Source organism: Bradyrhizobium sp. AZCC 1719, from assembly GCF_036924525.1.
Lineage (GTDB): Bacteria > Pseudomonadota > Alphaproteobacteria > Rhizobiales > Xanthobacteraceae > Bradyrhizobium.
In genome coordinates, this window is record NZ_JAZHRU010000001.1 from 5676849 (window position 1) to 5790273 (window position 113425).

107 protein-coding genes and 2 pseudogenes (1 of these 109 running past the window's edge) are annotated in these 113425 nt (G+C 63.0%); 56 read left to right on the forward strand and 53 right to left on the reverse strand.

Annotated features, from left to right (window positions below):
• The 5 genes from V1292_RS26805 to V1292_RS26825 all read right to left on the reverse strand — a co-directional run.
• Positions 1-818: the 5' portion of a cysteine desulfurase gene (locus tag V1292_RS26805; RefSeq protein ID WP_334375621.1), read on the reverse strand. 430 nt of this gene lie to the left of the window's left edge; the window shows 818 of its 1248 coding nt (coding positions 1-818); the start codon lies at positions 816-818; its stop codon lies beyond the left edge, outside the window.
• Positions 815-2140 (reverse strand): Fe-S cluster assembly protein SufD, encoded by a 1326-nt coding sequence (sufD, locus tag V1292_RS26810; protein WP_334375622.1) that lies wholly within the window; start codon positions 2138-2140, stop codon positions 815-817. The genes V1292_RS26805 and sufD overlap by 4 nt, the downstream gene beginning before the upstream one ends.
• Before the next feature lie 17 nt (positions 2141-2157).
• A complete protein-coding gene (gene sufC / locus V1292_RS26815; protein WP_334375623.1) occupies positions 2158-2910 on the reverse strand; it encodes a Fe-S cluster assembly ATPase SufC in 753 nt (250 codons plus the stop codon).
• A gap of 125 nt (positions 2911-3035) precedes the next feature.
• On the reverse strand, positions 3036-4532 hold the full coding sequence (sufB, locus tag V1292_RS26820; RefSeq protein WP_334375624.1) for a Fe-S cluster assembly protein SufB: 1497 nt from the start codon (positions 4530-4532) through the stop codon (positions 3036-3038).
• An 88-nt stretch (positions 4533-4620) separates the two neighbouring features.
• On the reverse strand, positions 4621-5775 hold the full coding sequence (locus V1292_RS26825) for a cysteine desulfurase family protein (protein ID WP_334375625.1): 1155 nt from the start codon (positions 5773-5775) through the stop codon (positions 4621-4623).
• A 278-nt stretch (positions 5776-6053) separates the two neighbouring features.
• On the opposite strand from V1292_RS26825, the gene V1292_RS26830 reads away from it, so the two are divergent.
• A complete protein-coding gene (locus V1292_RS26830) occupies positions 6054-6701 on the forward strand; it encodes an alpha/beta hydrolase (RefSeq protein ID WP_025589847.1) in 648 nt (215 codons plus the stop codon).
• 150 nt (positions 6702-6851) lie between these two features.
• Here the strand turns inward: V1292_RS26830 and V1292_RS26835 are convergent, their stop codons facing one another.
• Positions 6852-7532, reverse strand: a complete 681-nt coding sequence (locus V1292_RS26835) for a glutathione S-transferase family protein (RefSeq protein WP_334375626.1) — start codon at positions 7530-7532, stop codon at positions 6852-6854.
• Positions 7533-7650: 118 nt separating this feature from the next.
• Positions 7651-8751 carry an anhydro-N-acetylmuramic acid kinase gene (locus tag V1292_RS26840; protein WP_334377175.1) on the reverse strand — a complete coding sequence of 367 codons (1101 nt, stop codon included), beginning with the start codon at positions 8749-8751 and terminating at the stop codon, positions 7651-7653.
• A 177-nt stretch (positions 8752-8928) separates the two neighbouring features.
• Between V1292_RS26840 and tyrS the strand changes: the two genes are divergently transcribed.
• Positions 8929-10182, forward strand: coding sequence for a tyrosine--tRNA ligase (gene tyrS, locus V1292_RS26845; protein WP_334375627.1), 1254 nt, complete (start codon positions 8929-8931; stop codon positions 10180-10182).
• 56 nt (positions 10183-10238) lie between these two features.
• On the opposite strand, the gene V1292_RS26850 is transcribed toward tyrS, so the two are convergent.
• On the reverse strand, positions 10239-10922 hold the full coding sequence (locus V1292_RS26850; protein ID WP_334375628.1) for a DUF1326 domain-containing protein: 684 nt from the start codon (positions 10920-10922) through the stop codon (positions 10239-10241).
• 50 nt (positions 10923-10972) lie between these two features.
• Entirely contained in the window at positions 10973-11659 is a 687-nt protein-coding gene (locus V1292_RS26855; protein ID WP_334375629.1) for an MBL fold metallo-hydrolase, read from the reverse strand.
• Positions 11660-12191: 532 nt separating this feature from the next.
• On the opposite strand from V1292_RS26855, the gene V1292_RS26860 reads away from it, so the two are divergent.
• The gene (locus V1292_RS26860) at positions 12192-13202 is read left to right on the forward strand and encodes an AraC family transcriptional regulator (RefSeq protein WP_334375630.1); all 1011 of its coding nucleotides are present in this window, start codon (positions 12192-12194) and stop codon (positions 13200-13202) included.
• A gap of 262 nt (positions 13203-13464) precedes the next feature.
• Entirely contained in the window at positions 13465-14712 is a 1248-nt protein-coding gene (locus V1292_RS26865; protein WP_334375631.1) for an MFS transporter, read from the forward strand.
• Here the strand turns inward: V1292_RS26865 and V1292_RS26870 are convergent, their stop codons facing one another.
• Complete coding sequence (locus V1292_RS26870; protein ID WP_334375632.1) at positions 14713-15615, reverse strand: LysR family transcriptional regulator; 903 nt, start codon at positions 15613-15615, stop codon at positions 14713-14715.
• Between the two features lie 214 nt (positions 15616-15829).
• Between V1292_RS26870 and bla the strand changes: the two genes are divergently transcribed.
• The gene (gene bla / locus V1292_RS26875) at positions 15830-16621 is read left to right on the forward strand and encodes a class A beta-lactamase (RefSeq protein WP_334375633.1); all 792 of its coding nucleotides are present in this window, start codon (positions 15830-15832) and stop codon (positions 16619-16621) included.
• A 114-nt stretch (positions 16622-16735) separates the two neighbouring features.
• Here the strand turns inward: bla and V1292_RS26880 are convergent, their stop codons facing one another.
• On the reverse strand, positions 16736-20407 hold the full coding sequence (locus V1292_RS26880) for a YhdP family protein (protein WP_334375634.1): 3672 nt from the start codon (positions 20405-20407) through the stop codon (positions 16736-16738).
• A 216-nt stretch (positions 20408-20623) separates the two neighbouring features.
• Here V1292_RS26880 and V1292_RS26885 point away from each other — a divergent pair, with 216 nt between their 5' ends.
• The 4 genes from V1292_RS26885 (at position 20624) to V1292_RS26900 (ending at position 25896) form a co-directional block, all read left to right on the forward strand.
• Positions 20624-21373: a redoxin domain-containing protein gene (locus V1292_RS26885; protein ID WP_334375635.1), complete on the forward strand. Its 750-nt coding sequence runs from the start codon at positions 20624-20626 to the stop codon at positions 21371-21373.
• A 113-nt stretch (positions 21374-21486) separates the two neighbouring features.
• Positions 21487-22842: a M23 family metallopeptidase gene (locus V1292_RS26890; protein ID WP_334375636.1), complete on the forward strand. Its 1356-nt coding sequence runs from the start codon at positions 21487-21489 to the stop codon at positions 22840-22842.
• A 213-nt stretch (positions 22843-23055) separates the two neighbouring features.
• Positions 23056-23505, forward strand: coding sequence for an SRPBCC family protein (locus V1292_RS26895; RefSeq protein ID WP_334375637.1), 450 nt, complete (start codon positions 23056-23058; stop codon positions 23503-23505).
• 222 nt (positions 23506-23727) lie between these two features.
• Positions 23728-25896: a carbamoyltransferase C-terminal domain-containing protein gene (locus V1292_RS26900; RefSeq protein ID WP_334375638.1), complete on the forward strand. Its 2169-nt coding sequence runs from the start codon at positions 23728-23730 to the stop codon at positions 25894-25896.
• 35 nt (positions 25897-25931) lie between these two features.
• Here V1292_RS26900 and V1292_RS26905 read toward each other — a convergent pair whose 3' ends face one another.
• From V1292_RS26905 to V1292_RS26940, 8 genes are all read right to left on the reverse strand, one after another.
• Positions 25932-26429 carry a cupin domain-containing protein gene (locus V1292_RS26905; RefSeq protein ID WP_334375639.1) on the reverse strand — a complete coding sequence of 166 codons (498 nt, stop codon included), beginning with the start codon at positions 26427-26429 and terminating at the stop codon, positions 25932-25934.
• Positions 26426-27109 carry a helix-turn-helix domain-containing protein gene (locus tag V1292_RS26910; protein WP_334375640.1) on the reverse strand — a complete coding sequence of 228 codons (684 nt, stop codon included), beginning with the start codon at positions 27107-27109 and terminating at the stop codon, positions 26426-26428. Before V1292_RS26910 ends, V1292_RS26905 begins: the two co-directional genes overlap by 4 nt.
• A gap of 87 nt (positions 27110-27196) precedes the next feature.
• A complete protein-coding gene (locus V1292_RS26915; protein ID WP_334375641.1) occupies positions 27197-28102 on the reverse strand; it encodes a DMT family transporter in 906 nt (301 codons plus the stop codon).
• 84 nt (positions 28103-28186) lie between these two features.
• Positions 28187-29056, reverse strand: coding sequence for an NAD(P)-dependent oxidoreductase (locus tag V1292_RS26920; protein ID WP_334375642.1), 870 nt, complete (start codon positions 29054-29056; stop codon positions 28187-28189).
• A 3-nt stretch (positions 29057-29059) separates the two neighbouring features.
• A protein-coding gene (gene prfB, locus V1292_RS26925; protein WP_334375643.1) for a peptide chain release factor 2 occupies positions 29060-30191 on the reverse strand; the annotation gives its coding sequence in 2 pieces (ribosomal slippage) (positions 29060-30121 and positions 30123-30191; 1131 coding nt in all).
• Positions 30192-30276: 85 nt separating this feature from the next.
• Positions 30277-32808 (reverse strand): penicillin-binding protein 1A, encoded by a 2532-nt coding sequence (locus V1292_RS26930; RefSeq protein ID WP_334375644.1) that lies wholly within the window; start codon positions 32806-32808, stop codon positions 30277-30279.
• 191 nt (positions 32809-32999) lie between these two features.
• Positions 33000-35504 (reverse strand): penicillin-binding protein 1A, encoded by a 2505-nt coding sequence (locus tag V1292_RS26935; protein WP_334375645.1) that lies wholly within the window; start codon positions 35502-35504, stop codon positions 33000-33002.
• Positions 35505-35744: 240 nt separating this feature from the next.
• Positions 35745-37073 (reverse strand): N-acetylmuramoyl-L-alanine amidase, encoded by a 1329-nt coding sequence (locus V1292_RS26940; protein ID WP_334375646.1) that lies wholly within the window; start codon positions 37071-37073, stop codon positions 35745-35747.
• A 725-nt stretch (positions 37074-37798) separates the two neighbouring features.
• Here V1292_RS26940 and V1292_RS26945 point away from each other — a divergent pair.
• Positions 37799-40906 carry an Rne/Rng family ribonuclease gene (locus V1292_RS26945; protein ID WP_334375647.1) on the forward strand — a complete coding sequence of 1036 codons (3108 nt, stop codon included), beginning with the start codon at positions 37799-37801 and terminating at the stop codon, positions 40904-40906.
• 69 nt (positions 40907-40975) lie between these two features.
• On the opposite strand, the gene V1292_RS26950 is transcribed toward V1292_RS26945, so the two are convergent.
• On the reverse strand, positions 40976-41578 hold the full coding sequence (locus V1292_RS26950) for a biotin transporter BioY (RefSeq protein WP_442895633.1): 603 nt from the start codon (positions 41576-41578) through the stop codon (positions 40976-40978).
• A 70-nt stretch (positions 41579-41648) separates the two neighbouring features.
• Complete coding sequence (locus tag V1292_RS26955; protein WP_334375648.1) at positions 41649-42836, reverse strand: pyridoxal phosphate-dependent aminotransferase; 1188 nt, start codon at positions 42834-42836, stop codon at positions 41649-41651.
• Between the two features lie 245 nt (positions 42837-43081).
• On the opposite strand from V1292_RS26955, the gene V1292_RS26960 reads away from it, so the two are divergent.
• The 9 genes from V1292_RS26960 (at position 43082) to V1292_RS27000 (ending at position 52325) form a co-directional block, all read left to right on the forward strand.
• Positions 43082-44485, forward strand: coding sequence for a M48 family metalloprotease (locus V1292_RS26960; protein WP_334375649.1), 1404 nt, complete (start codon positions 43082-43084; stop codon positions 44483-44485).
• Between the two features lie 168 nt (positions 44486-44653).
• A complete protein-coding gene (locus V1292_RS26965) occupies positions 44654-45421 on the forward strand; it encodes a DsbA family protein (protein ID WP_334375650.1) in 768 nt (255 codons plus the stop codon).
• 197 nt (positions 45422-45618) lie between these two features.
• Positions 45619-46386, forward strand: coding sequence for a DUF1236 domain-containing protein (locus V1292_RS26970; protein ID WP_334375651.1), 768 nt, complete (start codon positions 45619-45621; stop codon positions 46384-46386).
• Between the two features lie 255 nt (positions 46387-46641).
• Positions 46642-47121 (forward strand): type II 3-dehydroquinate dehydratase, encoded by a 480-nt coding sequence (aroQ, locus tag V1292_RS26975; RefSeq protein ID WP_334375652.1) that lies wholly within the window; start codon positions 46642-46644, stop codon positions 47119-47121.
• A gap of 87 nt (positions 47122-47208) precedes the next feature.
• Positions 47209-47706 carry an acetyl-CoA carboxylase biotin carboxyl carrier protein gene (gene accB / locus V1292_RS26980; RefSeq protein WP_334375653.1) on the forward strand — a complete coding sequence of 166 codons (498 nt, stop codon included), beginning with the start codon at positions 47209-47211 and terminating at the stop codon, positions 47704-47706.
• An 87-nt stretch (positions 47707-47793) separates the two neighbouring features.
• On the forward strand, positions 47794-49146 hold the full coding sequence (gene accC, locus V1292_RS26985; protein WP_057845234.1) for an acetyl-CoA carboxylase biotin carboxylase subunit: 1353 nt from the start codon (positions 47794-47796) through the stop codon (positions 49144-49146).
• A 118-nt stretch (positions 49147-49264) separates the two neighbouring features.
• Positions 49265-50797 (forward strand): sensor histidine kinase, encoded by a 1533-nt coding sequence (locus tag V1292_RS26990; RefSeq protein ID WP_334375654.1) that lies wholly within the window; start codon positions 49265-49267, stop codon positions 50795-50797.
• The gene (locus tag V1292_RS26995) at positions 50794-51234 is read left to right on the forward strand and encodes a response regulator (RefSeq protein ID WP_334375655.1); all 441 of its coding nucleotides are present in this window, start codon (positions 50794-50796) and stop codon (positions 51232-51234) included. Before V1292_RS26990 ends, V1292_RS26995 begins: the two co-directional genes overlap by 4 nt.
• On the forward strand, positions 51231-52325 hold the full coding sequence (locus V1292_RS27000; protein WP_334375656.1) for a sensor histidine kinase: 1095 nt from the start codon (positions 51231-51233) through the stop codon (positions 52323-52325). Before V1292_RS26995 ends, V1292_RS27000 begins: the two co-directional genes overlap by 4 nt.
• 1 nt (position 52326) lies before the next feature.
• On the opposite strand, the gene V1292_RS27005 is transcribed toward V1292_RS27000, so the two are convergent.
• Positions 52327-53115 (reverse strand): IclR family transcriptional regulator, encoded by a 789-nt coding sequence (locus V1292_RS27005; RefSeq protein ID WP_334375657.1) that lies wholly within the window; start codon positions 53113-53115, stop codon positions 52327-52329.
• Positions 53116-53283: 168 nt separating this feature from the next.
• On the opposite strand from V1292_RS27005, the gene V1292_RS27010 reads away from it, so the two are divergent.
• The 6 genes from V1292_RS27010 to V1292_RS27035 are packed head-to-tail and all read left to right on the forward strand — an operon-like array spanning position 53284 to position 57911.
• A complete protein-coding gene (locus V1292_RS27010; protein WP_334375658.1) occupies positions 53284-54261 on the forward strand; it encodes a Bug family tripartite tricarboxylate transporter substrate binding protein in 978 nt (325 codons plus the stop codon).
• An 11-nt stretch (positions 54262-54272) separates the two neighbouring features.
• The gene (locus V1292_RS27015) at positions 54273-54890 is read left to right on the forward strand and encodes a flavin reductase family protein (protein ID WP_334375659.1); all 618 of its coding nucleotides are present in this window, start codon (positions 54273-54275) and stop codon (positions 54888-54890) included.
• 46 nt (positions 54891-54936) lie between these two features.
• On the forward strand, positions 54937-55791 hold the full coding sequence (locus V1292_RS27020) for a fumarylacetoacetate hydrolase family protein (protein WP_334375660.1): 855 nt from the start codon (positions 54937-54939) through the stop codon (positions 55789-55791).
• Positions 55792-55794: 3 nt separating this feature from the next.
• Entirely contained in the window at positions 55795-56598 is an 804-nt protein-coding gene (gene hpaH / locus V1292_RS27025; RefSeq protein ID WP_334375661.1) for a 2-oxo-hept-4-ene-1,7-dioate hydratase, read from the forward strand.
• Positions 56599-56627: 29 nt separating this feature from the next.
• Positions 56628-57011 (forward strand): RidA family protein, encoded by a 384-nt coding sequence (locus V1292_RS27030; protein ID WP_334375662.1) that lies wholly within the window; start codon positions 56628-56630, stop codon positions 57009-57011.
• Between the two features lie 24 nt (positions 57012-57035).
• Entirely contained in the window at positions 57036-57911 is an 876-nt protein-coding gene (locus V1292_RS27035; RefSeq protein ID WP_334375663.1) for an amidohydrolase family protein, read from the forward strand.
• Between the two features lie 6 nt (positions 57912-57917).
• Here the strand turns inward: V1292_RS27035 and V1292_RS27040 are convergent, their stop codons facing one another.
• A complete protein-coding gene (locus tag V1292_RS27040; protein ID WP_334375664.1) occupies positions 57918-58859 on the reverse strand; it encodes an AEC family transporter in 942 nt (313 codons plus the stop codon).
• Between the two features lie 132 nt (positions 58860-58991).
• On the opposite strand from V1292_RS27040, the gene aat reads away from it, so the two are divergent.
• Positions 58992-59666 (forward strand): leucyl/phenylalanyl-tRNA--protein transferase, encoded by a 675-nt coding sequence (aat, locus tag V1292_RS27045; protein WP_334375666.1) that lies wholly within the window; start codon positions 58992-58994, stop codon positions 59664-59666.
• A 71-nt stretch (positions 59667-59737) separates the two neighbouring features.
• Here aat and V1292_RS27050 read toward each other — a convergent pair whose 3' ends face one another.
• Positions 59738-60727, reverse strand: a complete 990-nt coding sequence (locus V1292_RS27050; RefSeq protein ID WP_334375667.1) for a DUF2155 domain-containing protein — start codon at positions 60725-60727, stop codon at positions 59738-59740.
• Positions 60728-60959: 232 nt separating this feature from the next.
• On the opposite strand from V1292_RS27050, the gene V1292_RS27055 reads away from it, so the two are divergent.
• From V1292_RS27055 to V1292_RS27080, 6 genes are all read left to right on the forward strand, one after another.
• The gene (locus V1292_RS27055; RefSeq protein WP_334375668.1) at positions 60960-61739 is read left to right on the forward strand and encodes an SDR family NAD(P)-dependent oxidoreductase; all 780 of its coding nucleotides are present in this window, start codon (positions 60960-60962) and stop codon (positions 61737-61739) included.
• Positions 61740-61840: 101 nt separating this feature from the next.
• The gene (locus V1292_RS27060; RefSeq protein ID WP_334375670.1) at positions 61841-62788 is read left to right on the forward strand and encodes an alpha/beta hydrolase; all 948 of its coding nucleotides are present in this window, start codon (positions 61841-61843) and stop codon (positions 62786-62788) included.
• A 61-nt stretch (positions 62789-62849) separates the two neighbouring features.
• Positions 62850-64070, forward strand: coding sequence for an SLC13 family permease (locus tag V1292_RS27065; protein ID WP_334375671.1), 1221 nt, complete (start codon positions 62850-62852; stop codon positions 64068-64070).
• 161 nt (positions 64071-64231) lie between these two features.
• Positions 64232-65113, forward strand: coding sequence for a hypothetical protein (locus V1292_RS27070; RefSeq protein WP_334375672.1), 882 nt, complete (start codon positions 64232-64234; stop codon positions 65111-65113).
• Between the two features lie 85 nt (positions 65114-65198).
• Positions 65199-66041: an endonuclease/exonuclease/phosphatase family protein gene (locus V1292_RS27075; RefSeq protein WP_334375673.1), complete on the forward strand. Its 843-nt coding sequence runs from the start codon at positions 65199-65201 to the stop codon at positions 66039-66041.
• A 176-nt stretch (positions 66042-66217) separates the two neighbouring features.
• Positions 66218-66703, forward strand: a complete 486-nt coding sequence (locus V1292_RS27080; protein WP_334375674.1) for a hypothetical protein — start codon at positions 66218-66220, stop codon at positions 66701-66703.
• 14 nt (positions 66704-66717) lie between these two features.
• Here the strand turns inward: V1292_RS27080 and V1292_RS27085 are convergent, their stop codons facing one another.
• The gene (locus tag V1292_RS27085; protein ID WP_334375675.1) at positions 66718-67656 is read right to left on the reverse strand and encodes a GlxA family transcriptional regulator; all 939 of its coding nucleotides are present in this window, start codon (positions 67654-67656) and stop codon (positions 66718-66720) included.
• A gap of 131 nt (positions 67657-67787) precedes the next feature.
• On the opposite strand from V1292_RS27085, the pseudogene V1292_RS27090 reads away from it, so the two are divergent.
• Positions 67788-68493, forward strand: a pseudogene (locus V1292_RS27090) (DJ-1/PfpI family protein).
• A gap of 414 nt (positions 68494-68907) precedes the next feature.
• Here V1292_RS27090 and V1292_RS27095 read toward each other — a convergent pair.
• A complete protein-coding gene (locus V1292_RS27095) occupies positions 68908-69318 on the reverse strand; it encodes an NADH:ubiquinone oxidoreductase subunit NDUFA12 (protein WP_028346327.1) in 411 nt (136 codons plus the stop codon).
• Between the two features lie 255 nt (positions 69319-69573).
• Between V1292_RS27095 and V1292_RS27100 the strand changes: the two genes are divergently transcribed.
• Positions 69574-70263, forward strand: a complete 690-nt coding sequence (locus V1292_RS27100) for a BA14K family protein (protein WP_334375676.1) — start codon at positions 69574-69576, stop codon at positions 70261-70263.
• Between the two features lie 89 nt (positions 70264-70352).
• Here V1292_RS27100 and V1292_RS27105 read toward each other — a convergent pair whose 3' ends face one another.
• Positions 70353-71258 carry a DMT family transporter gene (locus tag V1292_RS27105; RefSeq protein ID WP_334375677.1) on the reverse strand — a complete coding sequence of 302 codons (906 nt, stop codon included), beginning with the start codon at positions 71256-71258 and terminating at the stop codon, positions 70353-70355.
• Between the two features lie 180 nt (positions 71259-71438).
• Between V1292_RS27105 and V1292_RS27110 the strand changes: the two genes are divergently transcribed.
• The 3 genes from V1292_RS27110 (at position 71439) to V1292_RS27120 (ending at position 74539) form a co-directional block, all read left to right on the forward strand.
• Complete coding sequence (locus tag V1292_RS27110) at positions 71439-71846, forward strand: response regulator (protein ID WP_334377177.1); 408 nt, start codon at positions 71439-71441, stop codon at positions 71844-71846.
• Positions 71847-71861: 15 nt separating this feature from the next.
• Positions 71862-74096 (forward strand): CHASE3 domain-containing protein, encoded by a 2235-nt coding sequence (locus tag V1292_RS27115; protein ID WP_334375678.1) that lies wholly within the window; start codon positions 71862-71864, stop codon positions 74094-74096.
• A 104-nt stretch (positions 74097-74200) separates the two neighbouring features.
• A complete protein-coding gene (locus V1292_RS27120; protein WP_334375679.1) occupies positions 74201-74539 on the forward strand; it encodes an HNH endonuclease in 339 nt (112 codons plus the stop codon).
• 71 nt (positions 74540-74610) lie between these two features.
• Here V1292_RS27120 and V1292_RS27125 read toward each other — a convergent pair whose 3' ends face one another.
• The 4 genes from V1292_RS27125 to V1292_RS27140 all read right to left on the reverse strand — a co-directional run bounded on the left by V1292_RS27125 (position 74611) and on the right by V1292_RS27140 (position 77487).
• Positions 74611-74967 carry a type II toxin-antitoxin system RelE/ParE family toxin gene (locus tag V1292_RS27125; RefSeq protein ID WP_334375680.1) on the reverse strand — a complete coding sequence of 119 codons (357 nt, stop codon included), beginning with the start codon at positions 74965-74967 and terminating at the stop codon, positions 74611-74613.
• A 9-nt stretch (positions 74968-74976) separates the two neighbouring features.
• Positions 74977-75264 carry a type II toxin-antitoxin system ParD family antitoxin gene (locus V1292_RS27130; protein ID WP_334375681.1) on the reverse strand — a complete coding sequence of 96 codons (288 nt, stop codon included), beginning with the start codon at positions 75262-75264 and terminating at the stop codon, positions 74977-74979.
• Positions 75265-75403: 139 nt separating this feature from the next.
• A complete protein-coding gene (locus V1292_RS27135; RefSeq protein ID WP_334375682.1) occupies positions 75404-76468 on the reverse strand; it encodes a ketopantoate reductase family protein in 1065 nt (354 codons plus the stop codon).
• A gap of 119 nt (positions 76469-76587) precedes the next feature.
• Positions 76588-77487 carry a DMT family transporter gene (locus V1292_RS27140; RefSeq protein WP_334375683.1) on the reverse strand — a complete coding sequence of 300 codons (900 nt, stop codon included), beginning with the start codon at positions 77485-77487 and terminating at the stop codon, positions 76588-76590.
• A 791-nt stretch (positions 77488-78278) separates the two neighbouring features.
• Here V1292_RS27140 and V1292_RS27145 point away from each other — a divergent pair.
• Both V1292_RS27145 and V1292_RS27150 read left to right on the forward strand, forming a co-directional pair.
• The gene (locus V1292_RS27145) at positions 78279-82025 is read left to right on the forward strand and encodes a vitamin B12-dependent ribonucleotide reductase (protein WP_334375684.1); all 3747 of its coding nucleotides are present in this window, start codon (positions 78279-78281) and stop codon (positions 82023-82025) included.
• Between the two features lie 57 nt (positions 82026-82082).
• A complete protein-coding gene (locus V1292_RS27150; protein WP_334375685.1) occupies positions 82083-83423 on the forward strand; it encodes an SIR2 family protein in 1341 nt (446 codons plus the stop codon).
• 347 nt (positions 83424-83770) lie between these two features.
• Here the strand turns inward: V1292_RS27150 and V1292_RS27155 are convergent, their stop codons facing one another.
• On the reverse strand, positions 83771-84679 hold the full coding sequence (locus tag V1292_RS27155) for a hypothetical protein (protein WP_334375686.1): 909 nt from the start codon (positions 84677-84679) through the stop codon (positions 83771-83773).
• Between the two features lie 99 nt (positions 84680-84778).
• Here V1292_RS27155 and V1292_RS27160 point away from each other — a divergent pair, with 99 nt between their 5' ends.
• From V1292_RS27160 to V1292_RS27175, 4 genes are all read left to right on the forward strand, one after another.
• Complete coding sequence (locus V1292_RS27160; protein ID WP_334375687.1) at positions 84779-85999, forward strand: hypothetical protein; 1221 nt, start codon at positions 84779-84781, stop codon at positions 85997-85999.
• Between the two features lie 214 nt (positions 86000-86213).
• On the forward strand, positions 86214-86654 hold the full coding sequence (locus V1292_RS27165) for a hypothetical protein (RefSeq protein ID WP_334375688.1): 441 nt from the start codon (positions 86214-86216) through the stop codon (positions 86652-86654).
• 155 nt (positions 86655-86809) lie between these two features.
• Positions 86810-87610 carry a transglycosylase SLT domain-containing protein gene (locus V1292_RS27170; protein WP_334377178.1) on the forward strand — a complete coding sequence of 267 codons (801 nt, stop codon included), beginning with the start codon at positions 86810-86812 and terminating at the stop codon, positions 87608-87610.
• A gap of 279 nt (positions 87611-87889) precedes the next feature.
• Entirely contained in the window at positions 87890-88039 is a 150-nt protein-coding gene (locus V1292_RS27175; protein WP_334375689.1) for a hypothetical protein, read from the forward strand.
• 414 nt (positions 88040-88453) lie between these two features.
• Here V1292_RS27175 and V1292_RS27180 read toward each other — a convergent pair whose 3' ends face one another.
• From V1292_RS27180 to V1292_RS27190, 3 genes are all read right to left on the reverse strand, one after another.
• The gene (locus V1292_RS27180; protein WP_334375690.1) at positions 88454-89044 is read right to left on the reverse strand and encodes a hypothetical protein; all 591 of its coding nucleotides are present in this window, start codon (positions 89042-89044) and stop codon (positions 88454-88456) included.
• Positions 89045-89311: 267 nt separating this feature from the next.
• A complete protein-coding gene (locus tag V1292_RS27185) occupies positions 89312-90232 on the reverse strand; it encodes a DMT family transporter (protein ID WP_334375691.1) in 921 nt (306 codons plus the stop codon).
• A 405-nt stretch (positions 90233-90637) separates the two neighbouring features.
• Positions 90638-91624 (reverse strand): tripartite tricarboxylate transporter substrate binding protein, encoded by a 987-nt coding sequence (locus tag V1292_RS27190; RefSeq protein WP_334375692.1) that lies wholly within the window; start codon positions 91622-91624, stop codon positions 90638-90640.
• Positions 91625-91829: 205 nt separating this feature from the next.
• Here V1292_RS27190 and V1292_RS27195 point away from each other — a divergent pair, with 205 nt between their 5' ends.
• Positions 91830-93899, forward strand: a complete 2070-nt coding sequence (locus V1292_RS27195) for an ATP-dependent helicase (RefSeq protein WP_334375693.1) — start codon at positions 91830-91832, stop codon at positions 93897-93899.
• A gap of 129 nt (positions 93900-94028) precedes the next feature.
• Here V1292_RS27195 and V1292_RS27200 read toward each other — a convergent pair whose 3' ends face one another.
• The 4 genes from V1292_RS27200 to V1292_RS27215 form a co-directional block, all read right to left on the reverse strand.
• Positions 94029-94289: a PepSY domain-containing protein gene (locus V1292_RS27200; RefSeq protein ID WP_028346352.1), complete on the reverse strand. Its 261-nt coding sequence runs from the start codon at positions 94287-94289 to the stop codon at positions 94029-94031.
• A 239-nt stretch (positions 94290-94528) separates the two neighbouring features.
• Positions 94529-95572, reverse strand: a complete 1044-nt coding sequence (locus tag V1292_RS27205) for an SH3 domain-containing protein (protein ID WP_334375694.1) — start codon at positions 95570-95572, stop codon at positions 94529-94531.
• A 187-nt stretch (positions 95573-95759) separates the two neighbouring features.
• Positions 95760-96758, reverse strand: a complete 999-nt coding sequence (locus V1292_RS27210) for a Bug family tripartite tricarboxylate transporter substrate binding protein (RefSeq protein WP_334375695.1) — start codon at positions 96756-96758, stop codon at positions 95760-95762.
• A 575-nt stretch (positions 96759-97333) separates the two neighbouring features.
• Positions 97334-98047, reverse strand: a complete 714-nt coding sequence (locus V1292_RS27215) for an ROK family protein (RefSeq protein ID WP_334375696.1) — start codon at positions 98045-98047, stop codon at positions 97334-97336.
• 267 nt (positions 98048-98314) lie between these two features.
• Between V1292_RS27215 and V1292_RS27220 the strand changes: the two genes are divergently transcribed.
• Positions 98315-98659 (forward strand): tRNA-binding protein, encoded by a 345-nt coding sequence (locus V1292_RS27220; RefSeq protein WP_334375697.1) that lies wholly within the window; start codon positions 98315-98317, stop codon positions 98657-98659.
• Positions 98660-98869: 210 nt separating this feature from the next.
• Here the strand turns inward: V1292_RS27220 and V1292_RS27225 are convergent.
• The 3 genes and pseudogenes from V1292_RS27225 to V1292_RS27235 form a co-directional block, all read right to left on the reverse strand.
• Positions 98870-99515, reverse strand: a pseudogene (locus V1292_RS27225) (FMN-binding negative transcriptional regulator).
• 303 nt (positions 99516-99818) lie between these two features.
• Complete coding sequence (locus V1292_RS27230) at positions 99819-100088, reverse strand: hypothetical protein (RefSeq protein WP_334375698.1); 270 nt, start codon at positions 100086-100088, stop codon at positions 99819-99821.
• Between the two features lie 448 nt (positions 100089-100536).
• A complete protein-coding gene (locus tag V1292_RS27235) occupies positions 100537-100806 on the reverse strand; it encodes a DUF2312 domain-containing protein (protein WP_065744950.1) in 270 nt (89 codons plus the stop codon).
• Positions 100807-100916: 110 nt separating this feature from the next.
• On the opposite strand from V1292_RS27235, the gene pdxY reads away from it, so the two are divergent.
• Positions 100917-101768 (forward strand): pyridoxal kinase PdxY, encoded by an 852-nt coding sequence (gene pdxY, locus V1292_RS27240; RefSeq protein WP_334375699.1) that lies wholly within the window; start codon positions 100917-100919, stop codon positions 101766-101768.
• Positions 101769-101804: 36 nt separating this feature from the next.
• On the opposite strand, the gene V1292_RS33975 is transcribed toward pdxY, so the two are convergent.
• Complete coding sequence (locus V1292_RS33975; RefSeq protein WP_442895569.1) at positions 101805-102383, reverse strand: septal ring lytic transglycosylase RlpA family protein; 579 nt, start codon at positions 102381-102383, stop codon at positions 101805-101807.
• A 225-nt stretch (positions 102384-102608) separates the two neighbouring features.
• Here V1292_RS33975 and V1292_RS27250 point away from each other — a divergent pair, with 225 nt between their 5' ends.
• Complete coding sequence (locus V1292_RS27250; protein ID WP_334375701.1) at positions 102609-103517, forward strand: ketopantoate reductase family protein; 909 nt, start codon at positions 102609-102611, stop codon at positions 103515-103517.
• A 17-nt stretch (positions 103518-103534) separates the two neighbouring features.
• Here V1292_RS27250 and V1292_RS27255 read toward each other — a convergent pair whose 3' ends face one another.
• Positions 103535-103714 carry a hypothetical protein gene (locus V1292_RS27255; protein WP_334375702.1) on the reverse strand — a complete coding sequence of 60 codons (180 nt, stop codon included), beginning with the start codon at positions 103712-103714 and terminating at the stop codon, positions 103535-103537.
• 123 nt (positions 103715-103837) lie between these two features.
• Here V1292_RS27255 and V1292_RS27260 point away from each other — a divergent pair, with 123 nt between their 5' ends.
• Positions 103838-104062: a hypothetical protein gene (locus tag V1292_RS27260; RefSeq protein ID WP_334377243.1), complete on the forward strand. Its 225-nt coding sequence runs from the start codon at positions 103838-103840 to the stop codon at positions 104060-104062.
• Between the two features lie 115 nt (positions 104063-104177).
• On the opposite strand, the gene V1292_RS27265 is transcribed toward V1292_RS27260, so the two are convergent.
• The 3 genes from V1292_RS27265 to V1292_RS27275 all read right to left on the reverse strand — a co-directional run bounded on the left by V1292_RS27265 (position 104178) and on the right by V1292_RS27275 (position 105579).
• Positions 104178-104357, reverse strand: coding sequence for a hypothetical protein (locus tag V1292_RS27265; protein ID WP_028346363.1), 180 nt, complete (start codon positions 104355-104357; stop codon positions 104178-104180).
• A gap of 120 nt (positions 104358-104477) precedes the next feature.
• Positions 104478-104828: a hypothetical protein gene (locus tag V1292_RS27270; protein WP_334375703.1), complete on the reverse strand. Its 351-nt coding sequence runs from the start codon at positions 104826-104828 to the stop codon at positions 104478-104480.
• A gap of 160 nt (positions 104829-104988) precedes the next feature.
• A complete protein-coding gene (locus V1292_RS27275; protein WP_334375704.1) occupies positions 104989-105579 on the reverse strand; it encodes an NADPH-dependent FMN reductase in 591 nt (196 codons plus the stop codon).
• 42 nt (positions 105580-105621) lie between these two features.
• Here V1292_RS27275 and V1292_RS27280 point away from each other — a divergent pair, with 42 nt between their 5' ends.
• Positions 105622-105756, forward strand: coding sequence for a hypothetical protein (locus tag V1292_RS27280; RefSeq protein WP_334375705.1), 135 nt, complete (start codon positions 105622-105624; stop codon positions 105754-105756).
• 63 nt (positions 105757-105819) lie between these two features.
• Here the strand turns inward: V1292_RS27280 and V1292_RS27285 are convergent, their stop codons facing one another.
• The gene (locus V1292_RS27285) at positions 105820-106155 is read right to left on the reverse strand and encodes a hypothetical protein (protein ID WP_334375706.1); all 336 of its coding nucleotides are present in this window, start codon (positions 106153-106155) and stop codon (positions 105820-105822) included.
• A gap of 323 nt (positions 106156-106478) precedes the next feature.
• Between V1292_RS27285 and V1292_RS27290 the strand changes: the two genes are divergently transcribed.
• Entirely contained in the window at positions 106479-106712 is a 234-nt protein-coding gene (locus V1292_RS27290; RefSeq protein WP_334375707.1) for a DUF6894 family protein, read from the forward strand.
• Between the two features lie 9 nt (positions 106713-106721).
• Positions 106722-106877 carry a hypothetical protein gene (locus V1292_RS27295; RefSeq protein WP_334375708.1) on the forward strand — a complete coding sequence of 52 codons (156 nt, stop codon included), beginning with the start codon at positions 106722-106724 and terminating at the stop codon, positions 106875-106877.
• On the opposite strand, the gene V1292_RS27300 is transcribed toward V1292_RS27295, so the two are convergent.
• Complete coding sequence (locus V1292_RS27300; RefSeq protein WP_334375709.1) at positions 106874-107635, reverse strand: alpha/beta fold hydrolase; 762 nt, start codon at positions 107633-107635, stop codon at positions 106874-106876. The genes V1292_RS27295 and V1292_RS27300 overlap by 4 nt on opposite strands.
• 213 nt (positions 107636-107848) lie before the next feature.
• Here V1292_RS27300 and V1292_RS27305 point away from each other — a divergent pair, with 213 nt between their 5' ends.
• Entirely contained in the window at positions 107849-108973 is a 1125-nt protein-coding gene (locus V1292_RS27305; protein WP_334375710.1) for a hypothetical protein, read from the forward strand.
• Positions 108974-109030: 57 nt separating this feature from the next.
• On the opposite strand, the gene V1292_RS27310 is transcribed toward V1292_RS27305, so the two are convergent.
• Positions 109031-109216 carry a hypothetical protein gene (locus V1292_RS27310; protein WP_028346367.1) on the reverse strand — a complete coding sequence of 62 codons (186 nt, stop codon included), beginning with the start codon at positions 109214-109216 and terminating at the stop codon, positions 109031-109033.
• A 259-nt stretch (positions 109217-109475) separates the two neighbouring features.
• On the opposite strand from V1292_RS27310, the gene V1292_RS27315 reads away from it, so the two are divergent.
• Both V1292_RS27315 and V1292_RS27320 read left to right on the forward strand, forming a co-directional pair.
• Positions 109476-109709 (forward strand): DUF6894 family protein, encoded by a 234-nt coding sequence (locus V1292_RS27315; protein WP_334375711.1) that lies wholly within the window; start codon positions 109476-109478, stop codon positions 109707-109709.
• A 9-nt stretch (positions 109710-109718) separates the two neighbouring features.
• Entirely contained in the window at positions 109719-109877 is a 159-nt protein-coding gene (locus V1292_RS27320) for a hypothetical protein (protein ID WP_334375712.1), read from the forward strand.
• A 103-nt stretch (positions 109878-109980) separates the two neighbouring features.
• Here V1292_RS27320 and V1292_RS27325 read toward each other — a convergent pair whose 3' ends face one another.
• Positions 109981-110769 carry an SDR family NAD(P)-dependent oxidoreductase gene (locus V1292_RS27325; RefSeq protein ID WP_334375713.1) on the reverse strand — a complete coding sequence of 263 codons (789 nt, stop codon included), beginning with the start codon at positions 110767-110769 and terminating at the stop codon, positions 109981-109983.
• A 153-nt stretch (positions 110770-110922) separates the two neighbouring features.
• Here V1292_RS27325 and V1292_RS27330 point away from each other — a divergent pair, with 153 nt between their 5' ends.
• Positions 110923-111354 carry a hypothetical protein gene (locus tag V1292_RS27330; RefSeq protein WP_334377179.1) on the forward strand — a complete coding sequence of 144 codons (432 nt, stop codon included), beginning with the start codon at positions 110923-110925 and terminating at the stop codon, positions 111352-111354.
• A 17-nt stretch (positions 111355-111371) separates the two neighbouring features.
• Here V1292_RS27330 and V1292_RS27335 read toward each other — a convergent pair whose 3' ends face one another.
• On the reverse strand, positions 111372-111611 hold the full coding sequence (locus tag V1292_RS27335) for a hypothetical protein (protein ID WP_334375714.1): 240 nt from the start codon (positions 111609-111611) through the stop codon (positions 111372-111374).
• A 217-nt stretch (positions 111612-111828) separates the two neighbouring features.
• Between V1292_RS27335 and V1292_RS27340 the strand changes: the two genes are divergently transcribed.
• A complete protein-coding gene (locus tag V1292_RS27340; protein ID WP_334375715.1) occupies positions 111829-112080 on the forward strand; it encodes a hypothetical protein in 252 nt (83 codons plus the stop codon).
• A gap of 225 nt (positions 112081-112305) precedes the next feature.
• Here V1292_RS27340 and V1292_RS27345 read toward each other — a convergent pair whose 3' ends face one another.
• Entirely contained in the window at positions 112306-112743 is a 438-nt protein-coding gene (locus tag V1292_RS27345) for a VOC family protein (RefSeq protein WP_334375716.1), read from the reverse strand.
• Between the last annotated feature and the right edge of the window lie 682 nt (positions 112744-113425).

Below are 113425 nucleotides of genomic sequence, written 5' to 3' on the forward strand. Positions count from 1 at the left end.
ACCCAGTCCTTTGCCACCTCGCGGATCATCTCGCCGCCGCCATTATAGGGCCGCATCGCGACCAGGTGCTCGTGCTTGGCGTACAGCGCGCCAATCCCGGTCGGACCATAGATCTTGTGGCCGGTGAAGGCATAGAAATCGCAATCGAGGTCCTGCACGTCGATCGGCAAATGCACAGCGCCTTGCGCGCCGTCGACCAGCACCAGAATGCCGCGGTCATGGGCGAGCTTCACGACTTCCTTGACCGGGACGAAGGTGCCAAGCGCGTTCGACATCTGAGTGATGGCGACGAGCTTGGTGCGCGGTGTCAGAAGCTTCTCGAACTCCTCGATCAGGAAATTGCCGTCGTCGTCGACCGGCGCCCATTTGATCACGGCGCCATGGCGCTCGCGCAAAAAGTGCCAGGGCACAATGTTGGAGTGGTGCTCCATGATCGAGAGCACGATCTCGTCGCCCTGCTTGATGTTGGGCTCGCCCCAGGACGATGCCACCAGATTGATGGCCTCGGTGACATTGCGGGTGAAGATAATTTCTTCACTGCGCCCTGCGTTAATGAATTTCGCCACCTTGGCGCGGCCGCCCTCGTAGGCCTCCGTTGCGGCATTGGCGAGATAGTGCAGGCCGCGATGTACGTTGGCGTATTCGCTTCTGTAGGCTTCCGTCATGCGATCGAGCACGGCGGTCGGCTTCTGCGCGGAGGCGGCATTGTCGAGGTAAACCAGCGGCTTGCCATAGACCTTCATCGCCAGCGCGGGGAAATCCTCCCGCACGCGGGCCACGTCGTAGGCGCCATTCTTGACCGCCGGATGCTGGGTCATGCCCGTGCCTCCAGCCAACGCTGCGCGGCGGCGATTGCGAGCTCGCGCAGATCGTCGTTGACGATGGATTCGATGGCCTCACCAACAAAGGCCTGGATCAACAGCGCCTGGGCCTCCTTCTCGGAAAGGCCGCGGGCACGCAGGTAGAACAGCAAGCTCTCGTCCAGCGCGCCAGTGGTGGCGCCATGGCCGCAGGTAACGTCATCGGCGAAGATCTCGAGCTCCGGCTTGTTGTCGGCCTCGGCGTCGTCGGACAACAGCAGTGCCCGCGTCATCATCTTCGCGTCGGTCTTCTGGGCATCGGGACGCACGATGATGCGGCCCTGGAACACCGAATGGCCACGGTCGTCGACCACGGCGCGGAACACTTCGCGGCTGGCGCAATGCGGCACCGCGTGATCCATGAACAGCGTGGTGTCGGCGTGCTGGCGCCCGTTGAGCAGATTGACGCCGTTGGTCTCGACTCTCGAACCCTCACCGGCAAAAGCGATGGTCGCCTGATAGCGGCTGACGGCGGCGCCCGAGGTCATGCCAAAGGTGTTGAAATGCGCGTGGGCACCCAGCGTGATGACGGCGGAGGAGATGTTGAACGCGTCGCGGCCATCCTCTACCAGTCGAACATGGTCGAGCCGCGAATTATCGCCGATTGCGACGATCAGCGAGTCATGCGCCTGATAGGCCTTCGCACCCTCGGCCGCGATGTAGCTCTCGACCAGCGTCGCGCCGGTATCCTTGCCGAGACGCAGCAGCGAACGGGTGTATATCGCAGCCGGCGTGGCGCCGCTCGCGACATGAATGATCTGCAGCGGCTGCTTCAGCACGACGCCGTTGGCGATCTCGATCACCACGCCGTCGGTCATCATCGCGCTGTTGAGCGCAACCATCGGATTGGCATTGTCGGGCGTGAATAGCTGCGTCTGCAGCGCGGCGTCCCCGGTTTCCAGCACGTCGCGTAAAGTGCTGACGGTAACGCCCTTCTCCAACCCCTCCAATTCGGAGAGCTTCGGCGCGAACACGCCGTCCACCAGCACCAGCCGACGCGCACCCTTGATCGCCTGCAGCTTCACGGCGGCAGCAGCCTGCTTCAGCGCGGCCGCATCCGGTGTGGCCGCCAGCGGCAGCACCTCGCGCATCAGCGCGCGCAGATCGGTGTATTTCCATTCCTCGAGCCGCCGGTGCGGCAGGCCGACGCGCTCATAGGCCTCGAAGGCGGTATTCCGCGCCTCGGCGACCTTGCCGCCGCCCGGCAGCCGATCGCGCGCCACCGCAAAGCTGTCGCTCAGCGCGCGCCCGGTCTCGTTTTTTGCCAGAACTACATTCATCACAAATCCGCTTCCCGTCAGGCCGCGTCTTCGAACTGGGTATAGCCGGAAGCCTCGAGCTCCAGAGCCAGATCCTTGCCGCCGCTCTTCACGACGCGGCCCTTCGACATCACATGCACGAAATCGGGCACGATGTAGTTGAGCAGCCGCTGGTAGTGGGTGATGACCACCATGGCGCGATCGGGCGAACGCAGCGCGTTGACGCCGTCGGCGGCGATCCTGAGCGCGTCGATGTCGAGGCCGGAATCCATTTCATCGAGGATGCAGACGGCCGGCTCGAACAGCGCCATCTGCAAAATCTCGTTGCGCTTCTTCTCGCCGCCGGAGAAGCCGACATTGACGCCGCGCTTGAGCATGTCCTGGGGGATGTTGAGCGACTTTGCGACCTCGCGCACCTTCTTCAGGAAGTCCGGCGTGGAGAACTCGCTTTCGCCGCGCGCCTTGCGCTGCGCGTTCAGCGCGGTGCGGAGGAAGTTCATGGTGGCGACGCCGGGAATTTCGACCGGATACTGGAACGCCAGGAACACGCCCTTGGCGGCGCGCTCGTCCGGCTCCATTTCAAGGAGATCCTCGCCCTTGAACAGGATCTGGCCGTCGGTGACTTCGTAGCCCGGCTTGCCCGCGATGACGTGGCTCAGGGTGGATTTGCCGGAGCCATTCGGTCCCATGATCGCGTGGACTTCGCCCGGGTTCACGGTCAGCGTCAACCCGTGGAGAATTTCGCGATCCTCGACACGAACCTTCAGGTCTTTCACTTCAAGCAATGACATGTTGTTTTTCCATTTTCACCCCTCGTCCTGAGGAGCGCCGCCAGACGCGTCTCGAAGGACGTGGCCACAGTCTTTCCTCTCATCCTTCGAGACGGCCGCTGCGCGGCCTCCTCAGGATGAGGTCGCTATCCAACCGATCCTTCGAGCGAGATCGAGATCAGCTTCTGCGCCTCAACCGCGAACTCCATCGGCAGTTGCTGCAGCACGTCCTTCACGAAGCCATTGACCACGAGGCCGACAGCTTCTTCCTGCGAGAGCCCGCGCTGGGTGCAATAGAACAGCACGTCCTCGGAGATCTTTGACGTCGTCGCTTCGTGCTCAAACGTCGCGGACGAGTTCTTCGCTTCGACGTAAGGCACGGTATGCGCACCGCATTTGTCGCCGATCAGAAGCGAGTCGCAGGCCGTATAGTTGCGTGCGCCGGTCGCCTTGCGATGGGCGGTGACGAGGCCGCGATAGGTATTTTGCGACACGCCTGCGGCGATGCCCTTGGAAATGATCCGGCTCGACGTGTTCTTGCCGAGATGGAGCATCTTGGTGCCGCTATCGACCTGCTGGTGACCGTTCGAGATCGCGATCGAGTAGAACTCGCCGCGCGAATTGTCGCCGCGCAGGATGCAGCTCGGATACTTCCAGGTGATCGCCGACCCGGTCTCGACCTGGGTCCAGGAGATCTTCGAATGGTTGCCGCGGCAGTCGCCACGCTTGGTGACGAAATTGTAGATGCCGCCCAAGCCTTCGGAATTGCCGGGGTACCAGTTCTGCACGGTCGAATATTTGATCTCGGCGTCGTCGAGCGCGACGAGTTCAACGACCGCCGCATGCAACTGGTTCTCGTCGCGCTGCGGTGCGGTGCAGCCTTCGAGATAGCTGACGTAGGAGCCCTTGTCGGCGATGATCAGCGTGCGCTCGAACTGGCCGGTGTTGCGCTCGTTGATGCGGAAATAGGTCGACAGCTCCATCGGGCAGCGCACGCCCGGCGGCACGTAGACGAACGAGCCATCGGAGAACACCGCCGAGTTCAGCGTCGCGAAATAATTGTCCGAGGTCGGCACGACCGAGCCGAGATACTTCTTCACCAGCTCGGGATGTTCGCGGATCGCCTCCGAGATCGGCATAAAGATCACGCCGGCAGCCTTCAGCTCCTTCTGGAAGGTGGTCGCCACCGAAACCGAGTCGAACACCGCGTCGACCGCGATCTTGCGGTTGGCCGACGGCTCGCCGCCGGGCGGGGGCTCGACGCCTTCGAGAATGGCGACTTCGCGCAAGGGTATGCCGAGCTTCTCGTAGGTCTTGAGGATTTCGGGATCGATCTCATCGATCGACGACAGCGTCTTCTTCGGCTTCGGCGCCGCGTAGTAATAGATGTCCTGGTAGTCGATCTTGGGATAGTTGACGCGCGCCCAGGTAGGCTCGGTCATGGTCAACCAGCGGCGATAGGCCTCCAGACGCCATTCCAGCATCCAGGCCGGCTCGTTCTTCTTCGCAGAAATGAAGCGGACGGTGTCTTCCGACAGTCCCTTGGGGGCCTTGTCGGACTCGATCAGCGTCTCAAAACCATATCGATATTGATCGACGTCGATGCGGCGTACGCGCTCGACCGTCTCTTGTACGGCTGGCATTCCATCCTCCGCTCGCGGTTTCAAGGACCGCGGTGGAACAATTGCAAATCAGTGACGAAGCGTTCCGGCGAAACGGACTTAGAACGTTTCAAGCCGTGTTTCGTCGCCCTCTAAGTAAGGCATCGGCAAGCTTTCGCCAAGCCTCAAGGACCAAATCAATGTCTGTCTCCGTGGTAGACCAGCCCAGACTGAGCCGCACCGCTCCCTGCGCCAGTTCCCCGCTGAACCCCATGGCGGCCAGAACGTGGGACGGCTGCACCTTGCCAGAGGAACAGGCGGAACCGGATGATACCGAAATACCGCTGAGATCGAAGCTGATCACCGCCGTTTCGGCTCGAAGCCCGGGAACGGTAAACAGCGTCGTATTGGGCAGACGCGGCGAATCCTCTGAAAACACAATAATTTCAGGTGTTTGGTTCAGCCCCTTCTCAAGGCGCTCACGCAGGCCCTGCTGCCGGATGGCACTAGCAGGCAGCTCCGCCATGGCCGCCTTGGTCGCAGCGCCGAAGGCAGCAATACCAGCGACATTTTCGGTTCCCGCCCGGCGGCCCAGCTCCTGCCCGCCGCCGCGGAGCAGCGGCTCCAGTCCCTGCACCTCTTCGGCCAAGACCAGCGCCCCCGCGCCCTTGGGACCGCCAATCTTGTGTGCAGACAACGTGATCAGATCGGCGCGTATCGATCTGATATCGAACGGTATTTTACCAAATGCCTGAATCGCATCGACATGCAGCAGCCCGCCCGCTTCATGCACGATGTCAGCGACTTCGCCGACCGGTTGAATGGCGCCGGTCTCGTTGTTGGCCAGCATCACCGACACCAGCGCCGGCGGCCCTTCGGCAAGCAACGCACGCAGGTGGGTGAGGTCGACCAAGCCGGCACCCGAGACCTTAATGGCCGCGATCGTGTCCGCCGGAAACCGTCCGCCCGATAGCACCGACGGGTGTTCGATGGCCGACACCACCAGTCGCTGGACCGGCGAGCCCGTGCCCCGGCGCAATCCCGGCGCCAGCGCCATGGCATTGGCTTCGGTGCCGCCGGAAGCAAACACCACGTCCTGCGGACGGGCGCCGACGGCCGCCGCGACCGCAGCCCGTGCGTCCTCGACCAGCCGGCGTGCCTGACGCCCTTCGGCATGCACCGAGGACGGATTGCCAGCCAGATCCCACGCGGCCGCCATCGCCTGCCTTGCCTCGGGGCGAAGCGGCGTCGTCGCATTCCAGTCGAGATAGATCCGGTCGGTCATGTCTGTATGATATTACCTACACCCTCGGGCGGCCAGCGCGAGGCAGGCCCAGTGCCTGCGCAAAGCGCCTTATGGCAATTGGGGATCGTGCCGTCTCGTACAATCGCAGGCTAACGCCTTGCGCAGCCTTCTAGATGTTCAAGATGCTTGCTTTTTGCCCCTCGCCTCATGCTAGAAGGCCGCAACCAGTTCACGGGAGCGCCCGTTCGCGCATCGCCCAACGACGCATGATCACATTCTTTTCCGCCCGGATCACGTCCGTTGTCTAGGGATCATCAATGCCTGAAGTAATTTTCACCGGCCCCGCAGGCCGCCTCGAAGGCCGTTATCATCCGGCCAAGCAGAAGAACGCGCCGATCGCGATGATCCTGCACCCGCATCCGCAGTTCCACGGCACGATGAATCACCAGATCGTCTACCAGTGCTATTACGCGTTTGCGCATCGCGGCTTCTCGGTGTTGCGTTTCAATTTCCGCGGCGTCGGCCGCAGCCAGGGCTCGTTCGATCATGGCACCGGCGAGCTCTCGGACGCGGCCTCCGCGCTCGACTGGGCGCAGACCATCAATCCCGAGGCGCGCGCCTGCTGGGTCGCGGGCTTTTCGTTCGGCGCCTGGATCGGCATGCAGCTCTTGATGCGCCGGCCCGAGGTTGAAGGTTTTATTTCGATCGCGCCGCCCGCCAATCTCTACGACTTCTCGTTCCTCGCGCCCTGCCCGTCGTCGGGCCTGATCGTGCACGGCGAGAAGGACGCGGTGGTGCCGCCAAAGGACGTCAACACGCTGGTCGAGAAGTTGAAGACGCAAAAAGGCATCGTGATCGATCAGCAGATCATCCCGGGCGCCAATCACTTCTTCGACGGCAAGCTCGAGCCGCTGATGGAGACGGTGACCGGCTATCTCGACATGCGGCTCGCCAACGTCCGCTGAGCGACAATCGGGCAGCTACGTAGGACGGGTTGAGCCCTTCGCGAAACCCATCAATCGCACGCCGCGGCGTTGATGGGTATCGCGGAGTTTATCATCGGGCCGGCCGAAGGCCGGACCCGTTGGCTCCACCCATCCACGATCATGCCGGTCTCACGCCGCCAGCTTCAGCATGTGGGCGTTATGGCGCACCAGGAACGCGTGCAGCAATTGCGGATAGTCGGGACCCACCGCCGTGCGTACGCTCGGCCGCTTCGCCAGTGCCTCTCGCCATGCGCGGACCTTCGGCGTGTCGGCAAAGACCGAGAGATCGATCAACTCATCAAACACGTCGAAGTAACGGAAGATCGGCGCGAAGACCGCGTCCACCAGGCTGAAATTTTTGCCGGCAAAGAACGGCCCGCTAGCCAGCGCCTCCTCGACGCGCGCGAATTTTTCGGCGACCGCCTGCCGTTTGCTCTCGAAGATTGCAGGATCACCCGTCGTCTCCAGGCCCCAGAGCTCGCTCAGAATGGTCGACCCGAACTCCATCCAGGCGCGATGCTGCGCGCGCTGGAGCGCATCCCGCGGATGCAGCTTGGCGCCGCCTTGGGTGTCCTCAATGTATTCGCAAATCACGTTGCTCTCGAACAGCGCGACCTCCTTGCCGTCGTCGCCGGTCACGACCAGCACCGGCACCTTGCCGAGCGGCGATATCTTCAAGAACCAGTCCGGCTTGTTGGCGAGATCGATGTCGACCCGCTCGAACGGAATGTCCTTTTCGTTCAGCGCGATCACGGCGCGCTGCACATAGGGACAAAGCTTGTGGCTGATCAAAGTGAGTTTCTGCGCCATGACGACCTCCCAACGCGAAGGCCGCCAGCCTCCGCTCCATGCATCTGCATCTAAATTAGATGCGTGTGCATGCAGCCGTCAAGGTCGATGCAATTGCATCAACATATCTTGAACCGCATCACGGTCGCGCGATGATGCCGCCGGTCATCGGGAGCGGCACCCCTGTCGTGGCGGGGTAGCTCAGCGGCAGGCCTTTCAGGCCTCGCGCCGCCAGAAATCCGAAAGCCTGCGCCTCGATGGAGTCGGAGGCCCAGCCCAGGCTGTCCGCCGCCCGGACGGTCGCAGGCGCCAGACACTCACGCAGCATCCGCAGCATAGTCAGGTTGCGGGCGCCGCCGCCGGCCACGATCCAGTTCTTGGGTTCCTTCGGCAGCAACGGCACCACCCGGGCGATCGCAGCGACGGTAAAGGCGGTCAGCGTCGCCGCGCCATCCTCGGGCGCCATATCGCCGAGCTTCAGCCCCGCAAAATCGTTGCGATCGAGCGATTTCGGCGGGGGCAGCGAAAAGAACGGCATCTCCAGCGCACGGTTGATCCACGCCGCATCGACCCTACCCAACGCGGCGGTGCGGCCCTCGGTATCGAAGCGCTGGTTCATGCGGCGGAACATGTGGTCGTCGAGCAGCGCGTTGCCCGGCCCGGTATCGCAGGCGATCAGCGTGTCGCCGTCGATATAGGTGATATTGGCGACCCCGCCGATATTGACCACGACGGTCGGCCCCTCCCACTCCAGCGATTGGGCGAGCGCGCGGTGATAGACCGGCACAAAGGGCGCCCCCTGCCCGCCGGCTTCGACATCGGCAGCCCGGAAATCGTACATGACCGGAATGTGGATCGTCCTGGCGAGCGTCAGCGCGTCGCCGATCTGGACCGTCAGTTTTTTCTCGGGCCGGTGCAGCACGGTCTGGCCGTGAAAGCCGACAATGTCGATGTCATCGAAGCGCATCCGGTGTTGCGCGGTAAAGGCGGCCACCGCCTCGGCATGCGCTGATGTGACGACCCGCTCGGCCTCGCGCAGGCAACCGGGCCGCGCCGTGCGATCGACCAAGTCGGCGGCCTCATACAGCGCCTGCCGCAACAGGCCGCGCTCCGTATCGGTATAGGGGCGGTATCCGGACGGTCCGAGCGCGTTCACCCGGCGGCCGTCGGTTTCGATCAAAGCGACATCCACCCCGTCGAGCGAGGTGCCACTCATCAAACCTAATGCCGTCAACATCATGGTCGATTGTGCCTTTGAAACGCCCTGCTCGATACGTCCCGCCGACGACGACCAGCTTGTGCCAAACACGCACATCTTATAATGCCACAGCGCCCGGCCTTGCGGCAGCCTGTTCCGGCCATGGTTCCGCAGCTGGTTACAATTACAGTGAAAATAGAATGATCAAAGCGCCCGCCCATGACCAAATTTAAATCAGATTTTCTGAACATTTTGCAGGAGCGCGGCTTCATCCACCAATGCTCCGATTTCGAGGGCCTCGACGCGCTGGCCGCCAAGGGTCAGGCGACCGCCTATGTCGGCTACGACTGCACCGCGCCGTCGCTCCATATCGGCAATTACCTCACCATGATGATGCTGCACTGGCTGCAGCAGAGCGGCAACAAGCCGATCACCCTGATGGGCGGCGGCACCACCATGGTCGGCGACCCCTCCGGCAAGGACGAAACGCGCGCCATCCGCACGATCGAGGAAATCGAGGCCAACAAGGCCTCGATCCGCGGCGTATTCGCGAAGGTGCTGCGGTATGGCGACGGCCCGAGCGATGCGATCATGCTCGATAATGCCGAATGGCTGACGAAGCTGAACTGGATCGAGATGCTGCGCGACATCGGCCGGCACTTCTCGGTCAACCGCATGCTGACGATGGATTCGGTCAGGCTCCGGCTTGAGCGCGAGCAGGAGATGAGCTTCATCGAGTTCAACTACATGGTCTGCCAGGCCTATGATTTCGTCGAGCTGGCGCGGCGCACCGGCTGCCGGCTGCAGATGGGCGGCTCCGATCAATGGGGCAACATCGTCAACGGCGTCGATCTCGGCCGCCGCATGGGGACGGCGCAATTGTTCGCGCTGACCACGCCGCTGCTCACGACCGCGTCGGGCGCCAAGATGGGCAAGACCGCGCAAGGCGCGGTGTGGCTCAATGCCGACCAGTTCTCGCCTTACGATTTCTGGCAATACTGGCGCAACGCCGAGGACGCCGACGTCGTGAAATTTCTAAAGCTGTTCACGACCCTGCCGATGAGCGAGATCGAGAAGCTCGCGGCATTGCAGGGCGGCGAGATCAACGAGGCCAAGAAGGTGCTGGCGACGGAGGCGACCGCGCTGTTGCATGGCCGCGACGCCGCGAACACCGCCGCCGAAACCGCCCGGCAAACGTTCGAGCAAGGCGCGATCGCGGAGAACCTGCCCACGGTGGAGGTTTCGCGCGGCGAACTCGAGGCCGGCGCGGCCGTGCTGGGGCTATTCGTGAAAGCAGGTCTCGTAACCTCGAATGGCGAGGCACGCCGCCAGATCAAGGGCGGAGGCTTGCGCGTCAACGATGCCGCCGTGACCGACGAGAAAATGGTGCTGACGCCGTCCAACCTCACCCCGGAAGGCGTCATCAAACTTTCCATGGGGAAGAAAAAGCACGTGCTGCTCAAGCCGGCCTAGAGCGTCGACTCACTAGCGCGCAGCCAAATTCGGATTGATGCGAGTTTGACATAGCATCATTCACGGGAACGCATATGCCAAAGCCATGCCGTGAGCCTTGATCTTTGCCTGACCAAGCCATCCTGATTGAAGTGGTGAACACAAAAATGTGCCCATGAATCTTCGAACGCCATTTCCATGTCACCTGTGACCGACGTGGTACCCAGCCCGATTTCTGCGTAGGTAAACTCGAAACTGCCGCTAGGGCGCGCCAGCGCAATGTGGAATGGTTGACCGGTAAACTCGTTGATCTTCGGCCTGCCTGTGCTCCGCATGACGCCGGGTATCTCTACCCTCGCGGTTCTGAGTTCCAAGTCCGCATCAAGATCAATCGGCAGGAACAACGTCTCGCAAAATTCTGAGCATGTGGACGCGAATACGGAGAAAAAATTACTCAGTGGTTCGCATGCCTCGCCTGAGATGATCGTTTCAAGCGCGATCCGTTGAGCTTCATCCGCACGTTCGTCGATAACGATCTGGCGCCGGCCGTTTCCGTCCTTGATTTCGCCAGGCCACATGTACAGCGCCGCCCAGTTCAGGCCTGAGAGCGACGTATCGTTGAAGTGGCCTTCGATGACGGCGCCGACGAAGGCCGACTGACAATAGCCGCGGGTACTCGGCAGGTTGAACTGGCAACCACAATTCATAGCGCAATTGCAGTTATCATAAGTCTCGCTCTTGAATAGCCATTGATCAGCCATCTCACTGCGCCTCCCGGAAGCGATAAGGCTCAACTCGACTTGCGCGAACTTCAAGTTGGAACGAAGCGATAGGCGCCACCCTTGCGCTCGACGAAGCCGGTGCCGGGGAACGGCAGGTGAGCGCCGATCAGCCGGCGCTTGTCAACGACGAGGCGATCAAGCAGGCGCAGGCGGGTCGAGATGCCGCGATCGGGTTCATGGTCGACTGGCACCGGCCACGACGGATGCTGGAAAGAGATCACAGCGTGCGTAAGTGCGTCCGCAACGACGACGAGACCATCCCCACCGGCGATTTCGACCGCGATGTGGCCCTGCGTATGCCCTGGCGTATCGATGACCCGCACGCCACTGACAATCTCATCGCCATCCCGTACCGTCCTCATCTTGTCCTTGACGTGCGAGAAATGTTTCTTGGCGCCATTGATGATGCGATCGCTGGTTGCCAAGACTGCCGGCAACCTTCGCATCACATCCGGGTCGGCCCAAAGGTTCCATTCGACGGTCGAAACGAAGTAGCTCGCATTCGGATAAATCGGGTTGTCATTCGCGTCGAGGATGCCCCAGAGGTGGTCGGGATGGCCGTGGGTCAGGACGATTTTGGTCACGGCTGCCGGTGGAATGCCTGCAGCGTTGAGGTTCTCCGCAAGCTTTCCCGCCGTGGGCTGGTGGCGTGGGCCGGTGCCCGTGTCGACCAGGACCACATCGGACTGGCTACGGATCACCGCGACGGTGTTCACGAGCTGGAGCTTTTCGCCGGTTTGTCCGGCTGCGTTCAGGGCGGCTTCGCGCTCGGCGGGCGGAGAGTCCGGCATCACCAGGAAGCCCGCTGGAAGGAAGAAATGGCCGTCGCTTACGACCAGCGCCTCGAGGCTACCCGATTTGTGGACTGGTACCGTACGGACGGCTGCCCTTGTCGGTCGCAACGAAGATACGCACGCAGCCGCGGCCAGAGCCGCTGCAGCCGATTCACCCAGAAATTGGCGTCTAGCTATTCTGTGAACATGCCCTGCAGTCACGACGCTTCCCTCCTTGATGGGCCACCCTATCGATAGGCACAGCCCCGTTGGGCGCGAAGCTTAACTGGCGCATTTGGGTGCCAGATATCCGATTGCCGCGAGGGCTTATCCGGAAAGCGCGTAAAACGTGGAAATCGCCTACGGGAACCGCCAGTGATCACTATCCAGAAACTGCAAGAATGATCGGAACATTTCCGGCTCCGGTGCCCATGCCTCGGTATGCGTGATATGCTCGATCAATACGGAGGCGAGCATGCAGCTTGGCACAGCGCCGCTTCTGGAGCAGTTGCCCATCTTCCACAGCCGCAATGTGGAAGAGACCGGTGCATTCCTGCGCGCGAAAGGCTACCGCTTCGACATCGCAGGGCTGCAGGCCCGCCAGCTCGATGCGCGCCTCAATGGCGTTTACATGCCGGGCCTCTACATGGGTTACGTGCAATACGGCGGCGCATCGGTTGTCCTGTCTCCGAGCCCCGCCCGCACCGACACCTGGATCCACCTGCCGCTTCGCGGGCAGCTTGAAGCCACCATTGGCCGTGACAGCATCGTTTGCAATCCGAACCTTGCCACGATCATCTCGCCGATGCGCGAGAGTTGTCGGCTGGTATCGGAGGCCGATAGCAGCCGCATCCAACTCTCTCTGACCAAATCCAGCCTTACAGGTCAGCTTGCAGCCCTACTCGGCGAGCTACCAACCGCTCCCCTCGACTTTGCGCCCACCATCGACCTCGCCGCCGGGTACGGCCGCAGCCTGGCACGCTACGTGCTGATGGCCATAGCGGACCTCGAACAGGCGGGATCGGTGCTCTGGAGCCCGGCAACAATGAGCCAATTCGAGCAGTTCATTATTACCGCACTGCTGCTGTCGCACCCGCACAATTACAGCAACGCGCTGCGACGCCTCGAGAGGCCGATTGCGCCGCGTGACGTGAGGCGAGCGGTCGACTACATCGAAGCCCACCTCGATCAGGCAATCACAGTGGCCGACCTCGCTATGGCGACCGGGGTTGCGGGCCGAACACTCTTTATGCACTTCAGGAATTTCAAGGGCGTCTCCCCGATGCGCTACCTACGGAACGCCCGCTTGAGGCAAGCTCGCCAAGCCTTGCTGCGGGCCGATCCGGAAGCGAATGTCACCGAGATTGCCATGAGCACGGGATTCACCCACATGGGCCGGTTCTCGGTCACGTACTGCGCGTACTTTGGGGAAAGTCCTTCGGAGACGCTGAGAGGTCAGACGCAGCAGCGACGGAAGCAACCGTAGTTTGGGAAGCTCCAGCCAGCAACTACGTTTGCTGTGTTCAGTCGATCCACCAAATCGAGTAGCTTCGTGCTGAGGTCCCCTTGTGGCACATCGCGTCATTTCGTTGCGATGCGGAATTTGGTCGCTGCAAGGGCATGACGGACATTGGCCAAGCCCGCACCAATCGGGTTCGATTTACGAGTACGCGCCCCTTAATCAGGCCTGCATAGGCGCATTCATTTTTGAGGCTTGCGGTATCGGCTGAAACGCGCTCCCTGCTCGCATGGATAACAAGACCCGCGCGGAGGATATCGCGACGCAGCCGCTCAAGACGGGGCGCGTGGCGCTCAACGTGCTGGCGCTGTGCTTCACGCTGGCGCTGCTCGGCCGCGGCCTCGGCGAGAGCTTTACGGTTTTCCTCAAACCGATCTCGGAGAATTTCGGCTGGGACCGCGCGGAAGTGGTCTCGATCTATTCGCTGACATGGCTGGCGGGCGGCCTGACGGCGCCGGTGGTGGGGCGGCTGTTCGACCGCTACGGCCCCCGCACCGTCTATTTGCTGGGACTGCTGCTGCTCGGCGGGGCGCTTCTGGCGGCGTCACGCGCGCAGGCGCTGTGGCAATTCCAGTTGAGCGTCGGCGTCTCCGTCGGGATCGGCATCGCCTTCATCGGCAACGTGCCGAATTCGATTCTGCTCGGCCGCTGGTTTGGCCCGCGATTACCCACCGCGATGGCGGTGGTCTATTCCGCCGCCGGAGCGGGCGTGCTGCTGCTGTTGCCGGCGTCGCAGCTTCTGATCGATCACATCGGCTGGCGCGGCGCCTACCAGATGTTCGGCATCATTGCGCTGTGCCTGCTGGCCCCGTTGCTGCTGCTGCCATGGCGGCTGTTCTCCACGGGCTCGCCGCACATCGCGAAAAAGGCCGATCCCGATTTCGTCGACGGCGGCTGGACGCTCGGCAGCGCAATGCGCCACCACGCGTTCTGGGCGCTGTTTTCGACCTTCTTCTTTACGGCGGTGGGGATGTATGCGCTTGCGGCGCAGATCGTCGCCTATCTGATCGATGCCGGCTTCCCGCCCCTGCAGGCCGCGACCGCCTGGGGCTTTTCCGGCGTCGTGCTGCTGTTCGGCATGCTGGGCGTGACCCAGCTCGATGCAATGATCGGACGACGTCCATCGGTGCTGCTCAGCTACGCCATCTCGATCGTCGGGATCATCCTGCTCTGGCTGCTGCAGTTCTATCCGAACTTCTGGCTGCTCGGCGCCTTCGTCGTGACCTTCGGCAGCATGATCGGTTCGCGCGGCCCGCTGATCACGGCAACCGCAATGAAGATCTTTCGTGGCGAACGGGTCGGCACCATCTACGGCACGATCTCGATCGGCAGCGGCCTTGGCTCGGGGCTCGGCGCCTGGGCCGGCGGCCTGATCCACGACTGGACCCACAGCTACAACCCGGTGATCGCGTTCGCGCTGGTGGCCGTGGTGCTCGGAATGATTCCGTTCCTGGTCGTGCCGGCGCTGCGGCGGTAGCTACGTCCCGGCCTGCTTGCCAGGGCTCCTCTTTGTTGCTGCGATCGTTTCAAGCAGCCAGCTCTTGAATGAGAGCATCGCGGCTGTCGGTTGCCGGGAGTGCAGCGACGTAATCCAATAATCGCCGAGCGCGACTTCAATCTCAAAAGGACGTACCAGCCGCCGCTGGCGGATCTCGCCCTGAAACAATGCCGCCGGCAATAACGCAACGCCGAAACCGCGCGCCGCTACGCTGGCGATCGTGATGGATGAATCGAACACCATTCCCTTGAGGACCGGGCTCTGCAGTCCCGCCGCAGTAAACCATCGCGGCCATTCGTCCTGTCGGTAGGAACGCAGCAATACCTCGCGCTTGAGATCGGCCGGCCGGCTGAGCCTGCGAGCCAGCGAAGGCGCACAGCATGGGGTAAATGGCGCTGCCATCAAGTGGGTCGCCTCGGTGCCGTGCCAAAGGCCATCGCCAAACCTGATCGCGTAATCGAGGCCTTCACCCGCAATGTCGATACGATTGTTGTTGGTGAACAGGCGCAAATCGATTCGTGGATAGGCTTTCCTGAAAGCATCGAGCCGCGGCAACAGCCATCCCGAAGCGAAGGTACCGACTACACCGACCGCGATGACGTCCTGGTAGTGGCCGTCTTCAAAACGATTGAGCGTTTCGGTGAGCCGGCCGAAGACCTCGACAATGCTCGGCAGCAGCAACTGTCCTTCATCAGTGAGCGCAACGCCGCGGGGTAGCCGGCGAAACAACTGGACGCCAAGCCGGTTCTCCAGAACTTTCACATGCTGGCTAACGGCTGCCTGCGTAACCCGAAGCTCCAGGCCCGCACGGGTGAAACTGAGATGGCGCGCCGTCGCTTCAAAGGCCCGTAGCGCGTTGAGCGGAAGGTGCGAAAGCTTCATCCGGCGCCGCATTACTCGTCCCTAGTTTTTCTTATGCCTGCCCGCAGAACTCATCGTTTGTCAAGATAGCGACCGATCGGCACCTTCCTGCTCGCAGCAAGGAGGATTCACAGTGATCACGAGAAGACAGTTCCAGCTTGGATGCGGTGCAGCGCTGATAACGACTGCTTTGAGCGGCCGGCGAGCGATATGTGCATCGACCACAAATCAACGATTGATCGACGAGATCAAGCGTCTGGAGAGCGAGAGCGGCGGCCGGCTCGGTGTTTGTGTCCTGGAAACGGCAACGGACACTCGTCATGTCCACCGGGGTGACGAGCGCTTTCCGATGTGCAGCACCTTCAAGATGCTCGCAGCCGCCGCGATCCTGGCGCGGGTGGATGCCGGCAAGGAACTGTTGACGCGGCGCATAACCTTCGACGCATCCGCACTCGTCGTGTACTCACCCGTAACCGAGAAGCGCGTTGGCGGTGACGGCATGACGCTCGCTGAGATTTGCGAAGCGGCGGTGACGTTGAGCGACAACACGGCCGGCAATCTCCTGCTCGCCGGCATCGGCGGACCGCCGGGGCTGACGGCCTTCGCACGGAGTCTCGGCGACCAGGTCACACGGTTAGACCGGGATGAGCCCTCGCTCAACGAGGCTTTGCTCGACGATCCCCGCGATACCACGACACCGAATGCCATGGCTTCGAATTTGCAAGCCCTGATCCTTGGGACTAAAGCGCTGTCGGCAGCATCGCGCGAGCAACTGACGGCATGGTTGATCGCCAACAAGACCGGCGATACGAGACTGCGTGCAGGTCTTGCGAAAGATTGGCGCGTCGGCGACAAGACCGGCACTGGTGCCCGAGGCACAAACAATGACGTCGCTGTGATCTGGCCACCTGGCAAGGCGCCTATCGTGATCACCGCCTATCTGACCGGCGCCACCGTTCCTGCCGCGCAGCAAAACGCCATTTTGGCTTCGGTCGCGCGGGCGGTCTCGGCCATGGCATCTGGCTAGCTGTCGTTCCCCGGATGCTGCGCAGCGCGCCGCACTTTCGGCGTGGTGCGCTGCTGATCCGGGGTCCGGACGATGCTTTATCGCCTGGGCTGCACCGCGTCCGGAATACGGAGACTAATTATTCGGCGGCAGTTCGATCGGGCTGGTGTTGTTCTGCTTGCCGGTGTTGAACTCGAAGATCTTGCGCAGCACACCGGGCATCACTGCCGAAATCGGATTGACGCGCAGCACGGGCTGGCCAGGCGTGCCGACCACCTCGTAGGTCACGCCAATCAGGCCCTCATTACTGCCGCCACCGAGGAACAGTCCGAGCACCGGAATCTGGCCGAACATGTTGTTCAATCCATACATCGGAACGAAGGTGCCGCTCATGCGCACGGCATTACCGACATAGTCGATGCTGCCTTCAATGGTCGCGCCGATGATCGGACCCTTCACGACACCATCGCGGATCGCGAGCTGTCCGCTCTGCCGGGTGAACTCGGCGCGCAGTGCCGTAAAGGAAATGCCGTTCTGAACGCCGGCCGCTCCGCCCGCGGCGGCGCGCTCCAGTGCGGCCTCACCCTTGATGGAGAAGTCGCGGACGTTGATCAGACCGTCCTTGGCGCTGGGTTCGACCGTCGGCGGCTCCATCGCAAGCGCGAGCTGTCCGCCGACCATTTTCGAGTAGGTGTCGGTGAAGCGGAAGAACGCACCCGCATCGTTGGTCTGCAGGGTGATGATGTCGCGTCCCTGTCCCTGCCCGCGGCCGCGCAGATCGGCGGTCACCGGCGTGTCGCGCCCGACCTTGCCGGAGAGCGTGAAATTTTTGACGATGCCGTTGCGGCGGGAGAATTTGCTGTCGACGCTGCGCAACGCCTCGCCGTTGAAGCCTGCGACCGCGCCAAGCTTGACGTCGATATCGAGGTCGATGTTCCTCGACTTGCTCTTGGGGTCGGCCTCCTTGCCCGAGATCGCCGATTTGAGGAAGCCGCGGCCGTCGAACACGTCGCCGCGCATCGTGACCTTCACGACGCCGTCGGCGCCGCGCTCGGCCTTCAACGTCGTCTTGTCGCCGTCCGACGGCGCGTAGGTCGGGAAGTTCGCGTTCAACAGATCGCCGTTCTGGTCGACTTCCAGCGATCCCTTGATCGAAACGCCGCCGCCTTCGACCACGATGTCCTGGAACAGCGTCGACTGCTCCTTCTTCACGACATTGAACGTCGCCTTGCCCGACTTGCCGGGCACCTTGACCCAGCCCGGCAGGATGTTGTCGAGCCGCAGCGAGGTCAGATCGGCTTCGATGCCGACGCGGCTGTCGTTCTCGCCGATCTTGCCGACCACCTTGATCGGGATCGAGCCGCTCACGGCGGGTCCGAGATCGATCCCGAGGCGCGCGCGGCTGGCATCATCCAGCGTCGCCTGCAGCCTGATATCGGCGTCGCCCTCGCTCGGCTTGCGATAGTCCAGCGAAGCCGGCTGCCCGTTGATCTTGACGTCGCCCTTGACCTGGTAGCCCGCGTTGTTGGCGAGCACCTTGAGCGTATTGGATTCCAGCTTCTGGTTCATCACGAGCTTGTCGGCGGCAAACCCGGCTAGATCGGCAATCACGGTGTAGGTGGTGTCGGCCTTGGTCATTGAGCCCTTGACCGGCATACCGAGCGTGATGATGGCGGCAACGTTTCCCTTGCTGGCGTTCGGATCGATCAGCGTGCCGGAGAGATCGCTGATGCGGTCGGACGCCAGAATCTCGGCCGCTGCCGGCACCGACGCATCGACCCTGAACTTCACCCGCGAGGGCGACGGCTTCGGCGCCATGTCCGGCACCTCGAAGGTGAAGTCGGAAATGTTGATCTTGCGGCCGGCGGGCGTGTCGGCAATTCCCTGCCCGATCGTCACCGTCGCGGTTCGCCCGGTAACCCGCGCCTTCAAGTCGGCATCGCGGACCGCGGGCATGTCGTCGACCGGACGCGCGGTAACTCCGGAGGCGACGATGTTGACGGCCAGGCCATCGTCCGGAATCGGCGGTCCCTTGCGCGAGAGATTGCGCACCGGCGAATTGACGCCGACTTCAATGCGCTGGAGCGTGCCGCGCTCGATCCGCTCGATCACCCATTCGCGCACTTCGGGCACGATCAGGATCGGCCACATCCGCTTCAGGGCGGATGCCGACATCGGCGTTCCAGCGAAACCAAGCTGGAGCCGCGCCTCGTTCGCATAGTCGATGCTGCCGGTGCCGGCGATGCCGATCTCGCCGTTGCTGATATCAGCCTGGGTGAGCAGCACGCGCTTACGGTCGGTGTCGAACTTCAGCCCGATCGCGATCCGGTTGAAGATCAGCGGCGGTTCGTTGTCGGTGCCGGCCAGCAGGATGGTGCCGCCGCTAAGGCCCGCCTGCCATTCGGTGGTGGCGCCGTTCGGCGGCTCGAGATGGCCGAGCAGCGTAATCCGGTTCGAACCGGAGATGACCTTGAAGGGTGCGACCAGCACGCGCCGCCCGGCATCCCATTCGACGCTCATCTCCGCCGAATCGATCGGCATCGGATAGTCAGGCGTATCGCTGTCGATGAGGTTCCCGGCGCCGGCGGTGATCTTGCCGCGGAAGTAGGTCGGCAGACCGTCGCGGCCCAGTTCGCCCTTCAGCTCGCCGGAAAGCGGCAGCTCGGCGCTGTAGGTCAGGTCCTTGACCCGCATCGCCAGCAGGATGTTGGCGGCAGGCACCTTGTCGGCGCGAAGATCGACCGAGCGCACGCCGTTCTGCTGCGGTCCAACCACGACCTTGAGCGACCAGGGGCGCGCACCTTGCTCGCCAAGGCTCACCGCAACCCCGCCGCCGCTCGGACGGCGCATGCTGAGGCTGATATTCTCGAAATTCCATTTGTTGCCGCGCTGCTGATCGTCGACGATGAGATTGCCGTTCTTGAGGCCGATCTCGTTCAGGTTCTGGCCGTCGAGGCCGGTCAGGCTGAGGCTGTCGAGCCAGTCAAGGCCGGCCAGCAATCCGTTCTGCGTGGTATCGGGAGCCGTCGCAGCAGCACCCTGCGGCGGCGCAGGCGGCTGGCGGGGAAATGTCGGCGCCAAGCCGGCATCGCGCTTGGAGGCAACGCCGGTCGCCAGCGGCTTGGCGGTATCGCCGGCAGACACTGTCACCTGGCCGTCCGGCGTGATTCGCACCGAAAGTTCGGCATCGACCAGATTGAGGCTCTCGGCGCGCAGCCGCCCCATCAGCAGCGCCATCCCCGATAGTTTCACCTCGGCCTTCGGCGCAGTCGCGACGACGACCTGGTCACGGTCGCGGACCACGATGTCGCGGATGCGCACCGCGATTCGAATTCGTCCGGCCCGCTCGATCTGCGTACCGCCGACCTCGACCGTGTTGCCATGGCCGATATTGTCTTCGATCGCGGCCGCCAGCCACGGCGTCGCGACGTCGAGGTTGATCGGCCCGGCGCCGAGCCGCCACCACAGCCCGCCGAAACAACCGGTGAAGATCACCGCCAGCACGGCGATCACGATCGCCAGGCGCTTGACCCAGCGCTCGCCGGTCATCCATTGCCGCAACGCTGCAAATCTGTCGCCGAACCGGTGGAATCGGGAATTGGAGCGCGACAACAGTCGTCGCGCACGATAACCCGCCGCCTCGTCCTGCTCCCAGCCCGCCGCGTCCTCCCATTGCTGGGTCTCGGCACGCGGATTCGACCCCTTGGGCGAAGTATTCTTAGCCATTGCCTCTCGGTGCCGGCGCTGAGGTTGATCGCCGCCAAGGCCACGCTCTTCGATCGGTATCGAGCGCTCCTGTGCCGGCATCGCTGCCAATCCTCGATTAATACTGTTACTCGTGGTCGGGCCCAAGGATTGATTGGGCGGTCCCATCGACGAGCGGACGGGGGTAGCGTCGAATTCCTTGTAACCATACTCCGGGGTCATCAAACTTGCCCAGCAGCCGGAGCGAATCCGACGGTCAAAGGCGAGACCCGCAATACCCTAATGGTTGATCTGCGGAAAGCGACGAAAGGAAGGCGTATGTCCAAGAAAACGCGCAAGAAATCCTCCATGCCATCCCCCAAGACCCGCAAGGCTTCCGCCGCAAAACCGGCCGCGGCCAAGACTGCCAGCAAGACCACCCGCCGCAGCACGCCGGCATCGACCAAAAAACGTGTCGCCAAGGTAGCCAACAAGGCCGCCAAAACCGCTACCAAGAAACCGGCGAAGACGGCCAAGAGCGCTTCAGCCAAAGCGTCGCACAAGCCGACATCGAAACAGTTAATAAAATCCAATCTATCGGATACGCCCAAGCCGGCTGCCGGAACCGGACTGGTCGAAGGCGCCATGGCGCCCCCCTTCAGCCTTCCGCGCGACGGCGGCGGCAGTGTTTCGCTGGCAGATTATGCCGGCAGGAAACTGGTGCTGTTTTTCTATCCCCGCGCCGACACGCCCGGCTGCACCCGGGAGGCGATCGACTTCACGCGGCTCGATAGCGCGTTTGCCGATGCCGGCGCGGTGGTGCTCGGGATCTCGGCCGACACCGTAAAGGCCCAGGAATCCTTCCGGAACAAGCACCAGCTTTCGGTTCCTCTGATCTCGGACCAGCAACATGAGATGCTCGAAGCCTATGGCGCCTGGGGCGAAAAATCGATGTACGGCAGGACCTTCATGGGGATCATTCGAACGACGGTTCTGATCGGCGCCGACGGACGGATCGCCAAAATCTGGCGCAATGTGCGGGTCGACGGCCATGCCGACGAGGTGCTGGCTGCCGTTCGTGCCACATGATCGGCAGGTTCTGATCGGCAGGTTCCATTTCCCAAAAATTAACCATGAACGGGTCAAATCGGCACGCAAATTGAGCCGAACGGAGCTGATTTCCGACCGGCGCGGGAGTGCCGATGTCGTACCGTTCCGGTCATTATGCCGATCACCACCATCCCCACGATCATGGCCGGACGCCGCCCCGCCGTCCGGCACCTCACGCGGCACGGGCCACCGCAGCGGTCGATGGCAACGGATATGCCATCGTCCATGCCGGCAAGCAGGTCCGCTTCGGGCCTGTGGTGTTCTGGATCGTCGTCGGCACGATTGTGCTGCTTGGCATGTGGTCGGCGGCCACTGCCACCTATTTCGCGTTTCGCGACGACGTCCTGACCCGGCTGATCGCTCGCCAAGCCGAGATGCAATACGCCTATGAGGATCGCATCGCGGAGCTGCGCGCGAAGGTCGACCGCACCACCAGCCGCCAGTTGCTCGATCAGGAACAGTTCGACCAGAAGCTCGACCAGATCATGCGCCGCCAGACCGCGCTCGAATCGCGCGCCACCGCCCTTGGCGCGATGCCGGATATCGCGGCGACCGGTTCGATTCGGCCTCCGGCGCGCGGCGCGGCCGTGGAGACACCCGCTTCCGGCAGCCTAAAGCCCTCGCCGATCAGCGACACCGTGATCTTCGTCGCGCCGCCGGATCGCGAGGCTCGGCTGGAATCGCGCACGCCCGCGGTCGCCAAGCCGCAGCCAAATCAGTTCGCCAAGGTTCAGGGTGTCGACAATGTCCTTGTCCGCCTGCAGACCTCGCTGGACACCGTCGAGCGGCGGCAGATGGCGGCCTTGAGCTCCGTCGAGGACAGCATGGAATCGCGACTGCGCCGCATGCGTGGCGTGTTCACCGATCTCGGCCTCAATATGGCGCAGTTAGAGGCCGCAACGCCGCGCTCGGCGATTGGTGGACCGTTCGTGCCGGTGAAGCTGCCGGCGGATGCCGGTGCGTTCGAACGCCAGCTCAACCGGATCAACCTCACCCGCGCCCAGATGCAGCGCCTCAACGCGACGCTCGCGCTGGTGCCCTACCGCAAACCTGTCGTCGGCGAGGTCGAATTCACCTCGGGCTTTGGTGTTCGCAGCGATCCATTCCTCGGCCGGCCCGCGATGCATACGGGCCTCGATTTCCGCGCCGCCACCGGCGATCCGGTGCGCGTCACCGCGAACGGCAAGGTGGTGTCCTCGGGGTGGATGGGCGGTTACGGCCGCATGGTGGAGGTCGATCACGGCAACGGCCTGTCGACCCGCTACGGCCATCTGTCGGAGATTCACGTCAGGGTCGGCGACTTCGTCAAGATCGGCCAGGTCATCGGCGCCGTCGGCTCAACCGGCCGCTCCACCGGTCCGCATCTGCACTATGAAACACGGATCGACGGTGACGCCGTCGACCCGCAGAAATTCCTGCGCGCGGGCGTGCGGCTCAGCTCAGGCTAGCATCACGCCATCAGAACTGGCGTGCTCGCTTGTTGATCGCGAAATACGTCGGCGGTTTACCGGCATGTGAACGGAACCGCGCGCCCGCGTCGGTGAATTTTTTTCTGGCCCCGTGTCGGATTGCATGGAGGCCTGGCGTCCTTGTGACAGAGACTGAGCGAACCCAAGCAAATCCTGCGATATACTCCGCTCAGTAATGGAGAAAGTACCGTCATGTCCCAAGGCAATACCGTTCGTTTGCATCGCGTCTTCGCCACCAAGCCGGAGAAGGTTTTTCGCGCCTTCCTCGATGCGGAAGCGATGGCCAAGTGGCTGCCGCCCTACGGCTTCACCTGCAAGGTCCACCAATTCGAGGCGAAGGTTGGCGGCACATTCCGGATGTCGTTCACGAATTTCACCACGAACACCGGGCATTCGTTCGGCGGAGAATATCTGGAGATCGTGCCCAACGAGCGGATCCGCTACACCGATCGTTTCGACGACCCCAATTTGCCCGGCGTCATCGAGGTCACAGTGACCCTGAAAGCGGTTTCGGTCGGAACCGAGATCAACATCGAACAGGCAAACTTGCCGACGGTGATCCCGGTCGAAGCCTGCTATCTCGGCTGGCAACAATCGCTTGCCCAGCTCGCGTTGCTCGTGGAGCCGGATATTCAGGAATAGTGAAGATCGAGGAGAGGCACCACGCTGTGGTGCCTCTCCTCTGGTACCCAACCTCGCCGGCATGATGTCGCCGAATACTTCCCATACCTCGCCGTTGTCTCGCAAGCCGTTTCAGCGCTTGCAAGCATACGAAACGGCATTGTTGCCCGGCGCCAATTGTGATTGATGCGGGCTGCAGGCATGACCTTGCGCGATGGCGAGGCCCAGAGGTTGGACTAAGGCTTGAAACCGAACACACGAATTGGTCCGCGACACCCAAAACTCGCGGCGGGTGGATTTCGCTTTGCGCGCTGGCTCGCTGCAAAGACCATGGGTGCTGCCGGTTTCCATCAGCTCGGCTCTGAATTCGCCAAGGCGCGGATCGCGCATGTGCGCGACAAGCTCGCGCGAGGCGAAACGGTGTATCTCGCAGGTCTCGGCGCGCCCGGCACGCATAATTCGGGTCTGGCGCTGGTCGAGGTGACGCAGGCGGATGGGCCACGGCTGATCGTCAACAACGAGGAAGAACGCTTTTCCGGCAACAAGCACACCACCGAATACCCGAAGCTGTCGATCGACGCGGCGGTGGCGACGCTGCGCGGCATGGGCCGCGATATCGGCGACATCGATGCCTGGCTCACGAGCTGGGATTACCCGACGCTCGCCGGCACGCTGGCGCGCTCGGTACTCGAGGAATTGCCGCAGAGCATAAAGCTCGTGCGCACCACCGAGGCCACAGGGTTTGACGGCCGCCGCCTCGACCAGATGACGCGGACGCCAAAAATCCTCGCCCGCCAGCTCGGGCTTGCCGAGCGCGTGCCGTTGATCTGCCTGCCGCATCACGACAACCATGCATGGTTTTCCTACGCTGCCTCGCCGTTCGCCGACGACGGCGCGCCGACCGCGATTGCGGTGCTCGACGGCACCGGCGATCAGGGCTCGATCTCGCTCTATGTGGTTGAGAGCGGCGCGATGCGTCGGCTCTACTGCAACGACAGCATGTTCGATTCACTCGGCGCATTCTATAGCGTGATCTCGTCGACACAGGGCGGCTGGACATGGCTGTCCAGCGAGGGCCGCTACATGGGCGCTGCCGCCTGGGGCGATATGGACCGCGCCAGCAATCCCTATTACGCGCGGCTGCGCGGCGTTCTGCATTTTGGGGCGAACGGCGATATCAGGCTCAATCGCGCGCTGGCCAACTGGTATTGCGACCCCTTCGACCATCCCTACAAGGAAGCACTCACAAAAATTCTCGGCGAACCGCTTAAGCGAGAGCAGCTCTGGAATCCGGATGCGGTGCTGCGTGTCGAGGACATCCACCACCGTCCCGACACCAAGGACCGTCTCGACAAGGCGGCCGCGACGCAACTGGTGTTCGAGGACGCCATGATTCATGTCGTCGATCATGTGTTGCGTACGACCGGCGCCAACCGGCTGGTGCTGACCGGCGGCGTCGCGCTGAACGCGGTCGGCAATATGCGGCTGCTCGAACATTTCGACGAAACGTGGTTCACGAGCGCGCAGCGGCGCAATACGCGGCTGCATCTGTGGGTGCCGCCGGTGCCCGGCGACCCCGGCGTCACCATCGGCGCAGCCTGGCTGTTCGCGCATCTGGCGGGCGCTCCGCGCGGCGCGCCGATGACGCATGCTTTCTATTGCGGCACGTCCCCCTCGCAAGGCGATATCGTCCATGCGGTTGCGGCCGATGACATCGCCTCGCAAAGGATCGGCGATATCTCGACGCCCGAAGGCCTTGAAGCGGTCGCCGATCTGATGGCGTTCATGGTGGCACGAAACGGCGTGATTGCGCTATATCAGGGCGCGGCCGAGACCGGTCCCCGTGCGCTCGGCCATCGCTCGATCCTCGCCAACCCTTGCGACCCGGCGGTGCGCGAACTGCTCAATGCGCGCGTCAAATACCGCGAGGCCATTCGGCCGCTGGCGCCGATGGCAACGCTGGAAGCTGCGAAAGAACACTTCGAACTGCTGCCCGGCGCATCGGATGCCGACTACAACGCCTATAATTACATGGTGCTGACCGCGCATTCGAAGCCGCATGCGCGCGAAAAAATTCCGGCGGTCATCCACGCCGACGGCACCGGCCGCATCCAGATCGTGCGCGCCGACGACGATCCCCTCACCTATGCCTACTTGAAGGCGCTCGGCCGCCACATCGGCGTCGAGCTGTCCGTCAACACCTCCTTCAACGTCGCAGGACCGATCGCGCAGACGCCACAGCAGGCGATCGATACGCTGCGCCGTTCCAAGGGACTCGATGTCGTCATCATGGCCGCCGGCGACGGCACCGCCACCGCAGCCTGGCACGGCGGCGAGCGCGACAGCGGAAGATTCAGAAACTGGCTTGCCGACTGGAAGAAGGCATCAGCTTCCAGTCGGCCCATGCGATAATTCGCTTCTTCCCTGAGATCGGGTGATCCGCCGGCTCAGAGATCGACGCGTTCGCTCGCGACCGCCTTGCGTTCCGCCATGTTGAACCGGCCGCTATAGATCGGGCGCTCACCGGTCGTCGGACCAGGATACTGGACGATGAATATCTCCCCGCCCGTTTCGGTGCGGAATTCACCCTCAAAGTGTGGGTCAGGATGGAACAGCACCGTTCCCGGACCATGCAGCGTTCCGTCGATTGAAAACTCGCCTTTCAGGATATGCCAGACCTGCGCGAAGCCATGATAGTGCTCGGGATGATGGGCGCCGGGCTCAAGCCGCAGAATTCCCGCGTTCGGTTCGGTCGGGCGTTCCGGTCGCGGATGAAAAAGCATTTTGCCGGTCTCGCCCGGCCACCGGATCGTCTCCCATTCGACTTCGTCGAAATGGCGCGTCTCGTAGGGCTTGTGGTCCTTTCGCGAGGCTTCGCGCGCGGTCGTCAATTCCGCATTTGCGGCCGCCGTATCGGGAATCTCCTTGCTCCTGACAGCACTCATTTTGCTCTCCCTTTTGCCGTGCTTTCTCGTTCGCTTTTCCTGCCCGCAATATCGCTCCACCACTCAACCGCGATGGCCGACTGATTTTCGATTGATGTCACCATGAGCAGCCGCGCACTGCCGGACCCCCGCGCCCACGCCATATGCGGCACGTCCGAGCGCAAATGAATCGAATCGCCGCGTTCCAGCGCGATGGTTTCGTCGCCCACCTGGAATTCGACACTGCCTTCGAGGACAAAGCACATTTCTTCGCCGGGGTGCGCGACCAGCGTCGGCTTGCGCGGCTTTGCTGACAATTCGAGCAGGAAAGTTTCCAGCCGCTGCTCGCCCACGCCCGAAGCGAGCTTGCGCCAGGCATAATTTACGTCAGCGCTCTTCGATGGACCGGCATCGATTGACCGCACCACGCGATACGCGCGCGTCCGGTCCTCTCCTTCGACGTCGGCAAACAATTCGGCCGGCGGCACCTGCAGGACGCCGGCAATTTCCAAGAGATTACCGATCGAACACGCGATGAGTCCGCGCTCGATCCGCGAAAGAAATGTCACTGATAGGCCGACCATTCCGGCGAGTTCATCGAGCGTCAAACCGCGCGCCGAACGGGCCCTGCGAATGACGGCGCCAATCGCGGCAAGGCGCGCCGCCTCGCGGACGCGCCGGCCAACTTCTGCCGAAACCACGCTGCTCTCCCGTTTTGCTTATATGGCAAATCATATTGCTATATAGGCAAATGTCAAGTTGGCTCGCATCGCCTGCGCGAGCCCAACTTAACGTTCGAGAAACTTCAGCACGCGGCCGTCGATCAACAGCAGCGCGCTGCCGATCACCAGTGCGCCCACGATTTCACGCGGCGAAATCTGCTCGCCGAGCACGAACGAGCCGAGCAGGATGGCCGTAACAGGCACCAGCAGCGTCACCAGCATGACATTGGTGGCGCCGGAGCGCCGCAGGATCTGAAAGAACACGATGTAGGCGAGCGCGGTCGACAAGCCAGCGAGGCCAATGACGGCGAACCATGTCACCGTATCAGGCATTGGCAATTGCCACGGCCGCTCGAAAATGCCGGCGACGACGATCATCATCAGGCTCGATGCCATTAACTGAAACGTGGCGGTGGCAAGCGGCGGCGAATCTGACAACGCGCGCCGCGCTATCAGCGCGGAGATGCCGTAGCTCAGCGCCGCCGCGAGACACAAGAGGACGCCGAGCCCCTGCCCGCTGGCAAAGCCTAATCCGCTGCCGCGAAGGATCACGACGCCGACAAGGCCTGTGATCATACCGGCCACACGCCTGATGATGAGCTTCTCCTCGCCCGCCGCCGCCATCACCGCCACCGTGAACAGCGGCGTGGTGGCATTGAGGATCGAAGCCAGCCCGCTCGGGATGTACATCTGTCCGGTGACGATCAGCGAGAACGGCAGCACATTGTTGAACAAGGCGACGAGGAAGAACGGCCGCCAGCCGATCCACCCCTTCGGAAACGGCAGTCGCTGCACGCAAATCACCGGCAGCAGGATCATGGCGGCCAGCAGCACGCGCAACAGCACGAGCGTGAACGGCGGCAGTTCGCGTAGCACTACGCCGTTGAAGAAGAACGATCCGCCCCACAGGATCGAGAGCAGGCCGAGCAGCGACCAGTCGCGGGCATCGATCCGGTTGTCGTTGGCGGTCATGGCGGTTCAAATCGAGAAGACAGGCGGGTCTATTAAGTCGCGCTGGACTTTGCCACCCGATTCCCGAATCCGATTGTGCAGCGGCTATTTCGGCCGCGAGACGATCTCGATCATCTTGCCTTCGTCGTCGTCGGGCATCTGAGCCTTCGCTCTTGCATAGGCCTCGACCGCGGCACGCCCGATCAGCGGCGCGTCGGCCAGTAGGCTCTCGGCCAACTTCACGGCGTAGGCCGCATCTTTGTGACGCAGCGAAGCCGTGAACGTCGCCCCAGCGAAGTTGCGCGCGACCATACGCTCGGAATGACGCAAGACCTGCGGACTTGCCGTGACTCCGCTCTGGATCGCTTCCAGCACCAAGTTCATGTCGAGCCCAGCCTGCTCGGCAATCGCAAGACCTTCGGCGAGCCCCGCGATTTGAATCGCACCCATCAGATTGTTGATGAGCTTGTACACGGTACCAGTACCGACAGCGCCGAAATGACGGATGGTACCGAGAGGCTCAAGAAAAGGTCTGGCCTTTTCCAGATCGGCCGGGTCAGCACCTACCAAGAGCGTCAGTTTCCCGCTGGCCGCGGCGTCGGGTAGTCCGGTCACTGGACAATCGATATATGAAATCCGACGCCAACCAAGCTGACGTCCGAGATCGCGAGCATGATGGTATGAAACGGTAGAACACTCGATAGCGAGGCGATCGGGCTTCCAGCTCGCGAGAACGCCCTGTTCGCCCAACCATACTTCGCGCGACGCCTCATCGTCCGCGACCATAGTGACGACGGCGTCGACGTCCTCCGCAGCCCTCATCGGCGAATTGCCCCATAGAGCACCACGCGCGATGAGGTCGTCTGCTTTTTTCTTGCTCCGATTCCAGACTTTCACCGTAAAGCCTGCATCGAGATAGCGGCCGGCCATACCATGGCCCATGCGGCCGAGCCCGATGAAGGCCACTTTGGTCATGCGCTAGTCCACGTCCTCGACCTCACCGGGCGCGGTGCCGAAGGCGCGCTGCGCCAGCGTCGCCGCCATGAACTCGTCGAGGTCGCCGTCGAGCACGCCTGACGTATCCGAGGTCTGTACGCCGGTGCGCAGGTCCTTCACCATCTGGTAGGGCTGCAGGACGTAGGAGCGGATCTGGTGGCCCCAGCCGATATCGGTCTTAGCGGCTTGATCGGCGGCGGCTTGCTCCTCGCGCCTCTTCAGCTCGATCTCGTAGAGCCGCGCGCGCAGCATGTCCCAGGCCTGAGCGCGGTTCTTGTGCTGTGAACGGCCAGCCTGGCAGACCACCGCGACGCCGGTCGGAATATGCGTCAGGCGCACCGCGGATTCGGTCTTGTTGACGTGCTGGCCGCCGGCGCCGCCCGAGCGCATGGTGTCGGTGCGCACGTCGGATTCCTTGATGTCGATCTTGATGCTGTCGTCGACGACTGGAAAGATCGCTACAGAAGAAAACGAGGTGTGCCGGCGCGCGTTGGAATCGAACGGCGAGATCCGCACCAGGCGGTGCACGCCCGCTTCGGTCTTCAGCCAGCCATAGGCATTGTGCCCGCTGATCTGGATGGTCGCGGATTTGAGGCCGGCCTCTTCGCCTAGCGTTTCTTCCAGGTATTCGATCTTGAAGCCGTGGTTTTCGGCCCAGCGCGTATACATGCGCAAGAGCATCGCGGCCCAGTCCTGGCTTTCGGTGCCGCCGGCGCCGGCATGCACTTCGAGATAGGAATCGAACTTGTCGGCCTCGCCGGACAGCAGCGCTTCCAGCTCGCGGCGGGCGACCTCCTTCTTCAGGGCTTTTAGCGCATTCTCGGCCTCGACGACTACGCCTTCATCGTTCTCGGCCTCGCCGAGCGCGATCATCTCGACATTGTCGTCGAGCTCGCGTTCGACCTTGCCGATGCCCTCGAGCGCATCCACCAGCGAGGTGCGCTCCTGCATTAGCTTCTGGGCTTTCTGGGGATCGTTCCAGAGGTTGGGATCTTCGGCGAGCTTGTTCAGCTCGGCCAGCCGTGCCGTCGATTTCTCGACGTCAAAGATGCCTCCTCAGCAGCCCGACTGACTGCTTGATCTCTTCAACAAGGCGTTCGACTTCGGCGCGCATGGTCTCTTCTGTCTGCGGATGGAACCGCTACTGGATGGATGTTCAACGGCCGGATGTAGCGGCGTATGCCGCAAAGCGCAATCGGCTAGTAAAACCTCCCAGTACCCGGCCGCATGATATTGCCGGCGTCAGGAGGCAGATTCCCCTGAATGCTGCCGGCTTCCGGCGGGTACCCCTGCGGCACCCGTCCTTCTCCATCCGCGACACCGACGGGGGCCGGCATGTAGTTCTCCGGCGGCGCGGTGCCCGGCTTGAAGGCTTCCAGAACGGTACGGCCGGTGTCGCCGGGTGTGGGGCGCATGCCGCTCTTCGAATCGATGCGAACCAGCCTGATCCCGGGAGGAACCTTGAACGGGGTCGGCGGCTTGTCGGCCAGCGCCAGCTTCATGAAATCCTTGGCGATTGGCGCGGCGATGCGGCCGCCCTGCGCGGCCCTGCCCAGCGTGCGCGGCTTGTCATAGCCAAGATAGAGACCGACGACGAGATCGGGCGAAAAGCCGACGAACCAGACGTCTTTTGCGTCGCTGGTGGTGCCGGTCTTGCCGGCGATTGGCTTACCGACCTCGCGCATGATCGTCGCCGTGCCACCCTGCACCACTCCCTCCAACATCGAGGTGATCTGGTAGGCGGTCAGCGAATCGAGCACCTGCTCCCGGCGATCGACGAGTTGGGGCTCGGGCTGGTTCTTCCAACCGCCGGGCGCGTCGCAACCGCGGCACTCGCGCTGGTCATGCCTGAAGATCGTGCGTCCGTAGCGATCCTGGATACGGTCGATCAGGGTCGGCTTCACCCGCCGGCCGCCATTGGCGAACATCGAATAGGCCGTCACCATCCGCATCACCGTGGTCTCGCCGGCGCCGAGCGAATAGGAAAGATAGTTCGGCAATTCCTCATAAACGCCGAAGCGTTTGGCATATTCGCCGATCAGGGGCATGCCGACATCCTGCGCCAGCCGCACCGTGACGGTGTTGAGCGATTGTTTCAGGGCATCGCGCAGCGTGATGGGACCCTTATAGCTGCCCACCGAAAAATTGTCCGGCCGCCAGACGCCGTTGCCCTGCCCCTGATCGATCTCGATGGGACCGTCGATCATGATCGTTGCCGGCGTGTAGCCATTGTCAATCGCGGCCGAATAGACCAGCGGCTTGAACGTCGAGCCCGGCTGCCGATAGGCCTGGGTCGCGCGATTGAACTGGCTCTGGTCGAACGAGAAGCCACCGACCATCGCGACCACGCGGCCGGTCCACGGATCCATGGCGACCAACGCGCCGGACACTTCCGGCAACTGGCGCAGCCGGTATTGGCCCTCGACCGGCTTGCCCTCCTTGTCGAACAGCGGGTCGGCGTAGATCACATCACCTGGCGACAGAATCTGCGAGACCGAAGCCGTCGCCGGTTTGCCGCGCGCCGCAGCGACCGGCTTCGCCCATCGGACACCATCCAGCGTGATCAGGCCGGTTTGCCGTTCCTTGGAGATGGCGCCCCCCAGTTCGCGGCCGGGCTGGAAACCGATCCGCGCCGACTGATCGGACGTCTCCAGCACCACGGCCATCCGCCAGGGCGAGATGTCGCTCAGCGATTTGATCTCCGCGAGCTTCACGCCCCAGTCGCCGGAAATGTCCAGCTTGCTCATGGCGCCGCGCCAGCCTTGCGCCTCGTCGAACTTCACGAGACCGGCGGCCATCGCTTTGCGCGCCATTACCTGTAGCTTCGGATCGAGCGTGGCGCGGACCGACAGGCCGCCTTCATAGAGCTTCTTTTCGCCGTAGCGTTCGAAGATGTCGCGCCGGACTTCCTCGGCAAAATATTCGCCGGCAAAAGTATGCGCGGCATTGGACCGGCTGGCCACGACCAGCGGCTCCTTGCGGGCCTTGTCGGCATCGGCCTGCTTGATCCAGCCGTTTTCCAAGAGGCGATCGATCACATAGTTACGCCGCTCGATCGACCGGTCGCGGCTGCGCACCGGATGCAACGTGCCCGGTGCCTTCGGAAGCGCAGCAAGATACGCCGCTTCCGCAACCGTCAGCTCGTTCACCGATTTGTCGAAATAGACCAGCGACGCCGCCGCGATGCCGTAGGCGCCGAGGCCGAGATAGATTTCGTTGAGATAGAGCTCGAGGATGCGATCCTTCGAATACGCCCGCTCGATGCGCATCGCCAGCAAGGCTTCCTTGATCTTGCGGGTGAAGGAGACCTCGTTGGTCAGAAGAAAGTTCTTCGCGACCTGCTGGGTGATCGTTGACGCGCCCTGCGGACGCTTGTTGGAGCCGAAATTCTGCACGTACGCCACGGCCGCGCGCGCCATGCCGGTGAAGTCGATGCCGCCGTGCTCGTAGAAGTTCTTGTCCTCTGCCGCGAGGAAGGCGTTGGTGACGAGTTTTGGCACCGCCTGAATCGGCAGATAGAGCCGGCGCTCCTTGGAATATTCGCCGAGCAGCGCGCCGTCCGACGCATGGATGCGCGTCATCACCGGTGGCTCGTAATCCTGAAGCTGCGAATAGTCGGGCAAGTCCCTGGAGAAATGCCAGATTGCGCCTGCAACGCCTGCGACACCGACCAGAAACACCACGGTGCCGGCAGTAAACAGAAAACCTACAAACCGCACCAGCAAGCGCATTACCGAAATTCCATTCCAACCCTTGCGCCGCAACGTCCGGCGTTTGCCCTCGGGCGAAGGCTTTGCGCTATCCTCGGACGCCTATCTTTTCACTCTGCCGCGCTACCAACCGTCGGACCCACCGGGTCCAGACGTGTGTATCACGCAGTGTCCAAGGATACATCTTGAGATTGCAGACGATTCGTGCGGGGTCAATAAAGCCCGCCGGTGCCGGGCCGCATGATGTTGCCCGCATCAGGCGGATAGCCTTGCGAGTATCCCTGCGGCACCCGGCCATCCATGTCGGCAACACCGATAACCGAGTAATTGTCCGGCGGCGCGGTGCCCGGCTTGAACGCTTCGAGGATGGTGCGGCCGCCCTCGCCCGGACCGACGCGCATGCCGCTCTTGGCATCGACGCGAACCAGCTTGATGCCCGCGGGCACCTTGAACGGGACCGCCGGCTTGTCGGCAAGCGCGAGCTTGAGGAAATCCTTGGCGATCGGCGCGGCGAGATGACCGCCGGTCATGCCGCGGCCGAGATTGCGCGGCTTGTCGAAGCCGACATAGATGCCGACCACGAGGTCCGGCGAAAAGCCGATGAACCACGCGTCTTTTTCATCGTTGGTGGTGCCGGTCTTGCCGGCAATGGGCTTGCCGACTTCCTTGACCACCGTCGCGGTGCCGGCCTGCACCACATATTCCATCATCGAGGTGATCTGGTAGGCCGTCATCGGGTCCAGCACCTGCTCGCGGCGGTCGACCAGTTGCGGCTCGGCCTGGTTCTTCCAGCCGCTCGGCGCGTCGCAGCCGCGGCATTCGCGGGCGTCGTGCTTGAAGATGGTGCGGCCGTAGCGGTCCTGGATACGGTCGATCAGTGTCGGCTTCACGCGGCGGCCGCCATTGGCGAACATGGAATAGGCCGTGACCATGCGCATGACCGTGGTTTCACCCGCGCCGAGCGCATAGGACAGGTAGTTCGGCAATTCGTCATAGACGCCGAAACGCCGCGAATATTCGCCGATCAGGGGCATGCCGATGTCCTGCGCGAGCCGCACCGTCACCGTATTCAGCGATTGCCGGAGCGCGTTGCGCAGCGTGGTCGGCCCGCCGTATTTGCCGGACGAATAGTTCTCCGGGCGCCACACGCCGGCGCCCTGTCCCTGGTCGATTTCAATGGGCGCGTCGACCACGACGGTCGACGGCGTATAGCCGTTGTCCATTGCCGCCGAATAGACCAGCGGTTTGAACGACGAACCCGGCTGTCGATAGGCTTGCGTCGCGCGGTTGAACTGGCTCTGGTCGAACGAGAAGCCGCCCACCATCGCCAGCACGCGGCCGGTCCACGGATCCATGGCGACCAACGCGCCGGACACTTCCGGCAACTGGCGCAGCCGGTATTGGCCCTCGACCGGCTTGCCCTCCTTGTCGAACAGCGGGTCGGCATAGATCACGTCGCCCGCCGACAACACCTGCGCCACGGAGCTCGGCGTCCTGCCCTTGGCGGGTCCGGATGCAGCCTTGGCCCAGCGCACGCCGTCGAGCGTGATGATGCCGGTCTGCCGCTGCTTGCTGACGGCGCCACCGAGTTCGCGGCCCGGTTGGAAACCGATCCGCGCCGACTGGTCGGATGTCTCCAGCACCACGGCCATACGCCAGGGCGAGATATCAGATAGCGATTTGACGTCGGCGAGTTTCACGCCCCAATCGCCGGAAATATCGAGTTTGGAGGGCGCGCCGCGCCAGCCGCTGGCTTCGTCATATCTGACGAGACCGGCGACCATGGTCTTGCGCGCCATCACCTGCATTTTCGGATCGAGCGTGGCGCGGACCGAGAGGCCGCCTTCGTACAACTTCTTTTCGCCGTAACGCTCGAAGATGTCGCGCCGGACTTCCTCGGCGAAATATTCGCCGGCGAAGATATGGGCGCCGTTGCCGCGGCTGGTGACGTTGAGCTGTTCCTTGCGGGACTTTTCGGCGTCGGCCTGTTTGATCCAGCCATTTTCCACGAGGCGATCAATCACGTAATTGCGCCGCTCCACCGCGCGATCGCGGTTACGCACCGGGTGCAGCGCCGCGGGCGCCTTCGGCAGCGCCGCCAGATAGGAGGCTTCCGCGACGGTGAGCTCGTTCACCGATTTGTCGAAATAGACCAGCGACGCCGCCGCGATGCCGTAGGCGCCGAGACCGAGATAGATTTCATTGAGATAGAGCTCGAGGATGCGGTCCTTCGAATACGCCCGCTCGATGCGCATCGCCAGCAAGGCTTCCTTGATCTTGCGGGTGAAGGAGACCTCGTTGGTCAAGAGGAAGTTTTTTGCGACCTGCTGGGTGATCGTCGACGCGCCCTGCGGACGCTTGTTGGAGCCGAAATTCTGCGCGTAGAGCACGGCCGCGCGCGCCATGCCGGTGAAGTCGATGCCGCCATGCTCGTAAAAATTCTTGTCTTCGGCCGCGAGGAACGCGTTGATGACGAGTTTTGGCACCGCCTGAATCGGCAGATAGAGCCGGCGTTCCTTGGAATATTCGCCGAGCAGCGCGCCGTCAGACGCGTGCACGCGCGTCATCACTGGCGGCTCGTAGTCCTGAAGCTGCGAATAGTCGGGCAGGTCCTTGGAGAAATGCCAGATCGCGCCTGCAACGCCTGCGACACCGACCAGGAACACCACGGTGCCGGCCGCAAACAGGAAACCCAAAAACCGGACCAGCAAGCGCATTATCGAAGTTCCGTTCCAACCCTGTGCGCCGTCATCCGCGGCGCCTATCCAGATACGGCAATCCCGCCGGACGGGTTGCCGCTACGCGGTCGAACAATAAAAGGTCCGGCGGGCAATATTGACCGATTCCAAAGACCAGCAGTCTGTTTTCTATACCGTTGCCGCTGTGGCCAAACTAGGGCTTGGTCCATCGGACGGCCCCCTTTTCAATCCACCCTTACGCCACGCGTATCGGGCTTTTCACTTGGCCGGTCCGGCAGTTGCCAGCCGTTTGGCCAGAAACGCATCAATTGCCTGCGCCATCGCGCCGACCGTCTTGTTCCGCCAGTTTTCCGATACCAGAAGCTCGAGGTCGCCCTTGTTCGAGACGTAACCGAGTTCGACCAGCACCGAAGGGACGTCCGGGGCCTTCAGAACCCGGAAACCGGCAGATTTCAACGGGTGCTTGTGCATCCGCACGGTATTCTTCATTTCACTCATCAGGGTCCGTGCAAACCGGTTTGAAAAGGTTTTGGTCTCCCGCTGCACCAGGTCGATCAGGATGTCGGCGACTTCGGTCGGCTCGTCGACGAGGCTTACTCCGCCAATCGCGTCCGACTTATTTTCGGTATCGGCCAGCCGCTCGGCCTCGGAGTCGGAGGCCTTATCGGAAAGCGTGTAGATGGTGGCGCCATGGGCGTCGCCCTCGCCGCGCGGCAAAGCGTCGGCATGGATCGAGACGAACAGTGCCGCCGCCTCGTTGCGTGCGACCTTCACGCGGTCGCCAAGCGGTATGAAAGTGTCATCCGTCCGGGTCATGACGACGCGATACTTGCCCGATTTCTCGATCCGGTCGCGCAGCGCCAGGCCGAAGGTCAGCACCAGGTTCTTTTCCATGATATCGCCGCCGCCGGCCTGGGTACCGTTGTCGACACCGCCATGACCGGGATCGATCACGATCACCGGCCGCTTGTCGGGTGCTTGCGGCGGCTGGGCGACTGACGAATCCGGCTGGGCGGCGGCGTTGGCCTCAGCGATCGCGGGCCGCAGTTCGGGGCGGCTTTCCCGCGGCAGCGACTGGACAAAGGCGGTGCGGTCCACCTGTTCGAATTCGAGCACCAGCCGCGGCGGTTGGCCGTTGGCCGCTTCCAGTACATAGGATTTGGCGATCTTGGCCGGCCCCGTCAGGTCGAACACGATCCGTGATCCGCCCGGCATGACGAGACCATAACGGAACGCCTTGACCAGCCCCCGTCCCCCGACTCCGATCCCGGCGGGAAGATTGAAGCTGAGTTGGGGAAGATCGACGACCACGCGATAAGGGTCCGCCAGCGCGAAGGCGCGAAACTGCACCGGCTTGTCCAGATCGAGGATGAAACGGGTCTGCCTGGCATCGCCTGCCAGCCGGGCATCAGACGCGATCGGGAAATTCGATACCGTCGCCGGGCCGGGGACGGCAGCGACGGAAGCCGGCGGTTGAGAAGCTCCCCCCTGGGCCGCGCAGGAGCCAATCATCTGGGTACACAGCAATGCTGCGGTGCACAACAGCCCACATCCCAGCAAAACAAGGTGATTTGCGCGGCTCGCCAACGATTCGGTGCCTCCGGAGGAGCCTTCCCTTACCGCATTAGAACCGCAGGGTTAATCGAAGCTTAACGTTTAACCACCGAAAAAACAGCGACTGTTGCCGTGCAGCGACGTCGGAGGGCGGGTTCCCTTGCGCTTCCCTTGCACGGAGCCCCCGATCCACGTATGTACGAGGTGCTGACGGCTAATACTCCCGGTTGTGTCGCGTTCAGCCTCCCGGTGCAGCGCCGGAACCTCCGAAGCCCGGAGGAACCTGCGTCTTTCCCGATCCCTCCACAGCCAGCGCCGCGCGCGGCTGACACGGAGCGGCGGTTTCGAGCCCGAGCGGCGTCCGGTCCCAGGTACTTTTTCCAGGGGCGGTTTAAGACACGGCAAAACTGATTATCCGGACCCCTCATGGTCCGATATGCGATGGCCGGCGGGCGTTTAGGCGCCGAACCGGGCCTTCAGCGATAAATACGGCGGTATCCCTTTCCGCCAACATGTTCAGACGGGCCGACGCTTGATGCGCCAGACTGTGTTGCCGACCAAGATCCACGGAACGATCGCGCCGACGCGAGGCGAAAGCTTCGCGCGTCACATCGCTCCGGTGGGCCCCCGTTCGGCGCGGCGCCAAGAAGTGCGTTTTGGCCTTCCCCTCACCCCCGAATCAGGTGGACCGTCGCGTCACCGGGCCGCGCAATTTGCGCGCGCCATGCACCGCGCCCGCCCCCGTCAAGAGTTCCAAAATGCCCAACAAGATGTTGATCGACGCCACCCACCCGGAAGAGACCCGGGTCGTTGTGGTCCGCGGCAACCGCGTCGAAGAATTTGATTTCGAGACCGCCCAACGCAAGCAGCTCCGCGGCAATATTTATCTCGCCAAGGTCACGCGCGTAGAGCCGTCGCTGCAGGCGGCGTTCATCGAATATGGCGGCAACCGCCATGGCTTCCTGGCGTTCAGCGAAATTCATCCGGACTACTACCAGATCCCGGTCGCCGACCGTCAGGCGCTGATCGAGGCCGACGAGCGCGCCCATCGCGAGGCCGAGGAAGAGAGCGAGAACCGCCCCAGCCATCGGCGCCGCTCGCGCCACCGCAATGCGCGCCGCCGCGGCCATGGCGACCGCGTCCAGAGCGACGTGGTCGAGGGTAGCAGCGAGGATCCCTCGCAGGCCGCCCAGCCCTATGAGCGCCAGGAAGGTTTTCAAGATCAGGATTTTCAAGAACATCCGCACGAGCCTGACGCCATGCAGGCTGGTGATACGCCGGCGCATGACGCCGAACATCACGCCGAAGCGGCTCCTCACGATCGTGATGCGCACGACCATGAGGCGCATGCTGACGAGCGGACGCATGACGGCGATCGCCCCGCACATGATCACGACGAGCCCGAACAGGCGCGCGCCGCGAGCGAAGCGCCGGTCGCGGAGGTGCAATCCGATGCGCCTGCCCCTGCTCCGGTCGAAGCCGCCGAGGTGCAGGCCGAGGACGGCCATGACGACCGTCATGACGAGGAGCGCGCGCAGGAAAACGCCGCCCATGCCGACGACGTGCCGCACGTCGAGCACGTCGGCGATTATACTCCTCCTCCCGACGAACCCGCCGCGGCTCTGGAAGCCGACGACGGCCATGACGACGAGGACGATGGCGAGGACGCCGAAGAGGAAGTCGTCGAATCCGTCGGTGGCGACGACGTGCTGGAGGAAGTTCCGGAGCGCCCGTTCCGGCCACGCCGCCAGTACAAGATTCAGGAAGTCATCAAGCGCCGCCAGGTGATGCTGGTGCAGGTCGTCAAGGAAGAGCGCGGCAACAAGGGCGCGGCGTTGACGACCTACCTCTCGCTGGCCGGCCGCTATGCCGTCCTGATGCCCAACACTGCCCGCGGCGGCGGCATCAGCCGCAAGATCACCTCGGCCCAGGACCGTTCGCGGCTGAAGGAAGTGGTGCAGGACCTCGACGTGCCCGAGGGCATGGGGATCATCCTGCGCACCGCCGGTGCCTCGCGGACCAAGCCCGAGATCAAGCGCGACTTCGAATATCTGATCCGGATGTGGGAGACCGTGCGCGACATGACGCTGAAGTCGCAGGCCCCCACCCTCGTGTACGAGGAAGGCTCGCTGATCAAGCGCTCGCTGCGCGACCTCTACAACAAGGAAATCGACGAGATCCAGGTAGCCGGCGAATCCGGATACCAGGAAGCGCGCGACTTCATGAAGATGCTGATGCCCTCGAACGTGCGAGCGGTGAAGCAGTATCGCGATGGCCAGCCGCTGTTCTCGCGGATGGGGGTGGAGAGCCAGCTCGACGCGATGTTCTCGCCCACCGTGCAGCTACGCTCCGGCGGCTACATCGTCATCAACCAGACCGAGGCGCTGGTTTCGATCGACGTCAACTCCGGCCGCTCGACCCGCGAACATCACATCGAGGACACCGCGCTCAAAACCAATCTCGAGGCGGCCGAGGAAGTGGCGCGGCAGTTGCGTCTGCGCGATCTCGCCGGCCTGATCGTCATCGACTTCATCGACATGGACGAGAAGCGCAACAACCGCGCGGTCGAGCGCAAGCTCTCCGACTGCCTGCGGCAGGATCGCGCGCGCATCCAGGTCGGACGTATCTCGCACTTCGGCCTTCTGGAAATGTCGCGCCAGCGCATCCGTGCCAGCGTGCTGGAAAGCTCGACCGAGCCCTGCCCGCAATGCGGCGGCAGCGGCCATGTGCGCTCGGTCTCCTCGGTCGCGCTGCAATTGCTGCGCGGCATCGAGGAAATCCTGATGAAGGGCGCGACCCACAATCTGGTGGTGCGCACCCGCACCGACGTGGCGCTCTATGTGCTCAATCACAAGCGCGGCCACCTGCGCGATCTCGAAAACGCCTTCAAGGTTACGCTCGCCGTCGTCGCCGACGCCACCGTGAGCGGCCAGCAGTCATACGTCATCGACCGCGGCGAGCAGGTGCACACGCTGGAAGCCGCCAAGGCGTTGCTGGCAGCGCAGGCTGCCGCCTTCCCGCCGCAGGTCGAGGAAGCCTATGACGACGACGAGGCGTTCGACATCGAGACCGAATCCGAGATCGAAACCGAGGAGACCGAGGGGCTGACCGACGATGCCGCCGAGGCAGCGGTGGGCGAAGGCGAAGGCGACGGTCACCGCCGCAAGCGGCGCCGGCGCCGGCGCGGCCGTGGCGAGCCGCGTGAAAGTGGTGCCCCGCGCGAGGACGGTGACGCGATGCGCGTCGCAAGCGAGACCATCGAAGGCGCGATCGCCGAGGACGGCGAAGCCGACGAGGACGAAGGCGACGAACAGGCCGGCACGGTCCGTGGCGATCAACTTGCCAGTGGCGAGCGGCGCCCGCGCCGCCGCGGCCGTCGCGGCGGACGCCGCCGGCGCGGTACCGGACTGGAAGATGGTCTTGCCGGGTCGATCGCAGACGAACTCGAGCCGCCCCCAGCTCCGGAGGCGACCAGCGCGGTTGCCGATTTCGAGGGCGCCTCGTCCGAGCCCGCACCATCGCTGGTGCAGGCCGACACCCAGCCCGAACCGGTCTCGCCGCCGGCGGAGATGCAGCCTGCGGCCGATGCCCAGCCGGAGCCGGTTGCGAGTGAGCCGGCGCCAACCGCTGAGGAAACCAGGCAAGAGGCCGAGCGCGCCGCGGCGCGGCGGCGCTCGACCGTGCGCGAGAAAGTCAGCTTCTTGACCAGCGCTCCGGCTGAACCGGCGCCCGCCGCCAGCCAGAACGCGCCAGAGCCGATCGTGCACCCCGCGCCCGCTCCAGCCGAACCTGCGCCGGCCTCATCGGGCGAAGCCGCGCCACGCAAGGCAGGCTGGTGGTCACGGCGCTTCGGCAGCGGCGAGTAAGGAATCGAACCCAAAAAAGAAAAACCGCCCGGCGGAAACCGGGCGGTTTTTGCTGTCTGACGCGATGGCTTAACCGCGCGGATCGAAAATCCGCCGGATCGCAGGCACGAGAGCAGCGCCGAGCGCGTTCTTGATCAGCGATGCCGCGATGAATGGCACAATGCCGACCAGCCACGCCTTTTCGACGCCGAGCTTCATGCCGAACGCAAGCCAACCAAATCCGGCGGCAAGAATGAGAATGTGCCCGAACGCCATCGCCACGAATAGCCGGAGCACCGATCGGTCCCAGCCGCGCTCGCTCAGCCATCCCGTCACGAAGGCCGCCGCTACGAAGCCGACGAGATATCCGGCCGTCGGACCGACGAACGGCGCGAGGCCACCGACCGGGCCCGCGAATACCGGAAATCCGATCGCCCCCTCGGCCAGATAGGCCACGAGTGTAGCGCTGCCGAGCCGCCAGCCATAGGCTGCGCCGATCACCAGCACGACCAGTGTCTGCAGCGTCATCGGCACGTAGGGCAACGGCAGATTGACCTTCGCCGACAAGGTCAGCAGCGCCGTTCCCAGCGCGACCAGGATCACGCTACGCAACAGGCCCGACGATCCATCGGCGCGATGCGGCCACAGCAGCGCGGCGAGCGGGAAATGCGATGGCGCGACGGTTTCAGTCATGGTTCTGGCGGACACGGATGGCTCCTGGTTGGTTATAGTTGCGGATGAGGTGTGTGACAGGCCGGAGGTATTATCGCAGCCAACGCGCGATGCGCGTCACGGCTTCGCGCATCTCGTCGGCCGAGCGCGCATAAGAGAAGCGAATGAAGTTGCGGCCGTGGATCGGATCGAAGTCGACGCCCGGCGTCGCCGCCACCTGCGCCTTCTCCAGCATGCGGCCGGCAAACTCAAAACTGTCGGACGTGAAATCCGAAACATCGGCGTAGAGATAGAACGCGCCATCGGCCGGCAGAAACTTGGTGAGACCGGCCTTCGGCAATCCCTCGATCAGGATGCGGCGGTTCTCCTGATAGCCGCGCTTGATCGCCTCCATCTCTTCGCGGCCTTCGAATGCCGCTTCGGCCGCGATCTGCGACAGCGTCGGTACCGAGATCGACAGGTTCTGCTGCAGCCGCTCGATCGGGCGCACCAGAGACTCCGGCACCACCATCCAGCCGACCCGCCAGCCGGTCATACAGAAATATTTCGAGAACGAATTGATCACGAGCGCATGCGGCGAAAGCTCCGCCGCCGTCACCGCCGGAAACGCATAGTCGAGCCCATGATAGATCTCGTCGGAAATGAAGCGGATGCCTGCGCCTTCTGCCGCGTTGATCAGGCCGGTCAGCGCTTCGCGCGACATCATCGTTCCCGTCGGATTGGCGGGGCTGCCGACCAGCACGCCCTTCAGCGGCGCCTTGCGATGCGCCGCCAGCAACGCCTCTCCCGTCAGCGCATGGCGTGTCGCGCTCGAGGTCTCGATCAGCACCGGCTCGCAACCGAGCGCGGTCAGAATATGCCGGTAGGGTGGATAACCCGGCACCGTGACCGCCACGCGATCCCCCGGCTCGAACATCGACAGGAACGCCAGAATGAATCCACCGGACGAGCCGGTCGTGATCACGATGCGGTCGGTATCGACCGCGCAGCCGTAAGTGTCGCGGTAATGCCTGGCAATCCGCGCACGCAGCGTGGGCATGCCGAGTGCGGAGGTGTAGTCGATCCGCGCCTCATCGAGCGCCGCGTGCGCGGCCGCGATCGCGGTTCTGGGCGCGGGCGCCGCCGGTTGCCCCACTTCCATGTGAATGACATGACCGCCGGCCGCCTCGATGCGCGCTGCAGCCGCCATCACGTCCATCACCATGAAGGGCGGAACGTCGCTCCGCGCCGACGGGGTCAACAGCGCTGTCGCGCGGTCTCTAAGTGTCGATTCCAGCATCGATCTCTGCTATTGCACGGGCGCCATCCGAATTCGGGTTCCCGAGCCGGTAAGCGCCCCAGACTGGCCGCATTCGATGGCTTGTTATAGCGTTTTCAAGCGAAGTGATACCGGCTCGGTGAAGAAACGCGTTGAAACAACAAACTGGGACCCGTTTCTGATCTAATCGGAAACCGAACCGGCGTCCGGCAAATTCCGGATGCACTGACAATCGCCAAAAGACCGGAATCGCCAAAAGACCGCTCATGCTGCTCCGCATCGCCCTACGCAAGAAATCATTGAAGTTGACCACGTTGACGACTGCGGCCGCCCTTGCCGTCGCGCCGATGGCTGCGCTGGCGCAGGAGAACAGGGGCCCACCGGTGCTCCGCGACACCGAGACGGAACAATTGCTGCGCGAATATACGCGCCCGATCCTGCGCGCCGCCGGTCTGGAAAAGCAGAACATCCAGATGGTGATCATCAACCAGGGCGTCTTCAACGCCTTCGTTGCCGACGGCCGACGCATCTTCGTGAACTACGGCGCGATCATGCAATCGGAAACACCGAATCAGATCATCGGGGTGATGGCGCACGAAACCGGCCATCTTGCCGGCGGCCATCTCGCCAAGATGCGCGAGCAGATGGCGCATGCTCAGACGCAGATGATCATCGCCATGCTGCTTGGCGCCGGCGCGATGGTCGCGGGCGCGCAAGGCGGCAGCAGCAGCGGGTTGGCCAACGCCGGCGCGGCAATGTTTTCCGCGCCGGGAGAAATGATCCGCCGTAACCTGCTCTCCTATGTACGTCAGCAGGAGGAGAACGCCGACAAGGCCGGCGTGAAGTTTCTGACTGCTACAGGCCAGTCCGCCAAGGGCATGTACGAGACCTTCAGACGCTTCACCGACGAGAGCCTGTTCGCTGCGCGCGGCGCAGACCCTTATGTTCAGTCGCATCCGATGCCGGCGCAGCGCGTCGCCGCGCTGGAAGAACTGGCACGGTCGAGCCCTTATTGGGATAAAAAGGACGACCCTGCCCTGCAGCTACGCCACGACATGGTGCGCGCCAAGATCTCGGCCTTCATGGAGCGGCAGGACACCGTGTACCGGCGCTATCCGTTGTCCAACAACAGCCTGCCTGCGCGCTACGCCCATGCTATCGCGACTTATCGGCACGGCGACCTGCGCAGCGCGCTCGCGCAGATCGACGCCCTGATTCAGCAGCAGCCCAACAATCCCTATTTCCACGAGGTGCGCGGCCAGGCGCTGCTGGAGGGCGGCAAGCCGCAGGAGGCGATCGCGCCGCTTCGCAAGGCCGTAGCGCTCTCCAACCACGCGCCGCTCATCGAGATGATGCTTGGGCAGGCCCTCGTAGCAACCGGCAACAACGCCCACACCGACGAAGCGATTGCCATCCTGCGCGCGGCGGTAGCGCGCGAGAGCGAGGCGCCGATCGGCTATATGCAGCTTGCGATCGCCTATGGCCGAAAAGGAGATTACGCGCAGGCCGATCTGGCGTCGGCCCAGGCCGCCTACCTGCGCGGCGACAGCAAAACGGCGCGCGATCTCGCCTCACGGGCAAAAACACGCTTCGCGATCGGAACGCCGGGATGGGTCAAGGCTGACGACATCGTGAACACCAAGCCGCTGCCCGGCCAGAAGGGCAACTAGAATTAAGCCGCATTCGGCTATAATCGGACTTGGTCACCAAACTTGGCCATCAAGGACTTGGTATCAAGGACTTCGCTATCAAGGATTTGGCCAACCCGATCCAGGATATTCTCGAGAAGCCGGCCTTCAGCAGAATTGCCCGGGAACTCGCCGCATAAGGATGTACCGATGCCCTCGTTCCGTCTTCTCATCCCCGCACTGTTCGCTTTGGCGCTCTGCGGCGCGCCGCTGCCCGCCTCCGCGCAGAGTTTTACCGACACCCAGCGCGGCGACATCGAGGCCATCGTCCGCAATTACCTGATCGCGCATCCCGAGGTGCTCGAAGAGGCAATGACCGAACTCAGCAAGCGTCAGGCCGCAGCCGAAGCCGCCAAGCACGAAGCCGGCGTCGCCAAGAACGCGGACGCGATCTTCAACTCGCCGCGCAACGTCACGGTCGGCAACAAGGACGGCGACGTCACCTTCGTCGAGTTCTTCGATTACAATTGCGGCTATTGCAAACGCGCGATGCTGGACATGATGGAGCTGATGAAGAGCGACCCGAAGCTCAAGGTCGTGCTCAAGGAGTTTCCGGTGCTGAGCGCGGGCTCGGTCGAAGCCGCTCAGGTCGGCGTCGCCGTGCGCATGCAGGATCCGACCGGCAAGAAATATCTCGACTTCCATCAGAAGCTTCTTACGGGCCGAGGCGCCGCCGACAAGGCACGCGCGATGGCCGTTGCCAAGGAAGTCGGCCTCGACATGGCGAAGCTGGAGAAGGATCTGAACAGCGCGGAGGTGCGTGGCACGCTCGAGGAAAACTTCAAGCTCGCCGAGGCCATGGGCATGAACGGCACGCCGAGCTACGTGATCGGCAAGCAGGTCGTGATCGGCGCGGTCGGCGTCGAGGCCCTACGCGAAAAGATCAGCAACGCCCGCTGCGGCAAGGCGACCTGCTGAGGCGACGCTTCCTTCGCGCATGGCGTAAAGGGCCGGCTCGACAGCCGGCCTTTTTCGTTTTCGTTGCAGCACTATGTGGCGCAGCGGTTCATCCCGCGTTCACAAAACAAAGTCGGCGGAACCGCCAAGTATCAGGAACATCAGCTAATTCCTTTCGTTGTCGGCGCGGGCAACGCAGATACGTGAGGAGACATTCGATGAGTAATCGCTTTCTGATGACGGTCGCGGCAGCGGCCCTGATCGCCGGAACCGGCTTTGCGAATGCTCAGGGTACCGGCATGGGACGCGGCGACGCGGGGTCGCCCGGTTCTGCGGCGCAGCAGGGCGCGCCGTCTGAGCGGGGCGGTGCCGGCACTATGCAGCAGCGCGAACCCCGCGGCACCACCGGCATGGGACAGTCCGAGCAGAAGTCGATGGGCGGCGAAAAGGCCCAACGCAGCGAAGACCGCAAGGGCGGCAAGGACATGAAGGCCGAGGGCAAAGAGGACCGCGGCAGCATGAAGGGCGACAAGGAGAAGGGCCAGACGACCGGCCAAGGCATGCAGCGTGAGCAGGGCACGACCCAGCGTGACCGCGACCGGACCACGACCCAGGGCCGTGACCAAATGCAGCGTGACCAGAAGGTCCAAGGCCAGCAGGACCGCGACCGCACGCAGACCCAGACCCAGGGCCGTGACCAAACGACCACAACAGGCCAGGCCGGCGCGGGCGGCAAGCTCTCGACCGAGCAGCGCACCCAGATCACCAGCGTGATCAGGGAGACACGCGTTCAGCCGGTGACGAACGTGAACTTCTCGGTCTCGGTCGGCACCCGCATCCCACGGGACGTGACCTTCCATACGTTGCCCGAGCGCGTGGTGACGATCTATCCGGAATGGCGCAGGTATAAGTACATCCTCGTCAGGGAGCAGATCGTGATCGTCGATCCGAACACCTACGAGATCGTGGCAATTCTGGACGCCTGACAGCGGCCTTTCGCAAGGATAAGGGCGGGTAGCAATGCCCGCCCTTTTCGCTGATCAAGGCCATGACCAAGCCGCGCCAGGCCCGGCAATCGATTCACTCCATTGGTTAACGAATAAATTCAGCGGGTTATATCCGCCTTTTTATGAACAGGGTAAGGCCCTTGAAAGGCTCCCGGGACGGCCTAAAGGCTTCCCCTTGGCCGCGTTGTTACCTATAACCCCGCGACCCGCCCGCCCCTTTTTGCTGGAATCCGGATGGCCCAAGGAAGCGCCCAAGCCTCTGCCGCGACGATTTATGTGCTCAACGGCCCGAACCTCAACATGTTGGGGACGCGCGAGCCGGAAACCTACGGCCATGCGACGCTCGCCGACGTCGAAAAACTTTGCGTCGAAACGGCGGCACAGTTCGGCCTGAAGGCCGATTGCCGCCAGTCCAACCGCGAGGGCGAGTTGATCGACTTCATCCATGAGGCGCATGCGAAGAAGGCGGTCGGCATCATCATCAACGCCGGCGGTTATTCGCACACCTCGATCGCGCTGCACGATGCGCTGGTCGCGGTCAAAATCCCGACGGTGGAAGTGCACATCAGCAACATCCACGCCCGCGAGAGCTTCCGTCATCACTCCTTTACGGCCATGGCCGCCTTTGCATCGCTCTGTGGCTTCGGCGTCGACGGCTACCGGCTCGCAATATCAGGCCTGGCCGCCAAAATCGGCGCCAAGGCCAAAGACTGACTTCAAAAAACTGACATCAAAAATCTGACGTCGAACGACACCTGACGCTTAAGCCGTCACCCACATCGAGAATTCCGGATCAAGAGCATGGCCCGCCAGCCCGACAACAAATCAGCGGACAAATCAGCCGCAAACCTAAAGAGCGACGACAGCGCGCTCATTCGCGAACTCGCGCTGCTGCTGGACGAGACCAGCCTGACCGAGATCGAGATCGAGCGCGCCGGCTTAAGGGTGCGTGTCGCGCGCAACATCAGCGTGTCGGCGGCGATGCCGGCGAGCTTCCAGCCGGCGCCGGCTGCGGCGGCAGCCATCGCTGCGGGGAGCGCGGCGGCTGCCGACCTGGCCAAGCATCCAGGCGTGGTCCCCTCGCCGATGGTCGGCACCGCCTATTGGGCGCCTGAGCCCGGCGCCAAGCCGTTCATCGAGGTCGGCACCAAGGTTTCGGCCGGCCAGACACTCCTGATCATCGAAGCGATGAAGACGATGAACCAGATCCCGTCGCCGCGCGCCGGCACGGTGACGCAAATTCTCGTCGAGGACGGCCAGCCGGTCGAATTCGGCGAGCCATTGGTCATTATTGAGTAGATGGCGAATGGCGAGTGGCGAATAGCGAATGGCCTTGAGCGCTGACCATTCGCCACTCGCCACTCGCTGCTCGCCGGCGGGAGCCGCATGTTCGACAAGATCCTCATAGCCAATCGCGGCGAAATTGCCCTGCGCGTGCTGCGCGCGTGCAAGGAGCTCGGCATCTCCACCGTTGCCGTGCATTCCACCGCCGACGCCGACGCGATGCACGTGCGGCTCGCCGACGAGAGCGTCTGCATCGGGCCGCCGCCTTCCAAGGACTCCTATCTCAACGTCCCGGCACTGCTCGCGGCCTGCGAGATAACGGGCGCGGATGCCGTGCATCCCGGCTACGGCTTTCTTTCCGAGAACGCCCGCTTCGCCGAAATCCTCGCCGAGCACAATCTGCATTTCATCGGCCCGAAGGCCGAACACATCCGCCTGATGGGCGACAAGATCGAGGCCAAGAAGACCGCCAAGCGGCTCGGCATTCCGGTGGTGCCGGGCTCCGACGGCGCCGTCTCGTCGGATGACGATGCGCTGGCGATCGGCAAGGCGATCGGTTTTCCGGTGCTGGTGAAAGCGGCTGCCGGTGGCGGCGGACGCGGCATGAAGGTGGCGCGCACCGCCGACGACCTGATGCTGGCGCTATCCACCGCCTCCAACGAGGCGAAATCCGCATTCGGCGACGCCTCGGTCTATCTCGAAAAATATCTGCAGAAGCCGCGCCACATCGAGATCCAAATTCTCGGTGACGGCCGCGGCGGTGCGATCCATCTCGGCGAGCGCGATTGCTCGCTGCAGCGCCGTCACCAGAAGGTCTGGGAAGAAGGCCCCTCGCCGGTTCTCGCCGCCGCCGCCCGCGCCAAGATCGGCGAGACCTGCGCCAAGGCGATGCGGGACATGAAATATCTCGGCGTCGGCACCATCGAATTTCTCTATGAGGATGGCGAGTTCTATTTCATCGAGATGAACACCCGCATCCAGGTCGAGCATCCCGTCACCGAGAGCATCACCGACATCGACCTCGTACTGGAGCAAATCCGCATCGCCGCCGGCGGCGACCTGCCCGCAAAGCAGGAAGAGATCGCTATCATCGGGCATGCCATCGAATGCCGCGTCAATGCGGAAAACCCGCAGACCTTCCGCCCCTCGCCCGGCAAGATCACGCAATTCCATCCGCCCGGCGGGCTCGGCGTGCGGATCGATTCCGCGGTCTATCAGGGCTACGTCATTCCGCCCTACTATGATTCACTCGTCGGCAAGCTGATCGTGCACGGCAAGACTCGCGCCGAATGCCTGATGCGGCTGCGCCGGGCGCTCGACGAGATGGTGGTCGACGGCATCGAAACCACGCTGCCGCTGTTCCGGGCACTGGTCCGCGAGGCCGATATCATCAACGGCGACTACCACATTCACTGGCTCGAGCAGTACCTCGCGGGCCAACCCGCGGACGGCTAGACCGAAAATCGCCTGAAATTTTCGACGGCCGATGGAACCGATGGGTTCCATCGCACGTTGGGATGTGCAGGGGGTTGCCGGGGGCGCGTGTTCCGCTTGTCCATGACGCGAGATCACCGTGATCGCTGATGTCCAGCGCAAGCGCGCCGTGGGCCACATCCTGCTGCTTGCGGCGGGGCTATTGGTGTTGACCGCCATCAGCGCGGGTTCGGTCCATCTGGTGAACAAGGCGCGCGAGGACGCGCGCGCGGTGCAGCGCACCGTCGAGGTCGAGAACCAGATATCGCTCGTCCAACTGCAATTGCGGCGTGCTGAAAGCGCGCAGCGCGGCTACCTCGCGACATTGCGCCCCGACTTTCGGACCGACTTTGAGCAAGCCATGTCAGAACTGGCGCCGGCGCTAACGCGGTTGGGCCGGCTTGTCAGCGACAATCCGGTTCAACGGGGGCTCATCAACGAGATGATGCCGCTCTACGACCAGCGCATCGAGGAATTCCGCACGACGATGGAGCTGGCCCGGTCCCAGCGCCTGAACGATGCCTCCAAGATCGTGCGCGAGGGCATCGGGCGCGACACCATGAAACACATTGACGATCTCGCCGTGCGGATGCGAACCGAGGAGGACCGTCTGTTTGTCGAGCGCACGACCAACGCCGATCGCAGCCAGACCCTGGCGGCCTCGATCACCGGCATCGGCTCGGGTTTGGTGGTCGTGCTGGCCGGCATCGCGATCTTCCTGGTCCGCCGTTCGTCGCGCGCACGCGACCAGGCCGACGCGAGGCTGCGCGACAGCCACCTCAACCTCGAGGCCACCATCGACGAGCGCACCGCCGACCTGCGCGAAGCCAATGACGAGATCCAGCGCTTCGCATACATCGTCAGTCACGATCTGCGCTCGCCGCTGGTGAACATCATGGGCTTCACGAGCGAGCTGGAGGAATTGCGCAGCGACATCTTCAAGCGGATCGCAGCGCTTTCCCGCGGGCAATCCGAAGCGACGCCCGCCCCGGAAAATGTCACCGATACCGCCGAGCCCGTACTCGAAGGTCCCGACCAGAAGCTCTCGGAGGATTTCTCCGAGGCGCTCAGTTTCATCAAATCGTCGATCGGCAAGATGGACCGGCTGATATCGGCGATCCTCAATCTCACCCGCGAGGGGCGGCGCGAGTTCGAGCCGGTCTGGATCGATACCAAAGAGCTGATCGAGGGCATTGTGGCGACCGTGGCGCACCAGGCCGCGGAAGCTCAGGCCGAGATCCGGATCGACGCATTGCCGAATATCGTCAGCGATCGCCTTGCGCTGGAGCAGATATTCTCCAATCTGATCGATAATGCGCTCAAATATCTCAAGTCCGGCGTGCCCGGCGAAATCACGGTTCGCGGCCGCACCAAGCTCGGCTTTGCGGTTTTCGAGATGTCAGACAATGGACGCGGCATCGATCCCAAGGACCATCAGCGCATTTTCGATTTGTTCCGCCGCGCGGGAACCCAGGACAAGCCGGGACAAGGCATCGGGCTTGCCCATGTCCGCGCATTGGTGCGCCGCTTGGGAGGAACCATGTCGGTCGCATCGGAACTTCACCAGGGCAGCACGTTCACGATCACATTGCCCATTAATTGGCCAGCAGGTAACCGGAACATACGGACATGAGTAATCCAGTCACCATCATCATGATCGAGGACGACGAGGGCCATGCTCGCCTGATCGAACGGAATATACGCCGGTCCGGCGTGAATAATGAGATAATACCGTTCACCAGCGGTACAGAAGCGGTGAACTACCTGTTCGGCAAGGACGGGACGGGCCTCGACCACAAGGGCGGAGCGCTCCTGATCCTGCTCGATCTCAACTTGCCCGATACGTCCGGTATCGACATTCTGAAGCGGGTGAAGGAAAACCAGTATCTCAAGACCACGCCGGTCGTGGTACTGACCACGACCGACGACTCCTACGAGATCAAGCGCTGCTACGAACTCGGTTGCAACGTCTACATTACCAAGCCGGTGAACTACGAAAGCTTCGCCAACGCCATTCGCCAACTCGGTCTGTTCTTCTCCGTCATTCAGGTCCCTCCGGCCGCCATATGAAACCCGCGACGCCGACGCTGCTCTATATCGACGACGACGCCGGCCTCGCCCGGCTGGTCGACCGCGGCTTGACGCGGGCAGGTTTCAAGGTCGTGCACGCGGCGGGCGGCGAAGAAGGGCTGGCGCGGCTGGCGCAAGGCGGTATCGACGTGATTGCGCTCGACCAGTACATGCCGGGTCTCGACGGCCTCGAAACGCTCGAACGCATCATGGCGATACCGGACGCCCCGCCGGTGGTGTTCGTCACGGCTGCGCAGGATTCGGCGATCGCTGTCACGGCGCTGAAGGCCGGCGCCGCCGACTATCTCGTCAAGGATACGCGGGGCGATTTCATTCCGCTGCTTCAGGTCGCGATCTCCGGCGCGCTCAGGCAGGCCGAGCTTCAACGGGCCCGCGACGAGGCCGAAGCCGAGGTTCACGCCTCGCGCGACCGCTATGCGGCGCTCGCCGCCGAACGTGAAGTGCTGCTGCGCGAAGTCAACCACCGCGTCGGCAACTCCCTGCAGATCATCGCCTCGCTGCTGCACTTGCAGGCCAATTCGGCGACCCAGGAGGACGTCAAGGCGGCGCTGACCAATGCGATGGGCCGCGTCGCAGCGGTCGCCCAGGTCCACCGCCGTCTCTACACCTCGCACGATCTCAAGAGCGTGCTCTTGAACCAGTATCTCGAAGCTCTGCTGGAAGATCTCCGCCGTTCGGCCGAAGGCAACAAGATGTCGCGGCTGACGCTCAAGGCCGAACCGATCGAGATCGACCCGGACCGCGCGGTGGCGATCGGCATCATCGTCAACGAACTGGTAATGAACGCCGTCAAATACGCCTATCCCGACGGCGCCGGTCCCATTCACGTCGAGCTCAAGCCCGAGGGCGAAGACCTCGTGGTCTCGATCGCGGACGACGGCGTCGGCCTCAACGCCAAGTCAGACCCGCGCTCCACTGGCATGGGGCAACGCATCGTGAGCGCCATGGCGTCCAAGCTGGATGCCAGTGCCGAGCGCGATCCCAACCACCACGGCACCAGGATCGTACTGCGTTTCCGCCGCACCGCGCCGGCGGCGCCGCCGAAGTCGACCAACGCTGCGGCGGGCTAAGCTAACCCTTCGCCGCCGCCGCTTCGATCGCGCGCGCAGCCGAGACAAGAACGTCCGCCACCTCGATCGCGCGGCGTGGGCCCAATCTGTTGCGCATGGCGGAGAGCGTAATCGCAGCGGCGGGCTGACCATCAGGAGTCCGGATCCAGGCCGAAAGCGACTTCGTTCCCTGCACCAGGCCGACATCACGCAGATTGTAGCCTCGGCGCCGCGCGAGCTGGATCTGTCCGAGCACGGTGGCCGTATCGGTCCGGTAAGCAGCAAACCGCGTTTCGTTGGCGAGCACGATCTTGCGCGCCTCGGCTGTCGGCATGGCGGCCAGGATCGCCACGCCAGCGCTGCTGACGCCCAGGGGACGCCGCACGCCGACCTCGATCGACAGCACCTGGATCGGATAGCTACCGATGCGGCGCGCCACGCACAGCGTATCGAGGCCGGTGCGTACCGTAAGAAACAAGGTATCGCCGAGTTGCGCCGACGCTGCCGCCAGATGCGGCTCGGCTGCAACCATCAGGGGCGAACGCGATGGACGCGCCAGCGCCAGTTCGGGTACCTGGCGGCCGACGACATAATTTCCCGTCCGCTCGCTGCGTTCGACAATCCCCTCCTCGATCAGCACATGCACGATGCGATGCACCGTCGGGCGGGCAAGCGACGTCGCCTGCACGACTTCAGCCAGCGGTACGCCTCGTTCCCCACCAACCGCGAGCGTCCGCAGCACGGCCAACGCGCGGCGGATCGCCTGCCCACCCTGCCGCGGCCCTCGTGTCTTTAACCGACCATTCGTCATACGCCCTGTCCACTGTCCACAATGTGGACAAAAACACCACAATTTGGTCGACAGCGGAAGGGCTGCGCGCAAGATCGCCGCGCGGAACAATAGATGCGCATGCCGCTTGGACGGGGCTCGCGCAAACAAGAACGTAGCGGCAGATCTGCCGCTTTTCGGGAGAATGCGATGAAATTTTTCGCGATCGCAGGCGTCGCTCTGTCGACACTATTCACGGCAGCGTTGAACACACCGGCAGACGCCCAGCAATGGCCGGCGCGTCAGGTTAAGCTGATCGTCCCTTACCCGGCAGGCGGCAATGTCGATAGCGCGGCGCGCGTCATCGCCGACAAACTTCAGGCGAAGCTCGGCCAGCCGTTCATTGTGGAAAACAAGGCTGGCGCCGGCGGACTGATCGCCGGCGAGGCGTTCGCGAAAATGCCGCCCGACGGCTATGCCTTGTTCGTCGGCGCCAATGGTCCCGTGCTGTTCGCACCCGAGATCGCCAAGCGCGAGGCCTACAACTGGAAGCGGGACTTCGTTCCCATCACTTCGATCACGATGACGCCCCTGGTGCTCGAAGTGCATCCGTCGGTGCAGGCCAAGGACCTGAAGGAATTCATCGAGCTCGCGCGCCGCGATCCGGGCAAGCTGACGATGGCCTCGCCCGGCCAGGGCACCACCAACCATCTGCTCAGCGAGCTCATGCAGTCGACGTTGGGCCTGCAATGGCTGACGGTGCACTACCGCGGCAACGCGCCCGCTCTCAACGACCTGATCGGCGGACAGGTGCAGTTTGCCCTCGACCAGATCTCGGTCGGGTTGCCTTCGATCAAGAGCGGCATGCTGCGCGCGCTCGCCGTCACCGGCAGCCGCCGCGCCTCCTGGCTGCCGGATGTCCCGACCTTCACCGAACTCGGCCACAAGGAATTTGACGGCCAGACCTTTACAGGCCTGTTCGCGCCCGCACGCACGCCGCCCGAGATCGTGACCAAGCTCCACGATGCCCTCGCGGAGATCCTGAAAGATCCCGCCATCGTCGAGAAGTTCAACGCGCTCGGCGCCGAGGCCGTATCGATGACGCCGGCGGAGTTCACGAGCTACCTCGAGCGCGAGGACGCCAAGTGGATTCCCGTCGTCCGCAAGGCGAACATCAAGGCTGATTGAAGCACATCCCGATGCGGATCGATCCTGCATATCTCGACGCTGAAACGGCCTACCGGCTGATCACCGGCGTCGTGGTGCCCCGCCCGATCGCCTGGGTGACCAGCCTGTCGGGCGGCGGGGTGCTCAACCTCGCCCCATTCTCCGCCTTTACGTTCGTCTCCCCGAAGCCACCGATGCTGGCCATCAGCGTCGGCCGCAAGGGTGGAATCTACAAGGATACCGCGCAGAACATCCTCAACAACGAGGAATATGTCGTTCACATCGCGGACTCCAGCCTGATGACGGCAGTGCACGAGAGCTCCACCGAACATCCGCCCGATGTCAGCGAGGTCGAGGAATTGCGGCTTTCGACGCTGCCGGGAGAGCGCATCAAGGTGCCTCGTCTCGCGGCCGCGCCGATTGCGATGGAATGCCGCTTCCGGCAGTGCCTCGAATTCGGCGAGACCCGCAGCCGGCTCATCGTCGGCGAAGTACTGGTCTTCCACATCAGGGATGGCCTTTTGAACAACGGCAAGATCGAAACCGAGGCGCTCGACCCGATCGCCCGCATCGCCGGCCCGCGTTACGCCAAGCTCGGCGAGATCGTCACCTTAAAACCTGTATTCCAGACGTCGAAAACTGAATCCTGAAGCGTGCCTCGCCATCGCGCGCCGCGCTGATCCGGAGACCGATCGCATGCATCTTCTGAGCTATCTTGCAAACGGCAAGCAGCGCTTCGGCGCGAGCATCCCGGGCGGGGTGGTCGACCTGACCGAACGAACGAAGTTCGCCGACCTGCGGGCGCTGATCGCCGGAGGCGGGCTGGACATCGCGCGACAGGCGATTGCCGGGCAGAAGCCGGACCATACGCTCGATGATCTCGTGCTGCTGCCGCCAATTCCGGCTCCGGAAAAGCTCTGGTGCATCGGCGTGAACTACAGGGATCGCAACGCCGAGTACAAGGACAACTCGGACCTGCCGAAATATCCGAGCCTGTTCGTCCGCAATCCCTCCTCCGTCGTCGGCTCCGGCCAGCCGATCGAGAAGCCGAAGGTCTCCGAACAGCTCGACTATGAAGGCGAGCTTGTGATCGTGATCGGCAAGGAAGGCCGGCACATTCCCCGCGAGCGCGCATGGGAGCACATCTTCGGCATGACGCTGTGCAACGAGGGCAGCGTTCGCGACTGGCTGCACCACGGCAAGTTCAACGTCACCCAGGGCAAGAATTTTGACCGCTCGGGCAGTATCGGGCCGTGGATCGTCACGTCAGACGAATGCGATCCGCGCGGCCTGCATGACATCATCACCCGTGTCAACGGCGAGGTGCGCCAGAGCGACTCGACTGAGCGGCTGATGTTCCCGTTCGATTACCTGATCGCCTACCTCTCCACCTTTGCCACCTTAAGATCCGGCGACATGATCGCGACCGGTACCCCGACCGGGGCCGGCGCCCGCTTCACGCCGCCGCGCTGGCTCAAGGTCGGCGACGTCGTCGAGGTAGAGTCCGGAAAGATCGGTATCCTTCGCAACACCGTGGCGGCGGAGCGATAGAAGATGCTCGATCAACAAACCGTCGAACGGCTGGCGCAGCGCCTCGATGACGCCGAACGCAGCAAGTCGCTGATCCCGGCATTCACGCGCGAATATCCGGATCTCACGATCGAGGACGCCTACGCCATTCAGCGCGCCTGGACCAGGTTGCAGCTCTCCCGCGGCCGCATCGTCAGGGGCCACAAGATCGGCCTGACATCGAAAGCGATGCAAAATGCCGTCGGCATTTCCGAGCCGGATTACGGCGTGCTGTTTGCGGACATGTTCTACCCCGACGCGTCGCCGATCCCGTTCGACCGTTTCCGTGCGCCCCGTATCGAGGTCGAGCTGGCCTTCGTGCTGAAGACGCCGTTGAAGGGCCCGGATTGCACGCTGTTCGACGTGCTCAACGCCACCGATTACGTCACCCCGGCGCTCGAAATCCTGGAAACCCGGATGCATCGCGTCGATCCCGAGACGAAGGCGCCGCGCAAGGTGATGGATACGATCTCCGACAATGCCGCGAATGCGGCACTGGTCGTCGGTGGCCGGCCCATTCGTCCGCTCGACGCCGACCTGCGCTGGATCGGCGCGCTGTTGTTTCGCAACGGCCAGATCGAGGAGACCGGCATCGCTGCCGGCGTGCTCAACCACCCCGCCAACGGCGTGGCCTGGCTTGCCGATCGGCTGGCTGCCCAAGGCGAGTATCTCGAGGCCGGCGAAGTGGTGCTGGCGGGATCGTTTACGCGCCCGGTCGAGATCGTCAGGGGCGACACGTTTCATGCCGATTACGGCCGGTTCGGATCGGTGTCCTGCCAGTTCGTCTGAACAAGAAGCATCCCGGAGGGAGAGCAGCGATGACAAGGCGCAAGAGTATTCACATCGGCGAATTCAAGCACGCCAATCCCATTCCGAACGCCTGCCGCATCGGCAATCTCCTGATGTCCGGCGTCATCCTCGGACGCGACCCCGCGACCGGCGCAATGCCCGCGCGCATCGAGGACCAGTGCGCCAACATGTTCGCGCATATGAAAGCAATCGTGGAAGCCGGCGGCGGCACGACAGACGACATCATCAAGATGACGGTATGGCTGCAGGATCGAAAGCAGCGCGCGCCGGTGAATACCGAATGGCTGAAGATGTTTCCCGACGAGCACTCTCGCCCTGCCCGCCATGCGCTGCAGATGGACATGGAGAATGGCGCGCTCGTGCAATGCGATTTCACCGCCGTGATCGACTGACCGCGATCAGACAAGGAACCCGAGATGCCGACCTATCTTCCATTCGATCCGAACCCGCGCCGCCCCTCGAAACTGCCGCCGCCGAAGAGCGTCGACAGCCAGTTTCACGTGTTGGGGCCGCTGGAAAAATATCCGGTGCGCCCGGGTGCCGCCTACCAGATGCCAACCGCGACCTGGGAGGCAGCGCTTCGCGTCCACAAGGCGCTCGGCATCGAGCGCGGCATCATCGTACAGACCACGACCTATGGCGCCGATCATTCGGTGGTGCTCGATGGCCTCGCGGCGATGGGACCGAACTATCGCGGCTGTGCCAACGCGCTGGTGTTTGCCGAAGCCGATGACGCCTATCTCGCCAAGCTGCACGATGCCGGTGTCCGCGGCGCCCGTTTCAGCTTCCGGCAGGAACTCGGCGCCGTGCTCTCGGACAAGGATTTTGCCCGCGCCATCGCGAAGATTCGCGAACTCGGCTGGTATGCAAAAATCCAGCCGGAAAGAGACGGCATCGTCTCCAGCGTCGCGAAGTACGAAAACCTCGACGTCCCCGTGCTGATCGATCACATGGCGCGGCCGGACCCGACGCGCGGCAAGGAAGATCCGAACTTGCAGAAGATGTTGCAGCTTCTGTCCAAGGGCAATTTCTGGGTGATGCTGTCGCTCGGCGAAAAGACCTCGAAGAAGGGCCCGCCGTGGGACGACGTCATCCCGATCGCGCGCGCCTATATCGAGGCGGCGCCCGACCGCTGCGTCTGGGCGAGCGACTGGCCCCATCCAGTGTCTGTGGTGCAGCCGCCCAATGATGCCGACCTGCTCGAACTTCTCTACCGCTATGTGGCCGATGAAGCGGAACTGAAGAGGATCCTGGTCAGCAACCCGGCCAAACTATTCGGCTACGAGGATTAGCTGAGCCTAGCGCAGGGCGGCCGTCACGAATAACACGACAACGGGCAACGTCACCGCCGCCAACGTCGTGCCGAGCGCGACGGCGCCCGAGACGGCTTCGGTGAGCCGTCCGTACTGGGCCGAGAAGATGTAGGCATTGGCGCCGGTCGGCATCGCGGCGAAAAGAACGACCACGGCCGCGGAAATCGGCGGCAAGGCCAGAACGTGGAACGCGAGGACCGCCGCAACGGCCGGCATCGCCAAAAGCTTGAGCGCGCACATCACCGCCATGCCGAGCGCCTGGCCCTTGATCCTGAAACCAAAGAGATTGATGCCGAGCGCGATCAGGGCCGTGGGCGAGCCGGCTTGCGCCAGCAGTTCCAGAGTCTTGTCCGCGACGGGGTTCAGCCCCAATCCGGTGAGGCGCCAGAGAAAGCCGAAGCCGAGCGCGAGCATGATCGGATTACGCGCGATTTCGCGCACGGCCCGCAGCACCAGCAGCGGAGCCGTCTCGGAAGATTTTCGTTCTGCCCATGCCATCTGCAGCGTGCCGCAAAGCCAGAGCAGCGGCGTGTTGACCGACAGGATCAAGGCCATTGAGCCGGCGGCCTGACTTCCCAGCGCCGACAACGTCAGGGGAAGGCCGAGCATCACGATGTTGCCGTAGATCGAGCCGATCGCGAGCACCACGCCATCCGCCCGGGATTGCCGAAGAAGGGATGATGCCAGCAGCGCGGCGATCCACGTGACCGCCGTTGCCCCGTAATAGGCGCCCCATACCGAGAAGGCGCTGACGGCAGGAAATTCCGCGACGACCACGATCCGGAACAGCAGCGCCGGAATAGCGATGCTGAAGGCGAACTCGGCAATGCCCTTATGCGCCGTCGGCGAGATGAAACGCAGCGCGACCGCCGCATAACCCGCCGCAATCAAGGCGAACACCGGAACGACGATCAATACTGCGCTCATGCCGCACTCATCTTGGAAATTCGGCCGGGCGAATACCCCGTCGTCATCCGTTTCGCATGGATGCGGCTATGCTGCGCACCAATTTGTTATGGAACGTAGCACACGCCCCGTGCGTCCTGCTATCATCGGTACATGACCTCGCGCGAGTCTGCTGCTTCCGAAATCACGCCCGATGTGCTGCTGCGGGCCTATGCCTGCGGCATCTTCCCGATGGCCGAGAGCGCCGGCGATCCGACGCTGTTCTGGGTCGAGCCGGAAATGCGCGGCGTCATTCCGCTCGACGGCTTCCGCATCGCTTCGCGGCTTGCCCGCACCGTGCGTTCGGACACTTTCCGCGTTACCGTCGACACCGCCTTCAAGGCGGTCATCGCGGGCTGCGCGGCGCCGCAGCCGGGCCGCGACGACACCTGGATCAACAAGCGCATCCGCGATCTCTATCTCGGGCTCCACGAGCTCGGACACTGCCACAGCGTCGAGGTCTGGCAGGACGGCGACCTCACAGGCGGCCTCTACGGTGTCAGCCTGGGGCGGGCCTTCTTCGGCGAGAGCATGTTTCACCGCACCCGCGACGCTTCCAAGGTGGCGCTGGTGCATCTGGTGGCACGGATGATCGCAGGCGGGTTCGAGCTGCTCGACACGCAATATGTCACCGAACATCTGCGCAGCTTCGGCGCGGTCGAAATTCCAAGGCGCCGCTATCGCGCGTTGCTCGACAAGGCGATCGCGGGCGAGCCAGCGGATTTTATGCGATTGCCGCCCAGCGTCAGCGGAGTGGATGCGCTCGCGATCATCGCGAATCCTGCGTAGGGGCCGCTCTCTCCATGGCGGCACCGATCCCGGATATCGCTTCGCTCATCCGGGCTACGCTTGTAACGTCGCTAATTGCCGAACAATCCGCCAAACAATCCACCCGGCCGCTGTTGCGGCGGAGGCGGCGGCGGTGGGGCCTGCTGCGGCTGCTGCTGGAATTGTGGTTGCGGCGGCGGTCCCGGCGGGCGCGGCGCCGCCTGCTTCGGCGGCGGCGGACGCTTCGCAGCTTGCGGCGGCGCGGCCGACTTGGCCGGATCGGGCTGCGCGCTGACGATGGTCTGGTCGGGGCCTTTGCAGTCGGTCAGCCAGATATCATAGACCGGGTGCTCGACGCCGTGCAGGCCGGGACTGGCGGCGAACATCCAGCCCGAGAAGATCCGCTTCACCTCGCCTTGCAGCGTGATCTCGTCGACCTCGACGAACGCATCGGTGTTGGCAGCTTCCGTCGACGGGCGCGTGTAGCAGGCACTGGTCTTCACGCGCAGCGCGCCGAACTGCACGGTCTCGCCGATGTCCTCGTCGAAATTGATGATGCGGCCGGTGATCTTGTCGAGGCCGGAGAAGCTCGCCTTCTTGTTGGTGATCTTGGTGGCCGGCGGCTCGGACACGACCTCGTCGCCCGGCTGCAGGGTCGCCGGCGAATTGGGCACGCCCTTGGCCGGGGGCTGGCGCTGACCCGGCGGCGCGTTGGCGACGCCCGGACCTCCGGGCTGCGGCGGCTGAACCGCGACGCCCGGCTGCGTCCCCTGCGGAGGGGCGGTGGTGCCGGGCGGCGGCGCCAGCGGCTGCGACTGGAAGCTTCCAGGCGGCGGCGCGCCCTGCCCCGGTGGCGGACGGTTCGGGGTCGGCAGCAGGCGGCCGCGCGGCAGTTCCGGCACTTCCTCGTCGTCGTCGGGGAATTGTTGCTGCTGTTGATTGCCGCGGGGAATGGCGCCCGGCGGCCGCAGCGGAGGATCGGAAAAGATATTGCCGATCTGCGCCTGCGCGGGCGGCGCAAGCGAGGTCGTGGTGGCGGCAATCAGGGCCGCAAGACCGGTCAGGGCAATGGTTCGAAGCATCTCGCGCGGCTTTAACAGGCGAATCGGGCTCGCGACATAGTACAGACTTGTCCGCCGCTCGCGTCCCTCCCGGTTAACACGGTGAATACGGCGGGGAAAGGGCGGTTTGCCCCCATCCTGCCGCACTGGCCATACCCGGTTTCAGATGAAATAGTGGCTCCGTTCGTGCGGCCACGCGCGAAAACCACCAAAATCCGGGGTAACCGGAACGAGCCAGAGGAAACCTCAAGCTATGCCCGATCGAATTCGCCTCGATGGCCGGGTTGCCGTCGTGACCGGCGCGGCCGGTGTCATTGGAACCGCGGCCATCCGCCTGCTAGCCGAGCGCGGCGCCCGCATCGTCGCCATCGACCGCAAGAAGCAGGATCTTGCGGCCGCCATCAAGGACCTGCCGGCCTCGGCCGAGGCGCTCGCGGTCGCGGCGGATGTCACTCGGGAGGAAGAAGTCGCGGAATATGTCCGCGCCAGCGTCGACGGGTTCGGCACGATCGACGTCTTCTACAACAACGCCGGCGTCGAGGGCGATATCAAGCCGATCCCGGAATATTCGCTGGAGAGTTTTCGGCGCGTGCTCGACGTCAACGTGGTCGGCGTCTTTCTCGGCATGAAGCACGTGCTGCCGGTGATGCTGAAGCAGAACAAGGGCAGCATCATCAACACTGCCTCCATCGCCGGCCTGATCGGCTCGCCGATGATCGCCGTCTACAGCGCCAGCAAGCACGCGGTGATCGGTCTCACCAAGAGCGCTGCCTGGGAGTGCACCGGCACCGGCGTGCGGGTGAACTGCGTCTGTCCCGGCCTGATCGACAGCCGGATGCTGAGCACGATCCTGCAGGGCCGCAATCCCGGCAATGAGCCGCCGCCGACCGAAAAGATCGTCGACCGGATTCCGGCACGGCGGCTCGGACAAGCTTCCGAAGTCGCCTCCATCGTGGCGTTCCTCGCCTCCGACGAGGCGAGCTACGTTTCCGGCTCCGCCTATACCGTCGATGGCGGCCGCACCGCCGCATGACCAACCGTCATTCCGGGGCGGTCCGAAGGACCGAACCCAGAATCTCGAGAGCCCGGGTTCGCTACGCGCCCCGGGATGACAAACTCAAAACGAGAGGTCTTATGCCCGTCACGCTCGATCCCGATGCCGCCGCCGTCTACAAAGCTTTCCAGGAGGCGGGCCGTCCCGCCTATGAGACGCTAACCGCGCCGGAAGCGCGCGAATATTATCGAAGCGCCCGCGTCGTCAGCAATCCCGAACCGCCCGCGCTCGAATCGAACAAGCCGCTCGCGATCCCCGCGCCGCACGGCACGATTCCGGCGCGCATCTACACGCCGAAGACGCTGCGCAAGAGCAACGGCCTTGCGCCGTGCCTGGTATTCTTTCACGGCGGCGGCTGGGTGATCGGCGATCTCGATACCCATGAAGTGGTCTGCCAGAAGCTTGCCCACGAGGGCGAGTTGATCGTGATCTCGGTCGACTATCGGCTGGCGCCGGAGCACAAATTTCCCGCCGCCGCCGACGATGCCATCATGGCGACGAAGTGGATTGCCGCCAATGCGAGCCAGTTCGGCATCGACGCCGGCCACTTGCTGGTCGGCGGCGACAGCGCCGGCGGCAATCTCGCCGCGGTCGTGGCGCTCGCCGCACGCGACGGCGACGGCCCGAAGCTCGCCGGCCAGGTGCTGATCTATCCCGCCACCGACTTTGCGATGACGCATCCCTCGCACAGCGAGCCCGAGACCAGCATCCTGCTGACGCACTCCGTGATCAAATGGTTCTGCAACCATTATCTGAACGGCGCGGCCGACATCGAGCATTGGAAGGCTTCGCCCGCGCGCGCGAAAACGCTCGCCGGGTTGCCGCCGGCCTATGTGCTGACTGCAGGCGCCGATCCGCTGCGCGACGAGGGTGCCGAATATGCCGCGCGGCTCAAGGAAGCCGGCGTGCCCATGACCTACCGACATTTCCCGGGCCAGTTCCACGGCTTCTTCACCATGGGCAAGCTGCTGCAACAGGCCAACGTCGCCGTCGGCGAGATCGCCGGCTGGCTGAAAACGTTGAAATAATGCACATTGCGCGACGCTATCGGTAAACCGTGAATTTCTCCTGCGCACATTTGGGGCCGCTGTGATCGAACCAATCCTCCTGTTTGGCATACCCGTCGATTTTCTGCTGTTCGCGCTGACGCTGCTCGGCGTCGCGCTGTTCCATCATCACACGCTGCCCGTTGCGCTGACGGGATTGGCCGCCATCGTGATCTACAAGCTGATCTTCACCGGCTTCAAATACGGTACGGGTCTCAATGGCCTCGGCCACCACATGGTCCATGAATGGGTAACGCTCGCCAACCTGTTCCTGCTGCTGATGGGCTTTGCGTTGCTGTCCCGGCATTTCGAAGAAAGCCGGATTCCGGACGAGATGCCGGCATTGCTGCCGGACGATTGGAAGGGCGGGGTCGTGCTGCTCGTCCTTGTGTTCGTGCTCTCGAGCTTCCTCGATAACATCGCCGCGGCGCTGATCGGCGGCACCGTCGCGCGCCACGTGTTCCGCGGCAAGGTTCACATCGGCTATCTCGCAGCCATCGTTGCGGCCTCCAACGCCGGCGGTGCGGGCAGCGTCGTCGGCGACACCACCACCACCATGATGTGGATCGCCGGCGTCAGTCCGCTCGCCGTTGTCGAAGCCTACATCGCCGCCATCGTCGCGATGTTGATTTTTGCGGTGCCGGCGTCGATCCAGCAGCACCGCTATTCGCCAATTCAGAAAGATGCGCCGAGGGGGCTCAGCATCGACCCGACCCGGGTGTTCATTGTCGCGGTCATCCTCGCCGCAGCGCTGGTGGCAAACGTCACGGCAAACCTGAAATTTCCCGCGCTGCTCGATACCGTTCCGGTTCTGGGCCTCGCGGTCTGGGCGGCTATCCTGTTGACCGCCGGCTTGCGGTCACCGGACTGGAAAGTGATGCCGGAAACCTTCAAGGGAACCATCTTCCTGCTCGCCCTCGTCACAGCGGCCTCCCTTATGCCGGTCGAGCGGCTGCCGGTGGCGTCATGGCCGACCGCGCTTGGTTTAGGCTTCGTCTCCGCGGTGTTCGACAACATCCCCCTCACCGCGCTCGCCCTGAAACAAGGCGGCTATGACTGGGGCTTCCTGGCTTACGCCGTCGGGTTCGGCGGCTCGATGATCTGGTTCGGCTCATCGGCCGGCGTCGCCTTGTCGAACATGTATCCGGAGGCGAAGTCCGTCGGACGCTGGGTTAGCCATGGCTGGCCTGTAGCGGTGGCCTACGTCGTCGGTTTCCTGGTGATGCTCGCTATCATTGGCTGGCGTCCCGACGCCCGGCTTTAGCGCGGTCGAAGGTGATTGCCGGCCTTGTGTCGGCAATCATCCATTGGCCGGCGACGCGACGACTGTACCGACTCAGGCCGCAATGTTATCCAAGTTTCGGACTAGCTCTCGCACGCAACAATCCTGCCGGTGATTCGGCAGCAATCCGCGAGGTGATTGCAATGGCATTTTTCAGGCGCGAGCTCGGCCCGATCGAGCGCTTCGAGGTTGCGCTGAAGGACAAGCTGACAGCGCGGCAGAAGTTGGCCGAGCGGTTGAGCCTCGCCGAATCGGAACTTGCAGAAAAGCGTGCCGCTGCCGAGCGGCTGGCGGTAGCCGGTGCCGACAATTCCCGGCTCGATCGGGCCGAAGCCAGCATGCGCGCCGTCGAAGACCGCGCCAAGACGTTGCGCGCCGAATTGGTGGAATTCGACGATCAGGTAGCCTCGGCCGAGCGCGCCCTCGCTGATGCCAAGGCCCAGCGCGACCGCGACGCGATGGCTGACGAGATCGAGGCGATGGCTGCGGCGATCGAGCGGGCTGCGCCCGGATTCGAAGCCGGCACCACAGCGCTCGTCGAGGCCGTTACAAAAAGCTCGCTGTCGATCCCTGAAGCCACCCGGTTCTCGGCCAGCGTGGATGCGGTGCGTAGCGAAGTCCGCGCGGCGGCGGACTTGATCTGCTGGGAGCTGCGTTCCGCCGCGGTGCGCACGCGCGCGGGCAACGCCAACCTCGCCAACCCCGCGCCATCCCTGTCGGAGGAGCGGCCATCGGCAGAGACCGAGCGGCAATTGATGTATACCCTCCACCCCCTGCGTTGGCGCGAGGACGGCAAGGTGCGCAAAGTTCCCGCCTTTGCGTTGGTCGGGCTGCCCAAGGCGCTGCTGCCGGTAGCGCTGCAGCATCAGCACGTAGACCATCTCAACGCCCGCCGCGTGCAGACGTTGATGCATCTTCACGGCAGCGCAGGAAGCGGCGAACCGCAGGACGACGATCCGCAGCTTGTCGATCTGGACGCCTTACTCACAGAGGAAACGCAGAGCGCGCAAGCCGACGTTGCGTGAGCCAGTGCAGACGGCCACCGGCAAGCCTGAACCAACCGCTCCAGCGGACGTTGTCCGGGTGCGTTCATGAAGCCGGCTTACGAGGATGCGGCTACGCGTCGTCACGCTCAACGTCTGGAATCGGCAAGGCGATCCGAAACGAACCGGTTTGATCAATCTGGAACTGCGCCGGCTGGCTCCCGATCTCGTGTCATTCCAGGAAGTGGTCAAATCGCCGGACCATTCGCAACTCGACGAGTTGATCCACGACACCGGTCTGCATGGAACGCATCAGGCTGACGTGCTGCGCACCGTCCCGCCCCATGCCGATCGTTTTGGCGGTAGCGCCATCGCGACGCGATGGCCGCATCGCGTCGAGGAAGTCCTCGATCTGCGCATGTCGGATGCGAACGATGTCCCGTGGTGTTCGCTGGCAGTAACGGTGCCGCTACCCGACGAAGGCGATCTCTTGTTCATCGCCGCTGCGACCTCGTGGCGGCTCGCCGCGGAATCGGCCCGGGAACGGCAGGTCGTTGCGCTGACGGATCTCGACGCGCGTCACCGGCAGCCGCTTCCCACCATCATCGCCGGCGACTTCAACGCAACGCCTGACGCAGCCAGCATTCGCTACCTTACCGGACTGCAGTCGCTCGGCGGACGAAGCGTCAAGTATCACGACGCCTGGGAAGTCGCAGGCGAAGGTCAGGGTTACACCTGGAGCGTCGACAATCCGAATGCACAGTCGGAGATCGGCACGATCGTCCGTCAGCCGCGTCATCGGCGCAGGGTCGATTACGTGTTCGTGGGCTCCTGGGACGCCCACCCGAAGGCGAGCTGCGAGGTTCAGGCCGCCTCGCTCGCATTCGACCTGGCGGTCGACGGCATCTGGCCCAGCGACCATTTCGGCGTCGTGGCCGATTTGGAAATCAGCGCCGCTCCCTCCGCGTGAGGAGGTTACCCTGGCCCTTGCAGCCGGGCACTGTTCGAAATCGGCTCCGGCAACATCGCCACCACGGTTCCTTCGGGAATCGGGTGGCCGCGACGCCTTCATCCTGCGATCCCGGACGCTCACGAGCCAAGCCGTGCCGTCGAACAAGGCAAGGCGATTGCAGTTGGAGAAGGTCAATGAAACCCGAAGGCGATCTGACGACCCGAAATCCGTTCGGCGTCATGGACGTTCCAAATCCCGGTGATGACGACGTGATGCAGTTCGCCCGCATCACGATGCCGGAAGAATCCGCCACCGACGAGAATGCAAAGCCATGGAGCCCTGGAGATGCGAGCTACCAGCGCAGCACGATCGATGGTGAGTGGTCGAGCCGCTGGAAGGGTGCTGCAGACCCAACCATACCGGGCGATGCCCCCGATAAATGGAAACAGGGCCGGGGCGAAGCAAGAACCGTGGGAGACCGCGTGTACCTGTTGTTCGACTGGAATTCCGGCGCGCGCCGGGGACTGATCGAGGCACGGCGCGAAGGTCCGCGGCGACTGGTGGGCAAGTATATCAACCTGAACAACCCGGAGATCACGGTGCCCTGGGTCGGCCTGGTGGTGAGCGATCAGCGAATAGACGGCTACTTTGCGCAAGGCCGGGTGGATTTCCGGAGGTAGCGGCTTCCATTCACCTACCCTGCCCGCGCCGCGCGACGCAGCGATTGCGGGGGCTGGCCGAAGGCGCGGATGAAGGCGCGGCGCATCCGCTCGGGGTCGCGAAAGCCGGTGGTCTGCGCGACGCGCTCGATCGCCTCGCTGGAGGACTGCACGCGTTGCCGTGCCACCTCGATGCGCAGCCGCTCCACCGCCTTTGACGGCGTGGTGCCGGTCTCGGCCATGAAGGCGCGCGTGAAATGCCGCGAACTCATGCCGGCCTGCTCGGCGAGATCCTCGACGGTGAGCGGCGCATCGAGGTTTTCGCGCGCCCAGGCCAGCAGCGGCCCGAAGCGGCCGTTCGGCGCCTTCAATTCCAGAAGCGAGGAGAATTGCGACTGGCCGCCGCTGCGGCGGTGATAGAGCACGAGCTGCTTCGCGGTCTTCTGCGCGATCTCATCGCCATAGTCCTCCGCGATCATCGCCAGCGACAGATCGATGCCGGCCGATATCCCCGCCGACGTCCAGACGTCGCCGTCGCGCACGAAGATGCGATCGGGCTCCAGCTTCACCTGCGGGTAGGTTTTCAGAAAATGCCGCGTGCGCTGCCAATGCGTGGTAGCGCGGCGGCCGTCGAGCAGGCCGGCTTCTGCGAGGACATAGGCGCCGGAGCAGACGCTGGCGATGCGGATGCCGCGCTTGGCAATCGTGCGCACGAAGCCGATCGTCTTCTCGCAGGCGGCGGCCTGCCGCACGCCCTCGCCGCCGGCGACGATCAGCGTCGTGATCGCAGATGCCGACTTCAAACCTCTCGCAACGATTTCGACGCCCGACGACGAGCGCACCGGCCCCGGCGTCACCGCCAGAACCCGGATCGCGGGCGCCCCCTCGGCAAAGCGCGCCGCGATCTCGAACGCCGATATCGGCCCGGCCGCATCGAGCAACTGGAAATCCGGAAAGACGAGAACGCCGATCATGATGCTGGCCCGCTTTTGGCTTCTATCCTAACTTTTGGCATATGTCCTAAAATGAGGGAAAAATGCCATTTCGGACACCAAGCGACCATGGCAGGATGCCTTTCGTCAAGCCAAATTTTCCGGAGGTCACGATGTCCGCGCCATCTCAACCGTCCACGCCACTTCAGATCGGTCTCGTGCTGGTTTCCGCGCGTCACCCAGCTCGACTTCACCGGTCCCTTGCAGGTGTTCTCCAGTCTGCCCGCCGCCAACGTGCATTTGATCTGGAAACGGATTGAGCCGGTGACGAGCGATTCCGTGCTGGTGCTGACGCCGACCACGACCTTCGCCGACTGTCCGCAGCTCGACGTCATCTGCGTGCCGGGCGGGTTCGGCACCGACGACATGATCAACGACGAGGAGATGCTGGCCTTCCTGCGGAAGCAGGCGCTTGGCGCGAAATATATCACTTCCGTCTGTACGGGGTCGCTGGTGCTCGGCGCCGCCGGCCTGCTCAAGGGCTTTCGCGCGGCGACGCACTGGACGGCGATGGATTTTCTGAGCGCGTTCGGCGCGATCCCGACCAAGACGCGCGTCTGCGTCGACCGCAACCGCGTCACCGGCGGCGGCGTCACCGCGGGCATCGATTTCGCGCTGACGCTGGTCTCGCTACTGCACGATCAGAAGACCGCGGAGGCGATCCAGCTCCGGCTCGAATACAACCCGGCGCCGCCGTTCAATTCCGGCTCACCCGACACCGCGCCGCCGGAAGTGCTTGCCTTCATGAAGGACAGGATTGCGCAAGCGCAGATCCGCCGCAGCGAGATGATCGACCGCGCCGCCGCACGGCTGGCGTAGCGTCGTTTGCTTCCGTGTCCCGGACGCGGCGCAGCGTTCTTTACACTGCGACGCAGAGCGGGACACGTGACCGCCGTCATAAAGAAAAAGGCCGCCTGGTTTCCCAGACGGCCTTTCCTGTCCTACGGCAGCCACACATTAGCGGGCGATTTCAGAACCTCTGCACCGGGGGCCTATCTCCCGGCCGTGTCCTACTCGGTGACCGCTGCAAATCGGGGCAGTCGCGACTGGAGCCCGACACCGACGCGATGGTTTCCCATCTCCGTAAGATGGCTACATTGAGCCGCGATAACGCGGATGGCGCAAGACGGCTGCGGCGGATGTCCCCGCTGATCCCGTTATTCACAGGGTCGATGATTGTGGTCTAAGGCGCATGCAACCGCGGAATGACCGCGCGCGGGAATGACGATCGTCTCAGCTTCCTGGCGTCCAGGGCTGGTAGTCGCCGGTCGCCTTGGGGCGGCGGCCGCTTGCCAGCGTCGATCCGGAGGGGCGGTAGGCGGCGGGCGTGCCGGTCAGGTTCGGCACGTGCGGCTTTTCCCACTCGCGCGGCGTGTAGCTCTCTTCGGTCGGCGCGGTATCGACAACGTGATGCAGCCAGCCATGCCATGACGGCGGCACCCGGCTCGCCTCGGCAAGCCCGTTGTAGATCACCCAGCGCCGCTCGAAACCCAGCGTCGGATCGATCTTGCCGCCCTTGGTGCGGTAGTAGCGGTTGCCCTGCTCGTCCTGGCCGACCAATTCGCCGAACCGCCACGTCCACAATTGCGTGCCGAACGTTTGGCCGTTCCACCAAGTGAAAAATTTCAGCAGAAACAGCTTCATGAGAGCTCGGTCGGTTCGAGATATCGTGCCGCTCTGATGCCACCGGCGGGACGGATTGTCCAGACAGAGGCTGACATTCCGGCCCTGCCGGACGGGCGGCTTGCCGCCCGCCATGGTCGCGGAATCGGCGCAATCCGTTCATCCCGGATACAGTTCCAACCCGACAGGCTGAGCGCCCATGCAATCAGTGCGCGGGCTCTGGAACGTCCGCCCCTTGAGCGGGTTAGGGCCTATATCCCGCAAATGGAGCCTAAAATGATCAGTCTAAAGGTTTTGAGTACCGCGGCAGCGATGGCGCTTGTGTTGCCGGTGGTCGCGCCAAGCCTCAGCGCCGTTCAGGCGCAGGATAGAGGCGGTGGTGGCGGTGGCGCCGGCGCCAGGGGCGGCGGTGGTGGCGGCGGTGCAGCCATCGGCGGTGGCGGTGCAGCTATCGGTGGCGGTGGCGGCATGAGAGGTGGCGGCGGTGGCGGTGCAGCTATCGGCGGCGGCGGCATCAGAGGTGGCGGCGTGGCCGTTGCACCCAGCGGAGGTGGCCGTGCGGCCGTCGCACCTGGCAGTCCCGGCGGCTTCAGGGCTGGTGCCGTTGCCGGTACGGAAGGCCGCGGAACCGGCTTTGTCCGGCCCGCGCCCGGCGTCGGCGGAGGTACCGTCGCGGGTGGCGGATGGCACGGCGGCCGTCACTTTCATCATCGCCACCGTCACGGCGGCTTCTGGCCAGGCTTCGCGATCGGAGCCGGTATCGGGTCGGCCTATGGCTATTACGGCAGTCCCTACTACTACGATGACTCCTATGCATATTACGACGACGACACTGTGGTCGCCGCGGCACCCCCCGCCGGCGATGATGCCGTGGCGTATTGCATGCGGCGGTACAAATCCTACGATCCGGCATCAGGAACGTATCTCGGCTATGACGGGCAGCGTCACCCCTGCCCGGCGCAATAGCACGATAGCGTGAATCCAAGGGCGGCACACATTCCGGTGTGCCGCCCTGTCCGTTCCAGAGTTTGTCCGTTCCGGAGTTAGAGTGTTTTCTAGGCGCGCAATGCCACCGCGACGCCGCCAAGCGTAAACACCAGTGCCGCGACCTCGCGCAGGCCGAGCGGCTCGCGCAGCATCGCCGCCGCTGCAAGCACCCCGATAACGGGAACCAGCAAGGTTCCGATCGAGGCCGTCGCCGCTGGCAGCCGCTCCAGCGCGGCGAACCAACACACGTAGCACAGGCAGAACTGGATCGACGTCATATAGAGCAGCGACGCCCAGCCGATGGATGACAGATCAGCCAGTTGCGGCTGCTCGACCACAAGGCCCACGATCGCAATCGGCAGGCAGCCCAGCCCGATCTGCCAGGCGGCCAGCGACAGCGGCGGCATCGCCAGCGGAAAATGCTTGGTCAATACGGTGCCAAGCCCAACGCACACAGCGCCTGCCAACGCGCAGGCGATGCCCGGCAACTTCTCGACGCTGGCCTCGATGCCGTTGCCGCCAATCAGCACGGCGATGCCGGCGAGCGCGACCATCAGCGCGACGGCGCGGAGCGGCGACAGCCGCTCGCCGAGGATCGGCCGAGCCAGAAACGCCACCCAGACCGGGATCGATATCCCGAGCACGGCGGCCTCGCTGGCGTTGAGCCACAATAGCGCCAGCCCCATGAACGCGACCCAGCCGCCGATCGTGAGCATCGAGACCAGGAGCAGCCGCAGCCACATGTGACGCGGTACGCTCAATTTCTGCCGGCGCGCGAGCGCAAACAGCGCCAATGCCGCGGCGCCGACGATGCCGCACAGGCCGCGCGAGGACAACGGCGGCCATTCGGTCAGTAAATGTTTCATGATCGGAAAGTTGAGGCCCCACCCCACTGACGTAACGGAGAGCAGGATGAGTCCGAGTGGCGACAGCCGGCCGGCAGCGGCGCGCCTCGCATGGTTGATTGGCGACATGACGGGATTAGATCCGGAACCGGCGGTTGAATTTGTAATCGTTCTGATACAGCGAAACAGAATTGCCCTCGGCAATTTTTATGGGCAGTCTACCATGCAGACGACTGTCAACGTTTCGACTTTAATCGTCACATGGGACGCGCGACCGCCTGGCCGCCGCCCGAGGAAGAAGGAATCATCGTGCCGCGCGTTCTCGTGGTCGATGACGACCCGATGGTGTGCGTTGCCATCGAGGTTTGTCTGACGCGCAAGGGTTTCGAGGTCACCGTTGCCGACGGTGGTGAAGCGGGAATGCGCGCGCTCGAAACGTCCGATTTCGACGTCATGCTGATCGATGTGTTCATGCCGCATATGCGCGGCTTCGAATCGATCCGGATGTTCCACGAGCGCAAGCCGGATGTACCTGTTATCGCGATGTCGGGCTACGCCTTCGCCAACACCGAACGCGCACCGGATTTCCTGCGGATGACCATCGAGCTCGGCGCGGCGTGCTGCCTGCGCAAACCGTTCACGCCGGACGCGTTGTTGACCTCGGTCAATCAATGCATCACCAAACCGAAAGCTTCCGCGCAGCAGTCGAAATCGTGAAGTAAACAACTGGCAATGCCCTCGCAGCGTATCATTCTTGGAATTGGCCTCGCTATCCTCCTCATTATCGGCGCTGCCTCGATCGGTCTCGACCTCAAGTCGCGGTCCGACGCAGCCTCGGTCGACCGCGCGCTTGGAATACTCAGCAAACTCTCGGATATGCGCCCAATGCTGCGCCGGGCGGAAAGCGCGGCGCGCGCCTTCGCGATCACCGGCAATCAGGAGTTCGCCCGGGACTACAGCGAGGCAAGCGCCGCTATCCTGCCGGCGCTGGCGGCGCTGATCGAGGCGGTCAAGGACAATCCCACCGAAAAGCGGCTGATCGAGGAAACCAAGGCGCTGGTCGAGCGGCAGATTGCCGTCAATGGCGAGTTGATCAGGCTCCGGACCGCGGGAGATGGCGCCGCCGTCGCAGCGCTCGTCGCCCAGGAAGACCGCGCGGCGACGGAGGCGATCTCCGCAAACCTTGCAAAAGCGGTGGCGGAAGAGCGCAGGCTGCTTTTTGCCAGACGCGCCGAATCCGAAACCAACGGGACGCTTCTGCTGGCGATCGATCTCGCCGGCGTCCTGCTGATTCTGGTCCTCGCCACTCTTCTGACGGTCTCAACCCGCCGCTCGCGCCGGGAACTGCAGGATTCGCTGAGCGCCACCAAGGCCACCAACGAGGCGCTGGAGGCCGCGGTCGCCGAGCGCACCGAGCATCTGGTCGCCGCGCATGAGGAACTCAGGCTTTCGGCCGCCGTCTTGCGCAGCACCTTTCACAGCATGGCGGAGGCCGTGCTCGTCATCGACACCAGGGGCGAGGTTTTGCTCTCGAACCCGGCCGCCGAGAAGATGCTGCGCTACCGGCCGGGCATGACGGTCGAGCACTTGCGGTCGCTCAGCGCGGTTTTCCATGCCGACGGTGTGACGCCGCTACCAGTCCGTGACATGCCCGCCTCGCGCGCGCTGCGCGGCGAAGCGTTCGACGCCAGCGAAATCGTGTTGCGCCCGGTTGGCGGCAATCCGCCGGTTCACCTCGTGATCAGCGGCCGGCCGCTGCGCGATGCCTCGGGTGCCATCAGCGGCGCGGCGCTGGTCTACCACGACATCACGGGGTCGCGCGAAACCGAGCACAAGCTGCAGCAGGCGCAAAAGCTCGACGCCATCGGCAAGCTCACCGGCGGCGTCGCGCACGACTTCAACAACATGCTGACCGTGATCACCGGCACCACCGAAACGCTGGTAGCCAACCTTGCGCACGAGCCGGCGTTGCAGAAGACCGCCGAACTGATCGACCAGGCGGCGGAGCGCTGCAGCGAGCTGATCCAGCATCTGCTCGCCTTCGCCCGCCGCCAGCCGTTGCAGCCGCGCAATGTCGACATCAACGCGACCCTGCTCGATATCGCAAAACTGCTTCGCCCGACGCTCGGCGAGCAGGTCGAGGTCAACTCCATTCTCGAGCAGGAAGTGGCGATTGCCCATATCGACGCATCGCAGCTCGCCAACTCCCTGCTCAACATGGCGATCAACGCGCGCGATGCGATGCCGAATGGCGGCAAGTTGCTTTTGGAGACGCGCAACGTCGTGCTCGACGAGGCCTATGCGCAGGCCAACCCGGACGCAAAGCCCGGTCCCTATGTAATGCTCGCGGTCAGCGACACCGGCGCCGGCATGCCGCAGGACGTACTGGACAAGGTGTTCGAGCCGTTCTTCACCACCAAGGAGGTCGGCAAGGGCTCAGGCCTCGGCTTGAGCATGGTCTACGGCTTCGTCAAACAGTCCGGCGGGCACATCCGGATCTACAGCGAGGTCGGCCACGGCACCACGATCAAGCTCTATCTGCCCCCTGCCCGCGGCCAGGTCGAGGCCGCGCCGCCGGCGGCAACGCCGCTGCCGCATGGCAACGAGACCATCATGGTGGTGGAAGACGACGCGCTGGTGCGCAACTTCGTCACCGCGCAATTGCAGAGCCTCGGCTACCGCACGGTGGCCGCCGCCAACGGACCGGCGGCGATGAACCTGATCGAAGGCGGTCAGGCGTTCGATTTGCTGTTCACCGATGTCATCATGCCCGGCGGCATGACCGGACGCGAACTCGCGGACAAGGTGCTGAAGCTCCGGCCCGGCATCAAGGTGTTATATACGTCCGGCTATACCGACAACGCGATCGTGCACCAGGGCCGCCTCGATCCCGGCGTGCTGCTGCTGACCAAGCCGTACCGGAAGTCGCAGTTGGCGAACATGATCCGCCGCGCGCTGTCGGGATAAACAAGGCGCAGGCCTCCCCCTCCTGCGGCGTCGTTTTCAATGCCAACTTGATGTATGAGAGGGTGAGACTTGGACAAAGAGATTCGGGGGAAGAGCCAAGGCTAATGGCCGACGTGATCTACAAGCGCTGCTATTTCGATTGGGGCGGACGCTGCGCCTACTGCGACGTTGGACTGCCCCGGCAAAAGACGGGCGGCAAGGTCAAGGCCAGCATCGACCATTTCATTCCGCTCTCCAAGGGAGGCCAGAATGGCAGGAGCAACCGCGTGCTGTCCTGCTACCCCTGCAATCTCGCCAAGGGCGATACCGACCCGCGCGAGACCAATCAATGGCGCCATATCGAACAGCGCCTCGCCGAGATCGCCGCTTCGCCGCTGATCAGTCACGGCAAGCTCAAGCTGCTTATTCCGGAGCTGGTGAAGCAAGTTGGCGTAGAGGCATGATCCGCACCAGAAGGGCCGCGTTGGCGCTGATCGACGACGGCAAGCCACCAACCTGTTCACCGCACAGCGCCCTATTCGGCTTTCTCGTCGGGGACAGGTGGAAGATGACGCTGAAGGTCCATTCTCTCGTGCAGGATTCGCACGATTTCGATCGTCATTCCTGGTGCCACCCGGTACATCAGGAAGTAACTTCCGCGCCGACCGTGCCGCGCGATGTGGAGTGTGCGAAGACCTGACATGATCTCGCCTCGCGCTTTGGAGCCCGCAACCTCGGGACCGTCGGCAAGTTCGCCGATCGCCTGAACGAGCGTGTCCCGATAGACACGCGATTGCCGCTCACCAAAATTCTCGGTGGTCCATTTGACGATGTTCGCAAAATCGACTTCTGCCGCAGCGCCGAGGCGGACACGCCATTTCCGCTCGACCATTGGCGGAATCTATCCGGCGGTCTTGGAGATGACCTTCTCCGAGAGGTCATTCAAATAGCCTCGCAACTCTTCGATATCTCCGAACTCTTTGAATTCGCCTCGATCCAGTGCACCAAGACCGACCCGCGCTGCTGATCGCAGAGCCCTCAGCTTGCTTGCGTCCTCCGCCTCGCGTTGCTCCACCAGCCGCAACCCCTCGCGCAGCACTTCGCTGGCGTTTTGGTAGCGGCCGGACTCGACAAGGGACTTGATGAGGTCTGCTTGGCGCTCCGTCAGCACAACATTTCTGGTTGGCACTGGCGTCCTCTCACTTGTTCGAGTTCCGCTGATGATAGCATCATGTGCCATCACGCTCCATGACCAAGCGACGCGTCCCTCAGCTACAGCGCGGATGCCTCTTCATCCGCCTGGCGCGCCATTCTCGATTAGGCGTTCCTCACTGCGCCCCCGATCCCCCCGCCACGATCTTCTCGTTCAGCTTCTGATCCACGATCTCGACCGTGCGGTCGATCTCGGCGCTGGGCGCGCCGAGCTGGTGCGAGATCAGCTTCACGAGCAGGTCGACGCGCTCGATGAACGGCGCGCCGGCGGCGACCGCACGGGCCGCCGATGACGGCTTGAGCAGGCTTTCGGCCGCCTTGGCATACTTCCCGAACGGCACCTGGTCCTGCGGATCGGCGCCCAGGCGCCGTGCGATTCCGTCGACGTGATCGTAGATCGACTGCGACAGTTTCAGGTCGCCGTGCACGGCGTCGCGGATCGACTGCGGATCGTTCGGCGTGATGCAGCGGTAATTGCCGGTCAGCAGCATCGACCATTTGGCGAGCGGCACGAACAGCGAGTCGAACACTTTCAGCTTCACCGGGACGTCGTGGCCATCCAGCGTCACCGCATCGATATCAGCTTCCAGCTCGCGAAGCAGCTTGTTGTCCTTCTCGTCGGCAAAGGCCGCCGCCTTGAAGTTGGTCGGCAGGCCGACATGCAGCACGTTTGCCGCCTCTTCCGGCGGACGGAAGGCCTGCGGATCGGGCGAGCACAGCGTCACCAACCCCGGCTGGAAGCGTTCCCACACCTGCGCATTGGTATAGGCCTCCTCGAGGTCCATGTCCGCCAGCGCCGGGATCCGCTTGAGATAGGGTAACGGCGGCATGTTCATGATCGACAGACAAGGCAGCTTCGCCTCGGCGATCTTGATCATCAGAACGCGGATCGTGTGGTTGGTGTATTGCGGCTCCTGCATTGCAAGACCGACCAGGTCGTAGCGGGAAAGATCGACCTCGGCGGGCGTGGTCGCATCCAGCTTGCCCGGCAGGTCGCGCGAAAAGATCGCGCGGTGCACCGCCTCGTCGCGCAGCTTGATGCGTACTTCGGTGCCGTCGCGGTTGATGAGCTCGGCCGTCTTCTTCCGGCAGACCAGGGTCACGTTGTGACCGGCCATCAAAAGCTTCGTCGCCAGCAAGGAGCCATACGAAGCCCCCAGGATCAAAATGTTGCGCGCCATACTCTCTCTTTCACAGATAAAACCAGGCCCCTATGGGGGTCTGGCACCCATTATACCAGAATTGACCGTCCCGATGCCTACTGCAAACCGGCAGCCATTACAATCGGATAGACTGGCCTTTACGACCTTGTCGCCAGCACGACGCCGGCCAGCGTAAACACCAGCGCCGCGATCTGGATCGGCCCGAGCGGCTCGCCGAGTGCGATGGCGGAGGCGACGACGCCGATCACCGGCACCGCCATGGTGCCGATCGCGGCGACTGATGCCGGCAGGCGGGCGAGCGCGGCGAACCAGCTCACATAGGCGATGCAGAACTGGATCACGGTGGAATAGATCAGGAGCCACCAGCCGAGCTGTGTCACCTCATCGATATGCGTGGTCTCGACGGCGAGACCGATGATGACGATCGGGAAACAGCCGAGCCCGATCTGCCAGGCCGCGGCCGGGATCGGCGGCAGCGGCACCGGCAGCTTCTTCGCCAGCACCGTGCCGAGCGCAAAGCCGAACGCGCCGCCCAGCGCCATCACCATGCCCGGCAGCTTTGCGGCGGTCGCGCTAAAGCCGTTGCCGCCCATGATCGCGGCGAGGCCCGCGAACGCCATCACCAGCGCCACCGTGCGCAGAATAGTCGGCCGTTCGCCGAGCACCGGCCAGGCCAGGAGCGAGGCCCAGACCGGCATGGTGTAGGCGATCAGCGCCGCTTCGCTGGCCGGCAGCCACAACAGCGCCAGCCCCATCAGCACCATCCATCCCGTGACGTTGAGCAGCGCCGAGAGCATCAGCCGCGGCCACAAATGCCGCTCGACCTTGAGGCTCTGCGAGCGCGCCAGCGCCAGCACGGCCAGGAGCGCCGCGCCGATCACACCGGTCGAGCCCCGCAGCGTCAGCGGCGGCAGCTCGCTCAGGAGATACTTCGTGACGGGCCAGTTAAAGCCCCAACCCACCGAGGTGATGGCGAGGAACATCAGGCCTGCGGGCGCGATCCGCATCGGCGCGCTGGTCGGTTTTGATTCTGTCATGGAGCCCGGCAAGGGACGGAAAAGCGGTGGAATCGGCCCTCACCTTGCCGCTTATCGGCGGGCGGGACCACGGGCTCGCGGGCATGCCAGCCCTCCCGCTCCGTAGCGTTACGTGAGTCTTTCGAACGCAATCCCGAAGGGAGAAAAAATACCTGCCCTGTGAACAGCGGGACGAAGCCTGTTTCCACATGCGAGGAACAAATTTTTGGGTTGGGAATCCCTGAGGACTCACCGATACTTGGCACCATCACAGGCGCGGGAACACCCCCTGTTATCCCTCACTTTCCACCATATTTAGTATTTGATTCAGGAACTCGTACTACTCCTTGACGGGCGCAACGGGTTTGGCCTAGCCTTATTGCTGGACGGCGCGAGTTAAGTTCTGGGTCCCGCCGATCGCTCCCAAATGGGTTCCGAACGAGCACTCCGTCAGCCGGTTGAGGCACGGATCGAGGGCTTGTCTGCCCAAAATTCGGGGGCGATCCGGGCCTTAAAAAACGAGCCGAATGGCTCAAGGCGACGACGCGCGGCGTTGAGTTGGGAGCATGGTCCGGAAAAGTGGGTACCGGTTTTCCGAACAGACCATGCTCAAACGAAGGAAGGGGCTGGCCTTGCCGAAAGGCGGGACGAGCCCTTGGGGTGGCGAAGACAGAAACAGGGCCGGGTTCACCGGTAGAGCTTGCGGATCTCAAGGGCCAAGGTTGTCTTCAACCATGGTCCCGAAGGTTCGCTCACAGAAACATCCGGCAACCGCAGGAAATGCGGACCGGGCAAGACGGGGCACGACAACTATGCGAATCGAACGGCGCAACACCACTTCCGGCCAGTCACCCTATGCAGGGATTGATTTCAGGCTGACGACATCGGAGATCCGCAACCCCGACGGTTCGGTCGTGTTTCGGCTCGAAAATGTCGAAGTGCCCCAGTTCTGGTCGCAGGTCGCCTCCGACGTGCTGGCGCAGAAATACTTCCGGAAAGCCGGCGTCGCCGCGCGCCTGAAGAAGGTCGAGGAAGAGACCGTCCCGTCGTGGCTGTGGCGCTCGGTGCCGGACACCGAGGCCCTCGCCCTGCTGCCTGAAAGCGAGCGCTATGTCGGCGAGACCAGCGCCAAGCAGGTGTTCGATCGCCTCGCCGGCTGCTGGACCTATTGGGGCTGGAAGGGCGGCTATTTCTCGTCCGATGAAGACGCGCAGGCGTTTTACGACGAGCTGCGCTACCAGCTCGCCAAGCAGATGGTCGCGCCGAACTCGCCGCAATGGTTCAACACCGGGCTGCATTGGGCTTACGGCATCGATGGCCCCGGCCAGGGCCACTATTACGTCGACTGGAAGACCGGCAAACTGACGAAATCCAAGTCGGCGTACGAGCACCCGCAGCCGCACGCCTGCTTCATCCAGGGCATCGAGGACGACCTCGTCAACGAGGGCGGCATCATGGACCTCTGGGTGCGTGAGGCGCGCCTGTTCAAATACGGCTCCGGCACCGGCTCCAACTTCTCGCGCCTGCGCGGCGAAGGCGAGCGCCTTTCCGGCGGCGGCCGCTCGTCCGGCCTGATGTCTTTCCTCAAGATCGGTGATCGCGCCGCGGGAGCCATCAAGAGCGGCGGCACCACGCGCCGCGCGGCCAAGATGGTCGTGGTCGACGTCGATCATCCCGACATCGAGACCTATATCGACTGGAAGGTGAAGGAGGAGCAGAAGGTCGCCGCGCTGGTCACCGGCTCCAAGATCAACCAGAAGCACCTCAAGGCCGTGCTGAAGGCCTGCGTGAACTGCGAAGGCTCGGGCGATGACTGCTTCGATCCCGAGAAGAACCCTGCCCTCCGCCGCGAGATCAAGCTGGCGCGCCGCGCGCTGGTGCCCGACAATTACATCAAGCGGGTGATCCAGTTCGCCAAGCAAGGCTACAAGGACATCGACTTCCCGATCTACGATACCGATTGGGATTCGGAAGCCTACCTCACGGTCTCCGGCCAGAACTCCAACAACTCGGTCTCGCTGAAGGACGACTTCCTTCGCGCTGTCGAAACCGACGGCGAGTGGAATCTGATCGGCCGCACCAACAAGAAGATCACCAAGACCCTCAAGGCGCGCGAGCTCTGGGAAAAGATCGGCCACGCCGCCTGGGCCTCGGCCGATCCCGGCCTGCACTTCAACACCACGATGAACGACTGGCACACCTGCAAGGCGTCCGGCGACATCCGCGCGTCGAACCCGTGCTCGGAATACATGTTCCTGGACGACACGGCGTGCAACCTCGCCTCCGCCAATCTGCTGACCTTCTATTCGACGACGACAAAACGGTTCGACGTCGAGGCCTATGAGCACCTGTGCCGGCTCTGGACCATCGTGCTCGAAATCTCCGTGATGATGGCGCAATTCCCGTCGAAGGCGATCGCCGAACTCTCCTACGAGTTCCGCACGCTGGGCCTCGGCTTTGCCAACATCGGCGGCCTCCTGATGACCATGGGGCTTCCCTACGACTCCAAGGAAGGCCGTTCGCTGTGCGGCGCGCTGACCGCTGTGATGACCGGCATCGCCTACAAGACCTCGGCCGAGATGGCGGCCGAGCTCGGCACCTTCCCCGGCTACAAGAAGAACACCCAGCACATGCTGCGCGTGATCCGCAACCACCGCCGCGCCGCCCATGGCCACGCCTCGGGCTATGAAGCGCTGTCGGTCAACCCGGTGCCGCTCGACCACGCCTCCTGCCCGCAAGGAGACGTGATCGCGCACGCGACCAAAGCCTGGGACGACGCGCTGACGCTTGGCGAAGCCAACGGCTTCCGCAACGCGCAGACGACAGTGGTGGCGCCGACCGGCACCATCGGCCTCGTGATGGATTGCGACACCACCGGCATCGAGCCTGACTTTGCGCTGGTGAAGTTCAAGAAGCTCGCCGGCGGCGGCTACTGGAAGATCATCAACCAGGCCGTGCCCGAAGCGCTGCGCGCGCTCGGCTACAGCGAAGCGCTTATTGCGGAGATCGAAGCCTACGCCGTCGGCCACGGCTCGCTCTCCAACGCGCCCGGCATCAACCTCACCACGCTGAAGGCCAAAGGCTTCACCGACGAAGCGCTGGCCAAAGTGGAAAAGGCGTTGCCGACCGCCTTCGACATCAAGTTCGCCTTCAACAAGTGGACCTTTGGCGAAGACTTCCTGCGCGACACGCTGAACCTCTCGGCCGAGACGATCGCGGCCCCCGGCTTCGACCTGCTGGCCGCCCTCGGCTTCAGCAAACGTGAGATCGAGGCCGCGAACGTGCACATCTGCGGCGCGATGACGGTGGAAGGCGCCCCGCATCTGAAGGCCGAACACTATCCGGTGTTCGACTGCGCCAACCCCTGCGGCAAGATCGGCAAGCGCTATCTGTCGGTCGAGAGCCACATCCGCATGATGGCGGTGTCGCAGCCGTTCATCTCGGGCGCGATCAGCAAGACCATCAACATGCCGAACGACGCCACCGTCGAGGATTGCAAGGCGGCGTATCTCTTGTCCTGGAAGCTCGCGCTGAAGGCCAACGCGCTCTACCGCGACGGCTCGAAGCTCTCCCAGCCCTTGAACTCGCAGCTCATCGCCGACGATGACGACGAGGACGATGCGGTGGAGGCGCTCTACGAGAAACCGATGGCCGCGCGCACTGCGCAGGTCTCGGAAAAGATCGTCGAGAAGCTGGTCGAGCGCATCGTCGTGATGCGCGAGCGCGAGAAGATGCCGGACCGACGCAAGGGCTACACCCAGAAGGCGGTGGTCGGCGGCCACAAGGTCTACTTGCGCACCGGCGAATATGACGACGGCCGTCTCGGCGAGATCTTCATCGACATGCACAAGGAAGGCGCAGCACTCCGCTCCTTCATCAACAATTTTGCGATCGCCGTCTCGCTCGGCCTGCAATACGGCGTGCCGCTGGAGGAATATGTCGACGCCTTCACCTTCACCCGCTTCGAGCCGGCGGGCCCCGTGCAGGGCAACGACAGCATCAAGTACGCGACCTCGATCCTCGACTATGTGTTCCGCGAGCTCGCGGTCAGCTACATGTCGCGCTTCGACCTCGCCCATGTCGATCCGACCGAGTCGAATTTCGACGCGCTCGGCAAGGGCGTCGAGGAAGGCAAGGAGCCGTCCGACCAGGGCCAACAGGCCACCAAGTATCTGTCCAAGGGCCTGACCCGCTCGCGCACGGATAATCTGGTGGTGATGCGCGGCGGCGACGTGGATGCCCGCGGCTCCCACAACGTCACCGCGATCGCCGGACACGGCCCCAGCGCCCGCGCCTCCGACGCGCACGAAGGCGCCGTGGCGTTAAGGCAGGAATCCCAGCACGACCTGTCCCCGACAGAAAAGCTGGGAGCCCTGCAATGGAGCAAGGCCGGCAGCGCCGCCGTGGCGGTCGCCCCCAGCAAGGCCGAACGCCGCGCGGAAGCCAAGGCCAAGGGCTACGAAGGCGAGATGTGCTCGGAATGCGGCAACTTCACGCTGGTGCGGAATGGGACCTGCATGAAGTGCGATACGTGTGGAAGCACGACGGGGTGTTCTTAGCTTTTGGGCCCCCTGAATCAATGACCTGATTTAGGGGGCCTCCAACCATGGCAGGCCATGAAGAAACTCCATCCGAATGACTGCGTCTGCGCATTCTGCCGCAACGAAATCGATTTCGATTTTCCGGATCATCTTCTTGATAAAATCGCAGAGGGAGAGGTTGTACTATTTGCGGGTGCGGGAATAAGCACTGAGAATAAGGTGCACTGTCAGTCCACCTTATATGAAGAGATACGAGCGAGCTTAGCAACCACTTCTGATCTGTCATTTCCAGAGCTAATGGATGCATTCTGCGCGCAACCTGACGGCCGGATTAAGCTTCTGGAGAAAATCAAACGTCGCTTTGATTACTTTCGCTCGTTCGATGGCTTCCTTCGCCCGATGACTCGCTTCCATCGATCGATAGCCCCTCTCTACATGATCAAGGATGTGATCACTACGAATTGGGACGATTTCTTTGAAAGTGAATGCAACTTTGATCCGTTTGTTTACGACAGCGATTTAGCCTTTTGGGACGCATCAAAAAGGCGCGTGATGAAGATCCATGGTTCAATAACAAATTTTGGATCAATCGTTGCGACGACTGACGACTACACTCAGTCATTCAAGCGGCTGAACGACGGCCCGCTGGGCGCTCAACTGAAATCCTTGATCGCCCGCAAAACAGTTGTCTACGTTGGATATTCTCTGTCGGACGAAAATTACCTTCGACTGCTCCGCAACATAGCGCGGCTAATGCAGGGAAATCTGCGTCAGTCGTATTTTGTTGCACCGAAGATAGATCTTGAGAAACTCGGAAGGGCTCCTGCTCCCTTGATTCCTATCCAAACGGATGGATCGCTCTTCTTCGAGATAGCACGGGAGAAGTTGACCGAAAGGTGCAGGATTACGCGCGATCAAGCTTTTGCCGCTTGTGCGGATTTGCTCGACGATATTGCTGAGGCCCACAACAAAACGGCCGATGCGTTTATTCGCACGCAACACCCCCTTCTTATTTTTATACTGAGCTATCAAGATGGGCTGATCCATGCCCTACAACGGATAATCAGGATGCGAAGAACGGGTGAATACCATTCGCAGATGGCGGTTCAGGCCCGCGTTCACAGCTATGAGCATCGCATAGAAGAGTTATCTGCCGCGAAGGATTATTGGAACGCCGCTTATGCGCTGGGTTATCAAAGCGGCCTACTATTCTTGATACTGAACTCGGATGACGACAAAGGCCCGTGGCCGCCGTTCTTTGACGTGCCTTTTGATGTCGCTGTGAGGTCCTTATCGGGAGCACTTCGATTTCCCAAAGACAAGTTGCCGCGGTCTGTCAAAGTCCAAGCCAACCGGATCTTGAAAAGATACCCGAAAGAAGCGCGTTTGATTCCTGATCATACTCCATACCTTTAGCAAGCAGCCCGGATGGCCAAACCAAGATACCCTTGAGAGCCGGTCCGAATATTCATCATGGATGCAGCCCGTCCGACTACTAGCGTAGGGCGGATTAGCCGAAGGCGTAATCCGCCGTTCCAAGTGACCAAGTTGGCGGGTTACGCTTCTCTAATCTGCCTTTCTCGCTGACCTCGGCATCGGATGCACCGCCGTTATACAGGGCGCGCATGAACTCCCGCCAATCCGGGTGAAGGTCTTCGAGCTTCCTTCGAGGCCGACCTATTGCGTTCGGCTCTTCCTTATCCCGCCCCCGTCGAGATTTCTTTCCGTCACCACTATGCACACAGTATAACGCGTCTTGGCAACTACTCAGGAAGTTCGGCGTCTTCCGGCATTTCAACTGTGACCGCTATCGCCGCTGCAATCGGGCCCGAGCGCCGATAAAAGATCGATTGGATCGGCACCTCATCGTTGTTTGTAAATCGGAAGCCGCCTTTGCAGCCCAAAAGGAGATCAGCCATAAAATATTCAAGGCGCCATCCATACTCGTCGTCGCTCATAATCTTTCTGGTATCGCCAAGTGTTGGGCTATAGCTTTTAGCTTTGCCGGCCAGAGCCTTGTGCAGATCCTCCGTAGGGATAACCCTCGCGCCGAGGTAGTTATCTTTCTCTCCCAGCTTAGAATACTCCGTCAGCGGGAGGACGACGTTCGTCACCAACTGCGGCGGATTGTAAAACAGGTAGTGAATTGGAATCTTGTAGGACTCCATGTGCCCACGGATGGCTTCGACCTGATCTGATTCTTTCGTGAGTGACTGATACTTGCTGGCCTTCGTGAAGGAGAACTTGCGCTGAGACATCATCGAGGCCAGGTCGGCATCACGAGCCCCGATGCGCGCCATCCCTACTCGATAGTCGTATTCCTCCAGGTGATCCACATCTCCGGTGGTCGGAAATAGTCGCTTCGATTGGAGTAGCGCCACTTTGCGCCTGACCATCCGCCCACCCTTCGTGAAAAATACGAACACGCCGATGTCTGCCACTTCCCAGCTTCGGAAGTGTCGCAGTCCACCCAAATAGTGGGTGTCGATCCGAATTGCCCAATCTGACTTAAACTTCCGCGGTGCAGCGTAGTTCGTAAGGTGCTCAATGAACGTCAGATCGAAGGTTGGCTCGGGTGTCGCTGGAGCGTTCAACATTTTTTCTGCCAGACGCCTGTTTGCGTCGGCAAAAACGCCCCGAAACCAATCTACGATCTCCATTGGAATAGCCATTGGTTCTCTCCCCCGCGAGACAATCCCGAGTATCAGCTTTTTTTACCGGGCACACGAGAAAGATGCTATTCGCAAGTGTTTCAACTCGTCGAGATTCCCATGGCACAACAGCTATTTGCGGGGACGCCTCTTTCGGTCCTGTTTGATAATACAAATCGCAATATTGAAGACACCATCAACAAGCTGACCGATGCACAGGTCTTGGCGGCCTCACTGGATGTTTTGACCCAGCAGATTGCCGAGGCCAGTTTGATTCAGGTGCCGGTGCTCGACCTGACCCGAGTGGACAGAACCTTTGAAGATGCGACGGTTCCTGAGCGTCGTGTTCCCAACCCCAACTTTACCGACGTTCAGATCGGGGTACCGGGCCGGGTTCACACCCTCCACGTTCCCTACACCGGTCAGCAGCATATGTTTTACTACATGCCTCCAGTACCGCCGAGACTGAGCGTTGTTGGTGCAACAACCGACACCGAGGTCATGGTTTATGCCGCCGGTGCGTGGTTCACAGCGGAATCAATCACCCAGAAGTTCACGCAGGACATCGAGACCTTGGAAGATGCCCTGAGGCGACTTCGGGAGAACTGCAAGCGGTATAATACAGCGCTTCCAACCTTCATTCGTCCCCGGCTCGACAGACGGCACCAAATTGCGGAGCGGACTCGCCAAACAACGGAGGGCATCAAGTTTCCCCTCCGTCAGGTTGCCAACGCACCCCAAACCTACAAGCTACCTGACAAGCCCAAGCCTATCGCTTCTCAACCCGTACAACGCGCGACGGAGAAGTCTTTTGTCCTGGGCGAAGAGGATTACCAAAATATTCTGAGAATCTGCGCGAGCATGTCTCTGGTCATGGAGCGCAGCCCTTCGGTATTCGCAAATGCCGGCGAAGAGGACATCAGGGTTCACTACCTCGTGCAATTGAACGGCCAATACCAAGGCGAGGCCACGGGCGAAACGTTCAACCACATTGGACAAACAGACATTCTCATCCGACATGAGAACAAGAACGTATTTGTGGCCGAGTGCAAGTTTTGGGGAGGCTATAAAGCCATGATCGAAACGGCTGACCAGCTCTTGGGATACACGACGTGGAGGGATACCCGAACCGCCCTCATCGTCTTCAATCGCAACATGGACTTCACGAATGTTATTTCAGAAGCTCAGCGGTCGATGAAGGATCATCAGCACTATAAATCGGGACCAACCAAGGAAGGCGAGACTAGGTTTAGATACGTCTTCAGCCATCCCGAGGACAAACAACGGGATATCATCGTGACCCTGATGCTGTTCAACATGCCGAAGCCGGCGAAGCCATGACGTTCATCCTTCTCACCCGACCAAGCGTAGGGCGGATTCGTTAGTCTAGTCAGCCCTACGCGAGTTAAGTATAGCTCGAACCGTTCCACGAGTTGTATCAGTCAGCAAGCACAATTGACTGCAGTCGCTTGCTGCTCCACGGCTTTCTGGCGCAACCGGCAAACTGTGACCATGTCATCGGGACACAAACACACCAACTGCCTGAGCACTCACCATGTTCGAGAAATTGCGGCTCAACTGGAAGATTCGCCAGCTCCAGCGGCTAAAGAACCAATACATAGGCGTGACGTACGAGGCGCTTCGCGAAGTTGCGCATGAGACCGGCGAGATTCCGGACAAAGAAGTAATAAGGGAAGAGATACTCAACACCGTCAAATTGAATCGCGAAATGGACGAGCGTATCGCAATACTCGAGAGCGATTACTGGCTTGATCAAGCGCAGCGTTACTTGCTTCCTACGCCGAACGACCAAGCTTACATTCGTTCGAAGTTAGACAAGCGTTTCAGCTATTTTGACGAGGAAACGTTGGCAGCCCTGCGCTCAGCAGTTCGCAAAGAGCAGAAGGAGCGTTCGGAAAATTTCCGTACGTGGGCAACGCTCGCTATCGGCATCATTGGAGCCCTCATCGGGCTCGCTGCTATGCTAAAGAAATAGTCCCAATCTTACTTCGCCAGCCCGAGCGACTTCAGCGCCTTGCCGTTGTCCTCGTTGTCCGCCTTCATGAACTCCGCGAAGCCAGCCGAATCCAGATAGAAGATCGTCAGCGCGACACGTTTCGTTATTGTGCCCTACTTGCCCCCAAAAGACGCATGTCAAGAAAAAGCAAGAGCTTCCCACGCCTCCGCCGCTGGCGGCGCGGTGCACGATGGGCGCGACGGAAGGTCGCGAGAGCACCGCGGGCGGCCCGGATCGTTGGCGTCGTGGCGATCCTGCTTGTGCTCGTCGCGCTGACGAACCTTGTCTATCAGGTGATCCGCAAGCCGACTGAGCTGTTTGCCTTCGTTGGCGACGCGCTCGACAAGGAGCCGGCCGAGACGTGGCGGCAATACGGGCCGCTCTTCCGCGCCTATTCCACCAGTACGATCACGCCCGAATTGCTGGCCGCGCTGGCGCAGGTCGAGAGTTCAGGCAACCCGGTGGCGCGCACCTACTGGCGCTGGCGATTAAGCCTGAATCCTTTCGCGATTTACCAGCCCGCCTCCAGCGCCGTCGGCCTCTTCCAGATGACCGATGCGGCCTACGCCGAGGCCGCGCGGTCCTGTGTCCGAGAGAATGCGGTCACAAATACCGGCTGCGGGTTCACCAGCCTCACTATCCGCGCGATCCCGAGCCATGCCATTGAGCTCGCGTCCGTGTATCTGGCTCGCAATGTCGCGGCGGTTCTCGCCCGCGTCCCCGATGTGTCGGCAAGCCTGCAGCAGAAGCAGGATCTCGCCGCGTTTATCCATCTTTGCGGCGGGGGTCCCGCCACAGCCTTCGCGCGCCGCAACTTTCAAATGATGTCCGGCGAGCGGTGCGGCGATCATCTCGTCACAGCCTATATCGTCAGGGTCAATGCGATGAAGCGGCAGTTCAAGCGCCTAGCGGCCGATGGCGGGTTCCAGAATTAACCTGCAGAGCGCACATCAAGCTTAACGCGCGAGTTTGGTTGCTACACTACGCAAGCCGAATAGATTCCGATTACCGGACGATTTCCCCAGGTCATCCGGGTCCACGCCAGCGAAGCCGCCAGGCGAATTGCCCTCTGCCTGGCGGCTTAGTTTTCGGCTCTCGGCGGGTGTAGCTCAATGGTGGAGCGCTGGGTTCCAAGAAGAGGCCAGTTCGATTTCGCGCTTCCCGCTCCTCATCCCCGAATGCGTTCAATGCGATTTATTCAGTGGGAGATGCTTATGCCTATGTCGCGCAAGCCCATTAGCGAAGTCGTTCTAGAGATCACTGACATCACCTCTCGACCTGTCATGGCAGAGAAACAACAAGCCGACAACTACGCCCTCAAAGTAAAGGCAGCGATGACACGACTGAGCGAGAGCAAACGCTAGCCCGCAAGGACGATTAGCCGAAGGCATAATCCGCCGTTCTGCGCGAACCGAGTCAGCGGGTTACGCTTGGCTAACCCGCCCTGCTCGCTATCCACTCACTTCATTCACTTACTTTGCCAGCCCGAGCGACTTCAGCGCCTTCCAATTACGGTGACAGTGCACTTAATTCGGAAAGCCGCTAGCAAGGCAGCATGGGTGCCCAACGGTGATTAAATGCGCTTTCACCGTAATATGACCTTTTGACGCCGCATGTTATGCGGACGCAGTTTTGTTCTCCATCCGACTCCATTCTGTTCGCAAAGAACGAATCGGAATCGCACAAATCAGCGCGAGCCACTTCTTAACAATGCGTTTGCTTCGCGCTTGCGCGCCCCGCCGTGCCGTTGGCCTCAGGCGCGGCGGAATTCGCGCGCGTTACCGCGCACTGCCCGTCGTTATCGGTTCCGAGTGTACCGGGATCATCAGGTGCTCGTTGGGTTTGCCGGGGAACATGATGTAGGGCTGCGTCGGGTCCTTGACATCCAGATCGCGCGGATAGGGACTGAGCATCTCGCGTGCTGCGCCGCCGACGATCATCACATGCGGCCCGGTCTGGACCCAATGCTTGTGCGTGTGCCGTTCGGCATGATCATGATTGCTCGTGCCGGTGTCACCGTCGAGCATGAAAATGAGGCCAATCTTGTTCGGCGGAGTCTGTTTGGCCTGCAGAGCCTTGCGCCATTCCATGGCGTTCTCGTCATCGCATTCGGGCGTTCCGTCATTTCCGATAAAGCAAGTGAAGCCGTTCGAGCCGGTTTGGATCGTCTTGGAAGATCCATCCGGCTGCGGCATGGTGATGGTTGCATTGTTCACCACCGACGCCGGAGCGGCGGTCTTCACCTTGGCGATGTACTCTGGTTCGGTCTTCGGGATTTCCTCGGTGGGAAGAGCCGATGCCGATGTGGTGGTGAGGGCTGCCGAAGCGACGCAGAACCCAACCGACGCGAGAGCATAGAGCCTGTTCATGGCTTACCTCCTGTAGTGGGCAACCGGCATCAATTCTACACCCAAACCAAGTGAGTGCCTCCTTCAAAAAAATATCTCACGCGAATCTTCAGCGGCCGATGCCAAGACCGGAGGAACGAGCTACCGTTGCTGTTGGGTTCCATTGCGAGACACGCACGCGGCATGCCGGCTCGGCCTTGCGTTGGCCGCAGCCTCTAACAGGTTGATCAGCTCGTAGGCGGATTGGCGCAGCGTAATCCGCCGCTCTCTCGCGATCAGGCCTAATCTTCACCGCTGCCTTTGCGCCAGATAGAATCCGAACAGCACCGTGACCAGTCCCGCTGCCTGCAACGCGGTCGGGGGCTCGCCGAGCAGGAGCCAGCCGGCGAGGATCGTCAGCGCCGGAACGGTCGCGGGGAACACCGCGGCGCGGGCGACGCCGATGGTCTGGACCGAGAATGCGAACAGATACAGCGCAGCGGGGCCGGCCAGGATGCCCTGTGCCAGCGCCTGCAGCGCGTTTTCAGCCCAGCCCAGCGCCGCCACGCGGGCAAACCCGCCAAAGGCCGCATAGAGCGGCAGCAGCGCCAGCGACACCACGCTGATGACGGTGGCGGCCGAGAACGCCGAGACGCGCCAATGGCGCAGCAGCGTGCCGAACGCGGCGAACATCAATCCGGTCATCACGAACAGCAAATCACCCAGCACGCCATCTGAACCAATATGGCCGATCGACTCGGCGCCGATCACCCCAAGTCCGCCGACGATGACGACCGCCCCCATCACGCGCGAGGGCGGCACCCGCTCGCGCAGGAACACCGCGGCCAGCAGCAGGCCGCCGAGCGTCGCGCTGGAAGGCTGGATGACGCTGCCATGGCCGAGCGGGACAAACAGGAAGCCGGTATAGCTGATGAGCGACATCACAGGCCCGCCCAGCACCATCAGCATCAGCCCGCGGCCCCATCCGATGCCGCCGAGATCGGCGATACCGGCGCGAAGCACGAGCGGCAGGAACACCAGCCCCGACCACACGAAGCGGTGCATCAGCAGGTCCGGCGGCGTGAAGCCGACCTTCAGCCCGTGCCGGGTCGCGACAAAGCCGAGCGCCCAGAACAGCGCCGCACCCGCGCCGCACGCGACCCCAAGCAGGGCCGGTTTGGTGTCAGGTTTTTGGGCTGGAGCATCGCCGCCGCTGGTCGGCTGGTTCATTGGGGACGCTTAACTTGGCCTGCACCCCTGTTCAACCCACGCTCCTGCAGGGCTGACGGGCACGCCGCTGCAAGCACAGGGCGAGAACACGTCGCAGGTTTTGCAAGCAAGCGCAGGACGAGAAGGCGTCATCCGCCCTACGCTCGCTACTTTGCATGGGGTTGTTTTCGCGATTTTGTGTCCGGGCCTTGCGGTGTACTGCAGAAGAGTATCTGCACCGGGTCCGGGAGGCGATATCGTCAGCAAGCAGTAAGTAGCAAGCAGTAAGTAGCCCGGATGAGCGAAGCGACATCCGGGACAACTCTAGCACCGCCCCGGATATCGCAGAGCCTGTCATCGGGCGCGCATTCGCGCGACCCGTTGGCTCATCCGGGCTACGCTCACTATTCTACGCTCACTATTCGCTTACTTTGCCAGCCCGAGCGACTTCAGCGCCTTGCCGTTGTCTTCGTTGTCCGCCTTCATGAACTCCGCGAAGCCAGCCGAGTCCAGATAGATCATGTCGAAGCCGCGCCTGTTCATGAACTCCTTGAACTCTTCGCTGTCCCAGATCTTCTTGATCGCGGTCTCGTACTGCGCGGCAATCTCCTTCGGCAGGCCCTTGGGCGCCGCAAAGCCGCGCCACACACCCTTGTGCCACTTGTGACCCGTCGCCTCCTCGGTGGTCGGCACATCAGGGAAGTTCGGCGCGCGCTTGGGTGAGAAGAACACGAGGCTGCGGATACGCCCCGCCTTGAGCAGCGCCTCGGCTTCCGGCATCGAGCACGCGACGAAGTCGACGCCGCCGGCCGCGAGATCGGTCAGCGCGGTTGCAGCACCCGTGGACGGCACCCAACGGATCGAGCCGGGCGAAACGCCGTCGGCCTGCATCAGGCCGGCGAGCGCGACATGCCAGCTTCCGCCCTGCCCCGTACCTGAGGCCACCACCTTGTTCGGGTTCGCCTTGATATGCGCGAACAGTTCCTTGACGGTCTTGTAAGGCGAGTCCGCCTTCACATGGATCGCGGCGGGGTCCTGGTTGACCAGCGCGATCGGCGTATACTTCTCGAAGGTGAGATCGGTCAGCCCCACCCAGTGCATCAGGTTGATCTCGAGCGTGATGAGACCGAACGTGTAATCGTCAGGCGCGGCGGTGGCGATCGCCTGGTGGCCGACCACGCCCGATCCGCCCGTGCGATTCACGACGTTCACCGGCTGCTTGAGATCGCGTTCCAGCATGCTCGCGATCTGGCGCGCGACCGCGTCGGTGCCGCCACCGGCGGCCCACGGCACGATCAGCGTGATCGGCCGCTCCGGAAAGGCCGCTTGCGCGTTTCCGGGGCCGAGCAGGCTAGCGGCCGCAAGCGCCGCAAGCGCGAGATTTCTGACCAAATTGCTGACCTGGCGAAACATTCGCAAAACCCTCCCGCTCTGTTTTTTATGCGCCGGGTGAGACACCGCGACGGGCGCTTATGCGCTATTCGCCATTCCGGCGGCGGAGCGCTGACATGTCAAGGAGAAGCAAGCGCAGGGCGGATCAGCCGAAGGCGAGCCGCGGACATCCGTCATTGCGACCTTCAGCGAATCCGCCGATCCTCCGATCGACATGGGGTGATTCGTGCTCGCCGAAAATACCGATCAATACCTGGAAAGCCTCAATCCGGAGCAGCGCCGGGCTGTCGAGCACGGCATCGGCCCGGATGGAACCATCGGCTCGCCGCTTCTTGTCATTGCCGGTGCAGGATCCGGAAAGACCAACACGCTCGCTCATCGTGTGGCCCACCTCATCATCAGAGGCGCCGACCCGCGTCGCATGCTGCTGATGACGTTTTCGCGCCGTGCCGCCGCCGAGATGACGCAGCGTGTCGAACGCATCGCGCGCCGCGTGCTTGGCGACAAGGCCGGCATCATGACGGAGGCGCTGACCTGGGCCGGGACGTTTCATGGTATCGGGGCGCGACTGCTGCGCGAATATGCCGAACGCATCGGCTTCGATCCGGCCTTCACCATCCATGATCGTGAGGATTCTGCTGATCTGCTCAACCTGGTGCGCCACGAGCTCGGATTTTCAAGAACCGAGTCTCGTTTTCCCACCAAGGGCACCTGTCTTGCGATCTATTCCCGTTGCGTGAACGCACAGGCGCCGATCGAGACGGTGCTCGGCCAGCATTATCCCTGGTGTTCGGGATGGGCGGATGCGCTCGAGCAATTGTTCGCTGCTTACGTCGAGGCCAAGCAGAAGCAGAACGTGCTCGACTATGATGACCTCCTGCTGTGGTGGTCGCAGATGGTCTCCGAGCCAGCAATCGCGCAGGAGATCGGCGGCCGGTTCGATCATGTCATGGTCGACGAGTATCAGGACACCAATCGGCTGCAGGCGACGATACTCCTGGCGCTCAAGCCGGATGGGCGCGGCCTTACCGTGGTGGGGGACGACGCCCAATCGATCTATTCGTTTCGCGCGGCCACCGTCAGAAACATTCTGGATTTTCCCGATCACTTCAGCCCAAAAGCAGAGATCGTCACGCTCGACCGCAATTATCGCTCCACTCAGCCGGTTCTAGCGGCCGCCAATGGCGTGATCGGACTTGCCAGGGAACGCTTCACCAAGAACCTCTGGACTGAGCGCAATTCGGCGCAGTTGCCGCGTCTGGTCACGGTTCGCGATGAGGCCGACCAGGCGCGCTACATCGTCGAACAGGTGCTGTCGAACCGCGAGGAAGGATCGCGTCTCAAGGAGCAGGCTGTCCTGTTTCGGACGTCCTCACACAGCGGCCCGCTGGAGGTCGAGCTGACGCGGCGCAATATTCCGTTCGTCAAGTTCGGCGGCTTGAAGTTTTTGGACGCCGCCCACGTAAAAGACGTGCTTGCGCTGCTCAGGTTCGTCGAGAACCCGCGGGACCGCGTCGCCGGATTCCGCGTGCTTCATTTGCTGCCCGGCATCGGCCCGGCGTCGGCCCAGCGCATTCTCGATCAAACCACCGTAATGGCCGATCCGATCTCCGCGCTCGCAGCGCTGCCGACGCCTCCCCGCGCCGGCCAGGATTGGAGCGACTTTGTCGAAACGCTCGCCAATATCCGCTATTCGGAATGGCCTGTTGATATCGAACGTATCAGGTTCTGGTACACCCCGCATCTGGAGCGAATCCATGAGGATGCCGAGGTGCGGCTGGCCGACCTGCTACAGCTCGAGCAGATCGCCTCGGGCTATCCTTCCCGCGAGCGCTTTCTGACCGAGCTCACGCTCGATCCGCCTGATGCGACCAGCGATCGCTCCGGGCCACCACTGCGCGACGAGGACTATCTGATCCTGTCCACGATCCACTCTGCCAAGGGGCAGGAGTGGAAGTCGGTATTCGCCTTGAACGTCGTCGACGGCTGCATGCCGTCTGATCTTGGCGCCGGCACGACGGCTGAACTCGAAGAAGAGCGACGCCTTCTCTACGTCGCGATGACGCGCGCCAAGGACGATCTGCATCTGATTGTGCCGCACCGCTTCTTCGTGCACGGCCAACAGGCACGCGGCGACCGGCATGTCTATGCGTCCCGGACGCGCTTCATACCGGATCATCTGGTCAAGCTGTTCGAACGGCAGACATGGCCGGCGGCGTCCCCGGCGGCACACCCGACGCCAAGTCAAAATGTGCAGATGGATATTCGTGAACGCATGCGCAGCATGTGGCGCTAGCAGCGTAGCAAACGTAGCCCGGATGAGCGCAGCGATATCCGGGATCACTCCATCCCAAGCACCCCGCCCCGCATATCGCTTTGCTCATGCGGGCTACGCGCTACGCGCTACTCGCCGGTGAGAACGCCACTACCATCCGCGATTCATGTGGCGCACCTCGCCGGTTCGCGAGTCGACATAGACTTCCATCCAGCGGCCCGCGCGGTCGCGGCCTTTGATCTCCCACTGATCGCCCTGGAACTGGGTATAGGACACCGTCATGACGCCGAGACCGGTCGCGACGTCGAGCGCGGTCTCCATCGAAATCTGGTCACCGGAATCGAAGGCAACGGCAGGTGTCGCTGCACCAAGCGCTAAGGCAGTGACAATTGGAAGAATGACATTTCGCATGGACACTCCTGTCGAACGCGTTGAGCTGTTACGCCAATTAGAACGAGCGGCAGGGTAGTGTGTTCCGACACCAGAGATCGCGGAACAGCCAGAAATTTCGGCAGTTGTGGCGATTTCGCGGCGGTTCCCGCTCGCTAACTAGCCCGCCATGCACGCCTGGAGCAGCGTAGTACCCAAGCGTGGTCCGAATGATCGTCGAGCAGAAGAAAAGCCCGGCTCAAGGCCGGGCTTTTCGTTCACTATCGCCTGTCCTGACCGGGGCCTCCGCCGCCGCCCGGTCCACCGCCACCGCCACCGCGCGGTGCGATCTGCGGCGCGCCGCCGCCCTGCGGCGCGGGCGCTGCTGCACGCGGGGCGGCCGGGGCCGGCGCCTGCTGCGCGCGTACGTTCGGCGGGCCGCCGCCACCGCGCGCCGCATCGGGCTGCGTCATGCGGGGCGTGGCACGCTCCATCCGCGGCGCAGCTGCACGCGGTTCGTCATGGCCGCGTGCCACGATCGGCGGCGTCTGCTGCGTACGTCCACCGCGGACCATCGGCTGCTCGCGCACCGTTGATCTTGCGCTCTCACGCGTGATCCGCGCGTTCTCTCGCGCCGTCCGCGCGTCTTCGCGCGTCATGCGGTCCCGCACCACCGCGCGTTCGCGCGCATCACGCGTCGTGATGTCCCTCTCCCGCGTCACGCGTTCCGTCACACCGGCGCGGCTCCGCTCCGTCACACCGGCGCGCGTCCGTTCCTCGACACGGGCACGCGACCTCTCCTCGACACCAACACGCGCATTTGCACGCGTCCTTGCCTCGGGGAGCGCAGCGTCGCGCGCGACCGCCGCGCGGCCGATCCGGGCCGCCGAGCGGTCGATCGTCAACCGCGTCGCGACACGCTCATGCGATCGCCAGTAGCCGCTCCAGTGGGCGCGGCGGTGATACCAGGGACGTGCCGCATAGTGGCTCGACCAGTACGTGGTCAGCACGAACGGCACGATGGGAACGTCGATCTCGTCGACATAGTCGGGCAGATAGACGTAGCGGTTGCGGTAGAGATATTGGAGATATCGCGACGACACCCAGCCCCGATCCTCCGACCAGCTCACATCGCACCAGGCCTTGCCTCTGAAGCACCCATGGATGTTGACACGGGTGCCGCCGGGAATGCGGTCGACGGTCGGAAAGCCTTCACCGGGCCCAGCCTTGAGGCTGACTGTGGTAGTAACGATGCCCGGCGCCGCCAGTGCGGCGGTCGGCATCAGCAGCACGGCTGCTGCAATGAACAATGCTCTAAATTTCATGGCGAATTCCTCCTCTCGAGCAGGAACGCCGCAGCGAAACAGGTGTTCCCTGAGGAGGGGTCGCGTTGGCCGAAGGAGGCAAGCGTCTCGCAGGCGCGAGACGCGGCGCTCTCGTTTGTCATGCGATCTGCGCAAACTCAGGGCGATCTCGGCAGGCATGCCTCGGAGACCACGAGCACCCCTTCCCTTACCCACCCTCCGGTTTGATCCCCGCCGCCTTCATGATCGGCAGCAGCCGCGCTTCCTCGCTGTCGCGATAGGCCATGATCTCCTGCGGGGTGGTCGGCCACGTAGTGGCGCCCAAGTCGGCGTAGCGCTGTTTGAGCCAGGGGTCGTTCAAGGCCTTTGCGGTGAGCGCGTTGATCTGCGCGACGAGGTCGGGCGGCATGTTGGCGGGGCCGATCAGCGCGGTCCATGAGGTCATCTCGTAGCCGGGCAGCAATTCGGCGAACGCGGGCACGTCGGGCAGCTCCGCGATCCGCTTCTTCGCGGTGACCGCGACGGGCCGGATCGCACCCGAGCGCACGCTTGGCAGCGAGCCCGGTAGATTGTCGAACAGCAGATCGACATTGCCGCCGAGCAGGTCATTCAGCGCTGGAGCTGCGCCGCGATAGGGCACGTGGCGGAGCTGGACGCCGGCCATGCTGTTCAGCATCTCGCCGGAGAGATGCAGCGTGGTGCCGAAGCCGGCGGAGGCGTAGGTGTATTTGCCCGGCTCCTTCTTGAAGGCCGCGAGCAATTCCTTCAGGTCCGCGGAGAACAGGTCCTTCTTCGCGCTCAGGATGTTCGGCAATTGCCACATGCCTGTTATGAAGGTGAAATCCTCGCGCGGGCGATACGGGAGTTTTGCGTAGCTGCCGATCGCGAGCACATTGGAGGCGATGCCGCCGAGCCCGACCGTGTAGCCGTCCGCCGGCGCCTTTGCGACCGCGTCCGTGCCCAGCACGCCGCCAGCGCCGGCCTTGTTCTCGACCACGAAAGATTGTCCGGACAGTTCGCTCATCTTCTGGCAGAGCAGGCGCGAGAGCGTGTCGGTGGCGCCGCCGGCTGGAAAGCCGTTGACGTACTTCACGGGCCGGATCGGCCAGGCCTCTGCCGCGCGTCCCGCACGCGGCACAAGCCACGGCGCGGCGACGGAAGAGCCAAGGAGCGCAAGCGCGCGACGGCGGTCGATAGACAGCGGCATCGGTGTCCTCCCCTTTTACGCCATGCGCCGTGTCGCAGCTTTTCGCTGTTCTCTTCTCCTTCGCTCCGTCTTCGATCGGCGTTCCGCGACGATCTCTGACGAGAGGTGGGGCGCGTTCGGCTGACACAGCTTACGGGCTGTGCGCGATGCTGGGAACCCGCTCACCAAAACAAAAGGGTCCCGACGATGGCGCAGTCCGTTTCACCCCGGGGCACTCGACCTGCATCTGTGATCTGGCCCACACGCGGTTCAAACCACCTGCCCTACACTTTCGCCCATGGTGCTCGAGTTCCGGGGACGGATATGGACGACGAGTTTTGCAGGGAAAGGGCAAGGACAGTCAGGGCCCTCGCCGAGCAAGCTGACCCGTTGGTCAAGAGGCGGCTGCTGCAACTGGCCTCCCACTACGAGCGCAGGATCACGCGGCCATCCGATATCCGGGGCAACCAGACGGCGACAGTGTCCCGGCCGTTTGAGGGCGCTTGGGAGCAAGAGGTCGAGCCATCGACCGAACGACCAGACCCTGATCGTCAATAGCCTGCCCCTACGCACTGACGCCGCCAGGGCAGCATTCTCTATCGGCGTGCACCGCGCGGTTTGACTGCCCCCTTCTTCCACAGCCGAAATCCGCCCTCGAACGCATTGGTGTTGGCGCCGAGGCGGACCTTGCGCGGCAGCTTGTCGATCTTGTCGGCGTTTCCGCCGCCCAGCATGACGTAATCCGGCTCCAATGCAGCGAGCAGACGCTTCAGGACGTCATCGACCGAGCGTTGCCATTTCTTCCTGCCAAAGCGCTTGAGGGCTGCGGCGCCGACGCATTGCTCGAACGTCTTGCCGTTGCGGTACGGCAGGTGAGCGAGCTCCATCGGTTCCAGAATGCCATCCACGATCATCGCAGAGCCGAGACCCGTTCCGAGCCCTAAGAAAAGCATCCGGCCGCCCTGGTAGCTGCCGATCGCCTGCATCAGCGCATCGTTAACGACCTTCGTCGGCCGGCCGAAGGCCTTTTCGAAATTGAAGCCGGCCCACCCCTGACCGAGATTGTGAGGCTCCGACAAGGGCCGGTTGTTGACCACAGGTCCCGGATACCCGACGGCGATGAGGTCATAGGACCAGTCCTTCGTCAGCGCCTTGACCTTCCTCACCATCACTTTCGCTGATAGCTCGGGACCGGACGCAAACGCGCGCCTGGTTCGCTCCCTGCTCGTCATGACCTTCACGCGCGAACCGCCGACGTCGATCACGAGGATCGTGTGTCGCGACGCACGCTTGGCTGTTTTCTTCGCCATCAATTCGCGCCCTGCTCGATCGGATGATCATAACGCCAGCCGATGCTCACCTGAAGCGGAGAGACAAGCAGCGTCACAGCTTTGTTCTGCATCCGACTCTATTTTGTTCGCAAGGAACGAATCGGAATCGTGCAAATCAGCGCGAGCCAATTCTTAATAACGCGTTTGCTTCGTGCTTGCGTGGCACGGATGCCGTGCTCGACCCGTTGGATCATCCGCCCTACTCGCTATTCTCTGAAATCCCACCTACCAACCGAGACCGACGCCATGTCCCCACTAAAACCCCAAGCCACCTACGACGACTTCGCCCGCCTCGATATCCGGATCGGCAAGGTCGTGGACGTGCAGCCGTTTCCCCGCGCGCGCAATCCGTCTTACAAGGTCGGCGTCGATGTCGGCGCTGACCGGATCATGTGGTCGAGCGCGCAAGTGACGAACTATGAGCCGTCGGCACTGCTCGGCTCGCTCGTCGTGTGCGTCTGCAATCTCGGTGCGAAGAACATCGCGGGTTTTACGTCCGAACTCCTGATCCTCGGCGCGAAGGATGCGGAAGGTAATGTGATCGTGCTGGGTCCGCGCAGTGAGGTTGCGATCGGCAAGCCGATCTTTTGATGCCACGCGTTACGCAGCTCGCACGAATGCGATAGCGACGGCGTCAGCAGAGAAAAAGCAGCACCGCAGCTTTGTTCTGCATCCGACTCTATTTTGTTCGCAAGGAACGAATCGGAATCGTGAAAATCAGCGCGAGCCGATTCTTAACGACGCGTTTGCTTCGTGCTTGCGCAGCGCGGATGCCGTGCTCGACCCGTTGGCTCATCCGCGCTACTGCTCAACGTCATACCCCAGCCCCGGCCGCAGCGTCCGCATCCTCTCGGCCAACCGCCTACTCCCCGTCTCCTCCGCGCGCGCGAGCTTATTCGCCACCGCCACGTGGTCCTCGTCGCTCTTGTGCTGGTTGAGCTTTGCCTGGCCCTCGATCTCATCGACGACGAGGTCGATGACGCGGATCGAGGCGAGCATCGTCTCGCGCTTGGTGGGCTCCATCTGCGCGAGGTCCCAGGGCTGCTTCGGCAGGCGCGCCTCGGCGGCCGCGAGCAGCGCGTCGCCGTGGGCGCGGTTCTCGTCGCGCTCGGCCAACCGCGCGACGCCGGAGAGATGCACGGCCTCGTAGAGCCAGGTCGAGACGTTGTCGCGCGAGGCATACCAGTCGTTGGAGACATAGGCGTCGTCGCCCGAGACGATTAGCAGGAAGCGCCTGTTGCCGTCGGCGAGTTCGACGAGCGGATTCTTGGGCCGTGAGATGGATCTGGACGATCACGCGATCGTCGTGCTGCTGGAGCACAAACGGCACATGCGAGGCGCGCGGGCCGCGCTCGTCCGCGGCAACGATCACGCCAAAACCGCGCTCGGCCGCAAACGCGAGCGCGCGGCTCTCCTCGATGCGAAACTGGGGGCGAAGAATGTGCATGGCCAAGCGCTCGCTGGAGGATGATTGGCTTTCGTTGAGGCTAGCCTATTCTCTCCTGGTGGTCATCGGTCCGAGCCCAGCACACAGCTTTGTTCTTCATCCGACTCCAATTTGTTCGCAAAGAACGAATCGGAATCGCGCAGATCAGCGCGGGCCAATTCTTAACAACGCGTTTGCTTCGCGCTTACGCGCGGATGCCGCACGCGCTCATAACGAAAAAGCCCGCGACGACATCGCGGGCTTTTGAAACTTCGGCAAGGCGCTCAGCCGGCGCCAGCTCAAGCGCCGATCTAACGGTAGTGTTCAGCGAACGGCGCGACCGGTGGTGTCGGTCTGGCCTTGTGCGGTGGTGATCCTGTTCCGCGGCGTCAGGACGCTGAGCTGAAACGGCGTGGCCGACGCGGCGACCGGCGATGCTTCCTGGACGTTTTCAGCGCCCAGCGCCTGAACCTGCACGGCCGAAACCGGTAAACCCGCCTTTTCATAGGACGGCAACTCGGCTGCGACAGCACCAGTTGCAGCCGTCATCGCGAGCACAGCGGCGGCAGCGATGGACAGGGAAATCTTCTTCACTTCAATTCTCCATAGGTAGCTTGAAATACGGACCTAATAATCATTTTGCTGCGCTGCAATAGTCGATTGTTGCAATGCACACATGCGGTGGCAGAATGCGGAACCGGCCGTTGGTCGCTCGACCAGCCGTATGGGTTCGCTGGAATTTTCCGCATTGCAGGCGGGGGAAGCAGAAAGCGCAGCACGAGTCGGAGGTTCCATTAGGAAGCGGAGCAAGCGGCGCCCCTCTCCCCAACCCTCTCCCGCAAGGGGAGAGGGAACCCATCCGCACTGCGTCCCTGACGGTGCAGACCAGAACGACCGTATGGTTCTGTTAGGTGAGCACGCTCGTCAGGCTCCCTCCCCCCTTGCGGGGGAGGGTTGGGGAGAGGGGTAAGCCGCGAGCTCCGCCCTCTCATACTGTGCCGCGTAATCCACTGCTCTCGCGATGAATTGGTGGGGCCGCCATCTACGCCGCCTTCGCTTCCTTCTCCGGCGGCGCGGTTTCCATGGCGCGCATGTAGAGATCGAGCAGGCTTTCGCGCTCGTCGCGCTCGTCCTGGTCCTGCTTGCGCAGCTTGATGATCTCTTTCAGGATCTTCACGTCAAACCCTTCGCCCTTGGCCTCCGAAAACACTTCCTTCTTCTGCTCGTTCAGCTCCTGCAATTCGCTGTCGATGTTCTCGATCCGCTCAACGAAAGAACGAATCCGGCCGCCGGGAATGGTGACGTCAGACATGGTGACTCCCTTTTGAATAGGATCGTGAAAATGCCCGCAAACAAATAACCAATGTGTTAACCTCGGCGGGTTCCCGCCCCGGCAACTCGGCATTTCCCAGACTTATCCGCATGAACGTGATTTCGATTCAGTCGCAGGTCGCTTTCGGCCATGTCGGCAACAGCGCCGCGGTGTTTCCGATGCAGGTGCACGGGATCGACGTGGTGGCGGTGCCGACCACGCTGCTTTCCAACCGGCCGGGCTATCCGACCCTCCGCGGCCGCGTGCTCGATGCAGATCTCGTCGCCGATCTCCTGCGCGGCATCGAGGAGCGCGGCGCGGTCGACGCCGCGCAGATGATTTTATCGGGCTATCTCGGCTCGGCCGAGAACGCCAACGTGGTCGCGGAGTTCGTCGCGCGCGCCAAGACTCGTAACCCGGCGCTGCGCTATTGCTGCGATCCCGTGCTCGGGGATCGCGACCGCGGCCTGTTCGTCCACGCCGACATCCCGCCGCTCGTGCGCGATCTTCTGTGTCCGCTCGCCGACATCATCACGCCCAATCATTTCGAGTTCGAATGGCTGTGCGGAACGAAGGCAGCCTCGATCGATCAGGTGCTGAAGGCAGCGCGCGCGTTCATGGCGCGCGGGACGGTCGTCATCACCAGCGCCGAGCTGGCCGATACGCCGGAAGGCGAGATCGAGACGCTGGCCGTCGAGCGCGCAAAGGCGTGGCGCGTGCGCACGCCGAAACTGCCGATCAGCCCTAACGGCACCGGCGATCTCTTTGCCGCGCTGTTGGTCTCCGCCCACGTCCGTAGCGCCGACACGCCGGAAGCGCTCAGCCACGCGGCGTCGGCCATCTTTGCCGTGCTGGAGCGCACCGCGAAGAGCGGGACCGAGGAAATGCGCATCGTCGAGAGCGCCGAACTGCTGACGCATCCGAAACGCAGGTTTGAGGCCATCGCTATCAGCGGGTCGTAAGGCCGATCAGCCCCACGGACCCGTTCACCTCGTCAGCTACTGCACGACGTCGAGTTTGACCTTGGCAACACCCTTTCCCACCATTCCCAGCGCGTCGGCCGCGGAATAGGAGACGTCGACAATACGACCCTGAACATAGGGACCGCGGTCATTGACCCGCACCGTCACCGACCGGCCGCTCGCGAGGTTTGTCACGCGCAACTTGGTGCCGAACGGCAACGTCGGATGGGCGGCGGTCATTTCGAGCGTGTTGAACTTTTCGCCGCTCGCGGTCTTCGTTCCCTCGGTGTAGAAGCTGGCAATCCCATGCGAGTTCGTCTTGATGCTGCCTGCATTCCTGCGCGAGGCGGTGTGCTTTCTCACGGAGGCCACGCGCCGCTTTATCATTGATGATGTCGTTCGATCCTGATCGAGCGACGCCTGCCGGCTGGTGCGAAGCTCCGCTTTTTGCGTGACGACCGAGGACTGCGCGCAAGCCGCAAGCGATGCCGCTCCCAGCGTGACAGCTAGCAGTCGTATGAACTTCCCGGCGCGCTCGGCCGTGATTGATCGCGCTTCAAATTGAGTCCGGCCGACGTCGACGCACGAAGTACTGGTGCAGCCAATGGAAGACATGTTGCATTCCCCCGCTCGCGCCCCAGCCCAAGCCGAAAACCAACACGCGGCAATCGCGGGCCCGAATCCGGGCGGAAGCGTGGCCGGACGCGATCAGCGATGGCTCCCTCAACGCAATTCGGTTCGAGTGTGGTGATTGGGTCACAGGAATTAGAGGTCAGCCCCGGAATTGCGGCATCGGCTCAGATCAGCTACCCGACCCACTCAGCCGAACGGGAGATATACATGCAAGTCGCAGTCGTCGGTGCCGGAGCGGTCGGATGCTATTATGGAGGACTGCTGCTCAAAGCCGGACATGACGTGACCTTCATCGGCCGGCGGCCGCATGTCGACGCCATCAACGCCCATGGCCTGCTGCTGGACACCAAGAGTTTCAGGGAGTACCTGCCCGCCCGCGCCGCGACCGACACGACTACCCTCGCCGCGCCCGATCTGGTGCTGGTCTGCGTGAAATCGGCCGATACCGAACAGGCCGGCCGTTCGCTCGCTGGGCACCTGCGGCCGGGAACATCCGTGCTCAGCTTGCAGAACGGCGTCGACAATGCACCGCGTCTCTCTGCCGTCACCGGCCACGCCGTCATTCCCGTCGTCGTCTATGTCGGCAGCGAGATGGCCGGCCCCGGCCACGTCAGACATCACGGCGGCGGTGATCTCGCCATCGGCCCCTCGGCCGCGAGCGCAGCGCTGGCCGAGATGCTTCAGGCCGCCGGCATCGGCATCACGATCGCCGACGATATCGACCGGACGCTATGGAGCAAGCTGATCATCAACTGCGCCTTCAACGCGCTGTCTGCGGTGGCGGGTATCGCCTACGGGCCGATGCTGGAAGTCAAGGGCACGCGGGATGTCGTCACAAGCGCGGTGCAGGAAGCGATATCCGTCGCCTGCGCCTGCGGTGTTTCGATTCCAGACGACCTCCTCGAGCATATCCTGAACATCCCCGCCATGATGCCGAACCAGATGTCGTCCACCGCGCAGGATCTCGCCCGCGGCAAGCCCAGCGAGATCGACTTCCTCAACGGCCATGTGGTGCGCAAGGGCGCCGAACTCGGCATTGCGACGCCGACCAATCAGGCGCTGCAGGTGATGGTGAAGCTCGCGGAGCGCGGCAAGGAGATATCGCGGCAGCCGTAGCCCCTACACGGCCTTTCTCACCCACCCATCACATTCCCCCAACCGTCGAACACATATTGCCGCCACGCCACCGTGCCGTCGTCGCGCGCGCGGCTGGAGCGGCGGAAGTCGTCGGCCTCATCACCGATCCAGGTGATGATCTGGTCGCTCGTGCGGTCGTGCAGGACTGCGGGCTCCGATGGGTTGAAGCCCGTCATGGGGTGCATCGTCGGGTGTTCCGTCATGTCGTTCCAACGCTTTCGCAGGGGCGAAGGTTGCGCATCCTCGCAACCTCCTCCCCGCAACGGCGTTGTCGCAAATCTCTGAAGGAGGCAAGCACCATGCGGAACAAGGCGCCAAATTCGCAAAGCACTAAAACGCGCTCGAACGCCCAGATGCAGGCGGCGAATTCAATGCTCAATCCCGGCGATGAAGCACCGCGCGGAACGCCCGGCACCGGCGACGACATCTGCCCCGAATGTCACGGCAACGGCCGCATCAACGGCGCTCCCTGCCCCAATTGCGGCGGCGGCGGAACGATCACCCGCGCGATCGGCGGCGCGTGAATACGCGTATGCCATCTCGTGGGGCGGATTAGCGCTAGCGTAATCCGCCGGTCTCTTCGCGTGACAACGAATGGCGGATTACGCCGACGCTAATCCGCCCTATACATCGTGCCGCTTACGCGGTTCGCTTCTCGAGGATCTTGCGGAAATCTGTGGCCAGGCTTGCGTAGTAGCCGGCGAGCCCCTCGTAGAAGGCCTGCTGCGCCTTGTCCGTGGCCTCCTTGGCCTTTGCTTCGCACTTGCCGGCCCGGCTCTCGTACTTCTCCACCTTGGTCTGAAGTTCAGCCACTACCATCGTCATTACTCCCCGCCACCACACATGCTCATGATGCTATGCCGGCAAAAGTCGAAAAGATGGCCGCGTCGGGGAGATTTCGCAGCGTTGCCGTGAGCAAGCGATGGCGGCGCGCGCGGCCTATCGCGCCGGCACCGGCGCCGGCGGACGCATCGATGATCGCGCCGCGGCTGACGCTGCCTGCGGCTTCGCCGCGACGCGCTTTCCGCTATCGATGGATTCCAGATAGGACGTCAGCGCCCAGGCCGAGCTCGCACCGCTGGAATAGTGCTTCTGCAGGAACAGATAGAGCGTCAGATGAAAGCGGCCCTTGGCGAGCCCGCGCGGGCTGCGATGACAAGATGCGCAACCTTCGGCGAACAGTTTCGATGCCGGTTTACCCTGATCGAGATTCTGCGCGACAGCCGGGCCGGAGAGCGCGGCCATGAACGCAAGAACAAGCAGGCCGCAGCGCGCTTTCGTTGGCGACATCAATTCTACCCGTGCATGAAGCAAATGGACGAGCTGCCCGCGGCAGCTCAAGGAAGGCGGAAGATGGCAGACAATTCGCAATCTGCTGTCCAGCCGTGGCGAAAAGTGGGTGCGTTTTCGCCAACATTGCGCTCCATTCGAGGCATGGGAGATATGCCCCTCAATATGGCGGCTGCTTGCGCTCCCGCTGCGTCCTTGCCGCCTCCATCCACCACACGAGATCGTCCGCAAAGCGCGGAAACGCGTGCGCCAGCGCTTTGCCGCCCTCGCCGATCGGCTTGCCGTCTTCGCTCAGCGTCTGCACGATCGGCCCGACCGCGACCGAGCTCGAAATCACCACCATGCCCATTTCCGAAAGCGTGCCGTGCCAGGCGAGCGCGGCGCGTGCGCCGGAGAAGCGGCCAGCCGAATAGCTCGCGATCGCCGCCGGCCGCCAGAACCATTCTTCCAGAAAATAGTCGGTGAGATTTTTCAGCCCCGGCTGGATGCCCCAATTGTATTCACCGGTCACGAACACAAAACCGTCGGCGGTGCGGATCTGCTCCGCCAGTTTCTCGAGCGCCGCGGGCGCGCCGCCTTTCGGATATTCCTTGTACATCCGGTCCAGCATCGGCAGGCCGATCGCCTTGGCGTCGATCAATTCAACATCATCGCCGCGCGCACGAAACCCCTCGACGACAAATTGCGCGAGACGAATGCCCATGCGGTCGGAACGGTAGGAGCCGTAAAGGACGAGAATACGGTTGCTCATGAGACCTCACCCCTCCGAACATTGGATGATGACACTGGAACCATGCAGACCTTCCTCATGCAAGGCCTGAGCCGCCTCGATGGCCTTGGAAAGGCGCTAGCACTCGTCCTCGGCGCGACCGCGCTGACCACGATCATCTTCGCGCTGCTGTCGTCCTACGCCGCAGCCACCCGCTGAAGGTCCAAGCAGCCAACAAAAAAGCGGCCCTGCGGCCGCTTTTTTGCAATTGCCGGTCCCGCTCTACCAATAGCCGGGCCCGTCATAATAGGCATATGAATCGACGTACGGCGCGCCCGCGATCGCGGCTGCCGTTCCGACTGCCACGCCGGCAGCCACGCCAACCGGTCCGCCGACATAGGCCGGGCGATGATACACGCGCGGGCCGTAGTACGGGCCGTAGTAGCTGTAGTCATAGCGGCTCGGCGTGCGCACGCCGTATCCGCCGAGCAGATAGTCGGAGTTCGGGTGGGTGAACCCGATCATGCCGGGCTCCTGGGTGGCTTCCTGCGACAGCGCAGGCGTCGCGAGCCCCATCGCAAGGATGGCAGCCGCGCCGAGCAGTGTCAGTTTCGTCATCGCTCATTCTCCATGTGAAGATGAAGAGCGAACGGGCAGGTAAGATGCTTGGTTCCGGAGGCGAATTCACAGCGCCGTGAATATCAGCGACGATTGCTGCGGGTCGCCAAGAGAAAAGGCCGGCGGGCGTTACGCCGCCGACCTTCTCTTGCAACTGCCGGCTCGGGAGGTCCGGTTCCGCTGCGATTCCATGCCTAAAGTTTGACCATTACAGTCTTAACAAAATCTTAAGCAACGACTGTGATGTGCCTCACAGAGTCCCAGAACCTTGTCCGGCTAGCCTGCGACCAACAATAGAGATCGCCTGCAACAGGAGGCCCGACATGACCCAGGTCTATTTCCATTGCTCAAACTCCCGGGAAGTCCGGCTCGACCGATCCGGCGAAGCGGTGAGCGACCTCGCCGAGGCGCGCGACCGCGCCGCCTGCATCGTTCGGTCGCTCATTATGGGGCGGGACGCGGAAGACTGGCGCGACTGGGTCGTGCATGTCAGCGACGATTTCGACGAAGAGCTCTTCGTTCTGCCCTTCGCCTTCGTGCTCGGCAAGCCGCACTGAGAGATTGCCATGTTGCTTCGCCGCCTGGATGCGATCATGGCACGGTGGCACCACCTGATCGAGCGCGCCTGCGATCCCTATCGTCCCGAGCGGCATTACATGCGCGGCCCCGGCCCAAAGTGGCACGCCAGGCATCCACCTGGCGCTACAGGCGCCGTCCTCTAAGCCCCGGCCAACCGCGCACCTGAGGCGCTCTGCGCCAGATCCAGAAACATCCGTATGCCCTTCGCGCTTTCCGCGCCGTGGCCGAACACCATTCCGAGGTGATCTCCGGCCGTTGACAGGAAACGTAGACCGTTGGCATCTGCGAATGCCTTTCGCCGGTCGTGCGCGGGATCGCTCTTCCCCTCCCAGATCATTGCGGGAAAGCCGGCGCCCAGCACGGCATGGCCGGCGCCATCGAGTTGACCGAGCGCATCGAAGCAGGCCCGTACGCCGGGCTCCGATTCCGTCGTGACCCATCGGGTCAGGTGCGGCGCCGTCAGCCGTGCGAACTTCATGAAAGCGTCGAACTGCAACGGTCCCTGGCTTGTCGGCGGCAGGCCGTTGACCACATCCCACCCGCCGAGCACCAGCGACGACAGGCGCTCGGGGTAATATTTCGCGACGCCGACACCGAGCCACGCTCCCATCGAATGTCCGACCAGATGGCCGCTGGCACAGCCGATATCGTCGATTACGGCGACGATGTCGCCGGCGCGCTGCTCCTGACGGTAGCGATGGCTGTCGAAAGGCTTGTCGCTCAACCCGTGGCCGAGCGAGTCCACGCATGCAACGCGGTATCTATCAGTCAGCGCATCGACGAATCCGACCTGCTTCCACGTTCCGGCGTCCATCAGCAGGCCGTGCTGCAGCACGACCAGCGGCCCCTCGCCCTCCACCGTGTAGTGAATCCTGTGTCCGCGATGAACGGCAAATGGCATGCAAATCCCCCGTGCCCGGCCGCCTGCAGATATGATCTCTGCGCCCGGGTTCCAGCCCGCGGGGGGAAGCCGTAGCCCTAACCTCTCCACGCTCTTGCCTTGCTTTGGTCAAACCTCGCTGGCCGTGTGGCGGCATGGGCAGAGGTTTTCCACGCAGCAGAGCATGCTTGCCGCCCCGATCCGGGTGACATTGGACTGAGTAAGGGACCGCCAATGCAATCCACGCCAACACTGAAAGAGGCTGATCCGCACGACGTTTTTGCGATCGAAACGGTGCTGGCCGCGCACGCCCACAAGGCGCCGCCGCTGGCCCACGATCCGGCCACCGCTCCCGTAGCGCCGCAAGTCCATCCGGCAGCGCCGCAGGTTCATGTCGCGCCGCAAGTTGACGTCGCGGCAAAGCCGCAAGTCCAAGTCGCGGCACCGCCGCAAGTCCAAGCTGCGGCCAAGCCGCAAGTTCAAGCCGCGGCCAAGCCGCAGATTCACGTCGCGCCCGCGATTTCGATCAGCGCGCCGACCCCGCAGGTCGAACCGACGTTTCGCGCCACCGACATGCGCGATGTCCAGATGCGCGATGTCCAAGTCGACAACATCAGACCGGGCGAGGAGATCAAGCTGGGTGGCCTGAACGCCGCCGGCGAGCGGCCAATGGCCAAGTGGACGAAGCGCGTGGTGATGGCGCTGTTGGCCCTTGTCGGCGCCATTGCTGCTGCCGCCTGGCAGCATTATGGCGATCAGGCCAAGGCGATGGCTGCCGAGTGGGCGCCGCCCTTCGTGCTGGCTGCCTTGCCTTCGGCGGCCAAGCCCGCCGTGGCCGAGCAACCGGGCACGCCGGCCGCTTCAGACGCAGCAACCGATCAGGCCGCAGCGGAGCCGGCGGCAACGGCAGCACCGGCTCAACCCGAACCCACAGCTACTGCCGCGGCTACTCCCTCCGCGGAATCGACCCAGTTGCAATCGATGGCGCAGGATCTCGCCGCGATGGGCCAGCAGGTCGAGGAGCTGAAGGCGACTATCGCGCAGCTCAAGGCAAGCCAGGCGCAAATGGCGCGGGAATTTGCCAAGGCTGCCGAAATGAAGGCTTCGGAAGCGAGGGCTGCTGAGGTCCGACCCGAACAGAATTTTCGCCCGAGGGTAACAGCCGCGCCGCCGCCCCGATCCGCGAATGCGCCTGTCGCGCCTGTCCGGAAGCCGAAGCCGGCTTACTATCCACCGGCTCAAGCCGCCTATGTCCCCCCTCCGCCGCCAGCCGCCGCCCCCGCGCCGCCGGCACCGCCGCAGCAAACCATGGCTGACGACGGCGCGCCGGTGGTCCGCCCGCCGATGCCGCTGCGGTAAGTAACTGCGTGTCCCGGATGCCGCGCGCTGTGCCGCGCGGCATCCGAGACAAATCCGCTAGCTCTGATGCGGGCCTCGCATCAGCTTCATGGCGTCTTCGATATGACGCCATTCCTTGGCTTCCTCGATGTCACCGCTGCTCTCGCAAGCCTGTGCATTGTGTGCGGCTTGCGCGATCGCGGTGAGGCCGTGCTTCTCCATCATCTGACGTGCAATCGTGTGGATCTGCATTTCCGACATCATGTCGCTCTCCCGGGGTTGCATTCGTCCTCGCCGCAGCGATTCGAATGTCGCGGCTTCCTCGTCAAAACGGCCGAACCGAAAATCTCGTTCCTCCTGCCGCAGTAGATAATTTTAGGACAAGCCTTGGGACCTCTTGGGATCGCGGTTCCACTCGAGGCCGCTCGCCCCCGTAGTATCCCGCCCCGCAATCTCCCCGAATATCAAGCCGGTCTTCCGCCTGATATTTTTTCAGCGTGAATCGCAATCGCGGGAGTCGGACATGGCACTGGTCTATTTCCACTGCTCCAATTCCGAGGGCGCACGCATCGTTCAGCGTGGCCTTGCCGTCGGAAATCTGGCCGAAGCGCGTGACCACGCCGCCCGTGTCGTGCAGTCGCTGATTACGGCGCAGTGCCCGGAAGACTGGCGCGACTGGACGCTGCATGCGAGCGACGATCTCAACGTCGAAATCTTCGCCCTGCCGTTTTCGTCCGTGCTCGGCAAGCCGCATTGAGAGGTCGCCATGTTGGCCATGCAATCGCTTCTTCGATACCTGAACCAGGTCGCCGCGCGATTGCAGGTTCTGCTCGACCTTGCCCGCAACCCCTATCGTCCCGAGCTGCACTACATGCGCGGCCCCGGCCCGAAATGGCACGCGAAGCATCAAGGCGGCGCCATCTGATGGTCTTGTAAGATGGGCAAAGCGAAGCGTGCCCACCGTTAGTGCGCCGCCGCGGCGATGTGGTGGGCACGGCGCAAGCGCGCCTTTGCCCACCTACAAGCCCCTACAAATCCCCCAACTCCGGCGGCTCGAACCAGTTCGTCAGCGACAGGCCGCCGTCGACCACGATCGCCGCGCCCGTGACATAGGCCGATATCCGGTTCGACAGCACCGCCAGCGCCAGCGGCGCAAGGTCTTCGGCCTGGCCGAGCCGGCCGAGCGGAATGTGTCTTGCGAGCGCGGGATCGGCGACGAAGCCGCCGGCCGCAATCGCGCCCGGCACAAGCGCGTTGACGCGAATGTTGAAGCGGCCGAACGTCTTGGCCAATTCCTTCACCAGCATCGAAAGCCCCGCCTTCGCCGTCGAGTAATGCGGCAGGTTGCGCGGCGTGCCGGCATGCAGCGAGGTCAGCAGCAGGAACGAGCCAGGCTGTTTTTCCGCGATCAGCTTGCGCGCCAGTTCGCGGCAGAGGTGGAATCCGGCGTCCAGATTCACCGCGTGCATCTGCGCCCAAATCTCCGTGGTGACGCCGAGCGCATGATCGGCCTCGCGCCGCGGCGGCGAGGCGCTGTGCACGAAATGCGTGACGCGCCCGACGGCAGACGCGGCGTCAGCCAGCAGCGCCTCGCGCGCCGCGGGATCGGCGAGATCGCCGACCCAGGGCACGGCCAGTTCCGGCCGCGGCGACGCTTTGGCTGCCGCCGTGACCGTGTCCCGGTTGACATCGGCAAACACCGTGCGGACGCCCTCGCCCACCAGTGCCTGCGCAATCGCGCGGCCGATCCCGTTGCCCGCGCCGGTGACGAGCGCGGCCTCGCGCGCGGGATCGAATGGCGTACCCAACAGGCTCATGTTCGCGTCTCCCATCGAAACAGGCATAGCCAATTCTACAGACCGAGCGCATCTTGCGCTGTATCAATTCGGCGCACTATCTGCATCGCTAAGTTGCTTCCACCTTATTGGGAACCGTCCTAAGCTCCCTCCATAACCGGCGGGCTCACCGTGATGCAAACCGGCGTTCGAAAAGTCGCCCATGTCCTGGAACGCCTTGGGCTTGCCATGGCCGGCGCCGCAAGCGGGCTGTTTGTCGCCGCTCTGGTAGGGACGAGCCACGCTGCACTCACCAATCAGGCGTTCCTGCTGCTGATGATGGTCGGTGGCGCCATCGGCTTTTATCTCGGAATCGATACGCCGCTGCGCTTCACCGCATCGAACGGCCGGCCTCCCGATGACGCCTGGGTCGACGGAGTGGATACGCCGGAACTGCTCAGCTCGATCGGGACCTTCCTCGCGGCGCTCTCGGCGTTCGCCTGCGTCGGCCTGATCGTGCTGCGCCACGATCCGCATTTGGCATGGATTTGGATGATCATGGCCGGATGGGTGGTCGGCGTCGCCATGCAGATCACCGCCGGCACGATTGCCCGCCTGCGCCGCTGATCGCGGTCCGTCCGACCTCAGCTCTCTTCTTCCAGTGTCAACACCAAACCGGTCAGCGCTGCGCCGATGCCGAACATTAGCCCGTAGGTCGTCACCAGCATCACCGTGGTCTGAACAGGTGCGTCGCTCTTGGCGACGAGGTCTCTGACATGGAAGGCATCGATGAGGCCGAGCAACAGGACCAGCGTTAGTCCAAGCGCCACGCCCATCAAAAAATGGGTGAGCAGCGCATTGAAGAGTGACTTTTCCCGACGCATGGAGGTCGTGCCTCTCGGCATGATGCCAAGCCAACGCACGGCCGAAGAAACTGGTTCCATATCCGAGAATAGAATTCGCCTTGCGCTGCAGCGCGTCGGCGGCCTTCAGGCGTTAGCAGAACGTTAAGCAAGTGCCGGTACGTCCATCAGCATTCCCAAAAAATTCCACAGTCCTTTTTAGGAAGAACGCATCGTTTTCGACAAAGGAGAATTTCCCATGCGGTTAGGGCAAGCGATCTTCTTCGGTTCGGCGGCCGCCCTCCTCACTTTGGCAGCGCCGACGCTCGCCAGGAACTCCAACACGAATTCCCAACCGGCAAAGACGAGCGAAGCGCCCGCTTCCGCCTCCTGCCATGCCTATCAGCAGGCGGCCGACGGCTCGTGGACGCAACTGCCCTGTCAGGAAATGGGTTCAAAGGCGCCGCAGCCAAAATCCGCATCGAAGAATGCGGAAGAGGAGACGCGCTGAGTGCTTAGAGTCCGTTTGAGACCGCCTCAAACCGCCACCCCGTTTCAAACGGTCTCTTAGGCTGCTGACGGCGGCTTTCGCGGGCGACCCGGCCCGGGTTGACGACCCAATCGTGTTTAGCGAGAACGCGGCCGACCGTGAGGGGATGGACCTCGGACAGGCGGGTCGGCCTCGGACGCGCTCGCTGACATTGGTCGCTCTTCGCCATTTGTCTTCGCATTGCGCTCAGCTGAGTTCTTGGGCGAGTCCGATGAGAAGCCCTTCAGGCCCACGGATGTAGCAGAGCCGATACGCGTCTTTATACCGGACTACTTCGCCTACGAGCTGCGCGCCGCGCGTGCGCAGCCTTTCAAGCGTCTCGTCGATGTCGTCCACGGCGAACATGACGCGGAGGTAGCCTAGGGCGTTGACCGGGGCCTTCCGGTGATCTGCGACGACAGGCGGCGTGAGGAAGCGGGAGAGCTCGAGCCGGCTGTGGCCGTCCGGTGTGCGCATCATGGCAATCTCGACACGCTGATTGCCCAGTCCAGTGACACGTCCGGCCCATTCTCCTTCGATCGTGGCCCGCCCTTCGAGCTCGAGGCCGAGTTCGCGAAAGAAATCAATCGTCCCTCCGAGGTCTTCGACGACGATTCCTACGTTGTCCATCCGCTTGAGCGCCATGTTTCCCAATCTCCAAGGTGTCGTTCCAATCTAAAAGGTGTCGCCTAGTCTAACAACGGACGCTTGAGGTGCCCCACCCCGTTTTCAAACGGTCTCTTAGCCGGTGACTGGAGGAGCCGGCCCCCGGGTGAAATCCGCCGTGGGCAAATCACTTCGGATTTTCAGAAATGATGTCAAGCCTGGGAATCAAAAATATTTCGCTTAACGCGAGGGGCAAATCAGTCGCATAACTCCGCCCGTCTCACCCATTGAGGGGCGCTCGCGATCGTCACGAACGTGCGGTGAGATGCGATGGACGCTGAATGCGCAAGACGTAGGCGCAGGATCCGCCTTCGCTAAAGCTTCGGCGGACCGGTACCAAACCCGGCGAAGCCTCTTGGCGAAGACGGGAGCGTACGGCGAAGTCGTGTGGTTCGGGCGCCGCGGTGCTGGCGTTAAGTCGGCGGGAATTATCCCGTCGGCGACGGAGGCAAAAGAGCCGTTCTCCGAGAAGAGCACGAAGTAAGCCGTAAAGCCATTGCGCAGGGAAGGCCGGGATGCTCCCGCTGTACCTGTATGCTCGTGTGCGTTTCCTTTATGCGCAATTGCACACGAGACCGCGGGTGCAGCGAGCACCCGGTCTTCCCTGCGCCCTCAGTTTGGAGAGGGCGGAAAGTTGAGAGCAAACCTCGGGCGCGAATGC

What these genes read in the sequence shown, in the direction of transcription:
- V1292_RS27060 (WP_334375670.1), top strand. Translation starts at nt 61,841, where the DNA reads ATGCCCGTCACGCTCGATCCCGATGCCGCCGCCGTCTACAAAGCTTTC.
- V1292_RS27020 (WP_334375660.1), top strand. Translation starts at nt 54,937, where the DNA reads ATGCATCTTCTGAGCTATCTTGCAAACGGCAAGCAGCGCTTCGGCGCG.
- V1292_RS27150 (WP_334375685.1), top strand. Translation starts at nt 82,083, where the DNA reads ATGAAGAAACTCCATCCGAATGACTGCGTCTGCGCATTCTGCCGCAAC.
- V1292_RS27015 (WP_334375659.1), top strand. Translation starts at nt 54,273, where the DNA reads ATGCGGATCGATCCTGCATATCTCGACGCTGAAACGGCCTACCGGCTG.
- V1292_RS27220 (WP_334375697.1), top strand. Translation starts at nt 98,315, where the DNA reads ATGTCCCCACTAAAACCCCAAGCCACCTACGACGACTTCGCCCGCCTC.
- V1292_RS26885 (WP_334375635.1), top strand. Translation starts at nt 20,624, where the DNA reads ATGTCCAAGAAAACGCGCAAGAAATCCTCCATGCCATCCCCCAAGACC.
- V1292_RS26945 (WP_334375647.1), top strand. Translation starts at nt 37,799, where the DNA reads ATGCCCAACAAGATGTTGATCGACGCCACCCACCCGGAAGAGACCCGG.
- accB (WP_334375653.1), top strand. Translation starts at nt 47,209, where the DNA reads ATGGCCCGCCAGCCCGACAACAAATCAGCGGACAAATCAGCCGCAAAC.
- V1292_RS27300 (WP_334375709.1), bottom strand. Translation starts at nt 107,635, where the DNA reads ATGCCATTTGCCGTTCATCGCGGACACAGGATTCACTACACGGTGGAG.
- aroQ (WP_334375652.1), top strand. Translation starts at nt 46,642, where the DNA reads ATGGCCCAAGGAAGCGCCCAAGCCTCTGCCGCGACGATTTATGTGCTC.
- V1292_RS26840 (WP_334377175.1), bottom strand. Translation starts at nt 8,751, where the DNA reads ATGATGTTGACGGCATTAGGTTTGATGAGTGGCACCTCGCTCGACGGG.
- V1292_RS27190 (WP_334375692.1), bottom strand. Translation starts at nt 91,624, where the DNA reads ATGTTTCGCCAGGTCAGCAATTTGGTCAGAAATCTCGCGCTTGCGGCG.
- V1292_RS27310 (WP_028346367.1), bottom strand. Translation starts at nt 109,216, where the DNA reads ATGATGTCGGAAATGCAGATCCACACGATTGCACGTCAGATGATGGAG.
- tyrS (WP_334375627.1), top strand. Translation starts at nt 8,929, where the DNA reads ATGACCAAATTTAAATCAGATTTTCTGAACATTTTGCAGGAGCGCGGC.
- V1292_RS26850 (WP_334375628.1), bottom strand. Translation starts at nt 10,922, where the DNA reads ATGGCTGATCAATGGCTATTCAAGAGCGAGACTTATGATAACTGCAAT.
- V1292_RS26830 (WP_025589847.1), top strand. Translation starts at nt 6,054, where the DNA reads ATGCCTGAAGTAATTTTCACCGGCCCCGCAGGCCGCCTCGAAGGCCGT.
- V1292_RS27175 (WP_334375689.1), top strand. Translation starts at nt 87,890, where the DNA reads ATGCCTATGTCGCGCAAGCCCATTAGCGAAGTCGTTCTAGAGATCACT.
- V1292_RS27180 (WP_334375690.1), bottom strand. Translation starts at nt 89,044, where the DNA reads ATGAACAGGCTCTATGCTCTCGCGTCGGTTGGGTTCTGCGTCGCTTCG.
- V1292_RS27260 (WP_334377243.1), top strand. Translation starts at nt 103,838, where the DNA reads ATGCGGAACAAGGCGCCAAATTCGCAAAGCACTAAAACGCGCTCGAAC.
- V1292_RS27005 (WP_334375657.1), bottom strand. Translation starts at nt 53,115, where the DNA reads ATGACGAATGGTCGGTTAAAGACACGAGGGCCGCGGCAGGGTGGGCAG.
- V1292_RS27285 (WP_334375706.1), bottom strand. Translation starts at nt 106,155, where the DNA reads ATGACGAAACTGACACTGCTCGGCGCGGCTGCCATCCTTGCGATGGGG.
- V1292_RS26860 (WP_334375630.1), top strand. Translation starts at nt 12,192, where the DNA reads ATGCAGCTTGGCACAGCGCCGCTTCTGGAGCAGTTGCCCATCTTCCAC.
- V1292_RS26835 (WP_334375626.1), bottom strand. Translation starts at nt 7,532, where the DNA reads ATGGCGCAGAAACTCACTTTGATCAGCCACAAGCTTTGTCCCTATGTG.
- V1292_RS27085 (WP_334375675.1), bottom strand. Translation starts at nt 67,656, where the DNA reads ATGATCGGCGTTCTCGTCTTTCCGGATTTCCAGTTGCTCGATGCGGCC.
- V1292_RS26915 (WP_334375641.1), bottom strand. Translation starts at nt 28,102, where the DNA reads ATGACCGCCAACGACAACCGGATCGATGCCCGCGACTGGTCGCTGCTC.
- V1292_RS27200 (WP_028346352.1), bottom strand. Translation starts at nt 94,289, where the DNA reads ATGCGAAATGTCATTCTTCCAATTGTCACTGCCTTAGCGCTTGGTGCA.
- V1292_RS27100 (WP_334375676.1), top strand. Translation starts at nt 69,574, where the DNA reads ATGATCAGTCTAAAGGTTTTGAGTACCGCGGCAGCGATGGCGCTTGTG.
- V1292_RS27295 (WP_334375708.1), top strand. Translation starts at nt 106,722, where the DNA reads ATGTTGCTTCGCCGCCTGGATGCGATCATGGCACGGTGGCACCACCTG.
- V1292_RS26865 (WP_334375631.1), top strand. Translation starts at nt 13,465, where the DNA reads ATGGATAACAAGACCCGCGCGGAGGATATCGCGACGCAGCCGCTCAAG.
- accC (WP_057845234.1), top strand. Translation starts at nt 47,794, where the DNA reads ATGTTCGACAAGATCCTCATAGCCAATCGCGGCGAAATTGCCCTGCGC.
- V1292_RS27275 (WP_334375704.1), bottom strand. Translation starts at nt 105,579, where the DNA reads ATGAGCAACCGTATTCTCGTCCTTTACGGCTCCTACCGTTCCGACCGC.
- sufD (WP_334375622.1), bottom strand. Translation starts at nt 2,140, where the DNA reads ATGAATGTAGTTCTGGCAAAAAACGAGACCGGGCGCGCGCTGAGCGAC.
- V1292_RS27290 (WP_334375707.1), top strand. Translation starts at nt 106,479, where the DNA reads ATGACCCAGGTCTATTTCCATTGCTCAAACTCCCGGGAAGTCCGGCTC.
- V1292_RS27055 (WP_334375668.1), top strand. Translation starts at nt 60,960, where the DNA reads ATGCCCGATCGAATTCGCCTCGATGGCCGGGTTGCCGTCGTGACCGGC.
- hpaH (WP_334375661.1), top strand. Translation starts at nt 55,795, where the DNA reads ATGCTCGATCAACAAACCGTCGAACGGCTGGCGCAGCGCCTCGATGAC.
- V1292_RS27305 (WP_334375710.1), top strand. Translation starts at nt 107,849, where the DNA reads ATGCAATCCACGCCAACACTGAAAGAGGCTGATCCGCACGACGTTTTT.
- V1292_RS27340 (WP_334375715.1), top strand. Translation starts at nt 111,829, where the DNA reads ATGCGGTTAGGGCAAGCGATCTTCTTCGGTTCGGCGGCCGCCCTCCTC.
- V1292_RS26895 (WP_334375637.1), top strand. Translation starts at nt 23,056, where the DNA reads ATGTCCCAAGGCAATACCGTTCGTTTGCATCGCGTCTTCGCCACCAAG.
- V1292_RS26970 (WP_334375651.1), top strand. Translation starts at nt 45,619, where the DNA reads ATGAGTAATCGCTTTCTGATGACGGTCGCGGCAGCGGCCCTGATCGCC.
- V1292_RS26890 (WP_334375636.1), top strand. Translation starts at nt 21,487, where the DNA reads ATGTCGTACCGTTCCGGTCATTATGCCGATCACCACCATCCCCACGAT.
- V1292_RS26950 (WP_442895633.1), bottom strand. Translation starts at nt 41,578, where the DNA reads ATGACTGAAACCGTCGCGCCATCGCATTTCCCGCTCGCCGCGCTGCTG.
- V1292_RS26870 (WP_334375632.1), bottom strand. Translation starts at nt 15,615, where the DNA reads ATGAAGCTTTCGCACCTTCCGCTCAACGCGCTACGGGCCTTTGAAGCG.
- V1292_RS26960 (WP_334375649.1), top strand. Translation starts at nt 43,082, where the DNA reads ATGCTGCTCCGCATCGCCCTACGCAAGAAATCATTGAAGTTGACCACG.
- V1292_RS27140 (WP_334375683.1), bottom strand. Translation starts at nt 77,487, where the DNA reads ATGACAGAATCAAAACCGACCAGCGCGCCGATGCGGATCGCGCCCGCA.
- V1292_RS26880 (WP_334375634.1), bottom strand. Translation starts at nt 20,407, where the DNA reads ATGCCGGCACAGGAGCGCTCGATACCGATCGAAGAGCGTGGCCTTGGC.
- V1292_RS27210 (WP_334375695.1), bottom strand. Translation starts at nt 96,758, where the DNA reads ATGCCGCTGTCTATCGACCGCCGTCGCGCGCTTGCGCTCCTTGGCTCT.
- V1292_RS27120 (WP_334375679.1), top strand. Translation starts at nt 74,201, where the DNA reads ATGGCCGACGTGATCTACAAGCGCTGCTATTTCGATTGGGGCGGACGC.
- V1292_RS27160 (WP_334375687.1), top strand. Translation starts at nt 84,779, where the DNA reads ATGGCACAACAGCTATTTGCGGGGACGCCTCTTTCGGTCCTGTTTGAT.
- V1292_RS27165 (WP_334375688.1), top strand. Translation starts at nt 86,214, where the DNA reads ATGTTCGAGAAATTGCGGCTCAACTGGAAGATTCGCCAGCTCCAGCGG.
- V1292_RS27050 (WP_334375667.1), bottom strand. Translation starts at nt 60,727, where the DNA reads ATGCTTCGAACCATTGCCCTGACCGGTCTTGCGGCCCTGATTGCCGCC.
- V1292_RS27125 (WP_334375680.1), bottom strand. Translation starts at nt 74,967, where the DNA reads ATGGTCGAGCGGAAATGGCGTGTCCGCCTCGGCGCTGCGGCAGAAGTC.
- V1292_RS27105 (WP_334375677.1), bottom strand. Translation starts at nt 71,258, where the DNA reads ATGTCGCCAATCAACCATGCGAGGCGCGCCGCTGCCGGCCGGCTGTCG.
- pdxY (WP_334375699.1), top strand. Translation starts at nt 100,917, where the DNA reads ATGAACGTGATTTCGATTCAGTCGCAGGTCGCTTTCGGCCATGTCGGC.
- V1292_RS27070 (WP_334375672.1), top strand. Translation starts at nt 64,232, where the DNA reads ATGGCATTTTTCAGGCGCGAGCTCGGCCCGATCGAGCGCTTCGAGGTT.
- V1292_RS27095 (WP_028346327.1), bottom strand. Translation starts at nt 69,318, where the DNA reads ATGAAGCTGTTTCTGCTGAAATTTTTCACTTGGTGGAACGGCCAAACG.
- V1292_RS27010 (WP_334375658.1), top strand. Translation starts at nt 53,284, where the DNA reads ATGAAATTTTTCGCGATCGCAGGCGTCGCTCTGTCGACACTATTCACG.
- V1292_RS27170 (WP_334377178.1), top strand. Translation starts at nt 86,810, where the DNA reads ATGTCAAGAAAAAGCAAGAGCTTCCCACGCCTCCGCCGCTGGCGGCGC.
- V1292_RS26965 (WP_334375650.1), top strand. Translation starts at nt 44,654, where the DNA reads ATGCCCTCGTTCCGTCTTCTCATCCCCGCACTGTTCGCTTTGGCGCTC.
- V1292_RS27325 (WP_334375713.1), bottom strand. Translation starts at nt 110,769, where the DNA reads ATGAGCCTGTTGGGTACGCCATTCGATCCCGCGCGCGAGGCCGCGCTC.
- V1292_RS27330 (WP_334377179.1), top strand. Translation starts at nt 110,923, where the DNA reads ATGCAAACCGGCGTTCGAAAAGTCGCCCATGTCCTGGAACGCCTTGGG.
- V1292_RS27345 (WP_334375716.1), bottom strand. Translation starts at nt 112,743, where the DNA reads ATGGCGCTCAAGCGGATGGACAACGTAGGAATCGTCGTCGAAGACCTC.
- V1292_RS27075 (WP_334375673.1), top strand. Translation starts at nt 65,199, where the DNA reads ATGCGGCTACGCGTCGTCACGCTCAACGTCTGGAATCGGCAAGGCGAT.
- V1292_RS27320 (WP_334375712.1), top strand. Translation starts at nt 109,719, where the DNA reads ATGTTGGCCATGCAATCGCTTCTTCGATACCTGAACCAGGTCGCCGCG.
- V1292_RS27315 (WP_334375711.1), top strand. Translation starts at nt 109,476, where the DNA reads ATGGCACTGGTCTATTTCCACTGCTCCAATTCCGAGGGCGCACGCATC.
- V1292_RS26825 (WP_334375625.1), bottom strand. Translation starts at nt 5,775, where the DNA reads ATGACCGACCGGATCTATCTCGACTGGAATGCGACGACGCCGCTTCGC.
- V1292_RS27135 (WP_334375682.1), bottom strand. Translation starts at nt 76,468, where the DNA reads ATGGCGCGCAACATTTTGATCCTGGGGGCTTCGTATGGCTCCTTGCTG.
- sufC (WP_334375623.1), bottom strand. Translation starts at nt 2,910, where the DNA reads ATGTCATTGCTTGAAGTGAAAGACCTGAAGGTTCGTGTCGAGGATCGC.
- V1292_RS26955 (WP_334375648.1), bottom strand. Translation starts at nt 42,836, where the DNA reads ATGCTGGAATCGACACTTAGAGACCGCGCGACAGCGCTGTTGACCCCG.
- V1292_RS27115 (WP_334375678.1), top strand. Translation starts at nt 71,862, where the DNA reads ATGCCCTCGCAGCGTATCATTCTTGGAATTGGCCTCGCTATCCTCCTC.
- V1292_RS26920 (WP_334375642.1), bottom strand. Translation starts at nt 29,056, where the DNA reads ATGACCAAAGTGGCCTTCATCGGGCTCGGCCGCATGGGCCATGGTATG.
- V1292_RS27250 (WP_334375701.1), top strand. Translation starts at nt 102,609, where the DNA reads ATGCAAGTCGCAGTCGTCGGTGCCGGAGCGGTCGGATGCTATTATGGA.
- V1292_RS27185 (WP_334375691.1), bottom strand. Translation starts at nt 90,232, where the DNA reads ATGAACCAGCCGACCAGCGGCGGCGATGCTCCAGCCCAAAAACCTGAC.
- V1292_RS27205 (WP_334375694.1), bottom strand. Translation starts at nt 95,572, where the DNA reads ATGAAATTTAGAGCATTGTTCATTGCAGCAGCCGTGCTGCTGATGCCG.
- V1292_RS26935 (WP_334375645.1), bottom strand. Translation starts at nt 35,504, where the DNA reads ATGCGCTTGCTGGTCCGGTTTTTGGGTTTCCTGTTTGCGGCCGGCACC.
- V1292_RS26995 (WP_334375655.1), top strand. Translation starts at nt 50,794, where the DNA reads ATGAGTAATCCAGTCACCATCATCATGATCGAGGACGACGAGGGCCAT.
- V1292_RS33975 (WP_442895569.1), bottom strand. Translation starts at nt 102,383, where the DNA reads ATGTCTTCCATTGGCTGCACCAGTACTTCGTGCGTCGACGTCGGCCGG.
- V1292_RS27235 (WP_065744950.1), bottom strand. Translation starts at nt 100,806, where the DNA reads ATGTCTGACGTCACCATTCCCGGCGGCCGGATTCGTTCTTTCGTTGAG.
- V1292_RS27265 (WP_028346363.1), bottom strand. Translation starts at nt 104,357, where the DNA reads ATGGTAGTGGCTGAACTTCAGACCAAGGTGGAGAAGTACGAGAGCCGG.
- V1292_RS27280 (WP_334375705.1), top strand. Translation starts at nt 105,622, where the DNA reads ATGCAGACCTTCCTCATGCAAGGCCTGAGCCGCCTCGATGGCCTTGGA.
- V1292_RS27080 (WP_334375674.1), top strand. Translation starts at nt 66,218, where the DNA reads ATGAAACCCGAAGGCGATCTGACGACCCGAAATCCGTTCGGCGTCATG.
- V1292_RS26930 (WP_334375644.1), bottom strand. Translation starts at nt 32,808, where the DNA reads ATGCGCTTGCTGGTGCGGTTTGTAGGTTTTCTGTTTACTGCCGGCACC.
- V1292_RS27155 (WP_334375686.1), bottom strand. Translation starts at nt 84,679, where the DNA reads ATGGCTATTCCAATGGAGATCGTAGATTGGTTTCGGGGCGTTTTTGCC.
- sufB (WP_334375624.1), bottom strand. Translation starts at nt 4,532, where the DNA reads ATGCCAGCCGTACAAGAGACGGTCGAGCGCGTACGCCGCATCGACGTC.
- V1292_RS27035 (WP_334375663.1), top strand. Translation starts at nt 57,036, where the DNA reads ATGCCGACCTATCTTCCATTCGATCCGAACCCGCGCCGCCCCTCGAAA.
- V1292_RS27040 (WP_334375664.1), bottom strand. Translation starts at nt 58,859, where the DNA reads ATGAGCGCAGTATTGATCGTCGTTCCGGTGTTCGCCTTGATTGCGGCG.
- aat (WP_334375666.1), top strand. Translation starts at nt 58,992, where the DNA reads ATGACCTCGCGCGAGTCTGCTGCTTCCGAAATCACGCCCGATGTGCTG.
- V1292_RS27270 (WP_334375703.1), bottom strand. Translation starts at nt 104,828, where the DNA reads ATGTCGCCAACGAAAGCGCGCTGCGGCCTGCTTGTTCTTGCGTTCATG.
- V1292_RS27030 (WP_334375662.1), top strand. Translation starts at nt 56,628, where the DNA reads ATGACAAGGCGCAAGAGTATTCACATCGGCGAATTCAAGCACGCCAAT.
- V1292_RS27215 (WP_334375696.1), bottom strand. Translation starts at nt 98,047, where the DNA reads ATGGCGAAGAAAACAGCCAAGCGTGCGTCGCGACACACGATCCTCGTG.
- V1292_RS27255 (WP_334375702.1), bottom strand. Translation starts at nt 103,714, where the DNA reads ATGACGGGCTTCAACCCATCGGAGCCCGCAGTCCTGCACGACCGCACG.
- V1292_RS26905 (WP_334375639.1), bottom strand. Translation starts at nt 26,429, where the DNA reads ATGAGTGCTGTCAGGAGCAAGGAGATTCCCGATACGGCGGCCGCAAAT.
- V1292_RS27145 (WP_334375684.1), top strand. Translation starts at nt 78,279, where the DNA reads ATGCGAATCGAACGGCGCAACACCACTTCCGGCCAGTCACCCTATGCA.
- V1292_RS27000 (WP_334375656.1), top strand. Translation starts at nt 51,231, where the DNA reads ATGAAACCCGCGACGCCGACGCTGCTCTATATCGACGACGACGCCGGC.
- V1292_RS27335 (WP_334375714.1), bottom strand. Translation starts at nt 111,611, where the DNA reads ATGCGTCGGGAAAAGTCACTCTTCAATGCGCTGCTCACCCATTTTTTG.